The organism is Bacillus swezeyi (assembly GCF_001969815.1).
GTDB classification, from domain to species: Bacteria; Bacillota; Bacilli; order Bacillales; family Bacillaceae; genus Bacillus; species Bacillus swezeyi.
On sequence record NZ_MRBK01000030.1, the window covers coordinates 1 to 115,343 of the forward strand.

The following is a 115,343-nucleotide window of genomic DNA, read 5'->3' on the forward strand; positions in this document are numbered from 1 at the left end:
ATCTACTTGTATACGCTTACATTATTGATATATAAGGAAAATCAAAAATAAAAACAATTTAAAATATTTTCTTTAATCTATAAACGATACACAATTAAATCAGTGTTTCATACAACTTTGTCATATTTTATCACACAAAAAAAGAAACCTTATGTTTTATCTAGTAAGGTTTTTGCCATCTAACATGTACAGACTCCATTTATCCAGAATGTAATAAAATGTTAAAAATATCAAGAAATGAGTGATATCATGACAGCCACAATTGCAATTGAACCGTATGATTTGAGTACGGGGCTATATTCAATCCGCCAATATCCAGGATTTTTTCCGGGATATTTCGTATCCCAGCAGCCATATGTGTACAATCCCACCCTGCATCCGGGCCATATTACCATGCACTACCCGTACGGTTTTGTGTTGCCTGGGCCCATTCTCGGGGGCTTCGGCATTGGGCACGGATTCTCCCGATCGTTTGCCGGGCACAGAATGTAAGAGGGAGAGCCGAACACTCTCCCCCTTTCCTCATGCTCAGTATTAAACAACCCCTTGAGCGATCATGGCATCCGCCACTTTCATAAATCCTGCGATATTGCAGCCGTCGGTCAAATAGCCGGCTCTGCCGTATTCAGAAGCGGCTTTCACACTTTTTCTGTAAATATCGGTCATAATTCCGCGCAGCCTGGCATCCGTTTCTTCCGCCGTCCAGCGCAGCCGAGTGCTGTTTTGAGCCATTTCCAGCGCGGAAACGGCGACACCGCCGGCATTTGCGGCTTTAGCCGGCCCGAACAGAATACCCGAATCCAAAAACTGCCGGGCGGCCTCCTGTGAACACGGCATATTCGCTCCTTCTCCGATCGCTTTGACACCGTTCTCGATCAGAACTTGCGCCGCTTTTTCATCCATTTCATTTTGCGTCGCACACGGAAGCGCGATATCACACGGGACAGACCAGATCCCTAAGCAGCCTGTAAAATAGCGTGCTTCAGGATGCTCATCTACATATTCACTGATTCTTTTGTTTCCAAATTCTTTTAACCGTTTCACCGTGTCAAGATGTATACCGTTTTTGTCATATATATACCCGTCTGAATCGCTGCAGGCTACGACTTTAGCGCCGAATTGCGCTGCTTTTTCCATGGCATAGAGCGCCACATTGCCTGATCCGGAGACGACAACGGTGCTGCCTTTAAAGCTCAGCCCTTGATCTTTCATCATTTCTTCAACGAAGTAAACAAGCCCATAGCCAGTAGCTTCTTTTCGTGTGAAACTGCCGCCGTATTCCAGGCCTTTCCCCGTTAAAACACCGGCATCATATCGTCCGCGGATTTTTTTATACTGCCCGAACATATACCCGATTTCCCTGGCGCCGACTCCAATATCCCCCGCGGGAATATCAGTGTCGGGTCCCATATATTTACACAGTTCATTCATGAAGCTCTGCGTAAAGCTCATGATCTCTCTGTCTGATTTTCCTTTCGGGTCAAAGTCTGCTCCTCCTTTTCCGCCGCCGATCGGCTGTCCGGTGAGAGAATTTTTAAAGATCTGCTCAAAGCCTAAAAACTTAATGATGCTGGCATTCACGGAAGGATGAAAGCGTATGCCCCCTTTATAAGGACCGATTGCACTGTTGAACTGGACGCGGAATCCCCGGTTAACCTGGACATTGCCCTGGTCATCAACCCATGGAACTTTGAATACAATCATTCTCTCCGGCTCCGCGATTCTTTCAAGAATCCGATGCTCGATATACTTCGGGTGCCTGGCCAGAACAGGGACGAGCGAATCAAATATTTCTTTTACAGCCTGAAGAAATTCGCTTTCATGACGATTACGCTTCCGAACCGTTTCATACGCTTTTGTCACATAATCTCTTGCCGATTGGATATCCGTTTCTTCGACTCTTTCTAAAATTTGCACCTTTCTTCAGCTCCCTTTTAAGATGAATGAAAACTACATCTTGGCAGATTACCTATCATGGTAAATTTTACAACCATCAAGATACTCCTTCAATCTGGAAAACAGATGAAACCATTGCTGATATGAGATGTTTGTCAGAAAGCGAAAATTAGCGGGCACTTAGACAGGGAGATACATGCCGAAAGCTGAGGCGGAACGGCCTAGAAGATCTAAAAAAACATTTGATTCACACTGTTTTTCCGCAAACAAAAAAAGCCTTTTTTCTTCATCTTCTGCATGTTTGTCAGGTTTTTGGCAAGCGGTATAAATGAGTTTTCATCCCGATTTTAACCCGCAAAAAAATGAATATTTCAGCTTATAAAATGAAAACACATAGCACCCGTGATTTCAGGGCAACACTATAGCTAAAAACGGGGTGTTCTTATGGATCAGAGAAAAGATGCTGAAGATATGTCAAACGTTGAAACACAAAGGAATTTCTTAACAGCTGAGGAATTTCCGGAAGGAGCTTATGGAGCAGCGGCAGACAAAGATGAGCCTGTTGAAAACAAAAGCACTCCATGGCGGGAAGGTCAGCAATACTACAGCAATTTCACATATGAATTCCGGAATTTGCATCAAGGGTTGCCAAGACAATACCCAGGGGCGCATCCGACCCATGATAAAGAGGACAAAAACGAGGAATGACCGCCGATAATTATGAAAAAGAGCCGGGAAAAGCCGGCTCTTTTTTCAGCCTTTTAAATTATTGAAGCGGCTGTTGGAATTGCTGATTTTGGTTTTGCTGCTGCTGGCCTTGCTGAGCCTGTTGGCCTTGTTGGGCTTGTTGACCTTGTTGACCTTGCTGATTAAATGATTGTTGAGCCTGCTGAAGCGCTTGGCTCATTTGGTTCATCGCTTGGTTTGTTTGAATGCCTTGAAGAGCCTGATTAAGCTGTTGGACGGCTTGCTGAATGCTTTGCTGAATTTGCTGATCTGTCTGCTGCATCTGCTGTTGGGATTGAGAACTGAATTGCTGAATTTGCTGCTTTAATTGATTGATTCCCTGAGTCAATTGAGATTTCTGCTGGCCGCTTTGACCTTGCTGCTGAGAAGATCCTAATTGTGAAACAGTTTGCTCCAGCTGGGTAAGCTGCTGCTGTATGTTTCCGAATTCTTGAGCAAGTTCGGTATCTGTAATGTTGACTCCAAGCAGCTGCTCATGCTTTTGTTTTTGTTGTTGTTGTTGTTGTTGTTGTTTTTGCTTTTGCTGCTGATTTTGCTGTTGTTTTGTCATAAAACATCCTCCTTAAAATTGATCACACCCCTTATCATTTTCATTCTTTTTAAAAAGATGAAAGGGAATTTTTAGGAGAAGGTAAATCCCAAACCTTTACTTGAAGATCACCTCAACTATCCCTGTTTATAAGGAGGACATTAAGGGCTCGTTCCTCATTTTCAATTGGTCTTTCTGGTTTTTTTAAATACCAATTAAAAGGATTATCCATAAAAGAGCATTCCCAATGGAATGAACAGCAAATGAAGCCCATGTCAAATTGGTATATTGAGCATGAATGGTGCAATCGCCATAATCGGAGCATACCAATTACATGCCGATCCAAACTCAGAACAACCCAATTATGATTCAAGCAAAATGTCCAAACATCGCTTCTTGTATTGGCAAGGTTTTAGCCTTTCACTAAAACATCGCATGAATTGGTACAAAGGCAATTCATAATTTTCAGTGACCTATTATTGAAGCACAAAAAATTCTTTTCGTGGTATAGAAAGCTTTTTTAGTGGGTTTAATGGTCCAGGCAAATATTTCGGCGATGAAAACATTTATAACTTGCCAATATTCTCCCTATCGGATCAAGTGCAATCCACAACCAAAAGAATAAAGAAAAAGTCAAGACACCGTAACCGGTCATGCAAATCATTAAGCATGCAGACATATGGCAAGTTGTCATAACACCTGTACAGATAAAAAATTTGCATAACGAATTAACACCTCTAGCCCTTTAACTCTAACATCATGTTTCGAAAACCAATTCAATTCATTTATCAAAAAAACAAAACATGATGAAGCTGACTAAAAAAATCAGCCGCACATTTGACAGTTATTTGAGAGAAAAACAGCGCTTGGTGAAAATCCGCTCCCAGTTCACTCCCAAAATGCACTTTTAAACCATAAACAAAGGTTCTAAACAAACAAAAAATCCCCAAACCCTTGAATTATCAATAGGTTTGGGGATTTTTTGATGTGACGTCCCAGGAGAGATTCGAACTCCCGACCGACGGCTTAGAAGGCCGTTGCTCTATCCTGCTGAGCTACTGGGACATAATGTTGTTTTGTTTGCTTTAACTATCAGCGACAAGATTTATTATATTCGTATTAGGTCGCAAAGTCAACAACTTTTTAGAATTTTTTTCATCACGAGGAAGAAAAAAATTCTTCCTCATGAATCTGATGGCAATTGATAATGATTTGCCAAACTTTCGATCTCACGTCCGTCTGTATCGTAAAAACGGACAGACGTATTGTCTGTATCAATGCTTAGTATAGCATAAGTTTTGTCTCTCCGCACCCGCGGAAGGCGGATGCTGCCGGGGTTGATCAGCAGTTTCCCGTCCATCAGCTCGCTTCCCGCGATGTGGGAGTGGCCGAAGCAGATGATATCGGCTTCAAGCTCGGCCGCCCTGTAATAAACGTTTAACAGCGACTGTTTGATACCATATAAATGTCCGTGTGTAAAAAAGAGCTTTCTTGATCCGACCGGAACGACGATTTCATCTTTAAAATCTCCGTAAAAGTCGCAGTTTCCTTTTACCGTTAAGTAAGAGGCAAGCGCCGGGTGAGAAGGGTCAAGTTCGGAATCTCCGCAGTGGATGCTGAGATCCACATCCTTCTCATGCCGTTCTGCGATTGTTTGCAGCTCATGTTCAAGGCCGTGGCTGTCGCTGACGATCAGCACCTTCATTCCGGCTCCTCCTCTCTTATTCATCCAATAAAGCGGACAGCTTTTTCAGCGCTTCCGCCCTGTGGCTGATTTTGTTCTTCTCTCCGCTTGAGAGCTGAGCCATTGTCTGATCCTTATCTTTGACCAGAAAGATCGGGTCGTAGCCGAAACCGTTTGTCCCCTCTGGCTGCTCGGCAATAAACCCTTCGACTGCGCCTTCGACCGTTTTGGTTTTTTGCCCCGGAATGCACAGAGCAAGCGCACATCTAAATCTTGCTGAGCGATCTTCTTTTTCGATCCCTTCAAGCTCTTTCAATACTTTTTTTAAGTTGGCGAGGTCATTTTTTTCTTCTCCGGCATAGCGCGCCGAATATACCCCCGGGCTGCCGCCGAGATAATCGACCGACAGTCCGGAATCATCTGCAATGACCATTTTGCCGGTCTCTTTTGAAATCGTCTCCGCTTTAATCATTGCATTTTCTTCAAATGTTTGTCCGGTTTCCTCGATTTCGGCCGTATAGCCGATATCTAACAGAGATTTGACATCGTAGCCTCTCGGTTCAAGCATCTCTTTGAATTCCTTGACTTTCCCTTCATTTTTTGTGGCGATGATGACTTCTTTCATTTCATATCAAGCCTTTCTCAAATTATTGTTGAATGGCCGCCGCAACATCACCGAGTACTTCTTTCTGCTTTTCGATGAGTTCTGCGATCCCTTTTTCGGCAAGCTCCAAAAGCCCGTCCAATTCGTTTTTGGAAAACGTCGCTTCCTCTCCGGTTCCCTGCAGCTCGACAAAACTGCCTTCTCCTGTCATAACGACATTCATATCAACCTCTGCGTTTGAATCTTCCTGATAGTTTAAATCAAGGATGAGCCCATTTTCCTGATCAATCCCCACTGATGTGGCAGCCAAAAAATCGTTGATCGGCATCGATTTGAGGGTGCCTTCTTCAACAAGGCGTCCGACAGCTAATGCCATGGCCGTAAACGCTCCGGTGATCGACGCCGTTCTTGTGCCCCCATCTGCCTGAATGACGTCGCAGTCGATCCAGATGGTCCGCTCACCGAGCTTTTCTAAATCAACGACCGCCCGCAAAGCTCGTCCAATCAGTCTTTGGATTTCCATCGTTCTTCCGGAAATTTTTCCTTTTGACGATTCCCTGATCGTTCTTTGGTTTGTCGCACGGGGCAGCATGCTGTATTCCGCCGTAATCCAGCCCTTCCCTTCCCCTCTTAAAAAGGGCGGGACGCGGTCTTCTACAGAAGCATTGCATATCACCTTTGTATCGCCGACTGTGATCAGAACTGATCCTTCAGGATGTGTGATGAAATCAAGCTCCATCGATACAGGGCGCAGTTCATTGTTTTCTCTTCCATCGTATCTCATTTTTTACCTCCGATTGTATGTACATAAACATTTGACAATAATTTCGCTTTAAGAAAGCGCGTTCTGAAAAGCTGAACAAAGAAAGAGGCAGCTTTATGCGCTCACCTCTTTTTTTATAGTATATCAAAAATGTCCGGCTAAAAACTACCTGTGTTCACCCGGCTCGGTCTTGAGACAGGTTTTGAAAGCTTTTCGCCCTTTTCATTCACCAGTTCGGCTTTTCCGTTAACCGTGACGGAAACGCTTTTAATATCCGGAAGCTCGGTCAATGTCAAAACGATGCTGTTTAACACCTCGTCTGAAATGACTTTCTTTTCGCCATCTGCACTGCCGTAAATGGCTTCGTTAAAGTCGAGGGTCACATGGCCGTCTTCAATTTTCGGCTTGCTTTCAAGCTTGACGTCCCCTTGGAAGTCCGACAGCAGCCCGCTTTTATTGCTCGGCCCTTCCGCCAGTTCTTCAATCGCCGCTGTCACCTGGTCATTTTCTTTATCTGAGGTGCGCTTAGTCACCGGTACATAGTATGCGCCTTCATCAGATTCAGCCAAATAATAAACGGTTACAGGCTGTGTAGCGGTCATATCCGTGACACCTGCTGTGTCCAGGTTGATGCCGTCTTCGCGGCTGAGTTCTTCCGAGATCGGCGTGCCGTTGACAGGCATTTCTTTTAAATCATGACCGTTCATGCGGATTTTCACTTTATCAACCGAATTAAATTGCGTCAGCGTCCATGTAATCGCCTGGACGATTTTTTGTTCATCTTCAGCCTTATAGTTTTTAAATTCTTTTGAGAAATCGGCGACCGCTGTCCCGTCTTCTTTTATATCAACATTTACGGTTGTATCTGCCGGCAGCACGGCTCTGAATCCATTTGGCAGTACGTTAGAGACCGGCCCCCCTTCAACAAGGTATTCGAGCGCTTGCTTGGCCGTCCCTTCCTGTTTTGGAAGAGGGAGCGTCTGAGCTGTGACATATCCGTTTTTATCAATCAGATAAAGCTCTCTCATCACCGTGTCGCTATCCTGTGCAGCTTTATGTTCACCGGTCGTTTTGCTGTCTTTATCATCTGTTTGGTCTTTCGTTTTGTCCGTTTGGTCTTGCTCCTTCTCCTCTTTTACGTATGTGATATCCTGCGGCGGATCTATTTCCTCTGAGGCTTGATCTGACTGAAATATTCCGCATCCGGAAAGAAGCAGCGCGGATGCTGTGACAGAGACCGCGATTCCTTTCATTCCTTTTTTCAGCATACTTTTCCCTCCTAAGGCAGTTTGTACTACCATGTATACGAGCCCATTTTTTGAATTAGACCGTTTTTTAAAAATTCGTTATCATGATGAAAGCTTGCTGAAAAACAAAAAACCTTTTCTTTGACAGAAAAGGCCGGGTTTGTGGCGAAGCGCCAAAAAGCTGCCGTTTCCGGCAGCTTTTACTTTATTGCGGTTTTTTCTTTAAGCGAAATGCTTTCAACATTTTTCACTTCATATCCAAACCAATCGTTTGCGATTTTTTTAAAACGGGCACGGTCTCCAGTTGTTAAAAATAGATGTTCTGGAGAGACAGCGTTTTTGTTCAAGAGGCCATTGTAGGACAAAATCGTGCTGACCTCTCTGGCGGTCTCATCTCCTGAAGAAATAATGCTGACGCGCTCGCCCATATAGCGCTGAATCGGATCTTTTAAAATGGGATAGTGCGTGCACCCGAGAATCAGTGTATCAATTGAAGAATCCCTGAGCGGATATAGTGATGACCTGACAATCTCATCAGCCGTTTCATCCAAAAATTTACCGCTTTCCACAAACGGCACAAACATTGGACAAGCCAAATTTTCCACCGTCAGATCGCTGTTTAGTGAAAGCAGTGCTTCTTCATATGCTCCGCTTCTAATCGTATTTTCCGTTCCGATGACGCCGATCCGCTGATTTTCTGTCACTTTAATGGCGGTTCTGGCCCCCGGCTGCACCACTCCGATGACGGGAATGGCGACTTCCCGGCTGATTTCGTCCAATGCGATGGCCGTTGCTGTATTGCACGCGATCACGAGCATTTTAATATGATGGCGGGATAACAGGTAGTTTGTCATTTCCCATGTATATGAAAGGACTTCTTTTCTGTCCCTCGGTCCGTATGGACATCTTTTTGTATCTCCGAGATAAATGATGTTTTCTTTTGGCAGCTGCCTCATGATTTCCTTTGCAACAGTTAAACCGCCAACTCCCGAATCAATGACTCCTATCGGTTGATCCAACAAAATCGCCTCATTTTCTATTCATTTCCTGCTGAAGTTTAATTAATAATTTTTCAAAATCGGCTGTTTCTTTTTCAGAAAACGCTTCTAACATGTTTTCCAAATAATCCTGTCTTTTTTGAATAACCTCCTGGATGATTCGTTCTCCTTCTGATAACAGGCGAATCCGGACAACCCGTCTGTCAGAAGGGTCTTTTACCCGTTCAACAAGGTTGTTTTTCTCCATTCGGTCAATTAAATCTGTCGTTGTGCTGCACGCCAGATACATTTTTTGGGATAATTCGCCGATCGTCATGTCCCCGTATTCAAACAGCCACTGCAGGCCGACAAACTGGGGAGGCGTAATCGTATATTGGGTAAGAATTTCTCTGCCTTTTTGTTTAATGATGCCCGCGATATGGCGGAGAGATTTTTCAATATCCGCAATGTGATTCAAAGAAGCTTTCGAATTCATTTTCTCTACCTCGCTCAACTCGTTGTTTTGTTTGCAAAACACTCGAGTCTATTTTCCTTCTTTTCTACATAAATTGCAAGACTTCAACATGAATATACAACTCATGCCAAAAAAACAAATAACCGGTTCCCTTCTTTATCCAAGAAGGAACACCGGCTCAAGTTAGAGCTCTAGCTCACCCATTCGAAGAAGTTCAACAACAGCTTGCGAACGGCCTTTCACTCCCAATTTTTGCATCGCATTGGAAATGTGATTACGAACAGTCTTTTCACTTATAAAGAGCTCGCTTGCGATTTCCTTTGTTGTCTTGTCTTGAACGAGCAATTCGAACACTTCTCTTTCTCTTTTTGTTAGCAGCGGCTTTGATTGAAACTCTTTCTCCTTCAAGTATTGTAACCCTCCTTGCTAAGGTGAGAGCTGATCTGAAACGAATGGGTTTCGATATAGTCGTGATATCATATGAAACATACGCAAGGTCGGTGACGTTTCTGACGGAGAAAAGGGTTCCCTCAAACACCTATTTTTGGCCCCTGAGCGATCAAGAGCTCGCTCTTTCTTATCAGCGCCTGGTGATACACCTTCTTTAAGGAAGGCATTTCAAAATCCATGCGATGATCCGCCATCGTTTTGTAATATAAGCGTGTGTTTTCTTTTTTCGCACGGCCCTGACAATTTGCGCCGCAGCCTTTTCAGGGGAGGCGGCCCAAAACAATTGATCTCCTTTTGCAAGGGCGGTATGGACGAAGCCGGGCTGAATTTCGGTAATGACAATGTCAGCACTCTCGAACGTTTTCACTTTTTGGCGCATGCCTTTTAAATAGTTTGAGACAAACGCTTTTGAAGCCCCGTAGGTGACGGCTGCTCCGTTTCCCCGCAGCGCTGCAATTGATGAGATACCGACTAAACAGCCTTTGCCATTTTGGATAAAATGATCGACAAACAAGTTTGAACAAGACACAAACCCCGCAATATTGACATCAATTGTTTCTTTTTCTTGCCTGAACAAATGAAAACGGTGTCCACCCTTCCCATCTCACGAATCAGATCTTTTAACAGCATATTCGCACGCTCGCTGTCGGCTGCATCAATTTTTTTGATATATGAAAGACCTGGCAGGCCATCCCGCAATTTGACAAGAAGCTCTTCCCGCCTTGCAGCAAGTCCCAGTACAACACCTTCCGCTGAAAGCTTTTCGGCAAGCGCTTTGCCGATTCCTGAACTGGCGCCGATCACCACCGCTTTTTTCATGTCTCTCCCCTTACACATTATTTCTCAGGAAATGAATCAGCCACCAAGCAACTTTGCTTTTTGCTCGTTTGTCCAGTTCTCCGGTGTCCCCGTATCCTTGGCAATCTGCACCATGACGGCTTTTCCTGTGAAACATGGCGTACCGGCTTCATTTTTCGCCAAGTAGTGGAGTGTGAGTGAGGAATTGCCGACAGCAGCTGTTTTGACGCCGATTTTTAAGTTTTCATGAAGCATAACCTGTTGAAAATAATCGCATTGCTGGCTGGCCACGACAGGAATTGTCCTGCTGTGCTCATCTGCAAGATGGTCCATGGTGCGAAGATGTTTAAAATAAGAAATTCGTGTTTCTTCAAAATAGATGAACGGTGTCACATTGTTCATATGACCGAACATATCTGTTTCTGAAAAACGGACAGATACTTCCTCAAAAAAAGAAAACGACTGACACCAACTGTCAAACGGTTCCTCGATATATCCCGGCAATTTCAATGTTTTCATCCCCTTTTGATATGAAAACACCTCTTCAAACTGAAGAGGTGTGTTTCAAGTTACTCTGTGTTGTCGCTTCCGAAGAAGTTTTTAAACGACTGGATGGTTGTATCTCTGTTTAAGGCGGCGATTGATGTTGTTAAAGGAATTCCTTTCGGACAAGACTGAACACAGTTTTGCGAATTCCCGCACTCCGCCAGACCGCCGTCTCCCATAATCGCTTCAAGCCGCTCAGACTTGTTCATCGCTCCCGTCGGGTGGGCGTTGAATAAGCGGACTTGTGAAAGCGGAGCAGGACCGATAAAGTTTGATTTATTATTCACGTTTGGACAAGCTTCAAGACAGACGCCGCATGTCATGCATTTTGACAGCTCATAGGCCCACTGGCGTCTTTTTTCGGGCATTCTCGGCCCGGGTCCCAAATCATATGTGCCGTCAATCGGCACCCATGCTTTGACTTTCTTCAAGGAATTAAACATCCGGCTCCGGTCTACTTGAAGGTCTCTGACAACCGGGAATGTTTTCATCGGCTCAAGGCGAATCGGCTGCTCAAGCTTGTCGATCAGGGCTGTGCACGATTGTCTCGGCTTCCCGTTGATAACCATGGAGCAAGCGCCGCACACTTCTTCCAGACAGTTCATATCCCATGTAATCGGGGACGTTTTTTCCCCTTTTGCATTGACCGGATTCCTTCTGATTTCCATTAAAGCAGAAATGACGTTCATGTTCGGACGGTAAGCAATCACAAATTCTTCCTGATAAGCATCGGAATCCGCTGTATCCTGACGAGTGATGATGAACCTGATTGTCTTATTTTCACTCATGATTTCGCCACCTTTTTCTTCGAGTAATCCCGTTTACGCGGTGCGATTAATGAAACATCGACATCCTCATAATGGAATTTCGGGGCTTCAAAATCGCCTGTATGTTTCGCCATTGTCGTTTTCAGCCATTCCTCATCATTACGGTCAGGGAAATCCGGTTTATAATGGGCGCCGCGGCTTTCGTTTCGGTTGTATGCTCCTAGCGTGACCACCCTTGCCAACTGCAGCATGTTGCGCAGCTGACGAGTAAATACGGCCCCTTGGTTGCTCCACTTTGTCGTATCGTTAATGTTAATGTTTTGGAAGCGTTCAGCAAGTTCCTGAATTTTCTCATCGGTTTTCAAAAGCTTGTCATTATGACGTACGACCGTCACATTGTCAGTCATCCATTCGCCAAGCTCTTTATGAAGTACATAAGCATTTTCATTTCCGTCCATCTTCATAATGTCCGCCCATTTTTCTTCTTCTTTGCTGACATGATCGTCATATAGAGAAGATGACAAATCTTCGGCAGATGTTTCAAGCCCTTGAGTGTATTCAACTGCTTTCGGGCCGGCCACCATGCCGCCGTAAATCGCGGACAAGAGCGAGTTCGCTCCCAGACGGTTGCCGCCGTGCATGGAATAATCGCATTCTCCCGCGGCGAACAGCCCCGGAATGTTTGTCATTTGGTTGTAATCCACCCAAAGTCCGCCCATAGAGTAGTGAACGGCAGGGAAAATTTTCATCGGCAGCTTGCGCGGGTCATCACCCATGAATTTTTCATAGATTTCGATGATACCGCCAAGCTTGATATCAAGCTCTTTCGGATCTTTATGGGAAAGATCGAGGTAAACCATGTTTTCGCCATTGATTCCGAGTTTCTGCCTTACGCACACATCAAATATTTCGCGGGTTGCGATATCGCGCGGCACAAGGTTTCCGTACGCCGGATATTTTTCCTCGAGGAAATACCAAGGTTTCCCGTCTTTATATGTCCAGACTCGTCCGCCTTCACCGCGTGCAGATTCACTCATCAATCTAAGCTTGTCGTCCCCCGGAATGGCAGTCGGGTGAATCTGAATGAATTCTCCGTTCGCATAGTAGGCGCCCTGCTGGTAGACGATTGAAGCCGCTGATCCTGTATTGATCATCGAGTTCGTCGATTTTCCAAAGATGATTCCCGGTCCGCCGGTTGCCATGATGACGGCGTCCGCACGGAAGGAGTCGATTTCCATCGTCGTTAAATTTTGCGCGACAATGCCGCGGCACGTTCTGTCATCGTCAAGCACCGCACCTAGGAATTCCCAGCCTTCATATTTTGAAACAAGCCCTTCGACTTCAAAGCGGCGGACCTGTTCATCAAGTGCATACAGAAGCTGCTGACCTGTCGTCGCGCCGGCATATGCCGTTCTGTGATGCTGCGTTCCCCCGAATCTCCGGAAATCAAGCAAGCCTTCCGGTGTTCTGTTGAACATGACACCCATGCGGTCGAGCAGATGAATAATCGACGGCGCAGCTTCACACATCGCTTTGACCGGCGGCTGGTTGGCCAAAAAGTCTCCGCCGTATACCGTATCGTCAAAATGCTCCCAAGGAGAGTCGCCTTCGCCTTTTGTATTAACCGCTCCGTTGATTCCGCCTTGCGCACATACCGAATGTGAGCGCTTCACCGGAACGATGGAAAATAGTTTTACGTTTGTTCCTGCTTCCGCAGCTTTAATGGTCGCCATCAGACCCGCAAGTCCTCCGCCGACAACGATGATGCTTGAGTTACTCATGCCAGCCCCACTCCCTCTAGTAATCTAGTTCTTTTACACAAATGCCAAAATCGCTCTAAGCCCTACATAGGACAGCACAACAAAGACTCCCATTGTCACAAACGTGGAGATTCGCTGTGAACGCGGAGAAACGGTAATTCCCCAAGTAACAGCAAACGACCATAAACCGTTTGAAAAGTGGAAGATTGTTGAGAGGACACCTACAATGTAAAAGCCGAGCATGATCGGGGAGCTCAAAATATCAGCCATCATGTCATAGTTCACTTCAGCGCCCATCTGCGCAGCGATTCGTGTTTCCCAGACGTGCCAGCTGACGAAAATTAAAGTAATGATTCCTGTAATCCGCTGCAAAACGAACATCCAGTTTCTAAAAAACCCAAATCTGCCCGCATTATTTTTCGCTGTAAAAGCTATGTATACACCATAAACAGCATGATAAATCAGCGGAAGGAAAATCACGAAGATTTCCAAAGCGTACCTGAACGGCAGGTTTTCCATAAAATGAGCGGCATTGTTAAACGCCTCTTCTCCGCTTGCCGCAAAATGGTTGACAACTAAATGCTGAATCAAAAATAGACCCACCGGTATAACGCCAAGCAAAGAATGTAATCTTCGATACACAAACTCTCTGTTCCCGGCCATTGCTTAACCCCCTAGTTGAAAAGTGCTGTAAAAATGAAAGGTCTCCTATCCCCCGTCCTGTTTCAAATATCGCACTTTGTTAAGTTTTTATGACAATTTCATTTTACTCCTATGAGAAAAAAGCGTCAAGAAAACGCGTACATAAATTGAAATTTTCTAATATTTAATGAGATTTTAGAAAATTTTATTTTATCAAAATATAAATATAATAGATTTTTTTCTTTGCAAATGCATCTCCTCTCTGTAATCTCTCCCCCGATTTAAGCTATAATAAACGGAGGAAAGAGGGGAGACATTGGACAATGAATAAATATGAAGCAAACTTAGCGCAATTAAAAGAGCTGGAAGTCTCCGCATATGGCTATGAATTAATCAGGGAAGTGCTGCTTCCGGATATGCTGGGACAAGACTATGCAGACATGATGTATTGGGCCGGAAAAAACCTTGCCCGCAAGTTCCAGCTCGATGCCTGGGAGGATATCCCTGCATTTTTTCATGACGCAAGCTGGGGAACGCTTACGATCGTTCATTCAAAAAAGCAGGAGCTTGAATTTGAACTTGAAGGGCCGCTGGTCTCAAACCGCCTCAAATATCAAAAAGAGCCCTGCTTTCAGCTTGAAGCCGGGTTTATCGCCGAGCAAATCCAGCTGATGAATGAGCATATCGCCGAATCGTATGAGCAGGTGAAAAAAAGAGCCGAAAAAGTTGTTTTGACTGTGAAATGGGATTTGAAAGACCCGGCATGATCAAGGAAGGGCTGCTGAAAATGAACAGCAGCCCTTTTTACCATAAAGTCTAAATTTCGCTATGTACGCAACCGGCTGCCAAAATGTCAGCAAATAATACATCCGCTTCTTTAAACTTCTCTAACGTCTATTTCTTCGTCATGCGGAACCTTGTTTTTTGTGTATGTGTTCTTTCGCTTTTTGAATAAATTGTTCTTCTATTTTGACAAGTAGTGTATGACGGTTAAAAATATCAGAATTTAATTCACTGATATAGAGCTCTTTTGCCTTATCATCATGATTGATGACGGCGCCGCGTTTCAGCTCATTTAAACGGTTGTCTTCTTTATCAGCCAGCTTTGAATACAGCTTTGCTGCCGCTTCTTTGTTATTTTCCATGAATAAATTCATTTCTTCTAAATAAACAATTGCGTTCAGTAAAGACCTTTTTTGTTTATTTCTAATTGAGCCAAGCCCTTTGTCTTCCAGTTCTTTCAATACATGTTGAAACATCTCAAGTTTTTTGCGGCTGCTCATATCAAACTCTATTTGTGCACAATATAAATAAAAAAACAACGCACTCAAGGAAGTCAGGCTCATTTTTTCAATCGAATCCGCCTTCACTTTATGCAGCTGCTCTCCCAATTCCTTCAGCAAAAAATCAAATGGCTTCTCTGTTTGATATGACAGCAATTCCACGTTCAGAAAATGCAGTTTTGCATAAAGCCTATTGGTTAAAATGAGCAATGCAGGCGGTCCATCTGTAAATAGCAGTGTAACAGCGCCTATTAAAAGTGAGAAAATACCAAAATATAAAGAGTATTCATGATGAGGTACAAAGTTCAGAAAGACAAATCCCGCCAAGAAACTTGTGATTGGGCCTCCCAAAAGGATCACAACGGATTTTCCTTTTTCTTTTTGATACGTTTTTTTATTTTTAATGGATTCACCGAATAAAAAAACTGCGCCTCCAAAATATTTGTGTTTCCATCGACATGTTATTTTCCCATTTCTAAATATGATAAACGGCCCGACTGCCAGCCATTGAACATGATGCCTGACGATGCACCCGAAAAGGACGTGCCCCAGCTCGTGTACAACAATGCTGGCAATAATCGCTACAGCCACTGGACCTATAGTATGTATGAATCCAATCATAATATGATTCTATTCTCTCCTTTTTACTCCTCATTATGGTAATGATAACATAAATTTGACATCCTTGATATTCCTTCCTTCAGACAAAAAAAAGAAACCCTAGAGATGTCTCTAGGATTTTTAATTGGCAGTCATGCTTATTTTCGACAGTTCAAAAGCATCATGCAATGCTTCCACAGCTTTCACCATATCGCTTTCACTGATGACGGTGGAAACTTTAATCTCTGACGTGCTCACCATTTTAACCTGGATATTTTTTTCGGCAAGAACCGCAAACATCTCAGCGGCCACACCCGGGTTTGAAATCATGCCGGAGCCGACTATCGACACTTTGGCAAGCCTGTTTTCCGTCTCAATCTGTTCGTAGTCGAGTGCGCCTTTGTACTCTTCAAGGACCTGCACCGTTCTTTGCAGATCTTCTGTTTTCACAGAGAATGAGATCGATGTTTTACTTATGCTCGTCACTGATTGAATGATGATGTCGACGTTGATGTTTTGTTTGGCAAGCGTTGTGAAAATCGTTGACAGCGTTGTCAAGCCGCTGGAAAGGCCGCATATTGTGACGCGTGTAATTTGATCTTCAAACGCAATTCCTCTTACGATTAAATTCTGCTCCATGGATGATTCCTCCTCGATTAATGTGCCCGCTTCTTTTTCCGTGCTTGAACGAACTTCCAAAGGCACCTGATAGTTCTTTGCAAATTCAACTGCTCTCGGATGCAGGACGCCCGCTCCGAGATTGGCAAGCTCCAGCATTTCATCATAGGAGATTCCTTCAAGCTTTCTGGCCGTTTTGACATAGCGCGGATCTGTTGTGAAGACCCCTGGCACGTCTGTGTAAATATCGCATTTATCGGCTTTCAGTGCAGCGGCGAGGGCAACGGCTGTCGTATCTGATCCGCCTCTGCCAAGCGTTGTGATTTCCCCTTCGTCCGTAACACCTTGAAATCCTGCGACAACAATGATTTTTCCTTCTTTCAGACGCTCTTTCAGCTTGGCTGATTCAATATTGGTAATCCTTGCATTGCCGTGGATGTTTTCGGTTTGGATGCCGGCCTGCCAGCCTGTATAGGAAACCGCATCATATCCCTTTTCCTGCAATCCCATTGTTAAAAGAGAAATCGTCACCTGCTCTCCAGTTGTCAGCAGCATATCCATTTCCCGCCGGCTCGGCTGTTCAGCCATTTCTTTGGCAAGTGCCACAAGGGAATCCGTCGATTTTCCCATTGCAGAAACGACGACGACAACGTCATGTCCCCGCTGTTTTTCTTCGATGACCCGGTTTGCAACGTTTACTATTTTTTCCACTGACCCTACGGAAGTTCCGCCGAATTTTTGGACGATGAGACCCATCAATACCACCCTTTTTGTTTTCGTGCGTGTTTATGTATGAAGAGGAAAGCTTGATCTGCGGCTTGTACGGTTTTAGCATACAAAAAAGCAATGAGAGAATTCCCTCATTGCTTTAACCAACAAAAATGCCGATGATCTTAAACAACGAGATAGCCCTCCAAGAAAATGATTTTCTTGACAGCCTCACATTTATTCAATGTAAAGCCAGCAGATAAAACGAATGGAATTTTTACCCGCTTCGGCGACGCTCCCCTTTCAGCTTTCTTCTTTGAAATCCATCTTTCTCCGAAAGCTTACTGTTGAAGTTCGCACCTCTATCTTCACCATATCACACGATCTTATTATGAAATTAGTACAAATTCTATCAGATTCTTTTTAAAAATTCAACATTATTTTTTTAAAGCCTCCGCAATCAGCTGTGCGGTTTTCAACGGAATCCCGGCCTTGTGGATATCTTCAGCGCTCGCTTCCTGCATTTTTTTGACAGAACCGAAGTGTTTTAAAAGCAGCTTTTTCCGCTGCTCACCGACGCCCGGAATGCCGTCAAGCACCGATTGAAAAGCGCTTTTTCCCCTCAGCTGCCTGTGGAAGCTGATGGCAAACCGGTGCACTTCATCCTGAATGCGCTGAAGCAGATAAAATTCCTGGCTGTTCCGTTCAAGCTGAACGATCTCAAGCGGATCGCCGATCAAAAGGTTCGATGTTCTGTGCTTGTCATCTTTCACCAAACCGGCGACCGGGACATCGAGATTCAGCTCATTTTCCAGCACATCGACGGCAGCGGAAACCTGGCCTTTACCTCCGTCGATCAAAATCAAGTCTGGAAGCGGCAGATTGTCTTTCAGCACCCTCGTATATCTTCTTCTGATGACTTCGCGCATTGAACCGTAGTCGTCCGGTCCCGCTACTGTCTTGATCTTATATTTCCGGTACTCTTTTTTATGCGGCTTTCCATCGAGAAATACGACCATTGCCGATACAGGGGCCGTTCCTTGAATATTTGAATTATCAAATGCTTCAATTTTGTACGGCGTGTAGATGCCCAGCGCTGTGCCGAGCTTTTCAATCGCTCCGATCGTCCGCTCCTCATCCCGTTCGATGAGTGAAAACTTCTCTTTCAAAGCGAGCTTTGCGTTTTTATGGGCAAGGAGAAGCAGGTCTTTCTTCGCTCCCCTTTTCGGCTGGCGGACTTTTACGTCCAGGAGCTCCTCAATCATCTCTTTGTCAACGCTGTCCGGCACCAAAATTTCTTTTGGAAGGAAGTGATTGTTTTTCGAATAGAATTGACCCATGAATGTCAAAAATTCTTCATCCGCTTCCCTGTATAGAGGAAACAAGCTGACATCTCTTTCAATGAGCTTCCCTTGCCTGATAAAAAAGACCTGAATGCACATCCAGCCTTTGTCATACGAGTAAGCAAATACATCGCGGTCGAGCATATCGTTCATCGTCATTTTCTGCTTTTCCATCGTTGACTCGATATGGGCAATCTGATCGCGGTATTCCTTCGCTCTTTCAAACTGAAGATTTTCAGAAGCTTCGAGCATTTTGGCTTCAAGCTCTTTCTTGACTTCGTTGTAGCCGCCTTTTAAAAAGCGGGTGATTTCTTCGGTGAGCTGTCTGTTTGTCTCCTCAGATACATCATAGACGCATGGCGCCAGACATTGCCCGAGGTGATAGTACAGACAGACGCGGTCGGGCAGCTTTGCGCATTTTCTGAGCGGATACAGGCGATCTAGCAGCTTTTTCGTCTCCCTTGCGGCCTGGACGTTCGGATACGGGCCGAAATAGCGGCCTTTGTCTTTTTTGACATTCCGCGTGACGATCAGCTTCGGATGCCGCTCATTCGTGATTTTGATAAACGGATAGCTTTTATCGTCTTTCAGCATCACATTATATTTAGGGTCATACTTTTTGATTAAATTCATTTCAAGAATCAGCGCTTCGATATTCGAGGATGTGACAATGTATTCAAAGTCTTCGATTTCGCTGACAAGCCGCTGTGTTTTTGCATCATGGGAGCCGCTGAAATAGGAGCGGACCCGGTTTTTTAATATTTTTGCTTTCCCGACGTAGATCACGGTCTCCTGCCTGTCTTTCATCAAGTAGCAGCCCGGCTGATCAGGCAGAAGGGCAAGCTTTTCTTTGATTTTTTTGTTCATCAAAAATCCTTCCTTGTTTCGGCGTTTTTCCATATTTACAGTTTACCATGACCGACCACATGTTCTCCACAATTGAAGGTGTCCCTTAGGCTATTAGAATACGCTGTTTTTGTAAGAAAAAAGCGATCCCTCTGGAATCGCCCTTTACCCGGTCTCTATTTTACAAATGCTTGTTGACTAGTTCTTCAAGCGCTTCTTTCGGTTTGAATCCGACAGATGTTTCAACCACTTCACCGTCTTTTAGTATGAGTAAAGTCGGGATGCTCATCACACCGTATTTGCCGGCAGTTTCTTGGTTTTCGTCAACATCAATTTTGACGATTTTCAATTTGTCTCCCATTTCTTGATCCAGCTCTTCTAGAACAGGCGCAATCATTTTGCAAGGTCCGCACCAAGGAGCCCAAAAGTCGGCAATAACTACGCCTTCGCTTGTTTCATTTGAAAATGTTTGATCAGTTGCTTTTACGATAGCCATTCTTTCATTCCTCCAATTGTGAAATTATGCTTTTTAGTATAGCATCTCCCTTTGGTTCACGCTAACATAATGCTTGAGTATACGTTTCCCTATCTTGCAGTGTTTTACACATCGAATGTATCGCCCATGAGCAGGGCACATACCCCATTTTATTTGCTGCTCCAACTAAATGTGCCGATTAAAAAAGCCGGCGATCAGGCCGGCTTTTTTTCAAGTGTTGACACTCAGCTTTTTAAATTCTTCTGTCAGCAGCGGGACGACCTCAAACAAATCTCCGACGATGCCGTAGTCGGCAATTTTGAAAATGTCAGCTTCCGGATCTTTGTTAATGGCGACGATGATTTTGCTGTTTGACATCCCTGCGAGATGCTGAATCGCACCTGAAATGCCGCAGGCAATATAAAGTTCGGGTGTGACGACCTTTCCGGTCTGCCCGATTTGCAGCGAGTAGTCGCAGTAATCGGCATCACAAGCTCCCCTTGAAGCTCCTACTGCACCGCCGAGCACATCGGCAAGTTCCTGAAGCGGCTTGAATCCGTCTTCGCTTTTCACGCCGCGTCCTCCGGCAACGATGATTTTCGCTTCTGACAAGTCGACGCCTTCAGACGTTTTTTTGACGACATCCTTGATCACCGTTCTGATGTCCTGAATATCGACCTCGATCTTTTCCACCGTTCCAGTCCGTGTTTCATCTTTGGCAAGCGGTGCAATATTATTCGGTCTGATCGTTGCGAAAATCAGTTCATCTTCAGAGATGATCCGTTCGAACGCTTTTCCAGAGTAGATCGGTCTTGTAAACACAATATTTCCGCCTGTCACACTGACATCGATCGCATCGGAAATCAACCCTGTTCCCAAACGGGCTGCCAGCTTTGGAGATAAGTCTTTTCCCATTGACGTATGTCCGAAAATGACTACATCCGGGCTTTCGCTTTCAAGTATCGGCAGAAATGCTTGGACGAAACCGTCAGATGTATAGTTTTTCAGAAGCGGGTCTTCGGCGGTCAGCACTTGATCGGCGCCATAATGAATCAGCTCAGCGGCCTTATTTGAAACGCTTTCACCGAAAAGGACTCCAATGACCTCTCCCCCTTCGGCAATCGTTTTTCCAGCGGCGATCGCTTCAAAAGTTACATTTCTTAATGAACCGTCCCGGCATTCTCCCAGTACGAAAACTTTTTTGCTCATATCCTTTTCCCCCTGTATTTTAATGACCGTGTTGATTCTCCCCTTGCTTCAAATGACCTTTGCTTCGCTTCTCAGCAGTGAAACGAGGTCTGATGCCTGCTGTTCCGGCTCTCCTTCTAGGATTTTTCCGGCTTCTTTTTTCGGAGGCAGGAACCGCTCAATTGTTTTTGTTTTCGCGGCTACATCATCCTCGTCTATATCCAGATCGTCCAGCTCCAGTTCTTCAAGCGGCTTTTTCTTCGCCTTCATGATTCCCGGAAGAGAAGGGTAGCGGGGCTCATTTAATCCCTGCTGGGCGGTGGCGGCGATCGGCAGAACGGTTTGGATCACTTCAAGATCGCCTTCTGCATCTCGTTCCGCTTCAACATCTCTGCCGTCTACAGTCAGCTTTGTAATCGTTGTGATGCATGGAATGCCGAGCAGTTCAGCCAGACGCGGCGCCACTTGTCCAGAGCCCCCGTCGATCGCCACATTGCCGCCGAGAATGATGTCGTATTCCCTGTCTTTTAAATAGTGGTAAAGAACGGATGAAGCCGTGTATTGATCAGCCTCTTCCAGATCGTCTTCGATATTGATCAAAACGGCTTTGTCGCACCCCATCGCAAGCGCCGTCCTGAGCTCTTTTTCAGATTCTTCTTCACCGACTGTGACAACCGTAATCTCTCCGCCGTGCTTCTCCTTTAATTGAAGCGCTTCTTCAATCGCGTATTCATCGTACGGATTGATGATGAATTCCGCCCCGTCCGTGCTGATTTCCCCTTGTTCAATCTGAATTTTTTCCTCTGTGTCAAACGTGCGTTTCATCAAGACATATATGTTCATGTTCTTTTCATCCCCTTTGTTTTCACGCTTGTTAATTCCCTTTAAAATGCGGCTTCCGCTTCTCAAGAAAGGCTTGAATCCCTTCCTTTGCATCTTCAGATTGGAACACTTCACCGAAGTGCTTGCCTTCAAGCTTCAGGCTGCCTTCATAAGAATAGACTTTACCGGAGTTCAAAAGCTCAATAACAAAGGCAAGTGTCTGCGGGCTTTTTTCCGCAAATTTATGAGCCAGCTCTTTTCCCTTCTGCAGCACTTGATCCTCATCCGCCGCCAAAATGGTGACAAGACCGTATTCAAAGGCTTCTTTTCCGGAGATCGGTTCAGATGTTCCGATCATCTCAAGAGCTTTAGCCGTCCCCACATATTTCGGAAGACGCTGTGTACCAGCAAAACCCGGAATGATGCCGAGGTTCAGTTCGGGAAGGCCGAGTTTTGCGTTTTCTTCGGCAATCCGGATGTGGCAAGCCATCGCCAGCTCAAGACCGCCTCCAAGAGCAGCCCCGTGGATGGCGGCAATGATCGGCTTTGGAAAAGACTCTACTTTTTCAAATATTTGCTGGCCTTTATCAGCGAGACCGGCATAATCAGATCCATCCATCAATGAAGTGAATTCCTTAATATCTGCGCCCGCTGAAAAAAATCTCCCTTCTCCATGAATGACAATGCTTCTTACCTGCTGATCCTCGGCAAGCTCATCAAGGCAGGCCGAAAGATCTTCAAGGACTTGTGTTGAAAGCGCATTTGCCGGCGGATGCTGAATCGTGATGACAGCGACATGGCCGTCTTTGGATTTCCGTAATGTTCCCACGTTTATTCCTCCTCTTTCTTCAGTTGGCTGAAACCATGTATCAGCAGTTCATGAATGCTGTCTGCCAGCTGAGGCAGATCATATTTTTGATCATTCATCACCCAGGTTGTCACCGTCTCGTCCACTGTGCCGAAAATCATCTGTTTCGCCAAGCGGACATCAAGCGCGCTTTTAAATTCCCCTGCTTCTTTTCCTTCTGTGATGATGTCCTCCAAAATCGTTAAGTAGCCTTTGAGAATCTCATTGATTTTCAGCCGCAGCTCGCGGTGCGACTGCCTCAGCTCAAGCTGGGTCACAATCGCCAGATGCGGGTCGCTGCTAAGCAGTTCAAAGTGTTTTTTGATGAACAAAGAAAGCTTCTCTGTCGCTGAATTTTTCGCTTTCATTCCTTCGCTCATCTGCTCGATAAACTGGCCCATTTTCTCTTTAAACAGTGAAATCAGAATATCTTCTTTATTTTTGAAATAAAGATAAATGGTGCCGTCCGCCACGCCAGCCTGCTTGGCGATCTTTGAAACCTGTGCCTGATGGTATCCGTTTTCTGCAATCACAATGACAGCTGCATCGATAATCTGCATATACTTTGGTCGCTTCTGTTTCAATTGGCTTCGTTCCTTTCAAGTTAATGAATGAATACTCATTCATAGTTCAATCGTAAATAAAACAGCAGGCTTTGTCAAGGTTTGATCATGAAATTCCTTCGAAATAACCCTCATAAAAGCATGCCGCCAAAATCGACGGCAGACTTCGCTTTTCATACGTTTGCCTTTTCCTCATGGACAAGCGCCCTTCTTAAAATCTTGCCAACAGCCGTTTTCGGAAGTTCGTCTCTGAACTCATATACCTTCGGAACTTTATACGGAGCGAGACGGGACCTGGCATATTCGTCCAATTCCTTTTCCGTTATTGTAACATGGTCTTTTAAAACAACAAAGGCTTTAACGGTTTCTCCTCTGTATTCGTCGGGGATTCCTGCGACGACGGCCTCCTGGATGGCTTCATGCTCATAGAGAACCTCTTCGATTTCACGCGGATAGATGTTGTATCCGCCTGCGATGATCAAATCTTTTTTGCGGTCGACAATATAAAAGAAGCCGTCTTTATCCATGTACCCGATATCTCCCGTGAAAAACCAGCCATCTTTGAGTACGGCCGCGGTTTCTTCATCATTGTTCCAATAACCTTTCATCACCTGGGGACCTTTTACGATAATTTCTCCGTGCTCGTAAGGCTCGAGAAAACCGCCAGTCTCCTCCGAATAGATGGCCGCATCTGTTCCCGGCCACGGGCAGCCGATGCTTCCCGCTTTATTCAGATCCCAAATGAAATTGGCATGGGTGACCGGTGATGTTTCCGATAGTCCGTATCCTTCGACAAGCTTTCCTCCCGTTACCTTTTCGAACTGCTGTTTGACTTCGACAGGAAGCGCAGCAGACCCGCTTAAACAGCTTTTAACCGAAGACAGATCGTACTGATGCAGAGCGGGGTGATTCAATAGAGCGATATAAATCGTGGGTGCCCCCGGAAATATGGTGGGCTTTTCTTTATCGATCGTTTTCAGTGCTGTACGCGCGTCAAACCTTGGCAGGAGGATCATTTCATATCCTTGCCTGATCGTGAAGTTTAAAATGGCCGTCATCCCGTACACGTGGAAAAACGGAACGATACCGAGCACTTTTTCTTCTCCTTTTTTCAGTTGATAAAACCAGGCCGCGCACATCTCCATATTGGCTAATATGTTGCGGTGGGTAAGCATCACGCCTTTTGGAGTGCCTGTCGTACCACCGGTATACTGCAGGACGGCAATGTCATGAGCGGGATCAATCGCAATGCCGGGCGGATTATCCGGGACGGGCTGTTTCATGATCGTCCGAAAAAGGTGGGTCGTGTCATTTTCGGCTATATCAACCAACATCTGATTCTGCTTTTTTTGAGCCAGCGGATACAGCAGGTTTTTAGGAAATGGCAAATAATCTTTAATGCTTGTTGCGATGATGTGCCTAACATTTGTCAGCGCTTTCATTTTATAAGCCGCTGGGTACAGCATATCGAGCGTAATGATGATTTCTGCTCCGCTGTCTTTGAGCAGATGTTCAAGCTCCCTTTCCGTGTAAAGAGGATTTGTCTGGACGACGATGCCTCCCGAGAAAAGAACCCCGTAATATGCGATGACCGCCTGAGGACAGTTCGGCAGCATGATCGATACCCTGTCTCCTTTTTGAACGCCGAGAGACAATAAATAAACTGCCATTTTTAAGGCTTCCTCGTAAACCTGTTGATACGATCGCTTCTTTCCGAGAAAATGAATCGCTGTTTTTTCAGAAAACTGTTGGGCGGATTGCTGCAGGATGGATTGGAGTGTTTGATCATGAAATTCTAGGTGATGAGGAATTTGTTCAGGATAGTGAAGCAGCCATGGTTTTTCAGTCGGCATAAGACCCCCCCTTAAAACAAATATAGTCTTAATTTCAGTATATCAAAACAATATTCAGAAAGTAATGATTTTTTCATCTTTAAAAATACCGCCTGGGAAACATGCCCCAGGCGGCGACTTGCTTACGTATAAAACACAATATAAATAAGGCCGATGATCACAAACACCCCTGCTGCACAGAACAGGATTTTCGCTAATTTCTCCATGTTGATCCCCTTTAGATTCCGGAGGCCACGACAAATGACAGGCCGACAGAGATGACGAATGAGATGAAACCGACGGCGCGGTTGTCATTTTCAATTTCCTTGTCAATTTTAAAGCGCGGCGTCAGAAATTCAAAAATGAAATAGCCGATCAAAAGCAATACAAAGCCGAATAATCCCCATCCCATCATTTGCAGCAGGGAATTATGCTGGCTGATCGATTTTTGCAGCACGTTGGCGATGCCTAAAATTTTTCCGCCCGTCGCCATCGCAACCGCCACGTTTCCTTTTTGAATCTCCTCCCAGTTTTTATAGGTGGTGACAAGCTCAAATACAGATAAGAATATCACCAGACAAAGTACGGAAACGCTGTAATAGGCGGCAATTTCCACAAGGTCGTTTTCCCAAAACTCTTTCATCCTTTTAGACTCCCTTTTTTATTTTAATTCGACAATCGTAACTCCTGACCCTCCCTCTCCCGCTTCGCCGAACCGGGAGTTTTTCACATTGCGGTGGGATTTCAAAAGATCTTGGACGCCTTTTCTGAGGGCACCCGTTCCTTTCCCATGAATGATCGATACCCTCGGATATCCGGCCAGCACCGCATCATCCAAATATTTTTCAACCCTGTGAAGCGCATTTTCATACCGTTCGCCTCTAAGGTCGAGTTCGAGTGACACATGATATTCTTTCCCTTTGACCGCGGCGATCGATTTTTGTTTCTCGGGTTCAGGCGCTGATTTCAGAAATTCAAGATCCTTTTCCTTCACCTTCATTTTCAGGATGCCGATTTGGACATTCCATTCATCTGCGCCCGTTTTTTCAAGCAGTGTGCCTTTTTGGCCGAAGGTTAAAACCTTGACTTCGTCGCCAGGCTTCAAGACGCGCTTGTCCGTTTTTTTCTTTGCAGGCTTTTTCGTCTTTTCAAATGAAGGGACCGCTTCTTCAAGACGCTTTTTCGCCTCGATTAATTCATGGTCTTTAAACGCTTTATGATCTTCTTTGATCATGCGGAGCGACTGGATGATCTCGTCCGCCTCTTTCATGGCTTCCTTGACTTTTTCAGCCGCTTTTTGCTCCGCTTCTTCATAAAGCCTGTCTTTTCGCTCCTGCCATTCGCTGATCTGCTTTTGCAGGTCGCGGTGAAGGGCTTGAGCCTCCGCACGGATCGTTTCGGTTTCAGCCAATTCCGTTTCCGCGCGCTTCTTGCTGTCTTCAAGCGATGCGATCATCGTGTCGACTTCATTGTGTTCAGCCGTCATCTCGGATTTGGCACGGCCGATCAAATGGTCAGGCAGACCGAGGCGCTTCGAAATTTCAAAAGCATTGCTTCGGCCGGGCACTCCGATTAACAGCTTATAAGTCGGAGACAATGTTTCAATATCAAATTCGACGCTCGCATTGATGACATTGTCGCGATTATAGCCGTATGCTTTAAGCTCCGGATAGTGAGTCGTGGCAATAACGCGTGCACCCGTCTGATATACTTCGTCAAGGATGCTGATCGCAAGAGCCGCCCCTTCCTGCGGATCTGTCCCGGCTCCGAGCTCGTCAAACAGCACAAGGCTGTTTTCCGTCATGTCTTTCAAAATATCGACGATGTTCACCATGTGTGAAGAGAATGTACTTAAGCTCTGTTCGATTGACTGTTCATCACCGATATCGGCAAATACCTGGTCAAACACAGCGATTTCTGAACCTTCCCCCGCCGGCACATGCAGTCCGGACTGTGCCATAAGCGTCAGCAGTCCGAGCGTTTTCAGCGTAACCGTTTTTCCGCCTGTATTCGGACCCGTGATCACAATCGTTGTAAATTCTCCGCCAAGCTCGATGTCATTGGGAACGACCTGATCGGCTGGCAAAAGCGGATGGCGCGCTTGGATCAGCCGGACGTAACCGTCTCTATTGACAGCCGGTTTGACAGCTTTTGTCGCTTTTGCGTATTTCGCTTTTGCAAAAATAAAATCAAGCGTCTGCAATATTTTGACATCGTGAAAAAGTTCATCCGTGTGCTCTGCGGTCTTTTCTGTCAGCATGCGCAGAATTCGTTCGATTTCCTGCTTTTCGTTTACTTTTGCCTGGCGAAGCGAATTGTTCATATCCACTATCGCCTGAGGCTCGATAAACAATGTCGCCCCGGAAGATGACTGATCATGCACAATTCCTCCGTAGCTTGATCTGTATTCCTGCTTTACCGGAATGACGAAGCGGTCATTTCGAATCGTGATAATCGTGTCTGAGAGCATTTTTTGCGCGGAAGAGGAGCGCAGTATCGATTCAAGCCGATCCCTGATTCTTGATTCAAGCGTCCGCAGCTGCGTCCTGATCCCCCTCAATGTTTCAGATGCATGGTCAAGCACTTCTCCATGGTCATCGATGCACGAATTAATGTCTTTTTCCAAGGCAGAGAGCGGAATCAGCTTTTCTGCATACTGATGGAGACAGGGGATATCAACTCCGTCCTCAAACAGCCCTTCAAGAAAGTGCTTCATCTGTTTTGCGGCATATAATAGACCCGATATTTCCGTAAACTCTGCCGGGCTTAGCATGCTGCCGATTTCAGCTCTCCGCAATGCTTTTCTAATGTCGGAAAGGCCGCCGAAAGGAGCATTCCCCTTTAACCGCAGGACGGTCCCGGCCTCATCGACTTCTTCCTGCAAGTTTTTGACCTCCTCCAATGAACGGGAAGGCTTAAGCTCAAAAAGCATTTCCTTCCCTAAAGAAGAGGCCGCATGCTCTGCAAGCTGTTCTTTTACTTTATGAAATTCAAGTGCTGATAGCGCTTTTTGCTGCAAAATCAATTAAACCTCCTTAAGATCGGCGGCGCGACAAAAATGCCTGGACTTCGTCAAAGGAACGGGCATTCAATACGTTCGCTTTCCCGGTCCATCCTTTTCTCGCTGCCGTAATGCCCGTTTTCATATCATCAAGCATCTCTGTGCTGTGGGCATCCGTATTAATGACAAGCGTCACCCCGGCGGCATTCGCTTTGATCAAATGTTCCATTCTAAGATCGAGCCGTGCAGGGTTGGCGTTCAGCTCCAAGGCTGTATTCGTTTTTTTCGCCAGCTCGATCAGCTGGTCAATATCCACTTCATACCCTGCTCTTCTTCCGATCAGTCGTCCCGTCGGATGGGCGATGATATCGACGTGCTGATTCATCAGCGCATTTTCGAGCCGCTTCATGATGACGTGCTGCGGCTGGGAAAAGCTTGAATGGATCGAAGCGATGACAATATCCATCTCCGCAAGCAGTTCATCATCATAGTCAAGCGTCCCATCTGGCAGGATGTCCATCTCAACGCCTTTAAAAATGTGAAACTCGGTAAATTCCTTGTTCAGTTCGTCAATTTCCTTCGCCTGCATACGCAGCCTTTCCGGCGTCAAGCCGCCGGCGACTTTTAAATATTGGGAGTGATCCGTGATCGCCATGTACCGATACCCTTTTGCCATGCAGGCCTCGGCCATTTCCCTGATCGAAAAAGCGCCGTCGCTCCACGTCGAGTGCATATGGAGGTCCCCTTTTATGTCTTCTGTGGAAATCAGTTCGATATGGTCTCCGTATTCTTCGACCTCTTTTCCTGTCTCCCTTAGCTCAGGCGGAATAAAAGGTAGGCCGAAATGAGAGAAGAACTCCTTTTCACTGGAAAATGTTTGGATATCTCCTGTCTCTATATGTTCGACGCCGTATTCGCTGATTCTTTCGCCTCTTTCTTTGGCAAGCTGGCGCATTTTAATATTATGATCTTTTGATCCTGTAAAATGGTGGAGCGTCGTTGGAAACTGCTCCTCTGTCACCAGCCGGAAGTCGGCGCTGATGTCGTATTCAAATGAAAATGTCAGCGATACTTTCGTATCTCCGCTGGCAATGACCTCCCTGATGTTTGAAAGCTTCAGGAGCCCTTCGCGGACGAGGCTGGCATCTGTGACAGCCATAATATAATCAAGATCTTTCACCGTTTCTCTGGCCCGCCTCAAACTTCCGGCCCGTGAAAACTTGATAAGGCCTGGGAGTCCCTCAAGCTGTTCTTCGATCACATCTGCGACGGCCAAAGCAATCGCTATCGGGTACCGTTCAGGGCGTTTTCCGGCTTCCCCCAAAGCTTGGAGAATTTTTTCTTCCGTTTTCTTGCCGAATCCGGCAAGCCCTTGGACCTTCTGCTGTTCACAGGCTTCTTTTAAGGATGCAGCATCATAGACGCCCAGCTCCTGATAAAGCTTGGCAATTTTTTTGCCGCCAAGGCCCGGAAGTTTCAAAAGCGGAACAAGCCCTTCGGGAACCTCCTCTTTTAAACGTTCAAGCGTGCCGGAAACGCCGTGATCCATATATTCCTTAATAACGGCATGCGTTCCTTTGCCGATTCCGGAAAGAGACATCATATCATCGATTTCAGACAGGCTGCGGTCATCTTGTTCAAGCGCCGCCGCGGCTTTTCTGAATGCTGATATTTTAAATGGGTTATCCCCTTTTAATTCCATATAGATCGCAATTGTTTCAAGCAGTCTGATGACATCTTTTTTATGCAATTTTTTTCACCTCTTGTATCCCCGTGTTCATCCTGTTTCCATCATACAAATTTTTGGCTGTTCCTACAACAAACAGCCATCTTTCGACACATCTTTCACCTGAAAAAAAACTTCCCTAGAGCAGAGAAGTTTTACAAAGATCCGTACTGATTCATCAGATTGTTTAACATATTGGATAGATACGGTGTTTTATGAATGATCAAATCTGCCATTACCGAGCCGGACATCATGTTTTGCAGCACTTCAATCGGCAGGAGCGTTCCGATGAACAGAACGACAAACACGAACAGGTAAATCTCCGCGAAACCGAGCACGGCACCGAGAATCTGGTTGATTTGCTTAAGGATCGGAATGCTTGCGACAGCATCCAAAAATGATGCGGCAATTCTCAGCAGGATCATCGTCAGGAAAAACAGAATCAGAAACGCAATCATGTTGTAATAGGCGCCTTCAAGGCTTCCGTTTACAAATGCCAGCGCCGTCTGGCCTCCCGAAAAGTCCGGAGACGGAATCCAGCCGAGCTTCGGCGCAAGGTCGCCATAATAGGTTCCGGCCACAGCGATCGCTGCGATAAACGTCACCAAACGGATAAATTGGCGGATAAATCCTCTTTTCAGCCCAATAAACAGACCGGACAAAAGCAAAATAATAATGATGATATCTAACATCGTGATGTTCAATCCTTTTCTTTAATTTGTCCTTTTAATCTCTCAAGTTCCTCTTGCAGTTTCAGATAATCGTGAACTGCGTTCACAGCAGTCAAGACGGCAAGCTTATTTATGTCAAGATACGGATTTTTTTCGTTGATTTCTCTCATTTTATCATCCACAATTGAGGCAACGTGCCTCATATGGCTCTTCGTTTCATCGCCGATAATTGTGAAGTGCTGACCGTAGATGTCAACTGTTGTTTTTGTTTTTCGACCATCAGACAACGTTTCTCCTCCATTCTACTTATGCGAGAATCCTAGTCTATATCATAACATGTTTGGAGATTGAATGGAAAGACGAGCCCTCCGCTGTTATGATACACTTATAAAAACATTGAATTAGCCTGTTTTATTAGCTAAAAAAGGAGATTAAACCGTGTCACATTCTGTTTTGAAAGTTCCCCAGCCTGTTATTGAACGGATGCAAAGCTACTACCGGTCTGATATTACTTCCCAATTGGTACAGGGAGCGGTTTTTCAGGCTAAGCCCCAAGGCTGCACCATTACAGCATATCGATCAGGAAAGGTTTTGTTCCAAGGAAAAAACGCCGAAAAGGAAGCCGGGCGTTGGGCGGCATCAGCCGAAGCGCCGGCGGAAAAAAAGACTCCCTCCAAAAAAAGCACCCCGTCCGTCTATCAGCCGCCTGAAGGCATCGGCTCAATGTCTGTCATCGGCTCGGATGAAGTCGGAACCGGCGATTATTTCGGCCCGATGACGGTCGTATGTGTTTACGCCGATAAAACAAAGCTGCCGCTTTTAAAAGAACTCGGCGTCAAAGATTCCAAACATTTAAAAGACCCGCAGATCGTCAAAATCGCACGCGATTTAATCAAGACGGTACCCTACAGCCTGCTCGTTTTAAGAAACGAAAAGTACAATGAAATGCAGAAAAAAGGCATGAGTCAGGGGAAAATGAAAGCCCTTCTTCACAACCAGGCAATTGCGAACCTCCTCAAAAAGCTGGACGGAATCCGCCCTGAGGCGATTTTAATCGATCAGTTCGCTGAACCGGCCGTTTATTTCAAACATTTGGCAGGCAAGACCGCTATCAAAGAGCGTACATATTTCAGCACAAAAGCGGAAGGCATCCACCTGTCCGTCGCCGCTGCCTCGATCATCGCGCGCTATTCTTTTTTAATGGAGATGAATAAGCTTTCTAAAGAAGCCGGAATCACGCTTCCGAAAGGGGCTGGGGCGCTTGTCGATCAAGCTGCCGCAAAGCTGATCAAGAGAAAAGGCGAGACGGCGCTGAACCAATTTACGAAGCTGCATTTTGCGAATACGCAGAAGGCGAGACAGCTTGCCGCAAAGCTGTAAATGAAAAAACTTGCAGAGAACATTGATTCTCTGCAAGTTTTTCGTTTAGCCTCTCAGCTTCGCATCGTATGTTTCCTCAAGTGCGTCTAATACTTTTTGATGGACTTTCGTCACTTCTTCCTCAGTCAATGTTTGTTCCGTATTTAAATATTGCAGGCTGAAGGCGACCGATTTTTTGCCTTCTTCCATATGCTCGCCTTCATAGACGTCAAAGACATGCACTTCCTTCAATAATGTTCCTCCAGCTTTATTAATCACGTCTTCAAGCTGGCCGCTTGTGATTTCTTTTCCTACGACAAGCGCGATATCGCGTGTGACAGAAGGATACTTCGGAATGGCCGTATATCTGATGTCAGGCACCTTCACCGCAAAGAGTTCATGCAGATCAAGCTCAAATACATAAGTCTCATTCAGATCAAGCTCTTTTTCAACTGACGGATGAAGCTGGCCGATGAAGCCAATCAAAGAGCCATTGTATAAAATGTTGGCCGTCCGCCCAGGATGAAGCTCTTTTCTTTCAGACTGGACGAATTCGATGCCTTCACGAATGCCGAGCTTTTCTAAAAGGCCTTCGACAATGCCTTTGACGACAAAGAAATCGACCGGCTTTTTCTCGCCCTGCCAGAGGTTTTTGTGCCACAGACCTGTCACGGCTCCTGCAACATGTTCTTTTTCAACCGGTTTTGTATGCTCTTCGGCTTTTAAGAAAACTGAACCGACTTCGTAAAACGCCGCTGAATCGGTTTGCCTTGCCAGGTTATAGGAGACCGATTCAAGCAAGTTCGGAAGCAGGCTGTGCCTTAACACGCTTCTTTCCTCACTCATCGGCAGGGAAAGGATCGTTTTAAACGATTTTTCCAGGGCGTATGCGGTCGCTTTTTGGTCGTTTGTTAACGAGTATGTGATCGCCTGAGAAAGCCCCGCTCCTTCCAGGAAGCGTCTGAGTTTTCTCCGTTTTGCCTGATAAGGGGTCAGACCGCCTGCAAAGCCAGTCAATTCAGGAAGCGAAGACGGAATGTTGTCATAGCCGTATAATCTTGCAACCTCTTCAATCAAGTCTTCTTCAATCGCAATATCGCCTCTTCTTGAAGGAACGGTAACGGTCAGATCAGCATCCGCTTCTTCAACAGGAAACCCTAGCTTTTGAAAAATATTGACCATTTCTTCTTTGCTGACGGACATGCCGAGCACCTTTGTTACTTTATCAGCGGACAGGCTGATGACATTGTCTTTGATATCAAGGTGATCTTCTGCAACTGTGCCCTCTAAAACTGTGCCGCCTGCATATTGGCTGATCAGGTCTGCGGCGCGCTCTGCAGCAAGGCGCACCCGCGCGGGATCAATGCCTTTTTCAAAGCGGACGCTTGATTCGCTGCGAAGTCCCAGATCTTTTGAAGCCTTGCGGACGGTTTGTCCGTTAAAATATGCCGCCTCCAGCAAAATCGTCTTCGTATCTTCGCGGACTTCGGAGTCTGCTCCACCCATAACACCGGCGACAGCCTGCGGCGCAGAGCCGTTTGTGATGACAAGATGTTCAGGCGTTAATGTTCTTTCCTGTTCATCGAGCGTCATCATCGTTTCATTTTCGTAAGCTTTGCGGACGACGACCTCTTTTGAGCCGAAGCGGTCGTAATCAAAAGCATGCAGCGGCTGGCCGTACTCGAGCAGCACAAAGTTCGTAATATCAACCACATTATTGTGCGGCCTGATTCCGGCATTGATCAGCTTTGTCTGCATCCAAAGCGGAGACGGGCCGATTTTGACATCTTTAATGATTTTCGCCGCATATAAAGGATTGGCTTTTATATCTTCAATTTTGACTGACATGTAGTCGGCCGCTTTTTCAGCGCTTGCTTGATAAGCCGTTTCAGGAAGCTTGACTTCGCGGCCAAGAATGGCTGCCACTTCATAGGCGACACCGAGCATATTCATCGCGTCGGCTCGGTTTGGCGTCAGCCCGAGCTCCAGCACCGCATCATCGAGCGCCAGGCTCTTGAGGGCGTCAGTACCTGTTTCAGCGTCGCTCGGGAATACGAAAATCCCTTCCGCATATTCTTGTGGTACAAGCTTTCCTTGAATGCCAAGCTCCTGCAAAGAGCAGATCATGCCGTTCGACGCTTCACCGCGAAGCTTCGCTTTTTTGATTTTAAAATTGCCCGGCAAAACCGCGCCAACCGTGGCGACGGCTACCTTTTGCCCTCCGTCCACATTCGGAGCTCCGCAGATGATTTGCACAGGCTCTTCCTCGCCGATATCGACAAGACATTTATTTAACTTATCGGCGTTCGGATGCTGCTCCCGTTCCAGAACATGTCCGATGACAACACCTTTCATTCCTTCTCCTTTATATTCAATGCCTTCTACTTCGATCCCGCTTCTCGTAATCTTTTCAGCGAGAATGTCCGGCGTCATTCCGTCTAAATTCACGTATTCCTGCAACCATTTATATGAAACAAACATCACGCGTCCTCCTCTTTAAGCCTGTTTAAATTGAGATAAAAATCTGACATCGTTCGTATAGAAATGACGGATATCATCAATGCCGTATTTCAGCATCGCGATCCGTTCAACACCCATTCCAAAGGCAAATCCCTGATATTCTTTGGAATCAAAACCCGCCATTTCAAGCACGTTCGGATGCACCATTCCCGCTCCGAGAATTTCAATCCAGCCGGTTTGTTTACAAACAGAACAGCCTTTTCCTCCGCATTTGAAGCAGGAGACATCAACTTCAACAGACGGTTCTGTAAACGGGAAAAAGCTTGGACGCAGTCTGATTTCGCGTTCTTCTCCGAACATCTTTTTCGCGACGGTTTCAAGCGTTCCTTTCAAGTCGCTCATGCTGATATGATGATCGACGCAAAGCCCTTCGATCTGCATAAACTGATGCGAGTGTGTCGCATCATCATTGTCGCGGCGGTACACTTTGCCAGGGCAGATGATTTTAACAGGGCCTTTTCCTTTATGCTTCTCCATGGTGCGCGTCTGAACAGGAGACGTCTGCGTTCTCATCAGCGTGTCTTCCGTAATATAAAAGCTGTCCTGCATATCGCGGGCCGGATGCTCTTTCGGAAGGTTGAGCGCTTCAAAGTTATAGTAGTCCGTCTCTACTTCAGGACCCTCTTCCACTGAATACCCCATGCTGATAAACAAGTCTTCAATATCTTCGGTAACGATTGTCAGCGGATGCCGCGAACCCGTTTTGACGGGGCTTCCCGGAAGCGTCACATCAATCGTCTGTTCTTTCAGCTTTCTTTTGACTTCTTCCTCTTCAAGGCGGGCATTCTTTTCGGCAACCGCCTGAGCGATCGTTTCTCTTACTTCGTTTGCCAAAGCGCCCATTTTTGGTCTTTCTTCAGCAGAAAGCTTTCCCATTCCCCGAAGCACTTCTGTGATCGGTCCTTTTTTTCCAAGATACGCAACGCGGACATCGTTGACTTCTTTTAATGAATCTGCGGCTTCGACTTTTTCGACCGCTTCTTTCTCAAGCCGTTTCAGCTCTTCCTGCATGTTTGAAATTCCTCCTTTTATATAGAAAACCCAGTTTCTCGGCAATAAAAAAAGCCCCTTTCTTGATGAAAGGGACGAATCGTGGCCGTGGTACCACCCTTTTTAAACAAAGCAAAAAAAGCTTTGTTCCTCACTTCATTGACATAACGGAATGAATCCGGTTCACCTTTACACATCTCTGGAGACGCGGTCCCGGTGACAACTCAAGAGGTGAAGCGTTTTTTAGCTTTCCATAAAAATGCTTTCAGTCCAAGGCACTTTCTCCCTAAATGGCGGCGTGGTAAAAAACGGGTCCTCTATCACTGTTTTTAAACATATTACATTCATTATAGTGAATTACATGATCCTGTGCAACAGGTTATCCGCGGAGATGATAGATTAAGACCGCTGCAGCGGCTGCCACATTCAGCGATTCCGCTTTACCGTATATAGGCACATACAGATTCAGATCCGTCCTCTCCAGCAGATCGGGGTCAACCCCTGAGCCTTCATTTCCGATCAGAAGCGCAAATGCCTGTGACGGGTCCGCCTCCCTGAATGGGACTGCATTTTGCAGCGCAGTGCCGTATACAGGAACATTTTTTTCCTTCAGCTCTTCAATCAGCGCAGAAAGCTCCGCTTTGATAATCGGAATATGAAAATGCGAGCCTTGAGCCGATCTGAGCGTTTTGGCATTATAAGGGTCGACCGTCCCATGGCCGATGACAACGGCATCGATCCCGGCGGCATCAGCCGTCCGGATGATCGTCCCTAAGTTGCCCGGGTCTTGCACCGCGTCTGCAAGGAGCAGCTTTTCATATCGAAAATGACTGCTTTCCGGCATTTGGCAGACAGCGGCGACGGTCTGCGGCGTCTCCGTTTCCGTTATAGCTGAATAAGCATCAGCGCTCAGAATGTAGCAAGAAACAGACACATCAAGTCCAGCCGGAAGATCTGCTTCGTCCGTAACCATGATTTCTTTAACAGCACCAGGCGTCTTCAGCGCTTCTTCAACGAGATGCTCGCCTTCTATTAAAAAAGTATTGGTTTTTGTCCGCTCTTTTTTCGTGTGAAGCTTTTTCCAATCCTTCACTTTTTGATTTTTGGCTGATTCAATTCGTTTCAAATCGTTTTGACTCCTTTTGTCTGGCAATAGTCACATTATATCTCATCAATGGTACATAATAAACCCGGAAGCGAGACAGAATATAGAACATCAGATCATGAAATGGAGTGAAAAACATGGATTTGAATTTGCGCCATGCCGTCATTGCCAATGTAACAGGGAATTCACAGGAACAGCTTGAACATACGATCGTTGATGCGATCCAAAGCGGTGAAGAAAAAATGCTCCCTGGATTGGGCGTATTGTTTGAAGTGATTTGGCAGCACGCTTCTGATTCAGACAAAACTGAAATGCTCGAGACATTGGAGCAAGGATTAAAACAATAAACCGGAGGCCAAGATGGCCCCGGTTTATTTTGTCACCCCGGAATGGAGGGCTCCATCCGCAAAGCAGGATCGCGCCAAATTTCCGTCCATTTTTTGATGGCAGCGGCCATGATCACCAATCCCAACAGCAGCATAATCATCGATAAAATGCCGTTTAGAATGCTGTAGCCGGCAGCTTCCGCATTAAAGTAAACGTGTCTGATCATCCAGTATCCTGCGTAATTGACGGTCACATATAAATAAGCGAGCGGTATGAGGCATGTCAGCATATACCGCCGTTTATCAGCGATTTTCAAAATGACGGTCGCCCCGATGATCAGACCGACGGATGCCATCAGCTGATTGGAAACGCCAAACAGCGCCCAAATGGAGCTGATGTCCCCGGAATAAAGCAAATACCCCCACATAAAGCAGGCAAGCGCGCTTGCGATGACTGAACCCGGAAGCCAATCCGTTTTTTTGAGCGGTTTGTACACTTCCCCGAAAAAATCCTGAATTAAGTAGCGGGCCACCCTTGTTCCGGCATCAATCGCCGTTAAGATAAAGACGGCCTCAAACATGATGACAAATTGAAAGAAATAAGAAGCCAAATGGCTGAAAAACGGGATGTCCGTAAATATATAAGCCATGCCGACGGCAAGCGTTACGGCTCCGCCCGTCCTTCCCTCAAGATCAAGTCCGATTTCCCTGCTGAGTTCAGGCAGATGGACAACGTTCATACCAAGCGTTCGAAATACTTCAGGCGTGCTGTTAATGGCAAAATAATCGCCCGGCTGCAATGCCGTCGCTGCGATCAAAGCCATTATCCCGACCAGACACTCCACAAGCATCGCGCCAAAGCCGACGAATTTCATATCGCTCCATTTATCCAGCATTTTCGGCGTCGTGCCTGAGCCGACAAACGCGTGAAAGCCGGAAATCGCCCCGCAGGCGATCGTGATGGAAATGAACGGCCAAACCGGCCCAGGGGAAACAGGTCCCCCTCCGCCTGTAAACTCGGTAAACGCCGGGAACGGAATTGCCGGATTCACAACGAAAACCCCGGCAATCAAAGCGATGAACACGCCGATTTTCATAAAACTGCTCAAATAATCGCGTGGTGCAAGCAGCAGCCAGACGGGAAGCGCAGCAGCAAAAAACGCATAGACCGGAAGCGCGATGGCGAGCGTTTTCGCATCAAGCGTCAACACTTCTCCGAGCTGTGTATTTGCGACAGACGGCCCGATGAATACACCGGCCATCAACAGGATGAATCCGCCGGCAGACGCAAGCTTTAAGTTTCCTGTCTTTTTATAAAATAAACCGACACCCATGGCAATCGGTATCGTAATCGCAACGGCGAACGTCCCCCACGGATTGCGTTCAAGCGCGTGGAGCACAACCATCGACAGACCCGCCATCGTAATCGTAATAATAAACAGCATCGCAAGTCCTGTGCAAAATCCCGCAACAGGCCCGAGCTCTTCTTTTGCGACTTCTGAAAGCGACTTTCCCTTCTTTCGCATCGACGCAAATAGAACAACAATATCATGAACGGCTCCCCCGATAACCGCTCCGATCAACAGCCACAACAATCCCGGCAAATAGCCGAATTGCGCGGCCAAAATCGGTCCGACAAGCGGACCTGCAGCAGCGATGGCGGCAAAGTGATGACCGAATGATACCCATTTGTTTGTCGGCACATAATCCTTTCCGTCTTTCTGAAGATGGGCAGGAGTCGGCTTGTCATCATTCACCTTCAGCACTTTCACCATCATAAATGTTCCATACAAACGGTAGGCGATCGCTAAAATACAGATGGAAGCGATCACAATTGTAACTGCATTCATACCAATTCCTTCCCCCCTTTTAGTCCTTTTCAACATATCTCATATTTTTTGTAAGCGCAATCATTAATTGTGACAATTATCTGAAAATGACAGTGTATTTCAAAATAACGGAATGATATAAAAGTGAATCAGCAGCACAAGAAAAAAAGCAGTACAGCCGGCGATTCTGTTCATCAAGCTACTTTCGATCGAGGCGAAAACATGGTGTGATATCGCAAAGAACAAACCAGAACCGGCAAATATGACGGCCCCAGCCATAAATGAGTTGTTGAAAAAATGAGCGGTATTGAGAATGGATGTAATGAATATAAGCCAAAGATAAGCTAAAAATCTTAAATGATAAATGAATAAACAGCTGAAAAAAATTTCATCCCCTTCCTCTCCTTGTCTGGTTTTATATCATGTTCGAGACAAAATATGCTAACCCTTTCTTCGAATTGACTGAAATTGAAAAGAACCGGCTTTCTGCAGCCGGTTCTTTTCATTAAATCATGATTGTTTCTTCAATCTGAGCACATTCCAGGAAAGCTTCGGCAAATGTGCCGTCAGCGTGCCGTCGCACACTTTGGCGTCTCCGCCGCTGTGAGGAATGACATTATTTCTGTCCTCTTCATTCGTCGCTTTGTTATCATCGTGTTCTAGAACGATATGCTCTTTTACAGAGTAGCCGTCAAAGCTTCTGATATCGGCTTCCATGTGCAGGCCGCAGTCAGTTGCGCGGTTTACTGCAAATACGGTTAGTTCTTCTGCTTCTTCATTGAAAACAGAGACAGATTCTAAGTACGGTACATCTGTAAAGTCTTTGCTGTCATACTTCGGAGATGACACTGACGTCTGTAATACCGTTCCCCGTCCGTAAACAGAAGCGTGCATAAACGGATAGAAAATCGTCTGGCGCCAAGCCTCTCCGCCTTTGTCCGTCATAATCGGGGCGATGACATTGACAAGCTGAGCGAGACAGGCAATTTTCACGCGGTCGGCGTGTTTCAGCATCGTAATCAGCATACAGCCGACCAGCAGCGCATCCTCAAAGTTGTAAATGTCTTCAAGAAGGTGCGGCGCTCTTGCCCAGCGCTCAGCTTCTTTGTCTTTTTCATTTGAATGATACCAGACATTCCATTCATCATAAGAAAGATGAATCGTTTTCTTGCTGCGCTTTTTCGCTTTCATATAGTCGCAGACAGTGACAACTGTTTTAATAAAATGATCCATGTCAAGCGATCTCGCCAAATAGTTTGGCAGGTCATTATCACGGTTTCCGTAATACGAATGAAGAGAGATGTACTCAACATGCTCATAAGTATGATCAAGCACAGTCGTTTCCCAATCAATGAATGTCTGCATGCCGCTTCCGGAGCTTCCGCAGGCGACAAGCTCAATTGACGGATCTGTCCATTTCATGACTTTTGCGGCTTCAGCGGCAATCCTTCCGTATTCGGCTGCTGTTTTATGGCCGATCTGCCATGGACCGTCCATCTCATTGCCGAGGCACCACGTTTTGATTTTATGCGGCTCTTTATAGCCGTGGGACTTTCTCAAGTCGCTGTAGTACGATCCTGACGGATGATTGCAGTATTCCACAAGGTTGCGGGCGGCATCAATTCCCCTTGTGCCGAGATTGACGGCCATATTGACTTCGGCGCCGGCAAGCTTCGCCCAATCCATAAATTCATTTGTGCCGATAAGGTTCGGTTCTGTGGTCGCCCATGCCAAGTCAAGCCTTGTCGGCCGGTTTTCGACCGGACCGACGCCATCCTCCCAATTATATCCGGATACAAAGTTACCTCCCGGATATCTGATAAACGGGACTTTCAGCTCCTTCACGAGTTTGATGACATCCTGTCGAAAACCAGATTCATCAGCCTCCGGGTGATCCGGTTCATAAATGCCTTCATAAACGGCTCTGCCAAGATGCTCGATAAATGAGCCGTATATCCGTTTATCAATCTCAGCTACCTTGTATTCTTTGTCAATCGTCATTTTCGCTTTTTTTTCCGTCATTTCACTCATTCCTTTCAAATGAAAATATGATATATATTGATCAGCCTTTAATTCCGCCCGCTGTCAAACCTGAAATAAAGTACTTTTGGAAGAACAAGAAAATCAAAATAACAGGCAGAATCGCCAGCACCGATCCCGAGATCAGCATGTCGTAGTTGTTTCCATATGGACTGAGCAAAGCGGACAGCCCGATTGGAAGCGTAAACATTTCTTTTGACCTTAAAACGATTAACGGCCACAAAAAATTGTTCCAGCTGTTTAATGACTGCAGGATGATCATCGCCCCGAATGCCGGCTTCATGAGCGGCGCCATAATCCTGAAAAAAATGCCGAACTCGGTGCATCCATCCATTCTTGCTGAATCAAGCAAATCTTTTGGCAGGCCGAGCGCATACTGCCTGAAGAAAAATACGGCGACAGGCGACACGATAAACGGAAGAATCACACCGGCATACGTGTCGACAATGTGCAAGGAGACCGTCATTTTAAATAAAGGCAGCATTAAAATCTCAATCGGCACCATCATGATCAGCAGCACAAACACAAACAATAGGTTTTTCCCTTTAAAATCATATACGGCAAGCCCGTACCCGACCATCGAAGAGAACAAGAGCGTCAAAACGGTTGAAATGACCACAAGAATCAGACTGTTTGTGAACCATTTAAAATAAATGCTTCCTCCGTTAAACAGATAAAGATAGTTATCAAGGCTTAAAATGTCGGGGCTCAAGTGTAAATTAAGCCCGAACCGAAGCAGCTCCGAAGACGGCTTAAGCGAGCCGAGCAAAAGGCAAAAAAGCGGGAATACAAACAAAAAACTTAATATCGCAAACAGTAAAAATGAAGCAATTTTCGCAATGTTTAAGCCTCTGGCGGGACGCATTAATAGCCCTCCTTTTTAAATGATCCAGACAGCTTTAATGAAATGAGGCTGGCGATGAAAATAATGATCAAGAGCACGATGCCGAGCGCCGATCCATAGCCCATGTTGTTATATGCCAGACCCTGCTGGTAAATATAGCCGACCATCGTCAGGCCGATATTGCCCGGAGAGTTGTTTTGCCACAGCACATAGCTTTCTTCAAACATCCGAAAGCCGCCGATGATGCTGATCGTCAGCACGTAGACGGTGACGGGCTTTAAAAATGGAAGCGTGATATGGTAAAACTTTTTCAAAGTGCCGGCGCCGTCGATCTCGGCGGCTTCGTACAATTCTTTTGGTACATTCTGCAGACCGGCCAGAAAGTAGAGAACATTGATGCCCATCCATCTCCATGTTGCGAGCATGACCATTAAAAACATGCCGGTGTGCTCATTGTTCAGCCAGTTTTGCGGTGAAGCCCCAAGCTTAATCAAAAGCGAGTTTGCCAAGGATGAATCCATTTCTCCGAAAATCAGACGAAAAATGATTCCCGCCACAATGGTTGAAGTAAGAGCCGGAATAAATAGCGCGGATTTAAACACGTTTTTAAACTTCACCAGCTTTGAATCAAGAAAGACTGCAAGAATAAGCGGAACTGGTATTAAAATCAGCAATGTCCAAAAGGTGTATTTCATGGTGTTGAAAAGTGCGGTATAAAAAGTAGGGTTGTTTAAAGCTTTATAGTTCTCTGTCCCGATGAAGCGGATTTCTCCGGGCAGAATGCTTTGAAAGCTCATGATGACGACGCTGATAAGCGGATAAAGAAAAAATATGCAAAAGGAGAGTACAAAAGGTGCTGTGAAAATGTAGGGTGCGGCTTTTGCTGAATATAGTAAGTTTCTTATCTTTCTTTTTCTGCTCACCGGCGGAAACGAATGCACTGTATCTGTTTTAACAGTCTTCAAGTTATCGCCTCGCTTTACAGTATTGAAAGACTATTGCCCCTTCACTTCGGAGGCTGCTTTGTCCAATGCTTCTTTCGGCGTTTTGCTTCTGATTTTAAGTGCCTCATACAATACATTTTTGTTCACCAAATCGGAAGTTTTCGCATAATCCTCTGTTAAATAAATCGGATTGATCTCATCTTTTACCTCAAGAAGCATAGAAAAAATATGGCTGCCGTTTTGAAAGTAATCTGTATATTGATTCGATTTCTTCAACTCTTCTGAATCCCACACATCCCATCTTAAAGGGTCGAATCCAAGGACGGTCCATAGTTTTATGTTTCCTTTTTTAGAAGCTTTGGCGAATTTCAGAAAATCCTTGGCCATATCGGCTTCTTTCGCTTGTTTTGGAATGACGGTGGCTGTTCCGCCCATTCCGGCTGAGCGGTCTCCCCCTTCTTTCCACGCCGGCAGCGGCCTGATCGCGATTTTTCCTTTCAAGTCCGGCATATAATCCAAAAACCTGCCCATATACCAGATCGGCATCAACACAGATGCCGCCCCGCCTTGGTTCATGAATCCGTAATATTCCTCGCTGTGATGGTTTCCTCCCGGCGTGGTGACCGCAATTTTATCTTTTTCAATGAGCGTTTTTAAAAATTCAAGCGCTTTTACATTTGTTTCGTTGTTTAATGTTAATCGGCCCTTTTCATCAAAGTAGCCTGAGCCCTGCTGGGAAACCAGCGGCAAAAATGAGTTCGGATCGGTTGTTTCAATTGTCATCATCGGTTTGCCGACAGCTTCGACAACCTGTTTGCCTGCTTCCCTGTAATCCTCCCAGGTTTTGATATCATCCGGATCGACCCCGGCTTTATTTAAAATATCCATGTTGTAATACATCACGGTCGTTCCGACATGTGTGCCGAGACCGTACAGTTTTCCATTTTTGCTGTAGAGTGTCAGCCTCGCTTCGACGAACTTGTCGCGTTCCTTCTCAACCAAAGATGTCAAATCTGTGAGAGGGATGTCTGATCCCTTCAAAAAATTGGAGAAACGTCCGAGTTCAATATCGGCAAGATCAGGGACTCCTTTACCCGCCAAAAGTGAAATGGATAAGTTGTCATGCATCTGTCCATATGGATAAACAACCGTATTTAACTTAATCTTTCGATCGGGATATGTTTTGTTCCATTCCTTCACCATTTCTGCGTAAAACTGTTCATGGAGCCCGTTAAATGTCCAAAATGTCAGCTCGGTGGCATCTGACGTCTTATCGGCGGCAGGGCTCGCATTGCATCCCGTTAAAAGCAAACATGCAGCCATCGTGATCATAAGGAAATATGAAAGGAACTTTTTCACGTTTTAACCCCTTTCATGTTTGACATTTTGCCTCATCTCAGGCAATAGGCCGTATTGATTGATGATTTTCAATCCCGTATACCGATCTCTGAGGTGATGGGCGTGAGCCAGCGCTTCAGTCAGCAGATGCTCATCGACATCCAGTTCTTCGAGCGATACAGGCCCGCCGACACGCCTCATCCATCCTTCCATCGTCTCGCCGGCGGGCAGATTTTCATAAGCTGAACGCACTGTTTTTTCGGCGTGTTCATCACTCCATGTTGTTTCTGTAAGGGACCGATAAATATCTGCCAGCATGATGGCAGCACAACCGACTTTTGCGCCGTGGAGCACCTGCCGCTTTTGATTCTCCAATGCTTTCATTTCCAAGTAATGTGAAAGATGATGCTCTCCGCCCGAAGCCGGCCTAGAATGATCCAGCACCAGCATGACAAGTCCGGAAATGATCAGCGATTCCATCAATTTCTCAATGCCTTCGCGCGTTTTTGCAGCGATGTCATCTATCCGCAAAAGACACTGTTCAAGAGCTTCTTTTGTGATAGCTGCAGCGGCCGGACAATAGGGCTCGTCCGCAAGCAAACGGGAGATTTCCCAGTCTGCAAGCGATGTAACCTTGCCGAGCATATCGCCGAATCCGGCGGCAATCATCTTTTGCGGAGCCTTTCGCAAAAGCTCGAGGTCGGCAAATAATGCAATCGGCGCAGTCGTTTGTATCGTCTGTTTCTTGCCTTTCAAAATCAACGGCGCACCGGCTGAAGTAAAGCCGTCAACCGATGGAGCCGTAGGCACTGAAATAAACGGAATCCCGCGCTGGAAGGCGCAAAAGCGGACGATATCATGAATCGTGCCGGCGCCGGCCGCTATCAGCACATCCGTATCAAGCGGTATGCCGATCAGTGCGCTCACCAACGTTTTCTCATCTGCCGTGACATCGCCCGCCGCATTCGCCTCCAGTTTGACCGAGGCTGCTTCAGCCTTTTCATGAAGAATGGCCATCAGCTTTTTTCCGGCTATCTGCTCAGTCGTTTCATCACAAATGACAGCAACTTTTTGAAATGAAGCGGCTTTCACGTAAGCCGGCAGCTCTTGATCAAGAGCATGTTCACCGACCGCTATTTTTTCGACTGTCAGCGGATGATGGACGGCTCCGCAATCACATGCGCCTAAAGTGTTGTTCATATAAGAGATCAGGTCATTCATTTAAACACTTCCCTCCTCTATTGACCGTAATATGCGCCAGCCCCATGCTTCCGGAAAAAATGCTTATCCTGCAAAACACTTTTGATCGGGTGAAGAGACGGATTCAGCATGAGTGAATGATAGGCCATCTTCGCCACTTCTTCTAATACGACGGCATTGTGTACGGCTGTCAAAGCATCCTCCCCCCAGCAAAACGGTCCGTGATTGTTGACGAGAACGCCCGGGACATCACGCGGATCAAGATGCTGAAATGTTTCTGTAATCACTTTTCCGGTATTCAATTCGTATTGTCCGGCTATTTCATCAGCGTACATTTCTCTTGTACACGGAATATCACCGTGATAATAGTCGGCATGTGTCGTTCCCAATGACGGAATATCCCTGCCTGATTGCGCCCAGCTTGTCGCCCATGGGGAATGGGTATGGACAATGCCGCCTATCGTGTGAAATTCCTTGTAAAGATGGAGGTGGGTCGGTGTGTCGGAAGACGGTTTCAGCCCTCCTTCAACAACTTCACCTTCCATGTTCAAAACGACTAAATCCTCCGCTTTTAATTCGCTGTATTTCACACCGCTCGGCTTGATGACAACAAGCTCTTTCTCGCGGTCAATCCCGCTGACGTTCCCCCATGTAAACGTGACAAGGCGGTGCTCCTCAAGCTGCAAATTCGCTTTTAACACCTGCTCTTTTAAAGCTTCCAGCACAAGTTTATCCTCCTTTTGATGATCGTTTTACCGGACGGCGGAGCTGATGGACTGGATGTTTTTCAATTTTTTGAGACGCTTCATGACATCGTTTTGTTTTCCGAAGTACATGTAAAGCTCCTTATAGTCCGCATACAGCTGATCATACAATGTGACGTTTTCCGGAATCGGTTTGTACGTATAGTCCTTGACTTTCCCCATATGTCTGACAGCCTCTTCGATATGATCATAACCGCCGTTTTGGCTTCCTGCCGCAAGGGCACCGAATATCGCAGATCCTAAAGCAGGAGCCTGCGGAGAACCGGAGATTTTGATTTCCATGTTTGTCACATCTGCGTAAATCTGCATAATGAACGGATTTTTTTCGGCAATTCCTCCGGCTGCATACAGCTCTTCGATCGGCACGCCGCTTTGCCGGAACGTTTCAATGATCATTCTCGTCCCGTAAGCAGTCGCTTCCACCAATGCGCGGTATATGTCTTCCGGTTTTGTAGCGAGCGTCATCCCGAGCATCATTCCCGTCAGATCTGCATCGACCAGTGTTGAACGGTTTCCGTTCCACCAATCCAATGCGAGCAGCCCGCTTTCACCGATGCGCAGATTGTCTGCTTTTTGACTCAGCAGCTCATAAATGGATATCCCTTCAGCTTCGGCCTCTCTCATATAGGCTTCAGGCACCAAATGCTTGATCATCCAATGAAAATGATCGCCTACACAGGACTGGCCCGCTTCATAGCCGACATAGCCCGGAAGAATGCCGTTTTCAACGACACCGCACATCCCCGGCACCATTCGGATATCCTCGCCTAGCAGCACGTGGCATGTGGATGTTCCCATGATCATCAGCATTTTCCCCGGTTCTGTGATTCCGACTGCGGGTACTGAGACATGTGCATCAACATTTCCAATCGCGATCGCCGTTCCCGGCAAAAGCCCTGTTTTAGCGGCCATTTCCTCAGTCAGTCCGCCCGCACGCTCTCCCAATAAATCAATATCTTCCGTTAATTTTTCCTGCACGATGTTTTTCAGTTTAGGGTGCAGCGCTGCAAAAAAATCATCGGAAGGATAGCCGGTCTTATTGTTCCAAATCGCTTTATAGCCCGCTGTACAGTTGTTCCGTTTTCTATTTCCGCACAGGCGGTAGACGATCCAGTCAGCAGCTTCCATGATTTCGTCTGCTGCATCATAAATGGAGGGCGCTTCTTCTGCGATTTGCATCACTTTTGGCACGAGCCATTCAGAAGAAATTTTTCCTCCATATGTTTGAAGAAAGGCTTCATTTCTTTCTTCCGCGATTTGATTCAGCCGGTTCGCGTGCTCCTGTGCGGCATGGTGCTTCCAAAGCTTCACATAGCTGTGGGGTTCTCCGGCATATTCCTCCCTCATGCAAAGCGGTGTTCCATCTTTGTCAACCGGCAGAATCGTACATGCCGTAAAATCGATGCCGATGCCGACGATCTCTTTCGGATCGGCTTTTGATTGCTCCAGAAGACTCGGAATCGTTTCTTCCAGCACTTCAATGTAATCGGCCGGATGCTGAAGCGCCCAGTCTCTCGGAAGCTTTCGCTTTGTCCCGGGCAGTTCGTGATCTATCACGCCGTGCGTATACTCCTTGACTGCTGTCGCGGCCTCTTCCCCAGTCCGGACATCAACCAAGACCGCTCTCCCCGATAACGTTCCAAAATCAATCCCGATTGTAAACGGCATAAGCTCCCCTCCTTAAAACATGCGAAGCCGATATGCAGCTTCACTCCATATGAGTTCGTTCCGAAGCTTTGGAATCGTCGTATCGCGGTTGATCAAAACCGCTTCAATACCTGTCATGTCAGCCCAATCCAGTATCTGTTCAGCCGTCAGCTGATAAGAAAGACATGTATGGTGCGCTCCGCCCGCCAAAATCCATGCTTCCGCAGACGTTCTGAGAGACGGCTGCGGCTTCCAAAGGACGCGCGCGACCGGAAGATTCGGCATATCATGCTGAACCTTCTCAGCATCCACTTCATTGATCACGAGCCGAAAACGTCCGCCCAAATCAATTAAAGAAACATTAACCGCTGAGCCGGCAATTCCGTTAAACACGAGTCGGGCCGGATCATCCTTGTCTCCCATTGACAGAGGATGGACTTCAATTCTCGGCTTGCTTTCGGCAATCGATGGGCACACTTCAAGCATGTGGGAGCCAAGAATCATTTCATTGCCCGGTTCAAAATGATAGGTGTAATCCTCCATAAATGACGTCTCTTTTCCGTCTGCCATCACTTTCATCATGCGGACAAGGGCAGCCGTTTTCCAATCCCCTTCTCCCCCGAAACCGAAGCCTTCGGCCATCAGCCGCTGAACAGCTAAACCCGGGAGCTGCTTCATGCCGTGCAGGTCCTCAAAGTTCGTCGTAAAGGCAGAATAGCCTCGATCTGTAAGAAAGCGCTTTAATCCAAGCTCAATCCGGGCCTGCTCTTTGATGGCTTCACGGGCATCATCCCCTTCAGGCCATTCATAAAGCGCCTCATATTCTGCGAGCAGGTCACTGAGACTCTCTTCTGATACCGCATCGATCTCGCGGACAAGATCACCGATTCCATATCCGTCGACTGACCAGCCTAACTGAATTTGAGCTTCGATTTTGTCTCCTTCGGTCACCGCAACATTGCGCATGTTATCGCCAAAACGGGCCACTTTAATATGACGGCTTTCATTGTAAGCTACCGCAGCGCTCATCCACCGATCGATCGACCGCTTTACCTCCATGTCCTCCCAGTAGCCGGCGATGACTTTCCGCGGAAGTCCCAATCTCGTTCCGATAAAGCCATATTCACGGTCACCGTGGGCAGACTGATTGATATTCATGAAATCCATATCGATTTTCTCCCACGGAATGTCCCTGTTAAATTGGGTGTGGAAATGAAGCAATGGTTTATTCAGTTCAGAAAGGCCCGGAATCCACATTTTAGCAGGTGAGAATGTGTGCATCCAAGTTATGACACCGTCACATGCCGCGTCTCTATTCGCCTCTTCAAACAGCTTTCTGACGCCGTCAAGCGAAGTGGCGACAGCCTTGTACTTGACCTTGAATCCTAAATGACCGTCATTTAATCCCTTGCAAATGATTGTTGAATGCTCTTCTACCTCTCTTACAGCCTCTTCTCCATATAAATGCTGACTGCCCGTTACAAACCAAAATTCATGCGTTTTTGACTGAATCAAAATGTTTCCCCCTTTACTACTCAGGTGTTGTGGAACATTAGCAAACTATTAAAACGCTTACAAAAAACCGGATGATACATTCGGCACCGATTATCAACACACTACAGGTACGTACAATTATGATTAAAAAATATATTTATCCGAACAAGTTTATTATATTAATAAGACCACAAACTGTCAATTTAATTTCTGTTTTTCAATTTCACAAAATAGCAACAAAAAATGCCAAGCAGACGAAACGCATGCTTGGCAAAAAGAAGAATTAATACGTCGGCCACCCTCCGGAGTCCCAGTACAAATCATTGATCAACAATTTGGAAACCCCGTTGTCAAGGGCGTCATAGCCGTGTCTGACAATCATCGAATTGTTCAGTACATCCTGATGTCCCGGTCCTTTCCAGCGGTCGTTCCCGGCGTCTAATATCGTTCCCCCGCCGTTCATCATATTCTTGCCGCTTTTATCATAATAGGGGCCCGTAATATTCTTTGAACGGCCGTACGCTATTTTATAGGTGCTGTTCACCCCCTGGCAGCATTTATCAAACGATACAAATAGGTAATAGTAGCCGTCTTTATATGTGATGTTCGGCGCTTCTACCGCTCCTCCGCTATTCGGCCTTGAAGCGATTGAATACAGCTTCCCGGTCGGTTTCATCGTTGTTTTATCCAGCTTTGTCAGCTTGATGCCGCTCCAAAATGAGCCGAAAGAAAGCCACGGATTTCCGTCTTTATCCATCACAAAATCGCCATCAATCGCATTATAGTTGTCTGCAGAAGTTGATCTGATCACTAGGCCGTCGTCGCGCCATTGCCCCGAAGCGATCCGGTCTGTTGAAGTCAGACCAATCAATGAAGTATTTGTCCCGAAGGAAGAGACAGAATAATAGAGCCAGTACCGCCCATTGTAATAGCTGATATCAGGGGCCCACTGATGCGCCTCGTAATTTGATACGTACGACTTCCACCAAGAGAGCGGGGAAGGAAAAATACTCGGCGCCGCACTCCAGTGTTTTCCGTCATTCGACCAGATGACACGCAGCCCTGTGCCGACACCAGTCCCAAATGTATAGTATGTGCTGCCTTCTTTGATCATAGAAGGATCATGGATGAAATTGTCCCCTGTTGTATCCCAGAAAGCTGCTGAAGCGGGCTCAGCAGTCGGAAATGTCAACATCAGGCCCATTATAAATACCAATGCCAAAAAAATCCCCCGTAAATTGTGTTTCACTAAACCACTCTCCAATCAATATATTGGGCAAAAACAGCTGGACCTCCTCTCGATGTAATATTTGGGAATGTCTTTATCTGTTATATGTAAGCGCTTCCTTTTATATTCCAAAAAAAATAAGCTGACAGCCTAAAAAACAGCTGTCAGCTTATCGTCAATCAAATGTAATATTTTGTACCGTTTCTTTGTCCAATCGTTTGATGACTTCGGTAATTAATTTCACCGCATGTTCATAATCATCGCGATGGAGCATGGCCGCGTGCGTGTGGATATAGCGGGTCGCAATTGTAATGGACAGAGCAGGCACTCCATTTGCGGTCACATGTATCGAGCCTGAATCGGTGCCGCCGCCTGAAAGGGCATCAAATTGATATGGAATACCGGCTTCATCCGCCACCTTAGTGACAAAATCACGGAGCCCTTTATGCGATACCATTGAGGCATCATATAGAATGATTTGCGGGCCTTCTCCCATTTTGCTTGTCGATTCTTTTTCTGTAATTCCCGGCGTGTCCCCTGCGATTCCGACGTCAACGCCAAAGGCGATATCAGGCTTGATTGTGTGTGCTGCGGTTTTTGCGCCGCGCAGTCCGACTTCCTCCTGAACGGTACCGACGCCATACACAACATTTGGATGATCAGCGGCTTTCAGGTTTTTCAAAACGTCTATTGCAATCGCACAGCCAATACGGTTGTCCCATGCTTTGGCAAGCAGCATTTTTTCATTGTTCATCACTGTAAATTCAAAATAAGGCACAATCTGATCCCCGGGCAGAACGCCCCATTCCATCGCTTCCTCCCTGTTCGAAGCACCGATGTCGATAAACATGTCTTTAATATCCACCGGTTTTTTTCGCGCGTCTGGGGACAGGACATGAGGCGGCTTTGAACCGATCACACCGGTGATATCCCCTTTTTTCGTCACAATCGTGACGCGCTGTGCCAGCATGACCTGGGACCACCAGCCTCCTACCGTCTGAAACCGAAGATAGCCTCTGTCATCAATGCGCGTCACCATAAAACCGACTTCGTCAAGATGACCGGCAACCATGATTTTCGGTCCGTCAGCTTGTCCCGTCTTTTTCGCGATCAAGCTTCCAAGTCCGTCTGTCGTTACCTCGTCAGCAAATGGCTCTATGTATGATTTCATGACTTGCCTTGGTTCTTTTTCATTTGCCGGGATTCCTTTTGCATCTGTTAATTCTTTTAACATGGTCAGTGTTTCATCAAGTTTTGCCATCTATATATAGCCTCCTTTATTAACCTCATTACTATTATACAAAAACATCCCTTTTCAATACGATGAATATCAATTGCAGCCTTTTTTAATCAAAAAAAATGAAACCTTATGTTTACTGGTTCGTATATATTGAGATATACCTGATTTTCTTTCATGGGGGGTCTTTTTCATTATGCTTGTCATCATTCTGAGACTCGCTTTGCTGGCGCTTTTGATTTATGTTGTGTACAAGGCCGTTCTGTTTTTGGGAAGTCCGAAGCGGAGACTGAAATCAGCACAGGCAAAGGAACATTTTTACTTTCTAGACGAACAAAAAAACACGCGAAAAAATTTCAAATTAACATTTAAAGGCGTGCTTTTCGAAGGAGAAAAACACATACCGGCAAAAGACCACCCATTGTTTATCCATACCATTTTTGTATGGACCGACAGCTCTGAAGAGAAGCTCGGCACTTTTACAGAAGCGGATTTCAATGAATTAGAAGAAAGGATTAAACAGCGTTATCCAGACTGTAAAATCGATTGGGATTCGTCCATACAAAAATGGAAGAACAAAAAAGCAGAAGAGCAATAAAGCTTTTTCTGCTTTTTTAGTTGATGATAAAATAAAAACCTGCCAAAACAGCTTGTACGATCAGCAGAAAGGGAATCCCCAGCGCAAAGGAAAGATGTTTCGTCTTATGTCTGAACCGGAGCATCCCGAGCCAAACACCCGCAGAGCCGAAAACGGCTGCCGTCAGCCAGATACGGCGTTCAGACACTCTCCACTTGTTTTTGACGGCCCTTTGTTTGTCGGTTTTCATCAATAAAAAACCATATCCGTTTATGAGGATAAGGTATATCAGCGCGATATTCATTTCGATATTTCTCCCCTTGTCTATTTTACGGATTGTTATCATTCGGGCGGTATGACAGAACTCCTGCTGCCGGATGCGCCTTATCTTATGTATCTTGAGGGAGCAGAGGTCGTACGTTGTTGAAAAAACGAAAAAAGAAAAAGGCCGTTCTCGGCCTTTTTTCTTATTTATTAAGTTGAGCTTTAGCAGCGTCAGCAAGCTGATTGAATGCAGTAAGATCGTTTACAGCAAGGTCAGCAAGCATTTTGCGGTTCACTTCAACGCCGGAAAGTTTAAGACCGTGCATTAAACGGCTGTAAGAAAGTCCGTTCATGCGTGCCGCAGCGTTGATACGAGTGATCCAAAGTTTGCGGAAATCGCGCTTTTTCTGACGACGGTCACGGAAAGCGTAGTTTCCTGATTTCATCACTTGCTGGTTAGCTACTTTATATAATGTATGTTTTGAACCAAAATAACCTTTTGCTAATTTGAGAACCTTTTTACGACGTTTGCGTGTAACAGTTCCGCCTTTTACTCTTGGCATTTGATTTCCCTCCTAATTATACCTTTTACGAATTACTTAATGTTGGCAAGCTGCTGCTTGATGCGTTTGAAATCGCCAGCGCTGACCATTGCGCTTTTGCGAAGCTTGCGCTTTTGTTTTTGAGATTTATTTGCGAACAAGTGACTTGTATATGCATGAGAACGTTTCAGTTTCCCGGAACCTGTCTTTTTAAAACGTTTCGCAGATCCGCGGTGAGTTTTCATTTTTGGCATGGATGTTTCCTCCTTAATTACTTTTCAGTTTTAGGCGCAAGCACCAGGAACATGCTGCGGCCGTCCATTTTCGGCTTCGTTTCAACAGTCGCCACTTCCGCACACGCTTCTGAAAAGCGGTCAAGCACGCGCTGTCCGATTTCTTTATGCGTGATCGCACGGCCTTTAAAGCGGATGGACGCTTTCACTTTGTCCCCTTTTTCCAGGAACTTGATAGCGTTGCGAAGCTTTGTATTAAAGTCGTGTTCTTCAATACCAGGGCTCAGCCGAACTTCTTTTAAGTTAATGATTTTTTGATTTTTTCGTGCTTCTTTTTCCTTCTTCTGCTGCTCAAATCTGTACTTTCCATAGTCCATGATCCGGCAGACAGGCGGTTTTGCATTTGCTGCAACCAAAACAAGGTCAAGATTTGCGCGACCCGCAATTTCCAGAGCTTCCTGGCGGGATTTAATCCCAAGCTGATCGCCATTTTGTCCGATCAAACGGACTTCACGCGCACGGATACCCTCATTAACCAATTGATCTTTGCTAATAATGAGCCACCTCCATAGAATCTTTGAATTGATTTCACAACTCATTCTGACCGTTTCTTTGTATTTCCACAGGCAAACAAAAAGTGTGGGCATTTAGAAACACCCACACTGCGAACATCTGCATAAAAAAATAAGAAATGTACGTTTAACCTGCCAACTACAAGAATGTGTCAATCAGGTGAGAAGCGGGTGCTTCTGCTTGTTGATATATATTCAATTCATTATCCATCTTACATAAACATATCCTGCAAGTCAAGATATAAAATTTATCACAACATTTGCTATTATAACAGGACAGATTTGAAATAGCAACGGTGATTTTTTTATTTTTTTCATCCTAACCGCCGGTGATCTGTATAAATAGCGGGATGACAACTACAGTCACAACGCCCACAACAACAACCGCAATGCTCGCCATGGCCGCTTCGACTTCCCCCATCTCAATCCCGACGGCGACGCCGAGTGCATGACCTGATGTTCCAAGCGCCAGCCCTTTGGCAATCGGATTTTTCACTTTAAATATTTTTAAGAACAAAGCCCCGAGCGCATAAACGATGACGGCGTTAAAGATGACCGCAAAAGCCGTTATATCGGAAATGCCCCCGATGCCATTTGATAAAGGGAGAGCAATCGCTGTAGTAGCGGCCTGCGGCAGCATGCTTTTCATGACTGAACCGTCAAGATGGATGCCTTTTGCGATGAAATACACGACAGCGACTGAACAGACCGAACCGGCGATAATGGCCGATAGAATCTGCCACCAATATCTTTTCAGCTTATCCGCCTGTTTGTATAAAGGAATGGCAAACGCAATCGTCGCCGGCTCTAAAAAGAATTTAATAATGTCGCCCCCGCTGCTGTAATCTTCATATGTAAAGCCGCCGATTTTCAGAAACGCAATCCCCAGGATCATGGCGACGAATAATGGCGTGAACAAGAAAAACCCTTTTGTTTTTTTAAATAGATATGTGCCGATGCCAAATGCGGCAAGTGAAACGACAATGCCAAAATAAGGTGTCACAGATAAACCCTCCTTTTTTCATCAAGAAGCTGTTTTTTTAGCCGTCTCCAGCGGCGCCGCTTTCTGCTTTTTACTGCCTGCAGCCAGGATGAACTGAGAAAACAGCCCGGTTGCGGCAAGTAAAATGACGGTAGCCAGAAAGATGACAAATACGATAGACAGACCATATTTTTGCATTACACCGAGCGAATTCATCACAGAAATCCCTGACGGAACAAATAAAAACCCGATAAGCGAGGTTAGGGCCGCACCGAGTGATTCGACCTGCTCAAGCTTAATCACCCCAGCTGACAGCAACGTGAATAAAAGCACCAAACCTATAACAGATGCAGGGATCGGGATGGGCAGAATCCCGGCGATTCCGTTTGAAACAAACATGATGACAGCAAAAATAAACGCTTGTGTTAAAAAGCCATATTCTTTCTTTCCACTCATTTCATTCACCTCTTTGGCTTTTTTATTGGCTTCATTATATAAAATGAAGCCAATAAAAAAGCGCTTTCACTAAAACTTGCCGGATAACAAGGCTCAGTTGCAGAAATCAGGCGCTGAAATACAAATCGTTTTCACAGATAAATAAATTCCAATATGTGCTAATGAGCAGGCACCGATCGTATAGTGATTAATGTGGAACACACGATGAAGAAAATAGGAGGGGCAATTCATGTATGATGCAATGAGCGGGCGGCGTTTTCACCCTGCTGCACAATTCACATCATTGGTCAGCCGCGGTTTAATGCCGGAAGACGCTTCACTCGCCGCCGAAGCACCTCGATTCACAGATAACCCGTTTAAGCTCGGTGTTGCTTCAGGGGAACCGCATCCGGACGGATTTGTGTTATGGACGAGGCTGGCGCCTGATCCGCTTGCTGAAGATGGTTTAGGCGGGATGCCGAAACGGCATGTTCCAGTTCAGTGGGAGGTAGCTGAAGATGAACATTTTCGCAAAATCGTGAAGCGGGGAACGGCCGCTGCCCTACCTGAGCTGGCCCATTCGGTTCATGTTGAAGTACACGGTTTAAAACCGGGAAGATATTACTGGTACAGGTTTAAAGCAGGCCGGGAGATCAGCCGGACAGGACGGACAAAAACCGCTCCTTCTCCATTTGCCGATCTCAGCGGAATGTCGTTCGCCCTCGCTTCATGCCAGGCTTGGTATCACGGATATTTTACCGCTTATCGGCATATGGCCGAAGACCACCCTGATGTTGTTTTTTTTCTTGGCGACTATATTTATGAATATCCCATCAATTCCAAAAACCTTTATCGGAATGTTAAGCTATCCAGCGCTCACAATGCCAAAACCGTCACATTGAGCCAATACCGGCTGCGGTATTCCCTGTTCAAAACAGACCCCGACCTTCAGTCGATTCATGCATTGGCGCCTTGGGTTGTCACCATGGATGACCATGAAGTCGAAAACAATTATGCCGGCGCACATTCGCAATACAAGACTTCACCCGACGACTTTCTCCGTCAGCGCGCCGCCGCCTACCAAGCTTTCTATGAAAATATTCCGATCCGCAGCGCCTCGATTCCAAACGGCCCTGACATGCTGATGTATCGGCGTTTTCGCTATGGAAAACTGGCGGAATTTAATGTCCTTGACACCCGGCAGTACCGCAATGATTACCCGTCAAACGAGGCTGAACGGCTCGACCCGTCCAGGTCCATACTTGGAAGCGCCCAAGAGCGCTGGCTTTTTCATCATTTGAGCAAGTCAGACGCGATATGGAACATGCTGGTGCAGCAAGTCGTGCTCGCGCAAATCGACCGCGACACCGGACCTGGGGTTGAATACAGCACAGACCAGTGGGACGGCTTTCCCGCTTGCCGCGACAGGCTTTTTTCCGCATATAAGGCGTACGGCATTAAAAACCCCGTCGTGCTGACGGGGGATATTCACAGACATGCGGCCGCAGATTTAAAAACCGATTTTAATGACATTCAATCGGAGACGATCGGGACCGAACTGATCACAACATCCATCTCATCTGATGCAGATGGGTCCGAAACCGACTCCTTGGCGCCGATTTGGCTCGGAAATCCACATGTCAAACTATACAATGCACAGCGGGGCTATGTTCGCTGCAAGATGATCCCTAAACATATTCAAGCCGATTTTCAGGTTCTTCCTTATATAACCCGCCCCGGCGCTCCAGTCTCGACATATGCCAGCTTTGTTATTGAAGCGGGCCGGCCGGGCCTTCAGCGGGTTTTATAATGTCAGCTGCTTCATATCATATGAAGCAGTTTTTTTAGCTCTTTTGCATAGGTCCGGCTGACCGGAATCGTTGAACCGTCTTTCATCAGCAGATTATAAGTTGAATTGAACCATGGCCTTACTTCTTTTATATAATCCATGTTTGCCAAAAAGCTTCTGTGGATTCTGATAAATACAGACTGTGGAAGCTTTTGCTCAAGCATGACGAGTGTGTCATGGACGGTATAGGCCTGATCAAAGGTTTTGACGGTGACTTGTCCGTCTTTTAAACCCGCATATACGATTTCATTTGGATCGAGAATCACGATCGACTCATCAATGCCGAGAGCCAGTCTTTCGTGACCGGAAAGCTGCCGCTCCTCTTTGTTATCCGGGTACATCCTTTTGTATTTTTTGATCGTTTGCCTGATCCGGTCTTCATCAAATGGTTTTGTCACATAATCAATGGCATCCACTTCAAATGCCTGCAGCGCATATTCATCATAGGCGGTAGCAAAAACAACGGCCGGGGGCGCGGACATGTTTTTCAGACGTTTAGCAATGTCAAATCCGTTTTCTCCTGATAAGTCAATGTCTAAAAAAAGAAGATCCGGCTTTTGATCGGCCATTTTGTCAAATGCCTCTTCAATATGTTCAGCCTCGTCTACAGCATCCACTTCCTGCGTCCGTTCCAATAAATATTTCAATTCATCCCGTGCAAACATTTCATCATCAACGATTAAAACCTTGAGCATCCCCATTCCCCTCTCTTCCAGCTTGAAAAGGAATCTTGATAGAAACCTCTGTCCCTTTGCCAGGTTCACTTTTCATATCTAAGGAAGCCTGCCGGCCGAATAAACCCGTCAGCCGCTGGTTCAGATTGTAAAGTCCCGTCCCATTCCCTTCCTTGGAGGAAGACTGCGCCTTTCCCAATTGTTCCAACATGTCGGGATTGATCCCCCTGCCATTGTCGCTCACTTTCATTAAAACGCCGTCACGTTCTGAACAGACGTATACTTTTACCGTGCACACCTTCTGTTTTTTCGGAAAAGCATGGCGCAGCGCATTTTCAACGAGCAGCTGCAAAATAAACGGCGGGATCTCAAGGCATTCAAGCCCATCCTCGATATGAAATTCTATTGTGTATTTTCCCGGAAAACGAGCCTGCTCCAATGATAAATACGCTTCAAGATGATTCAGTTCTTTTGAAAGCGGGATCAGCAATTGTCTCGCCCCCTGCAAATTTGAACGAAAATAGACACTGAGCTGCAGCAGCAGTTTCCGGGTTTTTTCAGCGTCTGTCCGGCATAGTGCGGAAATGGTATGAATGGCGTTAAATAAAAAATGCGGATTCACCTGCGCCTGCAGCGCTTTAATCTCAGCATCTTTCAAGAGCTTGCTTTGCAGCTCTGCTTCCCCAAGCTCAAGCTGGGTTGAAAAAAGCATCGCCAGACCTTCGGCAAGCTCTTCTGCTACCTGGTTTAATCCCGCAGGACTTTTAAAATAAAGTTTCAGAGTACCGATCGTCTGCTGATTGGATATGAGCGGCAGGACAATTGCTGCCTGCAGCGGACAAGCGTGATGGGTGCACTCTATTTCATCCCGTGACTTCACTTTCATGACTTTCCCTGTTTTGATGACTTTCTTGGACAATCCGGTAATCAGGCTTCTGGAAGGAATATGATGGCCGGCTCCTTCACCGACGTGTGCGAGAATATTTTCCCTGTCTGTAATAGATACGGCATCGGTTCCTGTCATCTCGTGAATAATCCGGGCCGCGCTTTTGCAGGATGCTTCGTTCAGCCCCTGGCGAAAAAAGGGGAGCGTCTGATCGGCAATCGAAAACACCCGGTGTGTCTGCACGGCTTTTGCCTGCTCTTCTTTCCGGATAATAGATTGAATGATCGACAGAAAAATAAAACTGCCCGTCCCATTGACAATCATCATCGGGACGCCGATCATCTGCACAAGCGCAAACGCATCGGCCTGGGGTTTGGCCAAAACCAGAATCATAAACATTTGCAGAGCTTCCATGCTGATGCCTGCCAGAGCGGCAACCCGCGGGGTCACCATTTGATGCCGTTTTCGAAAAAAGAGCCCGATGCAGCCTGAAGCCACACCCGCTAAAAGTGAAGAAACCGCACAGCTTAAAGCCGTGCTTCCCCCTAAAGAAAAGCGGTGAACTCCCGCAAGGAGCCCGACCCCCGCACCAACGAACGGCCCCCCGATCAGGCCGCCGATTTCCACGCCGAGAATTCGCGTATTGGCAATCGAACTTGACGGATCAATCGTAAAAACCCAATCATTGTACAAAATCTCATCACCGCGAATGATGATCCCTGTATAATTACTGATCATGCTGAAAAGAGAAAAGATACAGATGAGAACAGTCTTTCCCTTATATCCTTGAGGATGCTGGAGATGCTGGCGGAATACCTTCATATGGGCAAGGATAAAACCCAAAATAACGATGATTCCCACTCTCTCCAGCATCATGATCATGAGATGAATCATGTATGTCCCCTTGCTTTCTAAAAGAAGAATATGGTCTCATTCTATCATAAGTCCAAACTTTGATACTTTGACACTGCATTACATCACATTCTTAAAATCATTGCTTTATCATCCTATTTATCTATTGTAAAATAAATGAGAGAATTCTATAAACTAAAGGCAGAGGAGAAGATCATGAAAGCCGTATTTTTTGATTTAGATGATACATTGCTCTGGGATGAAAAAAGCGTCAGTACAGCATTTTCCGAAACATGTCATAAAGCCGAAAAAAAATACGGGATCAATGCGGCTGAATTTGAAACAGCCGTCCGCCAGGCGGCGCGCGATCTTTACACGTCTTATGAAACATATCCATACACTGTGATGATCGGCATCAATCCGTTTGAAGGTCTGTGGTCCAACTTTAGCGAACCGATCAGCGAAGGATTTCAAAAGCTGAATAACATTGTCCCTGAATACAGGAAAAATGCGTGGACAAACGGATTGAAAGTATTTGAAATCGATGATCCCGCCTTCGGAGAAGAGCTTGGCGAATTCTTCGCAGCAGTGCGCCGGAAAAGCCCTTTTGTCTACGAAGAAACGTTTGCTGTTTTGGAACAATTGAAAGGAAAGGTCGAGCTTCTTTTGCTGACAAACGGCGATCCGAGTCTGCAAAAAGAAAAATTGGCCGGCGTTCCCGAGCTTGCCCCTTATTTCAGCGAAATTGTCATCTCCGGAAACTTTGGCAAAGGAAAGCCTGATCCAAGCATCTTTGAACACTGCCTCGGCCTCCTTGGGATTACAAAAGATGACACCTTGATGGTCGGGGATAATTTGAACACCGATATTCTCGGCGCTTCAAGAGCAGGAATTAAAACCGTCTGGGTCAACCGCAAAGGGAAAGATAATGAGGCTGATGTCAAACCTGACTACGAAATCCGCCATTTAAACGAACTGTTTGACATTCTCGCCGAAAAAGGCTAATCAAGCTAAACGAAAAAAGCATGGCTCCCTATGGGCCATGCTTTTTTAATGTCTACTTTTTCGCTTCAGCGACGGCTTTTTTCACGAAATCTTGAAGTGGGACCGTTTCTGATTTTTGTTCTCCGTATTTGCGGACGTTGACCGCTTCATTTGCGGCTTCCTGGTCGCCCACGACAAGCATGTACGGAATCTTTTGCATTTGTGCTTCACGGATCTTATAGCCGATTTTTTCATCGCGGCTGTCGACTTCAACGCGCAGACCTTCGCGCTGCAGGCGTTCCTGCACTTGTTTTGCATAGTCAAGATGTACGGACGGCGACACAGGGATGACTTGGAACTGCACCGGCGCAAGCCATGTCGGCAGCGCACCTTTATGCTCTTCAATTAAGAAAGCAACAAAGCGTTCCATTGTTGATACGACGCCTCTGTGAATCACGACCGGACGGTGGGGTTTTCCGTCTTCTCCGACATATGTCAGATCGAATTTTTCAGGAAGCAGGAAGTCCAGCTGTACAGTTGACAGTGTTTCTTCTTTGCCGATTGCTGTTTTGACCTGAACGTCAAGCTTCGGTCCGTAGAACGCCGCTTCTCCTTCTGCTTCGTAGTAGTCATGTCCAATCTCGTCCATCGCTTCTTTCAGCATCGATTGCGCTTTATTCCACATCTCGTCATCATCATAGTATTTCTCTGTATCTTCCGGATCACGGTAAGACAAGCGGAATGTATACTGTTCAAGCCCGAAATCTTCATAGACTTCCTGAATCAAGCGGACAGTGCGGATGAATTCGTCTTTGATTTGATCAGGGCGGACGAAAATGTGAGCGTCATTCAATGTCATCCCGCGGACGCGCTGAAGACCTGAAAGAGCGCCTGACATTTCATAGCGGTGCATCGTTCCGAGCTCTGCGATCCGGATCGGCAGCTCGCGGTAGCTGTGGATATCATTTTTATAGATCATCATGTGATGCGGACAGTTCATCGGGCGAAGCGTCAAAGTTTCATTGTCCATTTCAATCGGCGGGAACATTGTGTCTTGATAATGATCCCAGTGGCCTGACGTTTCATAAAGCTCTTTGCTGCCAAGGACTGGTGTATAGACGTGCTCATAGCCGAGAGCAAGCTCTTTATCAACGATATAGCGTTCGATGACGCGTCTGATTGTCGCACCCTTCGGCAGCCAGAGCGGCAGGCCTTGACCAACCTTTTGCGAAATCGCAAACAACTTCAATTCTTTTCCAAGTTTTCTATGGTCGCGTTCTTTTGCTTCTTCAAGCAGACGCAGATGCTCTTCAAGCTCTGCTTTTTTAAAGAAAGCTGTACCGTAAATGCGCTGAAGCATCTTGTTGTTGCTGTCGCCGCGCCAATATGCACCGGCAAGGCTCAGCAGTTTCAATTCTTTAATTTTTCCTGTTGATGGAACGTGGACGCCGCGGCACAGATCGAAAAATTCGCCTTGTTCATAGATTGATACCGTTTCACCTTCCGGAATCGCATCAAGCAGTTCCAGTTTCAAGTCATCGCCGATTTCGGCAAACCGCGCTTTCGCTTCGTCACGGCTGACTTCTTTTCTGACGATCGGCAGATTTTCTCCGATGATTTTTTTCATTTCTTTTTCGATCTTCGGAAGGTCTTCCGGAGTAAGCGCTTCTTCCATATCCACATCATAGTAGAAGCCGTTTTCAATAACCGGACCGACGCCGAATTTGACGTTTTTATAAAGCCGTTTGATCGCCTGCGCCATTAAGTGCGCCGTGCTGTGGCGCATGATTTCAAGCGCTTCGTCACCGCCTTCTGTAATGATTTCGATGGCGCCGTCCTCAAGGATCGGTGCGCGCAGATCGATTGGTTTGCTGTTTAATTTTCCGGCAATCGCTTTTTTCTTCAGGCCGGGACTGATTGATGCCGCGATATCTTCTGTTGTCGTCGCTTTTGGAAACTCCTTAACCGCTCCGTCAGGAAATTTGATTTTTACCATATCTGACATCCTAGTCACTCCTTTTTTTTACAAAATAAAAAATCCCCGTCCCCCTAAGAAAGGGACGAGGATTGATAAACGGAATTCGTGGTTCCACCCTTTTTCCCGAAAAACGCAAAAAATCCTTGAGCGTTTTCGGCTTTCGGTTCTGTAACGGGAAGTCCCGTCAGTCATTACTTGACAAATTGTCGTTTACAACTGATGTTCAAAGGCGGTAAAAAAATGATCCTTGGTTAAGAGACTTGCAGCCTTGGTCTCCCTCTCTGTCAAACCGGTGTTCATCTTCTCATGTCCTTATCCATACATGGAATCTTAAGTTTATATCGTATTATAAATCGTTTCCCATCTAAAATCAAGAATGCTCTTCTAAAATGTTTTCCTGCGGATGAAAGGAATCAAGTGAAAAAATCCGCACCCGCTCCTGGAAAATATTTTGAATCGTCTGTACCATCGCATGCTCCCGGTTCCCTGTATAAAGGTCGATTTTCCTCGGCGCTATCGATACGAGAGGTGCCAGCAGGCGGGAATCAATATACATCGGGTGTTCTCTGACGAACCGCCTGTCTATGTATTTTTTTTGTTCCCGTTCTGAAATATACTTTAATTCCCACAAGACAAAATAATCGTCATGAACAATGTGAACATGGTCAAGCATCGGCTCCTTCGACATCACATAGTCTCTCAGCGATTGGATAAATGTCTGGTATTCCTGTTCCATTTTATATTCATCGATTGCGGCCTCGACATACCCTCTCAAGCGTTCATAATACTTGCCGAGCCGGAACGTCATAAAGGAACGAATCGAAAAGGCATTTTCTTCAAGACAGATCGTTTTGAGCTCCTGCATGATGTAATATTCTCGAGGGGTATCGTCCTGATTGAGCGGTAGCCCTTCCAGTTCGCCCTCCATTATGCTGTGGGCCAATTGAAGAATTTGCTGCTGTTCATCCCGATCCAAAAAGTAATAATCACCTTCAATAACCGAAAGCATATATTCATCTTCTTTGCATTCTGTAAAAAATCTCGTCAGAATGGGCAGAATGTAGGTTTGGATACTGACAGAGGAATGGGTCTTTTCAATTCCGATCTTCCCTGCCGTTTCATGAATCTTGATATGCCGGTTTAAATCCGCATTTCGAAGCAGATGTAAAAACGCGGCTGTATCATAATCATCTTCAAATGTAATTTCAAGCATGTTTGTCCCCCCTAACAACATCTGATACATGTATATGGGGGAGACAAATAAAATAGACTTAAAAAAAAGGATAAGCCATTAATCAAACAGCTCCTGCACCTTTTTTCTGAACAAAAGCGGAACGGTGATGAAGAGGAGATAGATCATGACGATGATCGTAATCGCGATGATGTCTCCGGACAGCAGGCTTGATCCGAGCGCATTTAAAATAATGGTGCCCGGAATAATGCCCGCGGCCGTGGCCGCCAAAAAGGACAGGGGCTTGACCTTTGAGACGCCCGCCGCATAGCTGACCGCATCAAAATGAATCGGTGCAAGCCTCAGCAGCAGAATACAGAAAAAACCGTTTTTTTGCAAAAGCATCCGAAAAGCTTCAAGCTTCAGAGGCGTTTTTGTGAAGCTGCCGCCAAGCCTGTAGGCAAGAGCGAATGATAAAAACGCCCCTCCGGCGGCCCCTATAAAAGAATACAAAGATCCAAACAGCGGACCGAATGCAAGGCCTCCGCTCACGGCGAACACCGAAGCGGGGAGCAGCAAAAACGGCCGGATCATTAATAATCCGATATAAATCAGCGGGGCAAAAATGCCGAAGGATAAGACCCCTTCCCTGATATGACGGGGATTGAGGTTCAGATACTTTGCATTAAACCATAATCCGGCGGCCGCAAGCACAGCAATCACCGCCCATTTGCCAAAGGCTTTTTTCCGCATGTTCTTTCATCTCCCTGATCTATCCTTGCGCGTTATTGCCGCCGGTTTTTCCCATCAAGCCTGACAGGTGTTGCAAGGTAGAGAACCCTTTCCATCAGCCTTGCCGCCTTTACCTCTTCTTTTTCTCCCCTTTGGGAGTATGTGAAATGATGTTTCAGCTCTTTCGGATCAAAATTTGAAGAGAAGAACGTCGGCAGCTGCTGGGACATCCTGTGCTGAAGGATCGTGCCGAGCACTTCATCCCTGACCCAGCTGGACATGGACTCCGCTCCGATATCATCAAGCATAAGGATCGGTGTCGTCTTGACCATATCAAGCTTTCCTTCCAATGACTGGTCGTGTATGGCATTTTTCAGCTCCCTGACAAACTCGGGGACATAGACAAGGATGGACGGATGATCCTTCGCGGCAAGCTCATTGGCAATGGCGGCCAGCATAAAGGTTTTGCCGACGCCGAATTTTCCGTGTACATAAATCCCTTTGCCTTTGCCCGTCTCATTATAGTGATGGAAGAATTCAGTCACAAGCTGAATCACCTTCAGTCTGCTCGGGTCATCACCGTCAATATCTGCAAACGTAGCCTCCAAAAGATCCTTTTGAATATAGATGCTTTTAATTAATGAACGCTGCCTTTCCAATTCATCAGCCTTGCGTTTTTCCGGGCAGGTGTCATATTGGACATCAATCGTTTTCCCGTTCAGCACCAGCCTTGGGTGATAGCCCTGAATCAGGTTTTTGCATTCTTTGAGACTTGGGCAGCTGCTGCAGGCTTTGCTTTGCTGTGTATACTCATAAAGCTTGTTTAAGCTTCTCTCGATCATTCCTTCATCCACTTCAGACTGATGGTTTTTTAAAAATGCCTGAATGTCCTTGTCAGAAAGAACTTTTGCTTTCATATCTTGAAGGCGTTTTTTAAAATCAGGTCTAGTCGTTACGCCTTGTAAAGCCCGTTTAATCGGCTCCATAATCTTGTTCACCTCACTTAAAGGGCGGAATGGTTTTTCAGTTTTTTCATTTCTTCAAGCAGCATCTGTTTCTGCTGATCAAAGTCCTCATTGTTTGGTGCAGCCTGCTGTTTTTGGTCAGGCTGACTCTCGGATGCTTCGCTTTCCTGAAGCCAATCAGGCAGCTTTTCCTCCCTGATGACTTTATTGCTTCGCGAGGTCTGCTTTTTCTTTCCTTCTGCCCACTCCAGGTACTGGCGGTTTTCTTCTTTTGCGAGCTGCATGGCTTCCCTGACCGTCTGCACTTTTTTTCTGGCCCAGTGGGAAGCGATTTTTTGGATGTAGTTTTTTGAAAGCTTCATATCGGTTTTCAACATGACATAATAGATCAGAACATTGATGACACCCGGCTCTAATTTTTGGTCAAGCATGATTTCTTCTATGATTTTCAAATCGGCTTTTGGAGGCTCGGCTCCTCCCGCGATATCCTGCAGCAGCTTCCTTGGCGATACCTGTTCAAGCTGAGCGATTAAGGTGTCTTCCTTTGAGCTCTTCGGGGACTGTTCACTTGTATGTTCACGAAGCTTGAGCGGCTGCACTTTATCCACGAGCTCCGGAAGCAAACCGTTTCTCTCGATTTGATACCAGTCGCTCGCCGCTTTTCTGAGCGCTTCTGTTGTGATTGTATCATGTTCGTTCACTGCGGACATGACAACGCTTTGCATTTGCAGCGGCTCGATCCCGTAAAGGAAGGCGAGCTTTTTGATCGTTTCCTTCACTTGATCTGTCAGCGCCTTTCTCGGTATGAGCGTTTCAGATAAACCGGCCATAAACAATTGAAAGTCAAAAGCATTGTCTGTTATAGAAATCGGTTTGCTTTTTCCCTCTTTCATAAATTCCTGATCGTCACTAAGCTCCATCGCATCGGCCATATCCTCGGACATCTTCCATTCGCTCGGCTGGACGGATGAAAAAACCTCGTTGAACGAACGGGTCATATCACGGGCTTCTTCCGGAATGGAAGGATGTGCGAAATATTCTTTCAGCTGCTGAAACCTTGCTTTTCCGACGCGGTTGTATAAGAACACATTCAGCATTCCGTCTTGAAAAAACTCGTCCGGCCTAAGCGGCGGGATCAGTTCATATATAAATAAACGCTCATGCTCCGTTTCTTTCATATAGGTTTTTAACAGTCCGATCCCCTCAAGCTTTTCCTTTTCGGCGTGAATCGTTTTCAGATTGATCTGCATCGTCCCCATCAGCTGTCTGTGGGTCGAGCTTTTTCTTCCCCAAACTCTGTTTTGTTCCAGCTCCCCCCACAGCGTGAAAAACAAGCCGAGCGAAAAAGAGCCGATTAAAGGCTGATACAATAGCGTGATAATTTGCCTGTCCAGATCCTGCAGCAATCCATGGCTTTTAACGATGTAAGGATCAACGGGAAGCAAATCTTTCCAATAATTACTCATATCTTTTGTCAACCTTCCACTTTGTTTCTTGTCCTCATTTTACACCTTTTTCAGGTTTTCATGTCGTTTTTGTCATGAGAAAAGAGCTGGATATATTGACAGCTCTTTACCGTTCTTTCTTTATTAAGTCTTTCAGCTCATCGATAAAAACATTGATATCTTTAAATTGACGGTATACTGAAGCAAAGCGGACATATGCGACTTCATCGATTTTCGCTAAACGATCCATCACCATTTCCCCGATATTCTCGCTTTTGACTTCAGAGACGCCTTGATTTCTGAGCTCTTTTTCAATTTCAAAACAAATATCTTCAAGCTGCTTTAAAGCGACAGGCCGCTTTTCACAGGCTTTAATCAAGCCGCGGAGCATTTTCTCCCGGCTGAATTCCTCGCGAATCCCTTCTTTTTTCACGACGATCAGCGGAATTTCTTCCACTTTTTCAAATGTAGTAAACCGATAATTGCACGATTCGCACTCGCGTCTTCTGCGAATGGATCTGCCTTCGTCAACCGGACGGGAGTCCAAAACCCTCGTCCCATTATGCTGACATGCTGGACATTTCATTTTTTCAGCTCCCTATTCAGTTGTTTGGTTTTACAGCCTTAGCAAGCTTTCGGTCCAATTCCCGATAAACCGTTGAGACCATGCTGCGGCTGCAGCCAAAATCAGTCGGTAAAAATGTTTCCGTCGATACATTAAAATCTACGGCTGTATCAAAAGGGCCAATCGAAACGACTGTCGCCACCAGAAAAGCCTTTCTCGTTTTTTTGATTTCAGCGCTTATTTCTCCTCTTTCTTCTGACACCGATATCACGGTGCATCCGTCAAACCCTTCCAGCACTTCCAAGACAGCTTCCAGCGCTTGTTTGGCTGTCGCTTTATAATAGCGGCTTTTCAGCTCGTCCAAAGGATGGCGGTCAGACGTTTCGGCGTGCGTTGAAATAAACCCCTGAATTTTTTGGAAAATACTCATATATCCCTTATCCCCTTTGCCTTTCTTCTCTATATTTTATTAAAAAAACTCTTCATTTCCAAGGGAAAACAAATCAGGGAAGAAAATGACGGAAGGTGCGTTCTGGAGGTTTGTCATAAAAGGAAAGAAAAAGGAGCGGATTTTAAAAAGCGGTGACCGCTTTTTTATCCAGCTCCTCCATCGGCATTAAAGTGCCTGCGCTTTGGCTTTTGCCTGTTTAATTTGAACAGGTCCCATGCCTCTTGGTATTTCAATGTTCTCTCTTGTTTCCGCTCTTAATTCTTCTGCGATATAATCCGCAGCTACGTTCGGATCTAAATCTCCGCAAGTATAAACATCAATGCTGGCATATCCGTGTTCAGGAAAACTGTGGATGGTCAGGTGAGATTCAGAAATGATCACGACCCCGCTTACGCCTTGTGGCGCAAACTTATGAAAGGCTACCTCACGTACCTCAGCACCTGACTTTAGTGCCGCATTTACAAACGTTTTTTCAATAAAATCCATGTCATTCAGCTTATCAAAATCGCATCCCCACAGTTCGGAGATAACGTGACGCCCCATTGTTTCCATAGCATGGACCCCCCTTAACAAGAATTAGAAAAGTGAATTTCCAAGCAACTGAACCGGTCATTTACCACGGGGGAAAGTTAGTCCGGAGAGGTCCTAACCCTTTAAGTAATGCCGAAGCGCTCACGCACTAGAAGTTCACGAAAAATAGTATACTTTGTTTGAATATTTTTTGCAAGGCGGTTTTATTAAATCATGGTTAAGGGGTATTTATTTTTTATCCGTCCATGCTTTTATTTTATACAGCTGATGGATGTTTCATTCTTGAAGCGACATATCTGATTAAATCAACAACCCTGCAGGAGTATCCCCATTCATTGTCATACCATGCAAGCACTTTCATTTTTCTGTTTTCAAGCACCATCGTTGAAAGGCTGTCAATGACGGCTGAATATGGATTTGTGTTAAAGTCTGATGACACGAGCGGTTCGTCGCATACGTCGATGATTCCTGACATGGACCCTGCAGCTGCCATGCGGAACGCTTCATTTATTTCTTCAGCAGATACATCACTTTTTAAATCCGCGACAAGGTCAACGAGTGAAACATTTGAAACAGGCACCCGCAAAGCCAATCCATGCATTCTTCCTTTTAAATGCGGCATGACCAGAGACAGCGCTTTCGCTGCGCCAGTTGTCGTGGGAATGATCGAAGATCCGCAGGCACGGGCTCTTCTCAGGTCTTTGTGCGGATTGTCAATGTTTTTTTGATCGTTGGTAAACGCGTGGACGGTCGTGACAAGGCCATTTTCGATTCCAAATGCATCATCAAGCACTTTTGCGACGGGTGCAAGACAATTTGTCGTACACGATGCATTCGAAATAATCGTATGGCGTTCAGCATCGAACTCGCGCTCATTTACGCCCATCACGATCGTAATATCTTCATTTTTACCCGGAGCCGTTAAAATGACCTTTTTCGCTCCAGCTTCGATATGCGCTTCCGCTTTTTCCTTCGAATTAAACTTGCCTGTCGCTTCGACCACAATGTCTATTTCATTATCTGCCCACGGCAGAAGCCTTGGATCTCTTTGATTGGTCAGCATGACCTTTTGACCGTTTACTAAAAGATGGTCTTCCTCTGCTTTGACATCAAGCTGATAGCGTCCGTGATTTGTGTCATACTTTATTAAATGAGCCAGCGTTTCTGCCGGATAGCTCGCATTGATCACTGCAATGTCAATCTGTTCATCAAGCATCGCTTTTCTAAACACCATTCTGCCGATGCGGCCGAATCCGTTTATCGCTACTTTCACTTTCATCAAACATACACCCCTTATTTTTTATGTCATTCCACATCATGTTTTATTCAAAATAAGTATAACACATTATTTTGAATTAGCCATACCATTTGTTCCTTTTACATCAAATTTACGCATTTTTGTGAAAAAGTGAACAAATGACTAAGAAAAATCATTCTTAAAGCATATATTTCAAATACATCTTAAGTGCTACAATTTGCAACAGCGCTAATTTTTCACACAACAGAAGGCAGTGTCTTCAAGGAAGGACAAACATGAATCTAAACAAAAATGCATGGTTTATCATTTCTTTTTTATTTGCGGCAAGCATTTATTTTGTATTCGGCACCACATACGCCTCTGCTGCAGACGAACATTATCCGAAGCAGAGAATCCGGCTGGAAAGTTCATCAGGCTTAAACATCACCCCTCTCGGTGATCAGGACAACGCCCCGCTTACAACAAAACAGACGAGCGGAGAAAAAGAGGAGAGATGGCGGCTTGATACTTCAGACGGAAAACAGTTCAAAATCAGAAATATGAATAACGGCAAAATTATCATTCCGGCTCATTACGCGCTCTCAGACAATAATCCCGCTGTGGTCTACTATGACAACTCACGGAAGGAAGAATTGTGGAACATCATCGGAGCAGACAAAGATGGGAATGGAGATTTTATCACTTATAAAATCGTCAGTGCGCTAAACAACAATCTGGCGCTGACATTAGACGGAAGCGGAGTGAAGCTCGTCAAATATACCGGCAGCTCCCTCCAAAAGTGGAAGCTGCCAAGCGACGGGCTCGAAGGTTTCGGCGGATATGCAAAGGAAACGAACGGCAGGCAAAAAACAGGCACAACCGGCGGCCTGCTTGGAAATGTCGTCTATGTCAACAACCTGGCGGAGCTGAAGGCAAATATCGAAGATACAACACCGCGAACCGTTGTGGTTTCCAACAATATCAGTGCTTCGGCAAAAACGGTCTTGACAGTGGGCGCCAATAAAACGATTGTCGGCTCGTTTGAAAAACATAATCTGAACAACATTTACTTCAAAACAAACGCGAGTTCAGGCAATATCATTTTTAAAAACCTGACGATCGCGCATGATCAATCCATTCGTGAAAACAACGACATCCCTGTATATATTACCGATTCGAGAAACTACTGGATTGACCATGTCACATTTCAGGGACACAGCTATTCAGAAAACGGCCCAGATGTCGACAAGCTCTTATACGTCGGCGCCAAAGCCGATTATGTTACACTGTCCCACAGCAAATTCACAGACCACAAATACGGCCTGATTCTCGGCTGGCCTGAAGATGATCAGCAGTACCACAATATATATGACGGTTATCCGCGGATGACGATCAGCCATAATTATTTCGACAATCTCTATGTCAGGGCTCCCGGGCTGATGCGGTACGGCTATTTTCATGTGAAAAACAATTATATCAACAACTTCCACCTTGGCTTTACGATTACGACGAAGGCGAAAATTTATTCGGAAGCCAATTACTTCGGCGCAGGCAGCGAGAAAGGCGGCATATTGGATGATTACGGAGACGGCCTGTTTAAAGATGTCGGGTCATACCCGGCCATAAAGGGGCAGAAATCAGCGGAGACCAGCTGGAATCCTTCATCTAATTACAGCTATCGGGCGATGAAAGCAGGGAACGCAAAAGCTTTCGCCGAGCGGTATGCGGGAGCCCAACGTTCGGCGCTGTATTATGCAAACTTCAGTCAGTTTAAAAATAATTAAATAAAAAAAGTGAGCGCGTTCACGCACTCACTTTTCAAGGTTTGACCATGTGTCAAGCAGCTGATAAAGCTGCTTTTCTGTATCCTTCAGGCTGCCGCTGTTGTCGATGACGGCGTCAGCCTTTTTCTTTTTTTCGTCTAGGGAGAACTGGGCATGAATTCGGTTCAGCGCCTCATCTTCATTGAGTTGGTTTCTTTTCATCAGCCGCTTGAGCTGAAGCTCTTTCGGCACCCAGACGACGATCACTTTGTCTGTCAAATGTTCAAGCCCGCTTTCATACAAAAGCGGAATATCAAGGATCACAAACTGCTCTCCGGCCTGAATGGCTTCATCGCGTTGTATGATCATCGTTTTTCTCACTTCCGGATGGACGATCTCATTTAATTGCATTCTTTTTTGTTCGTTTGTAAATACAATCTCTCCGAGTATTTTCCGGTCGATATCACCCGTTTCAAGCAGTATGCCGTCTCCAAATGCCGACACAATGTCTCGGTATGCAGGCATCCCCTGTTCAACGGCTTCCTTTGCGATCACATCGGCATCAACTACAGTGATGCCGCACTGCTGAAACATATGTGCGACAGTGCTTTTTCCGCTGGCAATACCTCCGGTTAAACCGATGACCAATGTCAAAACTCACACCTCCTTCTTACAGTTTCCAAATTCCGATCATGATCAGCAATATACCGGGAAGAAAGGTCAGTTTATCCATCCAGTTCCATTTTGATAAAAAACGGCCTGCCTGAATGCCAAAAAACACAAATAAAGAGCTCATGACGGCTACCGTTATACTCATCGGAACAGGCGAAAAACCGAGTGCGGCTGCTCCGATCCCCGCGCCAAACGCGTCAATCGACAGGGCGAAACCGAGCAGGACAGCTTCCATGCCGGTAATAATGCCTGATTTATCAATATCAGCGCTTGTCGGCGTCCTTAAGATATGAATGACGATTCCGAGTGATTTCAGTTCAAGGTTAATCAGCGTCTTCTCTGAAAGGACAAGTTCCTGTTCTTTCTCCGGCCGGAAGAATTGATACAGCACCCAAACGCCGATCCCCATTAAAATAACGGCTCCGAGCCTCTCTGTTATCACAACCGGGAAAAATTTCGCCAAAAGAGACCCGATCATCATGGCAATCAGCATAACGACGCCTGAGCAAAATGCGATAATCAAAATCGCTTTAAAAGGAATTTTCAGCTTTCGCAATCCGTAAGTAAATCCGACTGAAAAACTGTCCAGGCTGACGGCAAATGCCAGCAGCAAGAATGACGCAAACATCATATCCGGTTCTTCCTTTCTGTTGATGCGGCTGTGTAAGTTTTTTAGCCTTAGGCAGCTTTTATAGGCTTCTTATATATATGAGAAAAGAAAACCATCTGTGTATTGTTCATCGAAAAAGAGCCAACACACCCTAAAAACCGCTGCGCAGACGGCTATAAAACTCAGCCTGAAACCAGATATGACTTGCCTTTACGGCCCGGATTTAACCTTTATGTGATCATCATTTTTTTTGGCATTTTACACAGAAATGCGTACCTCTCCCTCCAACGACCGTTTTTTCAATAGCCATTCCGCATGTTTTACAAGGTTCATCTTTACGGCCGTAGACGAAGAGCTTGAGCTGGAACATGCCGATTTCCCCTTGTGAGTTGATATAAGACCTGACTGTGCTTCCTCCTGCTTCAACCGCTTCTTTTAACGTTTTAACGATTTCTTCATGCAGCAGAGCCGTCTGTTTTTTCGTCAGCTTGTTTGAAACGGCTTCCGGGTGGATGCCGGCTCTGAACAGCGCCTCATCCACATATATATTTCCCAATCCGACGACTGTCCGCTGATCGAGTAGCGCGGTTTTAATCGAACGGTTTGTTTTTTGCAGACGCTCCCTTAAATACCCGATTGTAAACTCGTCGCTGAAAGGCTCCGGGCCGAGCTGCCTGAGAGGCAGCTCCGTCTGTTCCTCGCCCGGGTTAAACAAATGCATCGTGCCAAATTTTCTGACATCCCGATAGCGGAGCTCCGTTCCGTCTGTAAACCTGAAAATGACATGCACGTGTTTATCAAGAGGCTCCCCGTTTTGGTGGAGACCGTACTTCCCTTCCATTCTCAAATGTGAAACCATGACACAGTGATCGAGATGAAACAATAAGAACTTTCCTCTTCTGTCTATCGACTGAATCGTCTGTCCGGCAAGAAGTCTTGCAAATGCCTCAGGTTCTGCCGGCCGTTTAATGATCTTTGTCCATCTAATGTCAACCGCATCGATTGTTTTCCCTTTTACAAGTCCGGCAAGAGTGCGCCGGACGGTTTCGACTTCTGGCAATTCCGGCACATCATCACTTCCTTTTCTTTATTTGGCGTCATACCAAGAATGTCCTGAAGAGCAGTCCACTTTAAGCGGAACATCGAGCTCTAATGCATTTTCCATCACTTCCGGAACCAGCTTTTCAAGCTCTTTGATTTCTTCTTCAGGCGCTTCAAAAATCAATTCATCATGCACTTGTAATAGCAGTTTGGCTTGGAGATCTTTTTCTTTCAGCTTTTCTGCCATTTGGATCATCGCTTTTTTAATAATATCAGCAGCGCTTCCCTGGATCGGGGTATTCATCGCCGTCCGCTCGGCAAAGCTGCGGAGATTGAAGTTCCGGCTCGTCAGTTCCGGAATATACCTTCTCCGGCTTAACAGCGTCGTGACATAGCCTTTCTGTTTTGCTTCCTGAATGGTTTCTTCCATGTATTCTTTGACTCCCTGGAAGCTGTTGAAATACCGTTCAATAAACGCAGCCGCTTCCTTTCTGGTAATCCCCAGATTTTGCGACAGACCGTAGTCGCTGATGCCGTAGACGATTCCGAAATTAACGGCTTTTGCCTGTCTTCTCATCGCCGGTGTGACTTCTTCTTCAGATACATGGAAAACATCCATCGCCGTTTTCGTATGAACGTCCATATCATTCGTAAAAGCTTCAATTAAATTTTTATCCTTTGATATATGGGCGAGAACCCTCAGTTCGATTTGCGAATAATCCGCTGCAAACATCAGCCAGCCTTTTTGCGATGGAACAAACGCCTGCCGGATTTTCCGGCCCTCTTCAAGCCTGATCGGTATATTTTGCAGGTTTGGATCGGTCGAGCTCAGCCTTCCCGTCTGTGTTAAAGCTTGGTTGAAGCGCGTATGCACTTTATGGCTGTCTTTGCGGATAACTTTTAAGAGCCCTTCGACATATGTGGACTGCAGCTTGCCGATTTGTCTGTAATGCAGGATGTCTTCGATGATGACATGTTTGTCGCGAAGCTTTTCCAAAACATCGGCTGATGTGGAAAAGCCTGTTTTCGTTTTTTTGATGACCGGCAGGCCGAGTTTTTCAAACAATATCACGCCAAGCTGCTTAGGTGAGTTGATGTTAAACGTCTCACCAGCAGACTCGTGAATTTTCTCTTCATACTCTTTCAATTTTCCGGAAAGCTCGTCACCCATTTTTTTCAGCCTGTCCACATCGACTTGGACGCCGATGGATTCCATCTCACCGAGAATATGGGCGAGAGGCATTTCGAGATCTTCAAACAGCTCAAGCTGTTCGTTTTTTTCTAATTCATCAAGCAGCTTTTCGCGGAGCAGTGAAATTGCCTTTCCTTTTCTGCCCAAATGATCGGCAAGTTCTTTTTCAGCGGGAACAGCCTGTTTCGCACCTTTTCCATAGACCGCTTCATCAGAGGAGACGAGCTGCAGGTGATGTTCCTTCGCAACGCTTGCAACATCATCATACGAGTGTCCCGGATTGATGATGTAGGCCGCGAGGAGAACGTCAAATTCAGCCCCTTTCAATTCAATGCCCTGCCAGCGCAAAGCAACAGCCGCACGCTTCGCATCAAACACCCATTTCTTTTTCGACTCATCCTCTGCCCATTCTTTAAAACGGTCGGAATGAACGGCCGTCTCCTGCGGAATGAAGAAGACGCCATTTTCATTGACGATCGAAAAACCGAGAATCGGAGCTTCGTGGTAATTGTCTCCAAGCTGTTCGACAACAACTGAAGCCGGTGATGCAAACAAGTCATCGGAAATGTCAGTTTTGATCGTTACCTCAATGTCCTCAAACTGTTCTGCTTCTGTTTCCTCCGGCTCTTCTCCAAGCCTTTCAAGCAATGAGTTAAAGCCGAGATCCTTAAACAGCTTCACAACCGCTTCCCTGTCAAAGCCTTCATACCCGAGGCCGTCAAGAGTGAGCTCAAGCGGAGCTTCCGTGATGATTGTCGCAAGCTCTTTGCTCATCAACGCTTGTTCTTGAAACTCTTCAAGCTTTTCTTTCAGCTTTTTCCCGCTCACCTCATCTATTGATGATAAAAGGGCTTCAACCGTATGGAACTGTTTTAAAAGCTTGATCGCCGTTTTTTCGCCGACGCCGGGAACGCCCGGAATATTGTCTGATGCATCTCCCATCAAGCCTTTCATATCGATGATTTGCCGAGGGGCGAGTCCATATTTTTCTTGAACGTGTTCAGGCGTATAATATTCAACATCTGTAATGCCTTTTTTCGTGATGGCAACCGTTGTTTCTTTCGTCGCAAGCTGTGTCAAATCTTTATCGCCGGAAAAGATTTTGACTTCAAAACCGTCTTTCTCGGCAGATTTGGCAAGTGTTCCGATAATATCGTCCGCCTCATAGTTTTCAAGCTGATACCTGGAGATCTTGTAAGCATCCAAGAGTTCCTGAATAAACGGCAGTTGCTCGGAAAGTTCAGGGGGCGTTTTTTGCCTGCCTCCTTTATATTCTTTAAAGGTTTTATGTCTGAACGTTGTTTTTCCCGCATCAAAAGCGACCAGCATATGGGTTGGCTTTTCTTCTTCAAGCATCTTCATCAAAATGGTTGTAAAACCGTATACCGCGTTTGTATGTATTCCTTTTTCATTGCTGAGAAGAGGCAGGGCGAAAAACGCACGGTAAGCAAGGCTGTTTCCGTCAACTAACACTAATTTTTTTCTTTCAGTCATCTTTATCCTCCTAAGAAGCCGATTCTTTCGCTTCCATTCAACTTCATGCTCATAGTGGCTTATTTTATTTTAGCAAAGTTCATTTTGAAAGGAAAATCAGAGTCCTTTCCATTAAAGGAAATAAAAAAAGGGACGCGTTTGATCTTCGCGTCCGTCCATATGGCTCCTTGGATGAAGGGGTTTCACTAATGATCCTATCAGCCAAGTTTTAAAGGTGTATATAGAAGTTGTAAAGCCTTTGTAAAGTTTGCTTATTCCGGCTCGTTTGAAGCGCGTTTTAAGCGGACCGTAAATACGGTGCCTTTTCCTTGCTCGCTTTCGACATCGATTTCTCCATGATGCGCTTCGACTAAATGCTTAACAATTGCAAGGCCGAGACCGGTCCCGCCCGAGTTCCTGCTTCTGTCTTTATCAATCCTGTAAAAACGTTCAAAAATTCTCGGGATCTGCGAACGCTTGATGCCGATACCCGTGTCCTCTATCTTGACTTGCACTTCATCTTCAAGCACTTCTGCAGAAATGGTCACACTGCCATTTTCCGGTGTATATGTGAGCGCATTGTTCACCAAATTTAAAAAAATCTGCTTTAATCTGTGCGGGTCTCCTGTAGCAGCCGCCTGGTCCTTCGGCTTCTTCAGCATCAGTGTGATGCCTTTTTCCTCTGCTTTATTCTTTAAAAGCATTTCGATTTCTGCAAGAATTTCGCCGATATCACAATCTTGAATATTTAAAGTGAAGTTTTGCTGCTCAATTTTCGAAAGGTCCAACAGATCCTGAATAAGGGTTTGCAGCCGGCCGCTTTCTTTTAAAATGATCGAGAGGAACTGCAGCAGGGTTTCCCGCTCATTCATGGCTCCGTCCATCAGCGTCTCTGTAAATCCTTTGATTGAAGTGATCGGTGTTTTCAGTTCATGGGAGACATTCGCGACAAAGTCCTTCCTCATTTCTTCAAGCTGCTTTCTTTCCGTCATATCGTGGAAGACGAGAACGATTCCTTTCCATTCATCATTGATTCCGATGATCGGAACGCCGTCGACCTCAAAATATCTCCTTTCAATTCTGATCGGCAGCTTGAACATCTTGCGGACCTTTGTTTCCGTCATAAATATTTCTTCAATGAGATTGATGATCTCCTCATGTTCAAGCACTTCATGATAGAAATGGTAAAGAAGCTGGTCAGCCTCGACATGAAACTGCTTCTGGTAGGCGCGGTTCACCAAATGGATGTAGCCTTTTCCATCGATGAGGATCAAGCCTGAGTCGATATTTTCGATCACGGTTTGCAGCCGGTCCCGCTGCATTTCCTGGGCTCTCGTCATGTCCTGCAAATTCTGGGCCAGCATATTGATGGACTGGCTCAGCATCGTTTCATCTTCATTAAATGTCCTGGCTTTATAGTTTCCTTTTGCCAGCTCAATTGCAACTTGTGTCGCAGACTCAATCGGATTCGTATATTGGGACGTGATTCTGGCTCCCAGCCCGGCTATGATCAAAAAAGCTGTTCCAAGGCTGACACCGAGGAGTATCCAGATCTTTTGGTTGATATCATGCAGCGGATCGAGAGGCGAGCTGATGAAGACATAGCCAAGCAGCTTCCCATCTTCTTTCAGCGGCTGGACATAGCGGAACAGAGACTCATCATCCGGTTTTATCCTGAAGCCTCCGCCTTCACCGTTTAAATCCGTTTCAAGGGCTTCTTTTATGACAGATTGATCTGCCGCACGGCCGCCAAAATGAAAAAGAACCTGACCTTTTGTATCAACCAGTGATACATCACTGTCCAGTTCACGGCTTGCTTTCTTTAAAAGCGCCTCTTCTTCCGCAGACTTCAGATTTCCGGTATCCGCCAATGAAGCAATTAAGGCGGCCTCTTTTTCAATGTGACTGCTTAATTTTGTGTTGTAGGAAGAATGGAACAAGTGAACAAGCAGAAAACCGAGTGAGGCAAAAACGAGAATCAAGAGCGTCAGCAGGGCAGCTAAAAGCCGGGTCCGGAATTTAATCATTCAGTTTCGGCTCCTCCATTTTATAGCCTAGACCTCTAATCGTTTTAATATATTCTGGTTTTTTTGTATTTTTTTCGATTTTATCGCGAAGGTGGCTGATATGGACATCGACAATGCGCGTATCTCCGGCAAAGTCATAATTCCAGACGGCGTTCAGCAGAAGGTCTCTCGTCAGCACCCTTCCTTTATGCTTTCCAAGATACAATAGAAGCTCGAATTCCTTTGGCGTAAGTTCGAGACGTTCATTTTGAAAGTAGACCTCGTAATGTTCAGGCAGTATTTTAAGATCGCCGATGATCAATTCGCCTGTCTCTAATTCTTCCGGTTCATCCGAGTGAACAGGCAGAGTCTGCGTTCTTCTTAAAATGGCTTTGACCCTTGCCGTTACCTCTCTCGGACTGAACGGCTTTGTCATGTAATCGTCTGCTCCCAGCTCAAGTCCGAGCACTTTATCAAATTCATCGTCTTTTGCGGTCAGCATTAAAATCGGATACATCAGCTTCTTCTGTCTGAGCTCCTTGCAAACTTCAATCCCGTCCATTTTAGGGAGCATCAGATCAAGCACGATCAGATCAGGCTTCTCTTCCACCGCCTTCAACAGACCCGCCTCTCCGTCCATAGCCGTCACTACGTGGTAGCCCGACCGTTCAAGGTTATATTTAAGAAGCGTAACAATCGATTCCTCATCGTCTACAACTAATATCTTTTTGCTCATGACATGCCTCCAGCCTTCATATTTCCCCGACATCTCTATCTCTATTTTATCTGTAATTAACGTTTTCACTCTTATTTTAACGAAAGCCTTTCTGTTCGACAATTTGATTTTTCATAGTTTTAAAAATAAAATCTCTTTTTGGGCAAAACATCCGGCCGTTCAATGATAAAAGTTTGATGACAGGTTCAAAATCCTTTAAAAGATGAAAATGTCCGGGCAGATGATTATGATTAGGTATATGCTGACAGCCTATGTTTATGTCTTGATTTTCTTTTTTCTCGTTTATGTAAAAGCGCCTTTATCCAAAAAACAGGAAGACTTTGTAAAAGCCTTCCTGCCTGTTTTCTTTATGAGAGAACTTTCATGACGTTTTTAACCGATTGAGCCGATTGATCAAGCTGACTTTTTTCAGTTTCAGTCAGGTCAAGTTCAATGATCTGCTCAAGACCGTTTCCGCCGATAATTGTCGGTACACCGAGATAAATCCCATTGTAGCCGTATTCACCTTCAAGATAGGCAATGGTCGGCAGTACGCGGCGCTGGTCTTTCAAGATCGCCTCAACCATCTCGGTCAGGGAAGCGGCAGGCGCATAATAGGCGCTTCCGTTTCCTAACAGGTTGACAATTTCTCCCCCGCCTTTTCTTGTTCTTTCGACAATTGCATCAATCCGGTCTTTTGGAAGAAGCGTTTCCAGCGGAATGCCGCCGGCATAAGAGTAGCGAACAAGCGGAACCATATCGTCTCCGTGTCCCCCCAGTACAAAACCTGTGATGTCTTTAACAGATAGGTTCAGCTCCTGAGCAACAAACGTTCTGAATCTCGCAGTATCCAAAACCCCCGACTGCCCGATGACCCGCTCTTTCGGAAAACCTGATTCCTTGTATACGGCGTAAGTCATCGCATCAACAGGGTTTGTTAAAACGACGATGATACAGTCAGGTGAATATTTGACAACTTCTTTTGTGACGCTCCTCATGATTTTTTCATTAGTAGCCACGAGGTCGTCCCGGCTCATCCCCGGCTTTCTTGCGATGCCCGCCGTGATCACGACAATATCAGAACCGGCTGTGTCTTCATAATTCGCCGTCCCTTTAATGTTTGCGTCAAATCCTTGAACAGGACTTGCTTCAAGCATATCGAGCGCTTTCCCTTTTGTAGGGTTTTCCAGCTGCGGAATGTCGACCAGCACGACATCAGCCAATTCTTTTTGAGCCGTTAAAAATGCGGTTGTTGCACCAGTAAAACCTGCTCCAATGACGGATACTTTATTTCGCTTCTTTCCCATTTTTTCTACCCCTTTGTATTGTTTGATGTTTTTCTTGAAATCCTGTCGCTTAAGACATGTTTTTAATGAGTTCATCCCCGAACTCAGAGCATTTCACTTCTGTCGCGCCGTCCATCAAACGCGCAAAATCGTATGTCACGACTTTGGATGCGATTGTTTTTTCCATCGCTTTCAATACAAGATCAGCAGCTTCGTTCCAGTTCAAGTGTTCAAGAAGCAGAACGCCGGAAAGGATAACCGAAGACGGGTTTACCTTGTCAAGGCCTGCATATTTAGGTGCTGTGCCATGAGTCGCTTCAAAGATGGCATGTCCTGTTTCATAGTTGATGTTTGCTCCCGGTGCGATGCCGATTCCCCCTACTTGGGCTGCAAGGGCATCCGAAATGTAGTCCCCGTTCAGGTTCATTGTCGCTACGACGTCAAACTCAGCCGGACGAGTCAGAATCTGCTGAAGGAAAATGTCGGCAATACTGTCTTTGACGATGATTTTTCCAGCCGCTTCAGCTTCGCTTTGCGCTTTATTTGCCGCGTCTTTGCCGTCTTTTTCTACAATGCGGTCATATTCAGCCCATGTGAATACTTTATCGCCGAATTCTTTTTCAGCCACTTCATAGCCCCAGTTTTTGAAGGCTCCTTCAGTGTATTTCATGATGTTTCCTTTGTGAACAAGGGTCACAGATTTGCGGCCGTGCTCAATCGCATATTCGATCGCAGCTCTGACAAGTCTTGATGTGCCTTCCTCTGAAACCGGCTTGATGCCGATTCCCGATGTTTCAGGAAAACGGATTTTGTTGACGCCAAGCTCGTTTTTCAGGAAGGAAATCAGCTTTTCAACCTCTTCTGAGCCTTTGGCATACTCAATGCCCGCATAGATATCTTCCGTATTTTCGCGGAAGATGACCATGTCTGTATCTTCAGGGCGTTTAACCGGAGAAGGTACGCCGGTGAAATAGCGGACAGGGCGCAAGCATGTAAACAAATCCAGCTCTTGTCTGAGGGCTACGTTTAATGAACGGATTCCGCCGCCGACAGGAGTCGTTAAAGGACCTTTAATCGCAATGAGGTATTCGCGGATCGTGTCCAGCGTTTCTTCAGGAAGCCATTCTCCCGTTTTGTTGTATGCCTTTTCCCCGGCATAGACTTCTTTCCAAGTAATCTTCTTTTCGCCGTTATACGCTTTTTCTACAGCTGCCTCCAAAACCCTGGAAGCCGCTCTCCAAATATCAGGACCGGTTCCGTCCCCTTCAATAAACGGGATGATCGGATTATTTGGAACGTTTAATACTCCGCCAGAGACTGTAATTTTTTCACCTTGTGCCACAATAAAACCTCCCATAATATGTAATGCATATAGAAAAACATTTGTTTCCCCTTTGAAGGGAGACAAGCATGTTTTTTCATAGATTCATGATTTCATGTTTGAAATAAAGCCTGGAAGAGGCTGGCCAGACGATGCGCGGACAACCTCTTTAACAGTTGATCAGCTTCTTTCTTCAATCGGAATGAACGTCTGCATGTCAGGACCGATATAATCAGCCCGCGGACGGATCAGGCGGTTGTTTTCATACTGCTCAAGAATATGCGCCAGCCAGCCTGATACCCTGCTGATCGCAAAGATAGGGGTGAAAAGATCATGGTCAATCCCTAAGCTATGATAAACCGATGCAGAATAAAAGTCTACGTTTGGCGGGAGCTTTTTTTGAGATGTGACCATTTCCTCAGTCTGCCGGGATATCTCAAACCATTTGCTTTCACCGGTTAAATTCGTCAGCCGCCTGCTCATTTCCTTCAAATGTTTTGCGCGCGGATCTCCTTGCTGATATACGCGGTGACCGAATCCCATAATCTTTTCTTTCTTTTCGAATTTGGCTTGAATATACGAATCTACGTTTTCCACTTCACCAATCTCTGAAAGCATTTTCATAACAGCTTCGTTTGCACCGCCGTGAAGCGGACCTTTCAAAGCGCCGATCGCTGCTGTTACACCTGAGTAAACGTCTGAAAGCGTGGCCACGCATACTCTGGCTGTGAAAGTAGATGCGTTCAATTCATGGTCAGCATGCAGAATCAAAGCTTTATCAAACGCTTCCACTTCTACCGGCGAAGGTTCTTTTCCATTCAGCATATAAAGAAAATTGGCGGCAAATCCGAGTTCCGGATTTGGATCGATAGGCTCCAGACCTTTGCGAATTCTGGAAAAAGCAGCGACAAGTGCAGGCATCTTCGCTTGGAGGCGCACCGCTTTTCTGTAGTTTGCTTCCGCATCCATTTGATCTGCTTCTTCATCGAACAGCCCCAGTAAAGAAACGGCTGTGCGAATCGCTGCCATCGGGTGGACTTTTCCATTTGAGTAGGATTTGAAATGATCAATTAATTCTTTGGGGATGCCGGCGTTTTCTGAAAACTGTTTTTTGAGCTCGGCAAGCTCTCCTCTGTTCGGCAGTTTTAAATGCCAAAGCAGATATACAACTTCTTCAAAGCTAGCTTTTTCTGTCAAATCATCGATGTTATACCCTACATATGTAAGAGTATCATCAATAATTGAACTTACTGATGATGTAGTGGCGACTACCCCTTCAAGGCCGCGTGTTGCTGTCATATCCATCTCTCCCTTGTTTAAAAATTTCCCCTTTTAAAATTAAACCAAAACCCAGGAGTAAAAACAACGCATGATGTATACATCTTCTTCTACCCAAAAAGAAAATGCTTACATTAAATCGTTTTTCAAATAAAACAATTGTGCGTCTCTTTATACCATTCAATACTCCGATAAGCTTAATAAAGATTAAGCATATTTATATTATAAACAATAATCAGACATTTGTTAAATGTTTAACTATAGTTTTTTTTTCTTATTTTTTAGCCGAGCTGACTTCTATTGACAGATTTTTAGTAGTTTTACCGGTGTTATTTATATTCAATTATGTTTTTTTAAAAAAATACGGCTCTGAAATTTTTTTATACACGAAACGTTTTGATCTGTTTTTTCTTATTAAAAAAAAGCCCCTTTTTTTCAAAAGGGGGCTTTTTCATAAAAAGGCTTGCCTAAGGCGTGAAATGCTGAACGGCCTGCATGACAAGATACGCGATGCCGGCGCCGATTAAAGGGCCAACCGCGATGCCTTTGAATAAAGCGACGGCTAAAATCGTTCCGAAAACAAGGGCGGTCGTAATATGCGGATCTTCAGCAAGCAATGTGATGCCGTTTTTGGCGATCAGCGCTACGAGGATGCCGGCCCCGAGAGCGATCCATGCATAATATGATTTCATCGCTTCGAGAAGCTGTTTAAAACCGATTTCCCCTGTTGCGATAGGCACTAAAACAGCAATTGTAATCACTGTCACGCCCCAGTTGATTCCCTTGGACTGTATGGAGGGAAACAGCTTTTGGTCAAGGCCCACCAGCTTGATGACCAAAAGCACGGAGACGGCAATGATTAAAGACTGGTTTTTCGCTATTAAAGCGATAGCCAGCAAAAGAAGCAAAAATAAATTAGCTTGAGTAAACATCTGTATTCATCTCCATTTTTTAATGACCTTTCTCATAATAACAGGACTCCTGAATAAAATGAAATGAGGACACGCTTTCTGACCAGGAGGATGTAGAAGTGAATCAATCCTATATCGCCATTGCACTGCGGGCAGGCTGTGTGCTGCTGCTGATCACGGCTGCAGGAGGGCTTGCCTACTACTCTTTTCCGTTAACCTATCCGTTTGTGATTGCACTTATACTCGCTGTTATCATCAACCCTTTTGTAGAATGGCTGGAAGAGCGGACGGATTTTCCGAGGGGTCTCAATGTCGGGATTGTTCTGAGCGGCTTTCTGGTCGCAGGAGCCGGCTTTTTGACATTGGTCGTCGCCGAAATCGTCTCTGGGACAGCCTATTTGGCTAAAATACTGCCTGCCCAGTTTAATAAAGCAGCCCTTTTTATCGAGTATTTTTTCACAAACAGGATCATGCCGCTTTATAATCGGCTTGCCGCTTTCTTCGATGGACTTGAAGCCGGCCAGCAGGAATCGATCATCACACAGGTCCAAAATTTAGGGAGTGAAATCGCTTCAAGCACCGCTTTATTTCTGTCTAAAATTCTTGAAATGGTGCCGCTTTTTTTTGCATTTCTGCCAAATACGGCCGCCGTGCTGATTTTTTCGCTGCTGGCCACCTTTTTTATCAGCAAAGATCTTCACAAGTTAAAAGAGAGGGCGCAGACCGTTTTTCCTGATCGTCTGATCTCGGGCACGGCAGCGGTTTATGCTGAACTGAAAAAAGCATTAGCCGGCTTTTTGAAGGCCCAGCTTGCACTTGTTGCGATCACAATGGTGCTCGTGCTGATCGGGCTTTTGGTATTGAAGGTCAATCACGCGCTTGCGATCGCGTTTTTAATCGGAGTAGTCGATCTTCTTCCTTATCTGGGGGCGGGATCTGTATTTGTCCCTTGGATTGTATATTTAGTACTGGCCAAACAACTGCCGCTGGCGATAGGCCTTGGCATTTTGTATATCATTGTTCTGCTTTTCAGACAGGTTGCCGAGCCGAAAATTTTAAGCCAATCCATCGGCCTCCATCCCTTAGGTACTTTAATCGCCCTTTTTGCCGGTTTTAAATTGTTTGGGTTTCTGGGGCTGATCATAGGCCCCGTTCTTCTGGTTGTCATTCAGGCTCTCTTTACAACGGGAATTTTAACAGAAATATGGCTTTTTATTAAAGGAGACCAAAAATAAACGACAAACCGCTTTACAGCAGGCTGCCGCCTCAGGAGTTTATTTGATGATTTTGACCCGCCTGCCTTCAGACATCTTCTTCAGCCTTCGGGATAAGAATGGTTTTAAACGATTGCGTGTGGCCGGAAAGAGAAGGAGCAAACCGATGATATCTGATAAAAACCCAGGCAGCAAAAGCAGCATGCCGCCGATGAAAATGCAGAGCCCGTCTAAGATGGCATCTCCTGGCATCTTTCCGTATTGAAGATCACGCTGGACTTTGTGGTAGACCTCGATCCCCTGTCTTTTGGCCAGAGCCGCACCAAGAAAGCCCGTCAATATGATCAGCAAAACCGTCGGCAGCACACCGATCCAGTTTGCAGACAATAAGAACAGGCCGATTTCACTTGCAGGAAAGATGACGAGAAATAGTAAAAAAAACTTCATTGTTTTCACCCCATGATTCTTTATTGAAGCGAACGGCCGCTCTTGTCATGCTTTTTTCAGCCTGTAAAAAAAGAAGGGAAATGGCTTCCCCTTCTTCGATAAACTAAGCGATTAAAGCACGCTTGCACGTCCTCTGTAAACGGCTCCTCTGGCAGAGTCGACCGTAATGTCTTCTCCTTCTGTCAAGATGGAAGACGCATTTTCCACACCGACAATGACAGGAATGCCGAGACTTAAGCCTACGACTGCCGCATGACTTGTTAAGCCGCCTTCTTCCGTAATCAGCGCAGCCGCTTTTTCAAGGGATGCGATCATGTCACGGTCAGTGCTTTTTGTCACCAAGATGGCGCCTTCTTTCATTTTTTCTTCCGCTTCTTTTGCATTTTGGGCAATGACCACTTCACCAAATGCAGATTTGCGTCCGATTCCTTGCCCTTTTGCAACGATATCACCGACGACATATACTTTCATCAAGTTCGTCGTACCTGCTTCACCGACAGCGCCAGCCGTAATCACAATTAAATCGCCATGGTGAACGATGCCTGTATCCAATGACTTTTGCACGGCATTTTCAAGCATTTCATCTGTAGAGCTGTGATTTTGTCCGCTCGTCGCGAAAACGCCGAACACAAGAGACAGTTTTCTTGAAACAGAGTCGTTAACGGTAACGGCCACGATCGGCGCCTGCGGACGATATTTAGAGATCATTCTCGCTGTGTGGCCGCTTTCTGTAGGTGTTACGATTGCCGACACTTCCAAGTTAATCGCGGTATGCGCAACGGACTGGCCGATCGCATCTGTAATCGACATGCCGACTTGTTTGCTTCTGGCGGAAAGAATTTTTTTATGGTTGAGCGCTTCTTCTGAACGGGATGCAATATTGTGCATCGTTTGTACCGCTTCGACAGGGTAATTCCCGGCTGCCGTTTCACCGGAAAGCATAATCGCGTCAGTGCCGTCAAAGATCGCATTCGCGACATCGCTTGCTTCAGCGCGTGTCGGACGCGGGTTGCGCTGCATGCTGTCAAGCATTTGTGTAGCCGTGATAACAGGCTTGCCAAGCGCATTGCATTTTTTAATTAATTCTTTTTGGACGAGCGGCACTTCTTCAGCAGGAATCTCAACACCCAAATCCCCGCGGGCAACCATCAAACCGTCTGATACTTCAAGAATGCGGTCGATATTATCGACGCCTTCCTGATTTTCAATTTTAGGAATGATTTGAATGTCAGTTGCCTTGTGCTCTTCAAGCAATTCACGAATTTCAAGAACATCTGACGGACGGCGTACAAATGACGCAGCGATAAAATCAACGCCCTGTTCAATTCCGAAGACGATGTCCTTCGCGTCTTTTTCCGTAATTCCTGGAAGGTTCACGCTGACACCAGGGACATTCACGCCTTTTTTATTTTTTAATGTTCCGCTGTTCATCACCTTCGTCACGATTTCGCGCTTGTCCGCGTTTACTTCAGTGACTTCAAGCCCGATCAAACCGTCGTCAAGCAAGATGGTTGAACCTTTTGATACATCATGAATCAATCCGTCATATGTAACTGAGATTTTTTCAGTTGTTCCAATGACTTCATCCATTGAAACGATCAGCTGTGATCCGGATTCCAGTTCTATAGAACCGTTTTCCATTGTGTGTGTGCGGATTTCCGGTCCTTTTGTATCAAGCAGGATACCTATATCTTTTCCGAGCTTGCTGGCAGCTTCACGGATGTTTTGGATTCTTGCGCCGTGCTCTTCAAAATCTCCGTGGGAAAAGTTTAGACGCGCAACGTTCATGCCGGCTTCCATCAGCTGAGTCAGCTTTTCTATACTTTCGCTGGCCGGACCAATTGTACAAACTATTTTAGTCTTTCTCATATTGCTTCCTCCTCGGGTTATACACTAGATTGACAGTTCTTGGGACAGGCGGTACATGCTCTGATCAACGGTATGTTTGTGCTCAAGAATTTCAATAATATCATGATGAACAAGCTTGTTATTTTGAATACCTACGCAGCGCCCGCCTTTTCCTTCAAGAAGCAGTTCAACCGCAAAAGCTCCCAGACGGCTTGCCAATACGCGGTCAGCGGCCGTTGGCGAACCTCCGCGCTGAATGTGCCCAAGCACCGATACTCTAGTTTCGAGATTTGTGGCTTCTTCGATTCGTTTTCCGAATTCAACTCCGCTGCCGACACCTTCAGCCACAATGATGATGCTGTGTTTCTTGCCGCGCTCATGTCCTCTTTGCAGTCTGGCAAGAATTTCGTCCATGTCGTAATCGGCTTCAGGAATCAGAATGGATTCCGCTCCTCCAGCCAAACCTGACCATAGAGCGATATCCCCGGCATGACGGCCCATTACTTCTATCACATATGTACGTTCATGGGATGTAGCTGTGTCTCTGATTTTGTCGATTGCATCGATAACGGTGTTTAACGCCGTATCAAATCCGATCGTCAAATCTGTTCCAGGAATGTCATTGTCGATCGTTCCCGGCACGCCAACACAAGGAAAGCCGTGTTCTGTCAGCTTTTTGGCTCCCATGTAAGAACCGTCTCCGCCGATGACGACTAATCCTTCTATACCATATTTTTTTAAATTCTCAATTCCTTTTTCCCGTCCTTCTACTGTTTTAAACTCAGGACATCTTGCCGTATAAAGCTTCGTTCCTCCGCGATGAATGATATCCCCGACTGAACCGATTTCCAGCTTCTCTATTTTTCCGTTGATTAAACCTGAATATCCGTTATAAATTCCGTAAACTTCTACATTATGGTATATCGCTTTCCTGACAACCGCGCGAACAGCCGCGTTCATGCCCGGGGAATCCCCGCCACTCGTCAATACTCCGATACGTTTCATCTTTTTCACCTCGAAAACATATATAATTTACCTTAACACGTTCATTGTCGTAAAAACAATGAAAAGGGATGTAAAATTTTCCGAAGTCCCTTATAAAACCTTACTCATTATACAATTAAACAAAAAGTTTTTAAATAAATTTTAAACAAACTCTTTGAAAAATCGCGGTAAAAGACACAATCCTTTCACTTTCTCTTTGACCATAAAAAATAAACGTGAGCCAAAAGGCCTCACGTTTACTTATTTTATCCCAACATATTGGTTTTCAGTCGAAATTTTTCCAATTGATTTATATTTGTCATATCTTTGCTGGATCAGCTCGTTTTTGTCAAGTTTCATCAGGGACTTGAGCGCATCTTTCAGCACTTCGTCAATATATGCGGCCTGCTGTTTCACATCGCGGTGTGCTCCGCCTCTTACTTCTTTTATAACATGATCAATAATATCTAATTCTTTGAGATCTGGAGCAGTGATTTTCATTGTTTCAGCCGCTTTTTTTGCAAGTCCTGAATCCTTCCAGAGAATCGCTGCCGCTCCTTCGGGAGAAATCACCGAATAAGTTGAGTTTTCCAGCATAAATAAGCGGTTTGCAACACCGAGAGCAAGCGCTCCTCCGCTGCCTCCCTCTCCGATGACGATCGAGATGACGGGCACGGATAGTCCTGCCATTTCAAAAAGGTTTTTCGCAATGGCTTCACTTTGTCCTCTTTCTTCAGCCGCTTTTCCCGGATAAGCTCCTTTTGTATCAATAAAGCAAATAATCGGCCTGTTAAATTTGTCGGCCTGCTTCATCAGTCTCAGCGCTTTTCGGTACCCTTCTGGATGCGGCATCCCGAAATTGCGGCGGATGTTCTCCTTCGTATCCTTGCCGCGCTGGTGGCCGATGACGGTTACAGGAAGACCCTGAAATTTGGCGATTCCGCCGACAATCGCTTCATCATCACCGAAATAACGATCTCCGTGGCATTCGAAAAAATCGGTAAAGAGATGTTCTATATAATCAAGCGTTGTCGGACGATTTGGATGTCTTGCAATCTGGACTCTGTCCCATGCTTTCAGATTTGTATAAATATCTTCTTCAAGCCTTTCGAGACGCGCTTCAAGCTTTGTAATTTCAGAGCTTAAATCCATATCTGAATCCTGCGTGAATTTTTTCAGTTCGGCAATCTTATCACGCAATTCGATTATCGGCTTTTCAAATTCTAATTCTCCAGCCACTCGAGATCACCTCCAGTCTGATGCATATTCAAAATGTTGCTGAGCGTTTTTTTCATGTCAGCTCTGTTCACGACAGAGTCAAGCTGACCGTGTTTCAGCAAAAATTCCGCGGTCTGAAAATCCTCGGGCAGTTCTTCACGGATTGTTTGTTCGATAATTCTTCGGCCGGCAAAGCCGATCAGTGCGCCCGGCTCGGCGAGATTGTAATCTCCAAGGGACGCAAAGCTTGCGGACACTCCGCCAGTCGTCGGATGGGTCATGACCGAAATGATCAAGCCGTTTTCTTCACTGAACAGCTTTAATGCCGAACTTGTTTTAGCCATCTGCATCAGGCTCAGAAGGCCCTCCTGCATCCTCGCTCCTCCGGAGGCGGTAAAAATGATAAAAGGAATGTTTTCTTCCTTCGCTTTTTCAATCGCAAGCGTAATTTTTTCACCTACGACAGATCCCATGCTTCCCATTCTGAAGTTAGAGTCCATAACTGCAACAACCGCCGGAGAACCGTCGATTGTGCCTTTTCCGGTTACAACAGCCTCATTTAAAGACGTTTTCTCCCGGTCCTTTTCCAGCTTCTCCAGATATCCCGGGAATTCCAGCGGGTTTTCTGAAACCAGATCCTGATTAAATTCTTCAAAAGATTGATCATCCAGCAGGCTTTTTATACGCTGCTTCGCGTTCATTTGAAGATGATACCCGCAGTTCATGCAAACCCGTAAGTTTTTATCGAGCTCTTTTGTGAGCATGATTTTTTTGCAACCAGGGCATTTCGTCATGATCCCTTCCGGTACATCCTGCTTTGCTTTTTCCGCAGGAACGGAAGCGTATTTTTTTTTCTTTTTACTGAATATATCCTTTAACAAAAGATTACCTCCCTTTTCTGAAGGGTTTCTTCATATATGCCTGTCCTGCTCATAGACTAGAACATCACTATACCGAAACTATTGTACTTTTTTTGTCAAACCGTGTCATCCTCAATTCGACATTTTTTAATCGGCAAAGTCCGAATCAAGGTGACCGAGATCAGAGACTGGCAAATTGATATATAAGCCTTGAGAGCGGATACAAAAGTCCAGAAAAGCGAGTCGAAAAAAATTTTCCTCATGCCGTAGGATTCCCCTAAAAGCATCCCCAATAAGAGAAAAAACCGATCATCTCATTCGTGAAACAGCGCGTGACAACTCTTGAGTCAGAGCGGCCGCGCGCTGATAAAATGAGAAGTTTAATTTCCTTCGATAACCGCAAGTTTTCTTGTTTTTTCAGCGACTTCTTCAGGGTCTACGTCAATCCTTGCCACTCCTGTTTCCATAGCGGCTTTTGCAACAGCTTTTGCGACCGCAGGAGCGACTCTCGGATCAAATGGAGCCGGAATGACGTATTCAGGCTTCAGCTCTTCGTCGGAAACAAGTGAGGCGATTGCTTCAACGGCGGCGATTTTCATTTCTTCGTTAATGTGTGTCGCACGGACGTCGAGCGCACCGCGGAAAATGCCAGGGAAAGCAAGAACATTGTTCACTTGGTTAGGGAAATCTGAACGTCCTGTGCCAACGACGCTGGCGCCGGCTTTATGAGCTTCCGCAGGCATGATTTCCGGGTTAGGGTTGGCCATGGCGAAAATGATCGGCTGGTCTGCCATGCTTTCAACCATTTCTTTTGTCAGGGCCCCCTCAACGGAAACACCGATAAAGACATCCGCATCTTGAATCACGTCTTTTAGCGGGCCATCTATACGATTTTTGTTTGTGTACTTTGCGACCTCGTCTTTAACCGCGTTCATGCCGTTCGGGCGGCCTTCATAAATTGCGCCTTTTGTGTCGCACATAATGATGTCGCGCACGCCAAAATGATAAAGGAGCTTGATGATTGCAATTCCGGCTGCACCCGCACCGTTTGCCACCACTTTTACCGAAGACATCGATTTGCCTGACAGTTTGAGGGCATTGACAAGTCCGGCTACGGTTACGATCGCAGTACCGTGCTGATCATCATGGAAAACCGGGATTTTTGTTTCTTTTTTAAGGCGCTCTTCTATGACAAAGCAGTTTGGAGCCGCAATATCTTCGAGGTTGACACCGCCGAATGTCGGCTCAAGAAGCTTGACGGTTTCAACGATTTGATCAACATTTGAAGTGTTTAAACAAATCGGGAAGGCATCCACGCCCGCAAAGCTTTTGAAAAGAACCGCCTTTCCTTCCATGACAGGAAGGGCAGCCTCAGGGCCGATATTGCCGAGACCGAGCACAGCCGTTCCGTCTGATACGACTGCTACCATGTTTCCCTTCATTGTATAATCATATACTTTGCTGTTATCATCATAAATCGCTTTACACGGTTCAGCTACACCGGGAGAATACGCAAGGCTTAAATCATCTGCATTTCGCACCTGGACTTTTGATTTTGATTCTAATTTACCTTGGTTGACTTTGTGCATATGCAGTGCTTTTTCTTTCAATGACATGTTAACAAACACTCCTTCAAGGGAATTTTGCCTAAATTATTGCTGCGTTTTCCTGCTTAAGATGCTTGTAAGACGAGCAATTGAATCTTAAAAATGATAACACAATTCCCGATATTTTTAATCCCATATGCTCATGTAAATGTTAACGCAGCACGACATTTTTTTCCCCGACAACGCTTTTGAGCCTGTACAGTACTGCGTGGTCGGCCTTTATATTATAGGCGTCGGGAAGCTTCATCGTTTGTTTTTTCTTTTCATAATATATGCAGACAGGTGTCTCCCCTTTGTTCTCCAGCAAAAGGCTGCTGATTTTTTCAAGCATTTCTTGGGTATGCTGATTTTCTTCCACTTTGATATAGACGGAAGGCTGCTTCTTTGTATGAAGCGATTCAAGCAGGGAAGCCGCGGTGACGATCAGCTGACGCTTTTCGTTTCTTGTTTCAAGACGGCCTTCTGCAAAAATCGATGCCCCTTCTTTCAATATCGGTGAAAATTGTCTGAGCTGTTCGGGAAAAACGACCGCTTCCATTTCTCCGCTTTCATCGCTTAATTCCAGAAAAGCCATCGTCTGCCCCGCTTTTGTGCGGATCGTTTTCATTTTGGTCAAAAGCGCGCCGAGAGCGGCTTTTTTCTGACTGGAACCGAGCAGCTGAATGATCGGCAGAGCCCCCGCCTGATTTAACCCGGTGCGATGGACGGAGAGCGGATGGTTCGAAAAGTAAATGCCAAGCGTTTCTTTCTCGCGGGCGAGCAGATCGACGAGCGGCATTTCTTCCGTTTCTGCATATTTCGGCTTGATCGTCATGGCTTCATCAAGAAAGAATCCCAGCTGATCATGGTCTCCCGCAAACAATTCGGCATGCTCCAAAGCAATGTCAATCGAAGCAAGCAAAGTCGCGCGGTTTTCGCCGAATTCATCCATTGCCCCGGAAAAAATCAGCGCTTCTATCGTTTTCCGGTTAACGCTTTTCACAGAGGTTCGAACGCAAAAATCAAACAGATCAGCGAATGGCTTTTCCTTTCTCGCTCTGTAAATTTCTTTCACCGCGGAAATTCCGACGCCTTTCACAGCCCGCAAACTATAGCGGAGCGCTCCGTTTTCTACTGCAAACGGATAGCCGCTTTTGTTGACCGAAGGCCCCAAAATGTCCAGCCCTTTTCCTTTCGCTTCATAGATGTACTGAGCCAGCTTCTCCTCATTGCCGATCGCGCTCGTCAGCAGGCCGCACATGAAGTACAGGGGGAAATGGGCTTTTAAATAGGCAAGCTGGTAGCCGATCATGCTGTAGGCTACCGCATGGCTGCGGTTAAATCCGTAATTGGCAAATTTGACAATCAGATCATACACTTCATTGGCTGATTTTGCGGAATATCCTTTTTTCAGACACCCGTTAATAAAATGATTTCTCTCTGTATCGAGAATTTCCTTGTTTTTTTTGCCGACTGCTCTTCGCAAAAGGTCGGCTTCCCCCAATCTGAACCCCGCCATTTGCGAAGCGATCATCATAATCTGCTCCTGATAGACGATGACACCATACGTATCTTTTAAAATCTCAGCCAGATCTTCGTGCGGGTAATGCACTGGTGCCTGTCCATGCTTTCTCTCGATATACAGCGGAATATTTTCCATCGGTCCGGGGCGGTACAACGCATTGACGGCGACAATGTCTTCAAGGCTGGTCGGCTTCAGCTTTTTTAAAACATTTCTCATGCCGGCCGATTCCAGCTGGAAGATGCCTGTCGTATCTCCTTTTGACAACAGCTGAAACGTTTGATCATCTTCATAAGAAATCTCCGAGAAGTCAATCGTTATCCGTTCTTTCTTTTCAATCATCGACTTGATGGACTCAATGAGCGTCAAGTTGCGCAAACCGAGAAAGTCCATTTTCAAAAGCCCCAAATCTTCCAGATAGCCCATGGAATACTGCGTCAAATACACACCGTCATGGCCTTCCTGGATCGGTATAATATTCGTCAGGGGCTCTTCGCTTAAAACGACGCCTGCCGCATGAATTGATGTATGGCGCGGCAGTCCTTCGATTTTTTGGGCCGTTTTAAATATTTCCTGCAGCCTTTTTGATTCATTGAGGCGTTTTGCAAGCTCTGAAGAAAGCTCTCTGGCCTCCTTCAAGGTCACTCCCGGCTTCGAAGGGATCAGTTTTGCAAGCTGGTCGGCTTCCTTCGGGCTGATGCCCATCACCCGGCCGACATCCCTCAGCGCCGCTTTGGCGGCCAATGTGCCGAATGTAATAATCTGTGCGACGTGCAATGCACCGTATTTATCTTTGACGTACTGAATGACTTCGTCTCTTCTCACATCCGGAAAATCGATATCAATATCCGGCATGCTGATCCGTTCTGGATTTAGAAACCGTTCAAACAGAAGCTTGTGCTTGATCGGATCTACATCGGTAATAAACAGCGCATAGGCGACTAAAGAACCAGCGGCAGAACCGCGGCCCGGCCCGGTAATAATCCCGTTTTCGTGTGCGAATTTCATAAAATCCCAAACGATCAGAAAATAGTCGCTGAACGCCATGTCTTTAATAACAGAAAGCTCATATTCAAGCCGGCTCACATATTCGTGCGGAGGATCGGCAAACCGCTTGCTGAGACCGGCAAAGCAAAGTTCTGCTAAATAATCGTCCGCATTCCTTCCGGCCGGAGCGGGATATTTGGGCAGGCGCGTCTGGCCGAGGCTCAAATCGACGCAGCATTGCCCTGCGATCTTCACGGTATTTTCCAATGCGTCCGGATGGTCGCGGTATATGTCAAGCATTTCAGCCGGCGGTTTTAGATCCAGATTTTGATCCCCTTCAGCCTGCAGGTCTCCATCGTGCTTCTCCCCCGCCTTAATCGCCTTTAAGCAGGTATAGGCTGTCACATCCTCTTTATCGATATACCGCACATCGCCTGATGCGGCAACCGGAATTCCTGTTGTTGCGGACAGCTCAAGAATGCGTTTGGAAAGAAGCGGGTCCGCCTTGTACGGCTGATACGACAAATAGAAGCTGTCTTCTCCGAAGATTGATTTGTATCGGAGAGCGGCCTCTTGCGCCTCCTCAAGCAGCCCTTCTTTTAAAAGCGCTTCAACATAGCTTGTCTCACCTGTTGTCAGCGCAATGATATCTTCATGATAGCTTTTGAGCCATTTTTCTTTGATGCCTGTTTTTGATTTTGACTGCAAAACGCTGCTGATTTTCAGCAGGTTTTTGTATCCCTTGTTTGTTTTCGCCAAAAGAACGAGCGGATATGCAATCTGTTCTTTTTCATCAGTCAAAACGGCTGCGGTCAGTCCGATAATCGGCTTGATTCCGCGTTTTTTGCATGCTTTATAAAACTCTACCGCTCCGTACATGACCTCGTCATCCGTCAGCGCCAATGCGCTGTAACCCAGCTCTTCCGCCTTGGCCGTGAGATCCTCTACAGATGCGGCGCTGTTTAATAAACTGTAGCCGCTATGTACTTGCAGGTGAACAAAAGGCATTCTGTCACCCCTTCCTTTTTCGAGCCATCTCTTTTCATTATAAGATGTGAATCAATGAGAAACAAATGTTCTTTTTTTATCATCAATCATACTTGTCTTTCTTTGTCCATATCATGTTAGAAGGTGAGGTGATCGGAATGGACCCTGAACAGCCCTTTTTTCCAAACTTTATCAGCTGTTATTTTATTGCTCTGGGCGTTCTTCTCGGCGGTGCTTTAATCGGCGGAATCGGCGCTTATTTATCAGGCCAGCCGCCTTTGACGATTATTACAAGCCTTGCAAACCGCCTGAAAATCTGGGCGCTGGTTGCAGCAATCGGCGGTACGTTTGATGCGGTCTACAGCTTTGAGCGAGGCATCTTCGAAGGCAATACGAGAGACATCGTGAAGCAGCTTCTCCTGATTCTTTCGGCTATGGGAGGAGCGCAGACAGGGTTTCTGATCATCAATTGGCTGACACAGGAGCATATTTCCTCATGAGAATTCCCCCTTACTATAAAAAACCCGGGTGGCAGCGTTTTTTTGCGGGAATGATGTGCGGAGCCATCATCAGCTGGTTCGTTTTCCTGTTTACGTACGGAACCTTTCAGGAGGAACAGGTCGTGATGATTCGGGAGCAGAAGGAGCGCATCAAAGATTTAAATGATCAGATCACCATTTATCGGGAAGATCTCCACAAGCTGAATGAGGATAACAAAAGAAAGCTGCTGATACAAAGTGTGGATGTCAAGCTGATCAACGGCAAACAATATAAGCTGTCCCAGCCTGACATGATGAACTTTGAGGAGCACATCCGCGATAATATTTCCGATGTGATTACAAAGGATATTGAGAGCGTCTATCGAACAAAAGAGCTTTTAAAGCGGACGATTGAAAACAAAGTATATACGATAAACGATAAAACCTATAAAGCGAAGGTCGCTGAACTGACGATTTATACAAGGCTTTCCGTAGAAATTAAAATATCCTTTTCGGAATAAAAATATGGATTTTTTTTAACTATTTAAAGACATTCGTCGCTTTTTTCCATATTTTATTTTAAACTGACAGTAAGCGATACGAAAGCTAAAAAAGGGAGGAAAGCAGAATGTACATTTACAGTTACCATCAGCTGGCAAGAGATAAAGTCAACCGAATCAAGCTCGGTTTTTCAGCTTATGCGGAAACTGAAAGTCTCGCGTCCCTTATCAAAAAAGAATTGCAAGCTCAAAACATCCATGTCTATGAGGATGTGACAGATCTTGGATCCTGGTTTATCCCTGAATAAGCAAGAATACATGCGTCTGCGTTAAAAGGATGCTTACAAACATAGCCAGTTTAGCTTTTCGACGGGCGCGTTCAAGCGGGGATTCTTCATATCCCGCAGACACGAAATGCAAACACTTACAGTCAAACTGCACAAAAAGAGGGGGACTCCCCCTCTTATTTGCCTTTTTTACATATCCGCTCCAAATCGGCGATGACATGTTCGGCGTCTTTCCAGTCATAAATGGAAGCGCCGGCCGCGAGCGGATGGCCTCCGCCGTTGTATTTTTTCGCGACTTCATTGACAATCGGTCCTTTCGACCGAAGCCTTACCCTGATTTGATCGGTTTCCTCCACAAAAAACACCCATGCCTTAATGCCTGAAATATTGCCAATCGTGCTGACAAGCTGTGAAGCTTCAGACGGTGTAATATTGAACTGCTTCAAAATGTCCTGAGTGATGAAAACGGAGGCAACGCCGTTTTCGGACAGGGAGACATTTTGATAAATGTATCCGTTCAGCCTCACAACGTTTAATTTTGTCTCATATAATTGATCGAAAAGCTCCTGGGAAGAAAAAGGATATTCGATCAGCTCTCCGGCATATTTCAATGTCTTTTTTGTTGTATTCGGAAAGAGAAAGCGTCCGGTGTCGCCGACGATGCCCGCATAAATCAGTTCCGCTCCCTTTACAGGAAGCTTCCAGCCCGCCGCTTCTTTTCCGGCCAGATATAATTCATAAATCATTTCGCTCGTTGAGCTTGCACTTGTATCAACCCATAAAAGATCGCCATACTGATCCTCATTCGGATGATGGTCGATTTTGATCAGCTTGCTGCCTAAATGGTAGCGCGAATCGGAAATTCTCCCTTGATTGGCTGTATCGCAGACGATGACAAGTGCATTTTCGTACACAGCGTCTTCAATGACATCAGGGGTATATAAAAACGACAGGGATGGTTCAGGTGTTCCGACTGCAAAAATATTTTTTTCCGGATAGGTTGCCCTCAGGATTTCCGTAAGGCCGCATTGAGATCCATAAGCATCTGGATCCGGTCTCACATGTCTATGTATAATGATAGTGTCATATAATGATATGGTTCTGATCAATTCGTTTTTCATGCCGAGCCCCTTCTTTACTTGTTTTTAACCATTAAATCATAATCTGTTGATGGTGGAAAGTGAAAGTCATGACTTTTTATTGTAGAAAGCGGACCCGTTTATGTATACAATGGGTTTGTAAAACTTACAATGGAGGATGTCGATTATGCCGTTTTTTGTTTTTTTCATTGTGATTTCAGCGATTGCTTATGTGTACTACAAAGTTAAATATGTACGCACAAAAAGGGCCGTTGAAAAGGAATACTTGTCCGCCAAATCAAGTATGAGTTTAGGCCTTTTCATCATGTTTTTCGGCGTTAATCAGCTGGTGATACACCGGGGCGCTTTAACCGTCGTGATTGGTATCATTTTTATTTTGACCGGATTAGGAAGCATGTGGGCCGGATACAAAGCATATAAGCATTACGTCCCATTGCTTGCGAAAGAAAACGAAAGGGAAAACGCATAAGCAAAAAAGAGGGACATCACAGCGTCCCTTAGCTTCTTTCCATCAGCTGCACCATCATCATCGCTTTTCCGACAAGAGCACCTTGGTGAAAGACTTCGATATCCATTTTTCCGAATTTCCTTCCGGCTTCAAGAATATTCGGTTTAATTTCAATGACAGACTCCATTTGAACGGGCTTTAAAAAATAAATCGTCATGCTCTCTATAACAAGCTCTCCTTTTTTAAGCGAACGCAGAAAGCGGTTCGCCGCTTCGGTCAGTATCGTCGTAAAAACGCCGTAAGAAATCGTCCCCAAGTGGTTTGTCATTTGCGGTGTGACCTCATATTGATACACGGGAGAAGGCTTGTTCTTGTCATTTTCGGATTCCTTGAACCCGCCTGTCACGATATCATCAAGTTTTTCGCCGACCTGCGGCTGTTTTTGAATCATTTGAAGCGCTTTTAAAACATCCTGTCTGCTGATCATGCCGATCAGCTTCTGGCGCTCATCTACAACAGGAAGCACTTCGATTCCTTCCCAGACCATCATTTGCGCCGCTGAAGCTACAGATGTTTTGCCGACAACCGTAATCGGATTTTTCGTCATGACTTTTTCAATCAGCACCGAACGGCCATATCCCGCAACATCCTTTGAAGTTAAAATACCATGGATTTTCATCTGATCGTCAACGACAGGAAAACGGCCGTGGCCCGTTTCAAAGTTCTTTTCATACCATCTTTCCAGCTTTTCCTGCGGAGATAAGCAGACCGTTTTTTCAAGCGGGGTTAAAATATCTTCAACAAGCACGACTTCTTTTTTAATCAGCTGGTCATAAATCGCCCTGTTGATCATGGCTGCAACCGTAAACGTGTCATAGCTGGTGGAAATGACCGGTAGCTCCAGCCTGTCTGCAAGCTCAATAATCGAAGGTTCCGTGTCAAAACCGCCTGTTACCAAAACAGCGGCGCCCGCTTCAAGAGCCTGGCGATGCGCATCGATCCGGTTTCCGACAATCAGAAGGTTGCCGGCTCCGGTATATCTCATCATCGCATCAAGCTTCATCGCGCCGATGACGAATTTGTTGAGCGTTTTGTGAAGCCCTGCTTTACCGCCGAGAACGTGTCCGTCTATCACATTTACCACTTCAGCGTATGTCAGCTTTTCAATGTTTTCTTTTTTCTTTTGCTCGATCCGGATCGTGCCGACCCTTTCGATCGTGCTGACGAATCCTTTGTTCTCAGCTTCTTTAATCGCTCTGTAAGCTGTCCCTTCGCTTACTTTCATCTCTTTGGCTATCCGTCTGACAGAGATTTTTTCGCCGACGGACAGGGAATCAATATATTTTAAAATCTGTTCATGTTTTGTCGCCAATCGTTTCACCTTCATCCTCTGACTGCTTATTATGGTTTTATTATAAATGCTTGGGCGTTTTGACCGCAATCCGGCCTAACCATGTCACATCATAGAAAAGCCGGCTGTCATGCCGGAGGCTGATCATCCGCCAGCATCTCAAGCGCTGCTAAAAGCCAGGAACAGTAGCCATTTTCCCGCTCGAGCGCCCTTGTCAGCAACAAATAATGGCCAAAGTGCGGCGACCGAAACGAAATCGATTGACCCGCTTCCTCTTTCAGCTCTTCAAGCTTTTTTTTTAAAAAGGCGGCTTTCTCTTTTCTTTTGGAAAGCTGGTCGGCAAAAAGCGCTTTGGCTTCCTCAAGGTCCATCGCAGAAATAAAATAAGCTTTTAACATAAACTCATCTTTCACCGTGTCAGGCACAGGCTTAAATGCCGTAAGCCACTCATGGAGCTCGCGCTTTCCTTCAAGCGTGATGGAGTACATCTTCTTTTCCAATTTCGAGCCTTGTATGACCGTTTTGAATTCAATAAATCCTTCATCTGTAAGCTTTTTCAATTCGGGATAAATCTGGCTGTGCTTTGCGCTCCAAAACTGGCCAAGTTCGGCTTTAAAACGGCTTGTCATGTCATAGCCGCTCAGGCTTCCTTTATCCAGCAGCCCTAAAATCGCATATTTCAATACCCTCATAATCACCCTCCAAAGATGTATCCAACTTTTTCGCTGCTCGTATTATACCATGGTTGACATGTTTTGATTTACATATAACGATTTCGGCTGTAAAAAAGGGACCCGGAAGCGGGACCCTGGTGAACAAAAGCCTATTTAAATTCCAGCGATTCTCCGACCTCAAGCACTTTCCCGACGCCGCCCGGCAGACTGTCTGCAAAGGCGTGCGGGTCCTGTTCGATCACCGGGAACGTAGAGTAGTGAACAGGAACAACCTGTTTTGCCCTGAGCCACTCAGCAGCAAGTTTTGCATCTTCAGGGCCCATCGTAAAATTATCACCGATCGGCAAAAATGCGAGGTCAATATGATTCAGTTCGCCAATGAGCTTCATATCTGAGAAGAGTCCGGTGTCTCCTGCATGAAAAATCGTTTTTCCTTCAACGGTCAGCAGGATTCCAGCCGGCATTCCGGTATAGACGATTTTTTGGCTGTCTTCTTCCGTATAAGCGGAGCCATGAAAAGCCTGGGTTAATTTCACTTTCCCAAAATCGAATTGATGTGAGCCGCCAATGTGCATCGGATGTACGTTCAAACCTTTCCAGCCGAGATATACCGCGAGTTCGTTCGGAGCTACGACCAGCGCATCGTTTCGCTTGGCGATTTCCATTGTATCACCGACATGGTCGTTGTGGCCGTGCGTCAGCAGAATGACATCCGCTTTGACGTCTTCAGGCTTTAGATCTGTTAAAGAATTTCCTGTGATAAACGGATCGAAGATTAAACTGTGCTTTCCCGTATCAACTGTGATCACTGAATGGCCATGGTATGTCACTTTCATCATATCCACTCCTCATGTCTAATTTTAATCCTCATTTAGAGAGAATGGCGGTTTATCACATTCAAGCCGCCTGTTGCCTCAATCACTGTTCCAGTAATGTAGTCTGAATTTTCGTCGCAAAGAAAGGTGATAATCCTTGCAATATCTTGACCGGTTCCCGACCTGCCGATCGGTGTTTCTTTGTCGAGGGAAGCCCTCGAATCAGAAATAGAGGCTTCTTTCATCTCTCCGACGATGTTGCCCGGGCAGACCATATTGGCTGTAATGCCTGAGCCCGCTTCTTCAATGGCGATCGTTTTCGTCAGAGATGCAAGCCCCACTTTTGCCGCTCCAAAAGCGGAGCGATGCAGCCAGCCCGGCGCATGGTCCGCCCCCTGAAATCCGTAAGTGATGATCCGGCCGAACTGCTGTCTTCTCATGATCGGAATGACCGCTTTAAACAGATGGAAGACAGAGCTTAAATTCCCTTCAAGCATGTCATACCACTCATCATCAGTATAATCTGCGAGCTTTTTCCGTTCAAATATGTATGGGCCGGCATTATTAATCAGCAGGTCGATTTTTCCGAACCGCTCGAGAGCAGCATTCACCATGTGAAGCAAGTCTTCCTTTTTCGTAACATCCCCTTTTACAAACTGCAAACGGTCAAGGCATGACCGCCATTCTGATTTGAGGCGGCCGACAGCTTCTTCATCCTGCCTGTAGTTGACCGTCACTGAATACCCTTTATTCAAGAGCGCTTCGGTCACTTTACGCCCCAAACCTTTTGAACCGGCTGTTATTAACGCATGGCGCACATCTTTCCCTCCCAAGCATTGGTTCTCGGTTTTCACCATCATTGGCATGATATTCTTTTCTATCTATACTTTACTACAAAACCTTGAGGATATCACATATGGAACATCGGCATTTTTCAAATATGCAGCTATTAAAAAAAGCTGAAGCCATCGATCGTACAATCGGGCTTCAGCCTGTGCCGGCTTTTTATTGTTTGTCTTGATCTAAAAGCGGCTGTTCGTCATCATGAGCAACAAATCCGCTGAAATAGGCATCGGAGATTTGCTGAACGGTTTCTTTTTCGCCATCGGCATCAAACATATATGCCGATTGTAACTGATCCTTTTTCATTCCTACACCCCTCTTTTCGATTCACAGCTTTATTTTGCGTTCAAATCGGCGCAGTTATGAATCGAATCGGGAAGTGTTAAAAATTGTTCAAACATTGCTTTGCTTTTTGAAGAGCTTCCTCCACTTTTTTAAATCCGGTCCCGCCTTCACTCATTCTTTTCTCGACCGCATGATGAGGGTCAAGCACGATGTAGACATCTTCCTCAAACAGCGCGCTCGCATTTTTAAATTCTTCAAACGGCAGACCGCTGAGGAAAATGCCTTTCTCAATACAAGTGTAAACAAGCTTGCCGACGACTTCATGCGCCTCTCTGAACGGCATACCCTTTTTCGCCAAGTAATCGGCCAGCTCGGTTGCATTTGAGAAATCCTGTTCTGTGGCTTTTTTCATCATGTTCTTGTTCACCGTCATCGTTTTTATCATCCCGGCAAAAATCTCCAGGCTTCCTTCCACCGTTTTGACCGTATCAAACATGCCTTCTTTATCTTCCTGAAGGTCTTTATTGTAAGCCAGCGGGAGGCCCTTCATAATTGTCAGCAGACCGAGCAGATCACCGTATACGCGTCCGGTTTTCCCGCGGATGAGCTCCGCCATGTCCGGATTTTTCTTTTGCGGCATCATGCTGCTGCCTGTGGCATATGTGTCATCAAGTTCGACAAACTTAAATTCCTGTGAGCACCAAAGAATGATTTCTTCGGAAAATCTCGATAAATGCATCATCAGAATGCTGCTCGCACTTAAAAATTCGAGGATGAAGTCCCTGTCGCTGACTCCGTCAAGACTGTTTTCATAAATGGAATCAAAACCGAGCAGTTCGGCCGAATATTCACGGTCGATCGGAAATGTCGTCCCTGCAAGGGCGCCGCAGCCCAATGGCGATTTATTAATCCGTTTTAATGAATCACTGTAGCGTTCTTTATCACGTTCAAGCATCCAAAAATAGGCTAATAGATGGTGAGCAAATGAAATCGGCTGAGCCCGCTGCAAATGCGTATATCCTGGTAAAATCGTCTCAACATGCTCTTCCGCTTGATCGACAAGCACGCTTTGAAAAGCTGTGATCAATTCGATGATATGCTCTGTGTGGTGTTTTAAATAGAGATGCATATCAGTCGCCACTTGGTCGTTGCGGCTTCTTGCCGTATGAAGTTTTCCACCGAGCGGTCCGACCTCATCAATGAGCATTTTTTCGAGGTTTAAATGAATGTCTTCGTAATCGACAGAAAAATCCAGCTCATTTTTTTCCGCTTTGTGCAAAAGAGATGTCAGGCCTTCCTTTATTTTTTCCGCTTCCTCTTCTGTTAAAATGCCGCACTTTTCGAGCATTGAAGCATGGGCGAGAGACCCTGCAATATCTTCTTTTACGAGCGTTTTGTCAAAGTGGATCGATGCTCCGAACTCATCGACCCATTTTTCCGGTGTTTTTTGGAACCGGCCTCCCCAAAGCTTTTTCATGCTTTAATCTGCTCCTTTTTCTTGACGATGCTGTTTACTTTTGTCGGCAGCCCCCACAGCTCGATAAAGCCCACTGCTGCATGATGGTCAAATGCATCATCTTTTGTGTAAGTCGCTAATTTTTCATCATAGAGAGAATACTCAGACTGGCGGCCTTCGACGATCGCATGGCCTTTAAACAGCTTGACGCGGACGACGCCTGTGACATGCTTCTGTGTTTCTTTCAAGAAAGCGAAAAGCGCATCTTTCAACGGGGAGAACCACAGACCGTTATAAATCACTTCAGCCATTTTTTGTTCGATCAAAGGTTTAAAATGCGCCACTTCTTTAACCAATGTCAAATCTTCCAGCTCTTTATGCGCTTTGATGAGCGTCATGGCGCCGGGGCATTCATATACTTCGCGCGATTTGATGCCGACAAGACGGTTTTCAACGTGGTCGATACGGCCTACTCCGTGTTCGCCTGCCAGTTCATTCAGCTTTAAAATCAAGTCTGACAGTGAATATGGAACACCGTCAATGGATACCGGAATTCCTTGTTCAAAAGCAATTTCGATCACATCGGGTATATCAGGGGTTTTTTCAAGCGGCTTTGTTAAATCATACGCTCCTTCAGGAGGCGCAGCCCATGGGTCTTCAAGGATGCCGCATTCATTGCTTCTGCCCCACAGGTTTTGGTCGATTGAATATGGGCTGTCAAGATTGATCGGAATCGGAATGCCGTGCTTTTCTGCATAGGCGATCTCTTCGTCGCGGGACCATTTCCATTCGCGTACCGGCGCGAGAACTTCCAAATCCGGATTCAATGATTTAATGGATACTTCAAAGCGCACTTGGTCATTTCCTTTGCCAGTGCAGCCGTGGGCAACGGCTTCGGCATTTTCCTTTTCAGCAATTTCAACAAGCTTCTTTGCGATCAGCGGTCTTGAAAGAGCTGAAACCAGCGGATATTTTCCTTCATACAACGTATGGGCCTGAAGGGCGGTCAAAGCAAAATCCTTTGCAAATTCTTCTTTTGCGTCAATCATATATGAATGAACAGCCCCAACCTGAAGCGCTTTTTGCTGGACAAATGCAAGATCCTTGCCTTCACCGACGTCAAGACAGCAGGCAACCACATCATACCCCTGTTCTTGGAGCCATTTTATCGCGACAGAAGTGTCAAGCCCTCCTGAGTATGCTAAAACCACTTTTTTCTTTTGCGTCATTTTGTAAAACTCCTCTCATCTAGGTGCTCTTTTTGTATAAAAATAAGTTTTTTCTAATAAAAATACATTTAATATGTATACACTTTAACAAGGAAGTTTGGTTTTTTCAACCTTTTTATAAAAAAAACTTCATTCATTTTTTATGAATGAAGTTCATGTCATATTCAGCTTTATCCGCCGCGGGCACGTGCCTTAAACCCGCCGGCTTTGTGCCATGTCTTTTCTCAGTTCTCTGATGACGTGTGCAAGCTCGGGAACGATCAATTTTGACATTGCCAGCTTCACAGCGCCGCTTGAACCCGGCATCGCAAATACGGCTTTGTTTTGAATAACGCCCGCAGCCGCTCTGGAGAGAATCGCGCTTGCACCGATATCCTCTGTGTAGCTTAGCATTCGAAAGATTTCTCCAAATCCCGGAATCTCTTTTGAAAAGAGAGGAACGATTGACTCGATCGTCACATCCCTTGCGGCAATGCCTGTCCCGCCATTCAGCAGAATCGCATCAATCCGATCGTCAAGACAGCCCTCAAACACCGCTGCTTGAATATCTTCTTTTTCGTCCTTTACAATCTCATAGGAGATGACCTTATGGCCGGCTCCTTTTAAAAATTCTTTCATTAGCCTGCCGCTTTTATCAGTGTCTTCAGATCTTGTGTCGCTTACGGTAATAACCTTGCAGTTTACACAGTCAGGCGCTTCTTTTTTGTGCTGCTCTACGCTCATGGCTGGCGGCCTCCTTTTTTGCAATCTTTTTTCATTATAAAGGAGAACGCCTGTAAAAAAACAGCCCTCTCATAAGAGAAGGCTGTTCCTTTCATTTTTTACTGAGCCAATCTTACAACATCTCTTGCAATCATGACTTCTTCATTTGTCGGAATGATGATGACTTTTACAGGTGAATGCGGATAGCTGATAAATGCTTCTTGTCCGCGGACATTATTTAAAGCCGGATCCCAATATACGCCCATGAATTCCAAGCCGCGAAGGACGCGTTCTCTGACTTCAACGCTGTTTTCGCCGATGCCGGCAGTGAAAATGATGGCGTCGACTCCGCTCATTCTTGCCGCATAAGAACCGATGTATTTATGGATTCTGCTCGCAAATACTTCAAGAGCCGTTTCCGCGCGCTCATTGCCTTCTTTAGTCGCTTCAACAATGTCGCGCAAATCGCTTGAAAAACCGGAAATGCCTAAAAGACCGCTCTTTTTATTGAGTGTATTCAAGACTTCGTCAGCTGTCTGTCCCGTTTTTTCCATAATGAATGGGATGAGCGCCGGGTCGATGTTTCCTGAGCGCGTCCCCATCGCTACGCCGGCAAGCGGTGTAAAGCCCATTGACGTATCGATTGATTCTCCGCCTTCAACAGCAGCGATGCTTGCCCCGTTTCCAAGGTGGCAGGAAATCAGGCGAAGCTCTTTAAGCGGACGGCCGAGAAGCTCTGCTGCGCGTTCAGTGACATATTTATGAGACGTTCCGTGGAAACCGTATTTGCGGATGCCGAACTTTTCATAGTATTCATAAGGCAGACTGTATAAATATGATTGCTCAGGCATTGATTGGTGAAAAGCAGTATCAAACACGGCAACTGCAGGCACATTTGAAAGAACTTCTTTAAACGCTTTGATTCCGATGATATTGGCCGGGTTATGAAGCGGCGCCAATTCAGAAATCTCTTCAATCTCTTCAATCATTTCATCTGTCAATAAAACAGAGTCGCTGAATTTTTCGCCTCCGTGGACTACGCGGTGGCCGATTCCATCGATTTCGTTTAAATCTTGAATAATGCCAAATTCCGTCAGTTTATTCAGCAGCATTTTTACGGCTACAGAATGATCCGGAATATCAGTTGTTTCACTCTTTTTCTCATCGTCGACAGAAATGGTGAAAATGCTGTTGTCTAAACCAATTCGTTCAACCAAACCTTTTGTTAATACTTTTTCGCTGGGCATTTCAAAAAGCTGAAACTTTAATGATGAGCTTCCAGCGTTGATTGCAATAATTTTGGACATAAATGACGCTCCTTTTTACCTAGAGTCCGGTGACTTTATGTTCAACCCGGATCATAAAAAATATGTATAAAATCGTTCTTAGTAAATTCAAAAAATATCTGCCTTTCTCATTTAAACACTCCGAACACTCCATTTCAAGTCGCTATCTTAATTGGTAGCGTTTTCAAAAATAAATCATTATTTTCTGAAAATAAAAACAGTCAGAGAATACCATCTCTGACTTTCTTAGTTCTTTTCATGCCTCAACCAATTGTCGAGTTTAGCCGTCATCTTGAGCATCGCTTCTTTATTTGAAAATGACGGAATCTGAGCGAGCAGCACCTGTTTCGGAGCTTTGGCCTGTTCGCCTTGCTTTTGTAAAACCAAGATGCTTTTGCCATGTGCTTCATCTTTAAAAATCGACAATGGGAGCTGAAGAACTGCATTAATATGCGCGTTGTCTTTTAAAAAGCTGCGCAGCTTTTCGCTTTGGCTGTTTTCAAACAAATGATTCGGAATCATGAAAAATAGGTATCCGCCCGGTTTTGTATATGTCAGGCTTTGCTCAATGAACAGATGATGTGAAAAAGAGTGGCCTTCATCAGCTTTCAGCTTGAACGCCGCGGCGCTTTCATCATCCGGATAATATCCGACAGGAAGATCACAGAGAACCGCATCCACAAGGTCCATAAAAAGAGGCTGCAAGCTGTCCTGGTTAAAAAATTCGATCTCCTTTTGCTGAAGGTTTGCCTGAACATATGCGAGCTTAATCAGTACATCGTCAATCTCTGATCCGAAGGCTTTGCCGGCCTCTTCAGGAAGCTGATTTAAAACGGCAAGCAACAGGTTGCCCGTGCCGGCTGCCGGGTCAAAAAGAGTCATCCCTTTTTTGCGCCCCATGAATTTGTTGACGAGATAGCCGATAAATAAACCGATCGTATCTGGCGTCATCTGCCTGTTCGGATGGGGAATATTTTTCTGGCCCTTCAATATGGCGAGCTGGAACGCTTTGCGTATCGATTCATGGCGGCATTCAGCAAAGCTGGCTTTGCCGATCAGCTCCTCCATTTTTTGGGCGGCTGATTCGGACAGCCCCCGGTTTGCATCCTTTGTAAAGAACGCCTCGCCCGCTTCTGCCAAAGCTTCTATGTATGGAATTTGCCTGTCACCGGCAATGATGTTCGCCCCTTTGTCAAGCCATTCATATATCGTTTCCACTTGAAAGTTTTGCATATATGTCTCTCCTTATCAAAAAATCAGAGCCATGAAAAGAGCTCCGGCAAGTGATCACCTGGAGCCCTTTTTACGTTCAATTTTACTTGATTAGCGATTTTGCGGCTTCAATCGCTTTTTCATAATCCGGATGGTTTGTCGCTTCACTTACATATTCAGTGTACACGACTTTTCCGTTTTCATCTAAAACAAAAACAGAACGGGCAAGCAATCTCAATTCTTTGATATAAACGCCAAACGCTTCCCCAAATGACATCTCGCGGTGATCTGACAATGTTTCCACATTTTCAATTCCGTTTGACCCGCACCAGCGCGCCTGTGCAAAAGGAAGATCTGCACTGATTGTATAAACTTTCACTGAACCGAGGCCTGCGGCTTCTTCGTTGAAACGGCGGGTCTGTGCATCACAAACCCCTGTATCGATAGACGGAATCACAGATATAATAGCGGGTTTTCCTTTTATATCTTGAAGTGTGACTTCCTCAAGCGAGTTGGACAGCACCGTAAAGTCAGGCGCTTGGTCGCCGGCATGCACTTCTGAACCCACCAATGTAACAGGGTTTCCTTTAAATGTTATTGAAGCCATCATCAATTCCTCCTTCACTTATGTATGACTCTACTATAAAAGAGTTTAGGCCAAACTGCAAAACTTAAGTTTGGCCCATACCTGAAAAAAGTTAACTGCAATCAAGACAGTTAACTTCAAGGAGCTGCTGTTTACCGAAAAAGCCAGGCTGACGGATCTTTTAAAACGGCGTATTGTTTTGATGATTCATTTGCTGTTTTTGCTTATCATTTTTCTTGAAGACCTGCTGGATCCGTTCGATCGTTTGCGGGGCTGATTCTAATATCTTATCAATAACATGCGTATTTTCATCCAAGTGCAGAATTTTAACGCCTGATGTGCCGACAATTAAAAAAGCAATCGGCGTAATCGATACGCCTCCGCCGCTTCCGCCGCCAAACGGGAGCTTCGCTTCTTTTCGTTCACGATCCCCGTCACTAGCTTTCGATTCTGCCTGTTTATTGCCGCCGAACTCGCTTCCGCCGGCTGCAAAACCAAAGCCTACTCTAGAGACGGTTAAAATGACGCTGCCGTCAGGTGTTTCTACAGGATCTCCAATAATGGTATTGACATCGATCATTTCTTTTAAATTTTCCATGGCGGTTTTCATCAAACCTTGAATTGGATGTTCAGCCATATTCAATTCCTCCTATACTGATGAATCTTTCTTTGTTGAACCTGACAGATTTTTCGGCAGCTTAAATAAGCCGCGCACTTTCCCTTTCCAATGAATAACGATACTGAATGCTGCGGTTATAGCATGTCCAACGCGGAAATGGAATATACATGTCAGATGTGTTTTGGAAGCCGGGCTGTTGAAGACGGGTATCACCTCATATTCCGGACGATTGTCAAGACAAAAAAACTGATCCAATACAGCGATTGTGCCGGCTTTTAGAGACCAGGCGCCGCCTGTGATGATTCCGGTTAAAGCGGCGTCGGGAAAACCGAGAACAGACGTCCATTCGAGCTTGATCACATGAATTCTCTTTAAAAACTTGCGGATGATCGGCTGAAGATTGATAATCTGTTCGGCCAGCTTTTTCATTTGCCCCAGATTATTCAGCACTTCCCGAAAACCGACTTTTCTTCTCTTTTTATCTTTTTTTAATGCTGTGTTCGTTTGTTCTTTTACATCAATAGTCATGTCCTTTTGATTAACTTTAACCATCGGAATCTCCTTTTTGATGCGAACAAGCCCGAATGCCGTCCGAATCTTGACCGTCAAACGGCCGTCATCATCTGCATGGATGTATTCAACCGCTATGCGGATTTTCATGATCAAAACAGCAGCGAGCATGGCGAGTACTACAGCAATCCATATGTAAATCATGATTTCACTTCCTCTTATATTAGGCATTATAGGAAGAAATCAACAAAAATAAACGTAGCGGACAGCCAAGGTTTAATGACAGCAAAAAACCCGGCTTGCATAAGCCGGGTTTTGATTCGCCCATTCATTCACTTTTTGCGATATAATTTTTCATGAACGACTGCGGTATCCGCAAAAAAGTCGTGAAGGCCCTGTTTCTTTGGCAAAAACGCCACAATGATATAGGTGATATACAAGCTGTTGATGTAGCGGCCGATTATTTCTCTGAAAAAAATGACATCCCATGTCAGCCCTTTTTCAGGAGTTAGTGAAACGACCTGCAGCCCAAACACCATTTTGCCCAATGTTTGTCTAAAGAACTTGGTCATCACGGCAAAGTAGGCAAAAAACACAATAGCCGTTGTGACTGAGTACAGCGAAAAAGTGAAAAAACCTGATTCTTTAGGAAGATTGAGCAAACTGAAAACAGGAGACACCACTAAACGGTTGATGCTGCCTACGACAATCCCATCAAGCAAAAAAGCCCAAAATCTGACCCAAAAGCCGGCAAAGGCATACTCTACCCCTGGGGCCGATTCTTGCCGAGAAACTTCAGCGGGCGATGATAATTCATTATGATCCTTTCCATCATAAGTCACATCCATTTTTCGGTCCCCTCCTATTTAGCGTAAAGATACATCAGTCTTGGTGCGCCGGATTGCGATATCGCTTCTTTAATGTTTAAAAAGTCCGCTTCACTCTTAAAGATTTTGTTTGCGCTCATTGATAAAAGCGATGCAATGCCTGTTGATTCTTGATAGCTGATGACAGATGCGTCTGCAAGGCTTTTATGGTCTTTTTTCATCGCTTTAACCGCATCTTCATAATAGCCGAGTTCATCAACGAGATGGTTCTTTTTAGCCTGGCGGCCGTCATAAACGCGGCCATCGGCGATTTTCTTTACATCGCTTTCAGACATATCGCGCCCTTCAGCAATCACATCTACGAATCCTTCAAATGCATCATCAACCATGGATTGCATGATGTCCCGTTCTTTTTTCGTCATGTCGCGTGTCGGAGACATGATGTCTTTAAATTCCCCGCTTTTAATCGTTTCGGTTTTCAAACCAAGCTTTTCTGCAAGCTCGCTGTAGTTCAGGCTTTCCATAATGACCCCAAGAGAGCCTGTGAGCGTGTCCGGCGCTGCGAAAATTTTATCGGCAGGCGTTGATATATAATAGCCTCCTGATGCGGCCATCGACCCCATTGAAACGTAAATCGGTTTCTTCGTTTCTTTTTTGATTTCTTCCAGCTTCTTATGTATTTCAGCGCTTTCGTATACGCCTCCTCCCGGAGAATTGACGCGCAAAATGATTCCTTTCACTCCGGAATCATCTTTTGCTTTTTCAAGCATTTTTAAGAATGATCTGTGGTTGTATCCATCAGATCCAAGAAGGCTTGCCGAATCTCCGTTATCAGCAATCGTTCCATCCACTTCAAGCACGGCGATTTTGCTCGATCCGCTTCCTTGTTCCAGTACCTTTTCTTCCTGCGTGTCATTGAGTCCAAACTGCATCTTGCTGTCGTCGCCGAAACTGTCAAACACAGCCATCATAAGACTCATAATTGCAGAAATCCCAAAAACGCCCAATGCGATTACAAGTGCTACCCATCTTTTAGGATTCATCCTTTTTCTCCTCCTCCTTTAATTAAAACAGCTACATGTCTTAGTACGTATATGAAGAGAAAAAGTTCAATATGATGATGCTTCATATACAAGAAATATTTAGGACATGATAAACTAGGGTCACAGGTCATTTTAACATATATGTTAGATGGCAGAAAAATCTAAACTTCAACGACAAAGGGGAGAATGATTGTGACAGACCGCCGGAACATCTATTTCTTTTACAAAAAAAGCGAAGAAACTGACGAGCAGTGCAAAAAGCTGAAACAGCTAGCGGAAGAACACGGATTTCGCGTCGTTCACCAGCACGAGAAAGCCAATATTATCGCAAGCATCGGCGGTGACGGCACATTTTTGCAGGCGGTGCGAAAAACGAATTTCAGGGATGACTGCCTGTATGTAGGCGTGGCGAAAAAGGGGAAAGCTCATTTATATGCGGATTTCAATATACATGATACAGATAAAATGATTGAAGCGACAAATTCAGATCAGATTGAAGTCAGAAAATATCCGCTCATCGATGTGACGGTGGACGGAACAAACCGCTTTCAATGTCTGAATGAAGTCTCCATCCGCTCGAGTATTATCAAAACGTTTGTGATGGATGTGTTTATTGACGATTTTCATTTTGAAACATTTCGGGGAGACGGCATGATTGTATCCACCCCGACAGGAAGCACTGCATATAATAAATCTGTCGAAGGAGCGATTGTCGATCCGCTGCTGCCGTGCATACAGGTCACAGAACTGGCCTCACTAAATAACAACACATACCGGACGCTGGGATCTCCATTTATATTAAGCGCAGACCGCAAGCTAACATTAAAAATCGTCCAAGACGGCAATGATTATCCGATCATAGGACTTGATAACGAAGCCTTCAGCACGATGCATGTAAAAGAGGTTGAGGTCAGCCTCTCCGGAAAGGTCGTCAAGACCATTAAGCTAAAAGATAATTCATTCTGGGAAAAAGTTAAGCGCACTTTCCTTTAATCTTTTGAAAACCCTTACACCAAAAAAGGGACAAGAACGGCTGTCTTGTCCCTTTAGATTGTTGATAAAATCCTTTCAATGCGATGATAAAGAAACTTTCACTTCCGCATTCATTCCAGGCAGCACTTTAGAAGACGGATTTTGGATCGAAATCTTCACTTTTACTTTCTCAGTCACTTTCGTATAGCTTCCGCTTGTGTTTATTTCGGGCAGCATTGAAAATACCGAATTCGCCGCATAAGCGATCTCCTCCACTTTCCCTTCAAACGACGCATTAGGATCTCCGTCAACTTTAATATCCACCTTATCGCCTTTTTCGATGTCGTGTAATTCCGTTTCTTTAATATTAGTGGTGATATAAAGATGATCCATGTCAGCGGTTTGTCCGATGACATCACCCGGCTTTACGGTTTGGTGATTGACAGCTGTATTTTTGAGCAATGTTCCGTCGGAAAGAGCCCTGACAGAAACGGACTGCTCACCGTCTGATATTTCCCCGAGTTTGTCGCCGCGGGAAACATTCTCGCCTTCTTTTGTATGCCAGCCGCTCAGTTTTCCGCCTGCGGGTGCAATCACTTTTGTCATATCTGCGGAAACCGCCGCTTCATCTGTTGTCACATAATGCTGATTTTGATAGTAGTAATACCAGCATACAGCTGCAAGCGCCAATACGCTGAGAATGCCGATCATATTGGTGATGATTAATCGTCCTTTACTCATTTTCATCCCATCTCCTTATGTTGATTTGTTGCCGTCGCCGGCTCTGGCAGATGAAGCCGCTTTTCTTTTTGAACGAGCGATCTTCCTTTTCCGGTTGCCGCCTTTCCAATTGAAGCCGCGAGCATGATCGCGGCAAGCCAGAGCAATATGGTAAACAAGTCATGGTAGGCGCCTAAGGCTGAAGCTTTTCTGGCGTTCACCGCAACCGTATAAGCCGCCATATTTTTTGCGTCTCCCAGAGAGAGCCCGCTGTCCACAAAATGGCGGACCATTTTAGACAATTCCAGCTGAATTTCGGGATCAGACTGGCTGATATTCCCCCTGATCGTTTCGTAGTGAACGGTATTCTTTATTGACGCAAACCAACCGAGAACCGGCGCTGCAGCCGCACCGGCAAAATTACGAATAAAATGAAGGGAAACCGAGCGTTTCGAAGCTTGGTGAATATCACCGGCAAGGGCGGTCCCCAACGCTCCCGATACCAATACCATGCTGACCCCGCCGCCTAGCAAAAAGGCATGAACATATAACGAATTCATGGAAACTTCAGGCTGGATCGACCTCCATCCGATACCGACAATCATCATTTGAAAAGCCCCGATGCAGCCTAATATCCCGGCGCCCAAATGATCATACAACAGTGTGCTTAGTATGGCAGTCGCTAAAATCCCCATGAAAAAACAGAGATAAAAGCGGGTGATGTTTTCAAAAGAAGTATCTGCAATGTTTTCCAAAAATCCGTTAATCCCGGCAAGGGCGACAATCAGCGCAATATGAGACACAACGGCCATGATCGTCCCTGACACAGATTTCGCCGTCCATAGCGAATCAAATGGCACTAAAGGATGTTCGGCACGGAGGTCAGTCATGATAAACAGGCCCAATAAGATAAATGCAGCCAAAAAGAACGGCCATACATAAAGCGAATGAAAGCCGCTTTCCTGCAAATGGATAAATGGAACCGCCAAAACTATCATGAGAAGCGACAGCAAGAATACACCCGTCTTGTCAATCGAGTGATTTACGCGCTGAGCAGACGCTTGTTTCGGCAATGTTAAAAATCCAATCACTAGACAAAGAATCGGAGAGCATATATTTAATATAAACACCCAGCGCCATGTATCTGCGCTTAAAGATAATGAACCAAAAACGGCTCCTAGAGCAGAGGAGCCGAACAGCCCGGTGATCACAAAAAATAAAAACAGATGACGGAACTTATTCGGAAAAGAGACCAATTTAACAGGAAGAATCGTCAAAAACAGCATCCCTGCGCTTAATCCTTGGATCACCCTTCCGACAATAAGCGAAATCAAACCTGCCGAAAACGCATCGATAAGCGCCCCGCATAAGAAAACAAAAATGAAGGCCAGGTAGCTGTTCCGAATCCCGAACCTCCTTGAAAGTACACGGCCAAGCGGAACACCGAGCGCAAAAGCTAGGTTTGAGAAAATGGAAGGCATTCGCATATCGCCGGTTGTCAAATGCAGTCCATTTTGAATCACGACTTGATTCAGCGTATATGACAGATTGAGAAAGTATTGCGGCCCAATCGAAAATATTGTTAAAACGGTCATGATTAAATATTTGGGAATGCTGATATTCTTAGCGTCTCGAATGGTTTCATCGGGTTGACTCATCAGTACTCCTCCTTTCTCCTTATGTTTCATAATACAAGTTGTATAATGCAAGTTATATTATACATCCTTCTTTTCATAAATCAACAGATCATCTGATAAAAAAGAAAAAGGCCGCTGATCTTTGATCAACAGCCTAATGAATTATTTGCTCCACTTTTTAAAATCCCGATTCAGCCGTGTTAAATGAGTCTCCAATATGTTCAGTTCTTCATTCGGCCAGTCTTGGAGAATCTCCGTATACACATCGTAGCGGGCCTTTTGAACTTTGTAAAGAATATCAATGCCTTCCGATGTCATTTCTACAAGGCTGATCCGTCCATTTTGCGGATCGGGAAAACGCCTGATGAAATTCTTTCGTTCCAATGCGGAGACCTGTCTGCTTGCGGTCGAAAGATTGAGCATTAATTTTTCTGCCAATGTATTGATTGCAAGAGGACTTTGTTTATCAAGCTCACTCAAGAGCAGGTATTCAGAGCGGTCCAAATTTCCAAACCGCGGACTGTAAGCCGTTGTCAAACGCACCAAAAGCGCGATTTCCTTCTCAATTTTGCGGAGTGAGTCATGAGCCAAGGATATCCCCCCTCTTTCTTGGAAAATTTACTTATCGCCTATCGATTTCCGG

At 45.6% G+C, this 115,343-nt stretch carries 109 protein-coding genes, 1 tRNA gene, 1 pseudogene, 1 riboswitch and 1 other annotated feature (1 of these 113 running past the window's edge); of the genes and pseudogenes, 14 read left to right on the forward strand and 97 right to left on the reverse strand.

The window, feature by feature from the left end; translation table 11 throughout:
* Positions 1 to 534: 534 nt before the first annotated feature.
* Positions 535 to 1,917 (reverse strand): NADP-specific glutamate dehydrogenase, encoded by a 1,383-nt coding sequence (gene gdhA / locus BTA30_RS19275; protein WP_076763075.1) that lies wholly within the window; start codon positions 1,915 to 1,917, stop codon positions 535 to 537.
* A 423-nt stretch (positions 1,918 to 2,340) separates the two neighbouring features.
* On the opposite strand from gdhA, the gene BTA30_RS19280 reads away from it, so the two are divergent.
* Positions 2,341 to 2,604, forward strand: coding sequence for a hypothetical protein (locus tag BTA30_RS19280; RefSeq protein WP_076763077.1), 264 nt, complete (start codon positions 2,341 to 2,343; stop codon positions 2,602 to 2,604).
* 58 nt (positions 2,605 to 2,662) lie between these two features.
* On the opposite strand, the gene BTA30_RS19285 is transcribed toward BTA30_RS19280, so the two are convergent.
* The 14 genes and pseudogenes from BTA30_RS19285 to BTA30_RS19350 all read right to left on the reverse strand — a co-directional run bounded on the left by BTA30_RS19285 (position 2,663) and on the right by BTA30_RS19350 (position 13,906).
* Complete coding sequence (locus BTA30_RS19285) at positions 2,663 to 3,193, reverse strand: hypothetical protein (RefSeq protein WP_076763078.1); 531 nt, start codon at positions 3,191 to 3,193, stop codon at positions 2,663 to 2,665.
* A gap of 970 nt (positions 3,194 to 4,163) precedes the next feature.
* Positions 4,164 to 4,237 (reverse strand) — tRNA-Arg (locus tag BTA30_RS19290).
* Between the two features lie 118 nt (positions 4,238 to 4,355).
* Complete coding sequence (locus BTA30_RS19295) at positions 4,356 to 4,877, reverse strand: YfcE family phosphodiesterase (RefSeq protein ID WP_076763080.1); 522 nt, start codon at positions 4,875 to 4,877, stop codon at positions 4,356 to 4,358.
* Between the two features lie 16 nt (positions 4,878 to 4,893).
* Positions 4,894 to 5,481 (reverse strand): XTP/dITP diphosphatase, encoded by a 588-nt coding sequence (locus tag BTA30_RS19300; protein ID WP_076763082.1) that lies wholly within the window; start codon positions 5,479 to 5,481, stop codon positions 4,894 to 4,896.
* A gap of 22 nt (positions 5,482 to 5,503) precedes the next feature.
* Complete coding sequence (gene rph, locus BTA30_RS19305; RefSeq protein WP_076763085.1) at positions 5,504 to 6,244, reverse strand: ribonuclease PH; 741 nt, start codon at positions 6,242 to 6,244, stop codon at positions 5,504 to 5,506.
* A 137-nt stretch (positions 6,245 to 6,381) separates the two neighbouring features.
* On the reverse strand, positions 6,382 to 7,491 hold the full coding sequence (locus BTA30_RS19310; protein WP_076763087.1) for a GerMN domain-containing protein: 1,110 nt from the start codon (positions 7,489 to 7,491) through the stop codon (positions 6,382 to 6,384).
* A 179-nt stretch (positions 7,492 to 7,670) separates the two neighbouring features.
* Positions 7,671 to 8,492, reverse strand: a complete 822-nt coding sequence (racE, locus tag BTA30_RS19315) for a glutamate racemase (RefSeq protein ID WP_094777361.1) — start codon at positions 8,490 to 8,492, stop codon at positions 7,671 to 7,673.
* Between the two features lie 7 nt (positions 8,493 to 8,499).
* Entirely contained in the window at positions 8,500 to 8,943 is a 444-nt protein-coding gene (locus BTA30_RS19320; protein ID WP_076763090.1) for a MarR family winged helix-turn-helix transcriptional regulator, read from the reverse strand.
* 162 nt (positions 8,944 to 9,105) lie between these two features.
* Positions 9,106 to 9,330 (reverse strand): spore germination transcription factor GerE, encoded by a 225-nt coding sequence (gene gerE, locus BTA30_RS19325; RefSeq protein WP_003184172.1) that lies wholly within the window; start codon positions 9,328 to 9,330, stop codon positions 9,106 to 9,108.
* A gap of 196 nt (positions 9,331 to 9,526) precedes the next feature.
* A pseudogene (locus BTA30_RS19330) lies at positions 9,527 to 10,209 on the reverse strand (SDR family NAD(P)-dependent oxidoreductase).
* Between the two features lie 18 nt (positions 10,210 to 10,227).
* The gene (locus tag BTA30_RS19335; RefSeq protein WP_076763092.1) at positions 10,228 to 10,680 is read right to left on the reverse strand and encodes an acyl-CoA thioesterase; all 453 of its coding nucleotides are present in this window, start codon (positions 10,678 to 10,680) and stop codon (positions 10,228 to 10,230) included.
* A 59-nt stretch (positions 10,681 to 10,739) separates the two neighbouring features.
* A complete protein-coding gene (gene sdhB / locus BTA30_RS19340) occupies positions 10,740 to 11,504 on the reverse strand; it encodes a succinate dehydrogenase iron-sulfur subunit (RefSeq protein ID WP_076763094.1) in 765 nt (254 codons plus the stop codon).
* Complete coding sequence (sdhA, locus tag BTA30_RS19345; protein WP_076763095.1) at positions 11,501 to 13,264, reverse strand: succinate dehydrogenase flavoprotein subunit; 1,764 nt, start codon at positions 13,262 to 13,264, stop codon at positions 11,501 to 11,503. The genes sdhB and sdhA overlap by 4 nt, the downstream gene beginning before the upstream one ends.
* Positions 13,265 to 13,297: 33 nt before the next feature.
* Entirely contained in the window at positions 13,298 to 13,906 is a 609-nt protein-coding gene (locus BTA30_RS19350) for a succinate dehydrogenase cytochrome b558 subunit (RefSeq protein ID WP_076763097.1), read from the reverse strand.
* A 302-nt stretch (positions 13,907 to 14,208) separates the two neighbouring features.
* Between BTA30_RS19350 and BTA30_RS19355 the strand changes: the two genes are divergently transcribed.
* Positions 14,209 to 14,652, forward strand: coding sequence for a YslB family protein (locus tag BTA30_RS19355; protein WP_076763099.1), 444 nt, complete (start codon positions 14,209 to 14,211; stop codon positions 14,650 to 14,652).
* A 138-nt stretch (positions 14,653 to 14,790) separates the two neighbouring features.
* Here BTA30_RS19355 and BTA30_RS19360 read toward each other — a convergent pair whose 3' ends face one another.
* The 14 genes from BTA30_RS19360 to zapA form a co-directional block, all read right to left on the reverse strand.
* A complete protein-coding gene (locus tag BTA30_RS19360; protein ID WP_076763101.1) occupies positions 14,791 to 15,789 on the reverse strand; it encodes a site-2 protease family protein in 999 nt (332 codons plus the stop codon).
* Positions 15,790 to 15,909: 120 nt separating this feature from the next.
* On the reverse strand, positions 15,910 to 17,142 hold the full coding sequence (locus BTA30_RS19365; RefSeq protein WP_076763105.1) for an aspartate kinase: 1,233 nt from the start codon (positions 17,140 to 17,142) through the stop codon (positions 15,910 to 15,912).
* Positions 17,143 to 17,284: 142 nt separating this feature from the next.
* Positions 17,285 to 17,467: riboswitch (Lysine riboswitch) on the reverse strand.
* Between the two features lie 64 nt (positions 17,468 to 17,531).
* The gene (gene uvrC, locus BTA30_RS19370) at positions 17,532 to 19,304 is read right to left on the reverse strand and encodes an excinuclease ABC subunit UvrC (RefSeq protein ID WP_076763342.1); all 1,773 of its coding nucleotides are present in this window, start codon (positions 19,302 to 19,304) and stop codon (positions 17,532 to 17,534) included.
* A gap of 160 nt (positions 19,305 to 19,464) precedes the next feature.
* A complete protein-coding gene (trxA, locus tag BTA30_RS19375; protein WP_076763108.1) occupies positions 19,465 to 19,779 on the reverse strand; it encodes a thioredoxin in 315 nt (104 codons plus the stop codon).
* Between the two features lie 210 nt (positions 19,780 to 19,989).
* Positions 19,990 to 20,967, reverse strand: coding sequence for an electron transfer flavoprotein subunit alpha/FixB family protein (locus tag BTA30_RS19380; RefSeq protein ID WP_076763111.1), 978 nt, complete (start codon positions 20,965 to 20,967; stop codon positions 19,990 to 19,992).
* Positions 20,968 to 21,015: 48 nt separating this feature from the next.
* A complete protein-coding gene (locus BTA30_RS19385; RefSeq protein ID WP_076763344.1) occupies positions 21,016 to 21,789 on the reverse strand; it encodes an electron transfer flavoprotein subunit beta/FixA family protein in 774 nt (257 codons plus the stop codon).
* Positions 21,790 to 21,820: 31 nt separating this feature from the next.
* Positions 21,821 to 22,597, reverse strand: a complete 777-nt coding sequence (locus BTA30_RS19390; protein WP_076763114.1) for an enoyl-CoA hydratase — start codon at positions 22,595 to 22,597, stop codon at positions 21,821 to 21,823.
* Positions 22,598 to 22,599: 2 nt separating this feature from the next.
* Complete coding sequence (fadR, locus tag BTA30_RS19395) at positions 22,600 to 23,199, reverse strand: fatty acid metabolism transcriptional regulator FadR (protein ID WP_076763117.1); 600 nt, start codon at positions 23,197 to 23,199, stop codon at positions 22,600 to 22,602.
* A gap of 152 nt (positions 23,200 to 23,351) precedes the next feature.
* Entirely contained in the window at positions 23,352 to 25,031 is a 1,680-nt protein-coding gene (locus BTA30_RS19400) for an AMP-binding protein (protein WP_076763121.1), read from the reverse strand.
* 217 nt (positions 25,032 to 25,248) lie between these two features.
* Complete coding sequence (locus BTA30_RS19405; protein ID WP_076763122.1) at positions 25,249 to 25,653, reverse strand: DUF350 domain-containing protein; 405 nt, start codon at positions 25,651 to 25,653, stop codon at positions 25,249 to 25,251.
* Between the two features lie 18 nt (positions 25,654 to 25,671).
* The gene (locus BTA30_RS19410) at positions 25,672 to 28,029 is read right to left on the reverse strand and encodes an endonuclease MutS2 (RefSeq protein WP_076763346.1); all 2,358 of its coding nucleotides are present in this window, start codon (positions 28,027 to 28,029) and stop codon (positions 25,672 to 25,674) included.
* Between the two features lie 16 nt (positions 28,030 to 28,045).
* The gene (gene polX, locus BTA30_RS19415) at positions 28,046 to 29,761 is read right to left on the reverse strand and encodes a DNA polymerase/3'-5' exonuclease PolX (RefSeq protein WP_076763123.1); all 1,716 of its coding nucleotides are present in this window, start codon (positions 29,759 to 29,761) and stop codon (positions 28,046 to 28,048) included.
* 131 nt (positions 29,762 to 29,892) lie between these two features.
* Positions 29,893 to 30,429: a CvpA family protein gene (locus BTA30_RS19420; RefSeq protein ID WP_076763124.1), complete on the reverse strand. Its 537-nt coding sequence runs from the start codon at positions 30,427 to 30,429 to the stop codon at positions 29,893 to 29,895.
* A gap of 8 nt (positions 30,430 to 30,437) precedes the next feature.
* Positions 30,438 to 30,695 (reverse strand): cell division protein ZapA, encoded by a 258-nt coding sequence (gene zapA, locus BTA30_RS19425; RefSeq protein WP_076763125.1) that lies wholly within the window; start codon positions 30,693 to 30,695, stop codon positions 30,438 to 30,440.
* 151 nt (positions 30,696 to 30,846) lie between these two features.
* On the opposite strand from zapA, the gene rnhC reads away from it, so the two are divergent.
* A complete protein-coding gene (gene rnhC, locus BTA30_RS19430; protein ID WP_076763133.1) occupies positions 30,847 to 31,788 on the forward strand; it encodes a ribonuclease HIII in 942 nt (313 codons plus the stop codon).
* Positions 31,789 to 31,833: 45 nt separating this feature from the next.
* Here the strand turns inward: rnhC and pheT are convergent, their stop codons facing one another.
* The 3 genes from pheT to BTA30_RS19445 all read right to left on the reverse strand — a co-directional run bounded on the left by pheT (position 31,834) and on the right by BTA30_RS19445 (position 36,403).
* Positions 31,834 to 34,248 (reverse strand): phenylalanine--tRNA ligase subunit beta, encoded by a 2,415-nt coding sequence (pheT, locus tag BTA30_RS19435; RefSeq protein WP_076763137.1) that lies wholly within the window; start codon positions 34,246 to 34,248, stop codon positions 31,834 to 31,836.
* Positions 34,249 to 34,263: 15 nt separating this feature from the next.
* Positions 34,264 to 35,298, reverse strand: a complete 1,035-nt coding sequence (gene pheS / locus BTA30_RS19440) for a phenylalanine--tRNA ligase subunit alpha (protein WP_076763139.1) — start codon at positions 35,296 to 35,298, stop codon at positions 34,264 to 34,266.
* A 358-nt stretch (positions 35,299 to 35,656) separates the two neighbouring features.
* Positions 35,657 to 36,403: a TrmH family RNA methyltransferase gene (locus BTA30_RS19445; RefSeq protein WP_076763141.1), complete on the reverse strand. Its 747-nt coding sequence runs from the start codon at positions 36,401 to 36,403 to the stop codon at positions 35,657 to 35,659.
* Positions 36,404 to 36,519: 116 nt separating this feature from the next.
* On the opposite strand from BTA30_RS19445, the gene sspI reads away from it, so the two are divergent.
* Positions 36,520 to 36,729 (forward strand): small acid-soluble spore protein SspI, encoded by a 210-nt coding sequence (gene sspI / locus BTA30_RS19450; RefSeq protein ID WP_076763145.1) that lies wholly within the window; start codon positions 36,520 to 36,522, stop codon positions 36,727 to 36,729.
* A gap of 32 nt (positions 36,730 to 36,761) precedes the next feature.
* Here sspI and cstA read toward each other — a convergent pair whose 3' ends face one another.
* The 11 genes from cstA to BTA30_RS19510 form a co-directional block, all read right to left on the reverse strand.
* Positions 36,762 to 38,558 carry a carbon starvation protein CstA gene (gene cstA / locus BTA30_RS19455; RefSeq protein WP_076763147.1) on the reverse strand — a complete coding sequence of 599 codons (1,797 nt, stop codon included), beginning with the start codon at positions 38,556 to 38,558 and terminating at the stop codon, positions 36,762 to 36,764.
* A gap of 489 nt (positions 38,559 to 39,047) precedes the next feature.
* Positions 39,048 to 40,559, reverse strand: coding sequence for an arabinosylfuranosidase ArfA (gene arfA / locus BTA30_RS19465; RefSeq protein ID WP_076763152.1), 1,512 nt, complete (start codon positions 40,557 to 40,559; stop codon positions 39,048 to 39,050).
* A 40-nt stretch (positions 40,560 to 40,599) separates the two neighbouring features.
* Positions 40,600 to 41,442, reverse strand: coding sequence for a carbohydrate ABC transporter permease (locus BTA30_RS19470; protein WP_076763155.1), 843 nt, complete (start codon positions 41,440 to 41,442; stop codon positions 40,600 to 40,602).
* Entirely contained in the window at positions 41,442 to 42,386 is a 945-nt protein-coding gene (gene araP, locus BTA30_RS19475) for an arabinooligosaccharides ABC transporter permease AraP (protein WP_076763158.1), read from the reverse strand. The genes BTA30_RS19470 and araP overlap by 1 nt, the downstream gene beginning before the upstream one ends.
* 30 nt (positions 42,387 to 42,416) lie before the next feature.
* Entirely contained in the window at positions 42,417 to 43,724 is a 1,308-nt protein-coding gene (gene araN / locus BTA30_RS19480; protein ID WP_076763162.1) for an arabinooligosaccharides ABC transporter substrate-binding protein AraN, read from the reverse strand.
* Between the two features lie 3 nt (positions 43,725 to 43,727).
* Positions 43,728 to 44,903 (reverse strand): sn-glycerol-1-phosphate dehydrogenase, encoded by a 1,176-nt coding sequence (locus BTA30_RS19485; RefSeq protein ID WP_076763348.1) that lies wholly within the window; start codon positions 44,901 to 44,903, stop codon positions 43,728 to 43,730.
* A gap of 38 nt (positions 44,904 to 44,941) precedes the next feature.
* Positions 44,942 to 45,628, reverse strand: a complete 687-nt coding sequence (araD, locus tag BTA30_RS19490) for an L-ribulose-5-phosphate 4-epimerase (protein ID WP_076763164.1) — start codon at positions 45,626 to 45,628, stop codon at positions 44,942 to 44,944.
* A gap of 27 nt (positions 45,629 to 45,655) precedes the next feature.
* Positions 45,656 to 47,335, reverse strand: coding sequence for a ribulokinase (gene araB, locus BTA30_RS19495; protein WP_076763166.1), 1,680 nt, complete (start codon positions 47,333 to 47,335; stop codon positions 45,656 to 45,658).
* A gap of 12 nt (positions 47,336 to 47,347) precedes the next feature.
* The gene (gene araA / locus BTA30_RS19500; protein ID WP_076763169.1) at positions 47,348 to 48,829 is read right to left on the reverse strand and encodes an L-arabinose isomerase; all 1,482 of its coding nucleotides are present in this window, start codon (positions 48,827 to 48,829) and stop codon (positions 47,348 to 47,350) included.
* A gap of 262 nt (positions 48,830 to 49,091) precedes the next feature.
* The gene (gene abnA, locus BTA30_RS19505) at positions 49,092 to 50,012 is read right to left on the reverse strand and encodes an arabinan endo-1,5-alpha-L-arabinosidase AbnA (protein WP_083696919.1); all 921 of its coding nucleotides are present in this window, start codon (positions 50,010 to 50,012) and stop codon (positions 49,092 to 49,094) included.
* A gap of 199 nt (positions 50,013 to 50,211) precedes the next feature.
* Positions 50,212 to 51,297, reverse strand: a complete 1,086-nt coding sequence (locus tag BTA30_RS19510; RefSeq protein WP_076763174.1) for a M42 family metallopeptidase — start codon at positions 51,295 to 51,297, stop codon at positions 50,212 to 50,214.
* Positions 51,298 to 51,469: 172 nt separating this feature from the next.
* On the opposite strand from BTA30_RS19510, the gene BTA30_RS19515 reads away from it, so the two are divergent.
* Positions 51,470 to 51,871: a sigma-w pathway protein ysdB gene (locus BTA30_RS19515; RefSeq protein ID WP_076763177.1), complete on the forward strand. Its 402-nt coding sequence runs from the start codon at positions 51,470 to 51,472 to the stop codon at positions 51,869 to 51,871.
* A gap of 16 nt (positions 51,872 to 51,887) precedes the next feature.
* Here the strand turns inward: BTA30_RS19515 and BTA30_RS19520 are convergent, their stop codons facing one another.
* From BTA30_RS19520 to lrgA, 6 genes are all read right to left on the reverse strand, one after another.
* A complete protein-coding gene (locus BTA30_RS19520) occupies positions 51,888 to 52,154 on the reverse strand; it encodes a DUF1294 domain-containing protein (RefSeq protein ID WP_076763180.1) in 267 nt (88 codons plus the stop codon).
* Between the two features lie 163 nt (positions 52,155 to 52,317).
* The gene (gene rplT, locus BTA30_RS19525) at positions 52,318 to 52,677 is read right to left on the reverse strand and encodes a 50S ribosomal protein L20 (RefSeq protein ID WP_076763183.1); all 360 of its coding nucleotides are present in this window, start codon (positions 52,675 to 52,677) and stop codon (positions 52,318 to 52,320) included.
* 32 nt (positions 52,678 to 52,709) lie between these two features.
* Positions 52,710 to 52,910, reverse strand: coding sequence for a 50S ribosomal protein L35 (gene rpmI / locus BTA30_RS19530; protein WP_076763186.1), 201 nt, complete (start codon positions 52,908 to 52,910; stop codon positions 52,710 to 52,712).
* Between the two features lie 17 nt (positions 52,911 to 52,927).
* Complete coding sequence (infC, locus tag BTA30_RS19535) at positions 52,928 to 53,446, reverse strand: translation initiation factor IF-3 (RefSeq protein WP_116523372.1); 519 nt, start codon at positions 53,444 to 53,446, stop codon at positions 52,928 to 52,930.
* A gap of 68 nt (positions 53,447 to 53,514) precedes the next feature.
* Positions 53,515 to 53,650 (reverse strand) — a sequence feature (ribosomal protein L20 leader region).
* A gap of 130 nt (positions 53,651 to 53,780) precedes the next feature.
* Positions 53,781 to 54,464 carry an antiholin-like protein LrgB gene (lrgB, locus tag BTA30_RS19540; protein ID WP_076763189.1) on the reverse strand — a complete coding sequence of 228 codons (684 nt, stop codon included), beginning with the start codon at positions 54,462 to 54,464 and terminating at the stop codon, positions 53,781 to 53,783.
* A gap of 21 nt (positions 54,465 to 54,485) precedes the next feature.
* Positions 54,486 to 54,899, reverse strand: coding sequence for an antiholin-like murein hydrolase modulator LrgA (gene lrgA / locus BTA30_RS19545; RefSeq protein ID WP_076763191.1), 414 nt, complete (start codon positions 54,897 to 54,899; stop codon positions 54,486 to 54,488).
* 229 nt (positions 54,900 to 55,128) lie between these two features.
* Here lrgA and BTA30_RS19550 point away from each other — a divergent pair, with 229 nt between their 5' ends.
* Complete coding sequence (locus BTA30_RS19550) at positions 55,129 to 56,688, forward strand: alkaline phosphatase D family protein (protein ID WP_076763193.1); 1,560 nt, start codon at positions 55,129 to 55,131, stop codon at positions 56,686 to 56,688.
* Between the two features lie 11 nt (positions 56,689 to 56,699).
* Here BTA30_RS19550 and BTA30_RS19555 read toward each other — a convergent pair whose 3' ends face one another.
* Both BTA30_RS19555 and BTA30_RS19560 read right to left on the reverse strand, forming a co-directional pair.
* The gene (locus BTA30_RS19555; protein ID WP_076763195.1) at positions 56,700 to 57,422 is read right to left on the reverse strand and encodes a LytR/AlgR family response regulator transcription factor; all 723 of its coding nucleotides are present in this window, start codon (positions 57,420 to 57,422) and stop codon (positions 56,700 to 56,702) included.
* Positions 57,400 to 59,181: a sensor histidine kinase gene (locus BTA30_RS19560; protein ID WP_076763197.1), complete on the reverse strand. Its 1,782-nt coding sequence runs from the start codon at positions 59,179 to 59,181 to the stop codon at positions 57,400 to 57,402. The genes BTA30_RS19555 and BTA30_RS19560 overlap by 23 nt, the downstream gene beginning before the upstream one ends.
* 174 nt (positions 59,182 to 59,355) lie before the next feature.
* Between BTA30_RS19560 and BTA30_RS19565 the strand changes: the two genes are divergently transcribed.
* Positions 59,356 to 60,144 carry an HAD family hydrolase gene (locus BTA30_RS19565; RefSeq protein ID WP_076763200.1) on the forward strand — a complete coding sequence of 263 codons (789 nt, stop codon included), beginning with the start codon at positions 59,356 to 59,358 and terminating at the stop codon, positions 60,142 to 60,144.
* Between the two features lie 52 nt (positions 60,145 to 60,196).
* Here BTA30_RS19565 and thrS read toward each other — a convergent pair whose 3' ends face one another.
* From thrS to BTA30_RS19610, 9 genes are all read right to left on the reverse strand, one after another.
* Positions 60,197 to 62,128 (reverse strand): threonine--tRNA ligase, encoded by a 1,932-nt coding sequence (thrS, locus tag BTA30_RS19570; protein WP_076763204.1) that lies wholly within the window; start codon positions 62,126 to 62,128, stop codon positions 60,197 to 60,199.
* 343 nt (positions 62,129 to 62,471) lie between these two features.
* Positions 62,472 to 63,314, reverse strand: a complete 843-nt coding sequence (ytxC, locus tag BTA30_RS19575) for a putative sporulation protein YtxC (RefSeq protein ID WP_076763207.1) — start codon at positions 63,312 to 63,314, stop codon at positions 62,472 to 62,474.
* 78 nt (positions 63,315 to 63,392) lie between these two features.
* Complete coding sequence (locus BTA30_RS19580) at positions 63,393 to 64,025, reverse strand: TVP38/TMEM64 family protein (protein ID WP_076763209.1); 633 nt, start codon at positions 64,023 to 64,025, stop codon at positions 63,393 to 63,395.
* Between the two features lie 32 nt (positions 64,026 to 64,057).
* Positions 64,058 to 64,990, reverse strand: a complete 933-nt coding sequence (dnaI, locus tag BTA30_RS19585) for a primosomal protein DnaI (RefSeq protein ID WP_076763212.1) — start codon at positions 64,988 to 64,990, stop codon at positions 64,058 to 64,060.
* 17 nt (positions 64,991 to 65,007) lie between these two features.
* A complete protein-coding gene (gene dnaB / locus BTA30_RS19590) occupies positions 65,008 to 66,435 on the reverse strand; it encodes a replicative helicase loading/DNA remodeling protein DnaB (RefSeq protein ID WP_076763216.1) in 1,428 nt (475 codons plus the stop codon).
* Between the two features lie 106 nt (positions 66,436 to 66,541).
* On the reverse strand, positions 66,542 to 67,000 hold the full coding sequence (gene nrdR, locus BTA30_RS19595; RefSeq protein ID WP_076763218.1) for a transcriptional regulator NrdR: 459 nt from the start codon (positions 66,998 to 67,000) through the stop codon (positions 66,542 to 66,544).
* Between the two features lie 16 nt (positions 67,001 to 67,016).
* Positions 67,017 to 67,409 (reverse strand): cytosolic protein, encoded by a 393-nt coding sequence (locus tag BTA30_RS19600; RefSeq protein ID WP_076763221.1) that lies wholly within the window; start codon positions 67,407 to 67,409, stop codon positions 67,017 to 67,019.
* A gap of 186 nt (positions 67,410 to 67,595) precedes the next feature.
* Positions 67,596 to 67,982: an adenosylmethionine decarboxylase gene (gene speD / locus BTA30_RS19605; RefSeq protein ID WP_076763224.1), complete on the reverse strand. Its 387-nt coding sequence runs from the start codon at positions 67,980 to 67,982 to the stop codon at positions 67,596 to 67,598.
* Positions 67,983 to 68,217: 235 nt separating this feature from the next.
* Entirely contained in the window at positions 68,218 to 69,240 is a 1,023-nt protein-coding gene (locus BTA30_RS19610) for a glyceraldehyde-3-phosphate dehydrogenase (RefSeq protein WP_076763227.1), read from the reverse strand.
* A 518-nt stretch (positions 69,241 to 69,758) separates the two neighbouring features.
* Here BTA30_RS19610 and BTA30_RS19615 point away from each other — a divergent pair.
* Positions 69,759 to 70,982 carry a pectate lyase family protein gene (locus tag BTA30_RS19615; RefSeq protein WP_239693637.1) on the forward strand — a complete coding sequence of 408 codons (1,224 nt, stop codon included), beginning with the start codon at positions 69,759 to 69,761 and terminating at the stop codon, positions 70,980 to 70,982.
* A gap of 27 nt (positions 70,983 to 71,009) precedes the next feature.
* On the opposite strand, the gene coaE is transcribed toward BTA30_RS19615, so the two are convergent.
* The 10 genes from coaE to BTA30_RS19665 all read right to left on the reverse strand — a co-directional run bounded on the left by coaE (position 71,010) and on the right by BTA30_RS19665 (position 83,487).
* Positions 71,010 to 71,615: a dephospho-CoA kinase gene (gene coaE / locus BTA30_RS19620; RefSeq protein WP_076763232.1), complete on the reverse strand. Its 606-nt coding sequence runs from the start codon at positions 71,613 to 71,615 to the stop codon at positions 71,010 to 71,012.
* A gap of 16 nt (positions 71,616 to 71,631) precedes the next feature.
* Positions 71,632 to 72,264 carry a sporulation membrane protein YtaF gene (gene ytaF, locus BTA30_RS19625; protein WP_076763235.1) on the reverse strand — a complete coding sequence of 211 codons (633 nt, stop codon included), beginning with the start codon at positions 72,262 to 72,264 and terminating at the stop codon, positions 71,632 to 71,634.
* A gap of 220 nt (positions 72,265 to 72,484) precedes the next feature.
* Entirely contained in the window at positions 72,485 to 73,312 is an 828-nt protein-coding gene (mutM, locus tag BTA30_RS19630) for a DNA-formamidopyrimidine glycosylase (protein WP_076763238.1), read from the reverse strand.
* Positions 73,313 to 73,330: 18 nt separating this feature from the next.
* The gene (gene polA / locus BTA30_RS19635; RefSeq protein WP_076763240.1) at positions 73,331 to 75,970 is read right to left on the reverse strand and encodes a DNA polymerase I; all 2,640 of its coding nucleotides are present in this window, start codon (positions 75,968 to 75,970) and stop codon (positions 73,331 to 73,333) included.
* A 251-nt stretch (positions 75,971 to 76,221) separates the two neighbouring features.
* Positions 76,222 to 77,976: a two-component system histidine kinase PnpS gene (gene pnpS, locus BTA30_RS19640; protein WP_076763242.1), complete on the reverse strand. Its 1,755-nt coding sequence runs from the start codon at positions 77,974 to 77,976 to the stop codon at positions 76,222 to 76,224.
* Entirely contained in the window at positions 77,969 to 78,691 is a 723-nt protein-coding gene (locus tag BTA30_RS19645; RefSeq protein ID WP_076763244.1) for a response regulator transcription factor, read from the reverse strand. The genes pnpS and BTA30_RS19645 overlap by 8 nt, the downstream gene beginning before the upstream one ends.
* Positions 78,692 to 79,038: 347 nt before the next feature.
* On the reverse strand, positions 79,039 to 79,977 hold the full coding sequence (gene mdh, locus BTA30_RS19650; protein WP_076763246.1) for a malate dehydrogenase: 939 nt from the start codon (positions 79,975 to 79,977) through the stop codon (positions 79,039 to 79,041).
* Between the two features lie 49 nt (positions 79,978 to 80,026).
* Entirely contained in the window at positions 80,027 to 81,298 is a 1,272-nt protein-coding gene (gene icd / locus BTA30_RS19655; protein WP_076763249.1) for an NADP-dependent isocitrate dehydrogenase, read from the reverse strand.
* 159 nt (positions 81,299 to 81,457) lie between these two features.
* Positions 81,458 to 82,576, reverse strand: coding sequence for a citrate synthase (gene citZ / locus BTA30_RS19660; protein ID WP_076763252.1), 1,119 nt, complete (start codon positions 82,574 to 82,576; stop codon positions 81,458 to 81,460).
* Between the two features lie 446 nt (positions 82,577 to 83,022).
* Complete coding sequence (locus tag BTA30_RS19665) at positions 83,023 to 83,487, reverse strand: DUF441 domain-containing protein (protein ID WP_076763255.1); 465 nt, start codon at positions 83,485 to 83,487, stop codon at positions 83,023 to 83,025.
* Positions 83,488 to 83,585: 98 nt separating this feature from the next.
* On the opposite strand from BTA30_RS19665, the gene ytvI reads away from it, so the two are divergent.
* Entirely contained in the window at positions 83,586 to 84,701 is a 1,116-nt protein-coding gene (gene ytvI, locus BTA30_RS19670; RefSeq protein ID WP_076763258.1) for a sporulation integral membrane protein YtvI, read from the forward strand.
* A 39-nt stretch (positions 84,702 to 84,740) separates the two neighbouring features.
* Here ytvI and BTA30_RS19675 read toward each other — a convergent pair whose 3' ends face one another.
* From BTA30_RS19675 to dnaE, 7 genes are all read right to left on the reverse strand, one after another.
* Positions 84,741 to 85,127 carry an FxsA family protein gene (locus BTA30_RS19675; protein WP_076763262.1) on the reverse strand — a complete coding sequence of 129 codons (387 nt, stop codon included), beginning with the start codon at positions 85,125 to 85,127 and terminating at the stop codon, positions 84,741 to 84,743.
* A gap of 111 nt (positions 85,128 to 85,238) precedes the next feature.
* On the reverse strand, positions 85,239 to 86,996 hold the full coding sequence (gene pyk, locus BTA30_RS19680) for a pyruvate kinase (RefSeq protein ID WP_076763265.1): 1,758 nt from the start codon (positions 86,994 to 86,996) through the stop codon (positions 85,239 to 85,241).
* A gap of 24 nt (positions 86,997 to 87,020) precedes the next feature.
* Positions 87,021 to 87,980 (reverse strand): 6-phosphofructokinase, encoded by a 960-nt coding sequence (gene pfkA, locus BTA30_RS19685; RefSeq protein ID WP_076763267.1) that lies wholly within the window; start codon positions 87,978 to 87,980, stop codon positions 87,021 to 87,023.
* Positions 87,981 to 88,220: 240 nt separating this feature from the next.
* The gene (accA, locus tag BTA30_RS19690) at positions 88,221 to 89,198 is read right to left on the reverse strand and encodes an acetyl-CoA carboxylase carboxyl transferase subunit alpha (protein ID WP_076763270.1); all 978 of its coding nucleotides are present in this window, start codon (positions 89,196 to 89,198) and stop codon (positions 88,221 to 88,223) included.
* The gene (accD, locus tag BTA30_RS19695) at positions 89,183 to 90,058 is read right to left on the reverse strand and encodes an acetyl-CoA carboxylase, carboxyltransferase subunit beta (protein ID WP_076763273.1); all 876 of its coding nucleotides are present in this window, start codon (positions 90,056 to 90,058) and stop codon (positions 89,183 to 89,185) included. The genes accA and accD overlap by 16 nt, the downstream gene beginning before the upstream one ends.
* 359 nt (positions 90,059 to 90,417) lie before the next feature.
* Positions 90,418 to 91,653 carry an NADP-dependent malic enzyme gene (ystJ, locus tag BTA30_RS19700; protein ID WP_076763276.1) on the reverse strand — a complete coding sequence of 412 codons (1,236 nt, stop codon included), beginning with the start codon at positions 91,651 to 91,653 and terminating at the stop codon, positions 90,418 to 90,420.
* A 142-nt stretch (positions 91,654 to 91,795) separates the two neighbouring features.
* Entirely contained in the window at positions 91,796 to 95,140 is a 3,345-nt protein-coding gene (gene dnaE, locus BTA30_RS19705) for a DNA polymerase III subunit alpha (protein WP_076763278.1), read from the reverse strand.
* A 137-nt stretch (positions 95,141 to 95,277) separates the two neighbouring features.
* Here dnaE and ytrH point away from each other — a divergent pair, with 137 nt between their 5' ends.
* The 3 genes from ytrH (at position 95,278) to BTA30_RS19720 (ending at position 96,406) form a co-directional block, all read left to right on the forward strand.
* The gene (gene ytrH / locus BTA30_RS19710) at positions 95,278 to 95,619 is read left to right on the forward strand and encodes a sporulation membrane protein YtrH (protein ID WP_076763349.1); all 342 of its coding nucleotides are present in this window, start codon (positions 95,278 to 95,280) and stop codon (positions 95,617 to 95,619) included.
* Complete coding sequence (gene ytrI, locus BTA30_RS19715; protein WP_076763281.1) at positions 95,616 to 96,119, forward strand: sporulation membrane protein YtrI; 504 nt, start codon at positions 95,616 to 95,618, stop codon at positions 96,117 to 96,119. Before ytrH ends, ytrI begins: the two co-directional genes overlap by 4 nt.
* Before the next feature lie 107 nt (positions 96,120 to 96,226).
* A complete protein-coding gene (locus BTA30_RS19720) occupies positions 96,227 to 96,406 on the forward strand; it encodes a YtzJ family protein (RefSeq protein ID WP_076763284.1) in 180 nt (59 codons plus the stop codon).
* 155 nt (positions 96,407 to 96,561) lie between these two features.
* Here BTA30_RS19720 and BTA30_RS19725 read toward each other — a convergent pair whose 3' ends face one another.
* Positions 96,562 to 97,506: a DHH family phosphoesterase gene (locus BTA30_RS19725; protein WP_076763287.1), complete on the reverse strand. Its 945-nt coding sequence runs from the start codon at positions 97,504 to 97,506 to the stop codon at positions 96,562 to 96,564.
* A 145-nt stretch (positions 97,507 to 97,651) separates the two neighbouring features.
* On the opposite strand from BTA30_RS19725, the gene BTA30_RS19730 reads away from it, so the two are divergent.
* On the forward strand, positions 97,652 to 97,954 hold the full coding sequence (locus tag BTA30_RS19730; protein WP_076763290.1) for a YtpI family protein: 303 nt from the start codon (positions 97,652 to 97,654) through the stop codon (positions 97,952 to 97,954).
* A 28-nt stretch (positions 97,955 to 97,982) separates the two neighbouring features.
* On the opposite strand, the gene BTA30_RS19735 is transcribed toward BTA30_RS19730, so the two are convergent.
* From BTA30_RS19735 to sppA, 15 genes are all read right to left on the reverse strand, one after another.
* Positions 97,983 to 99,305, reverse strand: a complete 1,323-nt coding sequence (locus BTA30_RS19735) for a CBS domain-containing protein (RefSeq protein ID WP_076763292.1) — start codon at positions 99,303 to 99,305, stop codon at positions 97,983 to 97,985.
* Between the two features lie 107 nt (positions 99,306 to 99,412).
* Complete coding sequence (locus BTA30_RS19740) at positions 99,413 to 99,976, reverse strand: PadR family transcriptional regulator (RefSeq protein ID WP_076763295.1); 564 nt, start codon at positions 99,974 to 99,976, stop codon at positions 99,413 to 99,415.
* A 131-nt stretch (positions 99,977 to 100,107) separates the two neighbouring features.
* Entirely contained in the window at positions 100,108 to 100,794 is a 687-nt protein-coding gene (locus BTA30_RS19745) for a metal-dependent hydrolase (RefSeq protein WP_076763298.1), read from the reverse strand.
* Positions 100,795 to 100,829: 35 nt separating this feature from the next.
* A complete protein-coding gene (locus BTA30_RS19750) occupies positions 100,830 to 101,591 on the reverse strand; it encodes an SDR family oxidoreductase (protein ID WP_076763301.1) in 762 nt (253 codons plus the stop codon).
* A 187-nt stretch (positions 101,592 to 101,778) separates the two neighbouring features.
* Complete coding sequence (locus tag BTA30_RS23465; RefSeq protein WP_164470264.1) at positions 101,779 to 101,922, reverse strand: hypothetical protein; 144 nt, start codon at positions 101,920 to 101,922, stop codon at positions 101,779 to 101,781.
* A gap of 76 nt (positions 101,923 to 101,998) precedes the next feature.
* Positions 101,999 to 103,378: an argininosuccinate lyase gene (gene argH / locus BTA30_RS19755; protein WP_076763304.1), complete on the reverse strand. Its 1,380-nt coding sequence runs from the start codon at positions 103,376 to 103,378 to the stop codon at positions 101,999 to 102,001.
* Entirely contained in the window at positions 103,375 to 104,586 is a 1,212-nt protein-coding gene (locus tag BTA30_RS19760) for an argininosuccinate synthase (protein ID WP_076763307.1), read from the reverse strand. The genes argH and BTA30_RS19760 overlap by 4 nt, the downstream gene beginning before the upstream one ends.
* A gap of 192 nt (positions 104,587 to 104,778) precedes the next feature.
* Positions 104,779 to 105,309, reverse strand: coding sequence for a MogA/MoaB family molybdenum cofactor biosynthesis protein (locus BTA30_RS19765; RefSeq protein WP_076763308.1), 531 nt, complete (start codon positions 105,307 to 105,309; stop codon positions 104,779 to 104,781).
* A gap of 98 nt (positions 105,310 to 105,407) precedes the next feature.
* Positions 105,408 to 106,595: an acetate kinase gene (locus BTA30_RS19770; protein WP_076763311.1), complete on the reverse strand. Its 1,188-nt coding sequence runs from the start codon at positions 106,593 to 106,595 to the stop codon at positions 105,408 to 105,410.
* Between the two features lie 225 nt (positions 106,596 to 106,820).
* On the reverse strand, positions 106,821 to 107,807 hold the full coding sequence (locus BTA30_RS19775; RefSeq protein ID WP_076763313.1) for a class I SAM-dependent methyltransferase: 987 nt from the start codon (positions 107,805 to 107,807) through the stop codon (positions 106,821 to 106,823).
* An 82-nt stretch (positions 107,808 to 107,889) separates the two neighbouring features.
* The gene (gene tpx / locus BTA30_RS19780; protein WP_076763316.1) at positions 107,890 to 108,393 is read right to left on the reverse strand and encodes a thiol peroxidase; all 504 of its coding nucleotides are present in this window, start codon (positions 108,391 to 108,393) and stop codon (positions 107,890 to 107,892) included.
* A 160-nt stretch (positions 108,394 to 108,553) separates the two neighbouring features.
* The gene (gene ytfJ, locus BTA30_RS19785) at positions 108,554 to 109,009 is read right to left on the reverse strand and encodes a GerW family sporulation protein (RefSeq protein ID WP_076763319.1); all 456 of its coding nucleotides are present in this window, start codon (positions 109,007 to 109,009) and stop codon (positions 108,554 to 108,556) included.
* A 12-nt stretch (positions 109,010 to 109,021) separates the two neighbouring features.
* Positions 109,022 to 109,705, reverse strand: coding sequence for a DUF2953 domain-containing protein (locus tag BTA30_RS19790; RefSeq protein WP_076763320.1), 684 nt, complete (start codon positions 109,703 to 109,705; stop codon positions 109,022 to 109,024).
* A 128-nt stretch (positions 109,706 to 109,833) separates the two neighbouring features.
* Positions 109,834 to 110,349, reverse strand: a complete 516-nt coding sequence (locus BTA30_RS19795) for an RDD family protein (protein WP_076763323.1) — start codon at positions 110,347 to 110,349, stop codon at positions 109,834 to 109,836.
* 14 nt (positions 110,350 to 110,363) lie between these two features.
* Complete coding sequence (gene sppA / locus BTA30_RS19800) at positions 110,364 to 111,371, reverse strand: signal peptide peptidase SppA (protein ID WP_076763326.1); 1,008 nt, start codon at positions 111,369 to 111,371, stop codon at positions 110,364 to 110,366.
* Between the two features lie 192 nt (positions 111,372 to 111,563).
* Between sppA and BTA30_RS19805 the strand changes: the two genes are divergently transcribed.
* The gene (locus BTA30_RS19805; protein WP_076763329.1) at positions 111,564 to 112,364 is read left to right on the forward strand and encodes an NAD kinase; all 801 of its coding nucleotides are present in this window, start codon (positions 111,564 to 111,566) and stop codon (positions 112,362 to 112,364) included.
* A gap of 75 nt (positions 112,365 to 112,439) precedes the next feature.
* Here BTA30_RS19805 and BTA30_RS19810 read toward each other — a convergent pair whose 3' ends face one another.
* The 4 genes from BTA30_RS19810 to mbcS form a co-directional block, all read right to left on the reverse strand.
* Positions 112,440 to 113,084 (reverse strand): HlyD family secretion protein, encoded by a 645-nt coding sequence (locus BTA30_RS19810; RefSeq protein ID WP_076763332.1) that lies wholly within the window; start codon positions 113,082 to 113,084, stop codon positions 112,440 to 112,442.
* Between the two features lie 2 nt (positions 113,085 to 113,086).
* Positions 113,087 to 114,721 (reverse strand): MFS transporter, encoded by a 1,635-nt coding sequence (locus BTA30_RS19815; RefSeq protein WP_076763335.1) that lies wholly within the window; start codon positions 114,719 to 114,721, stop codon positions 113,087 to 113,089.
* Positions 114,722 to 114,862: 141 nt separating this feature from the next.
* Complete coding sequence (locus tag BTA30_RS19820) at positions 114,863 to 115,291, reverse strand: MarR family winged helix-turn-helix transcriptional regulator (protein WP_076763338.1); 429 nt, start codon at positions 115,289 to 115,291, stop codon at positions 114,863 to 114,865.
* Positions 115,292 to 115,318: 27 nt separating this feature from the next.
* Positions 115,319 to 115,343 carry the 3' end of an acyl-CoA synthetase MbcS gene (gene mbcS, locus BTA30_RS19825; protein ID WP_076763340.1) on the reverse strand. 1,568 nt of this gene lie beyond the right edge of the window, so 25 of the gene's 1,593 nt are visible here — the last part of the coding sequence; its start codon lies off the right edge, out of view; it ends in the stop codon at positions 115,319 to 115,321.

Bases quoted from the DNA above. Each gene is read 5' to 3' on its own strand.
- BTA30_RS19645 (WP_076763244.1), bottom strand. From the start codon at position 78,691: ATGAGCAAAAAGATATTAGTTGTAGACGATGAGGAATCGATTGTTACG.
- pnpS (WP_076763242.1), bottom strand. From the start codon at position 77,976: ATGATTAAATTCCGGACCCGGCTTTTAGCTGCCCTGCTGACGCTCTTG.
- BTA30_RS19470 (WP_076763155.1), bottom strand. From the start codon at position 41,442: ATGCGTCCCGCCAGAGGCTTAAACATTGCGAAAATTGCTTCATTTTTA.
- BTA30_RS19400 (WP_076763121.1), bottom strand. From the start codon at position 25,031: ATGCCGACTGAAAAACCATGGCTGCTTCACTATCCTGAACAAATTCCT.
- BTA30_RS19760 (WP_076763307.1), bottom strand. From the start codon at position 104,586: ATGACGCAAAAGAAAAAAGTGGTTTTAGCATACTCAGGAGGGCTTGAC.
- BTA30_RS19550 (WP_076763193.1), top strand. From the start codon at position 55,129: ATGTATGATGCAATGAGCGGGCGGCGTTTTCACCCTGCTGCACAATTC.
- BTA30_RS19600 (WP_076763221.1), bottom strand. From the start codon at position 67,409: ATGAGTATTTTCCAAAAAATTCAGGGGTTTATTTCAACGCACGCCGAA.
- BTA30_RS19295 (WP_076763080.1), bottom strand. From the start codon at position 4,877: ATGAAGGTGCTGATCGTCAGCGACAGCCACGGCCTTGAACATGAGCTG.
- BTA30_RS19745 (WP_076763298.1), bottom strand. From the start codon at position 100,794: ATGAAAGTGACATACCATGGCCATTCAGTGATCACAGTTGATACGGGA.
- BTA30_RS19355 (WP_076763099.1), top strand. From the start codon at position 14,209: ATGAATAAATATGAAGCAAACTTAGCGCAATTAAAAGAGCTGGAAGTC.
- BTA30_RS19320 (WP_076763090.1), bottom strand. From the start codon at position 8,943: ATGAATTCGAAAGCTTCTTTGAATCACATTGCGGATATTGAAAAATCT.
- BTA30_RS19485 (WP_076763348.1), bottom strand. From the start codon at position 44,903: ATGAACAACACTTTAGGCGCATGTGATTGCGGAGCCGTCCATCATCCG.
- BTA30_RS19285 (WP_076763078.1), bottom strand. From the start codon at position 3,193: ATGACAAAACAACAGCAAAATCAGCAGCAAAAGCAAAAACAACAACAA.
- thrS (WP_076763204.1), bottom strand. From the start codon at position 62,128: ATGTCAGATATGGTAAAAATCAAATTTCCTGACGGAGCGGTTAAGGAG.
- dnaI (WP_076763212.1), bottom strand. From the start codon at position 64,990: ATGGAGCCGATTAAACGGGCTTTACAAGGCGTAACGACTAGACCTGAT.
- sdhA (WP_076763095.1), bottom strand. From the start codon at position 13,264: ATGAGTAACTCAAGCATCATCGTTGTCGGCGGAGGACTTGCGGGTCTG.
- ytrH (WP_076763349.1), top strand. From the start codon at position 95,278: ATGGACCCTGAACAGCCCTTTTTTCCAAACTTTATCAGCTGTTATTTT.
- pheS (WP_076763139.1), bottom strand. From the start codon at position 35,298: ATGCAGGAAGAGCTGAAACGGCTTGAGAAAGAAGCGGTCGAAAAAGTC.
- mdh (WP_076763246.1), bottom strand. From the start codon at position 79,977: ATGGGAAAGAAGCGAAATAAAGTATCCGTCATTGGAGCAGGTTTTACT.
- BTA30_RS19310 (WP_076763087.1), bottom strand. From the start codon at position 7,491: ATGCTGAAAAAAGGAATGAAAGGAATCGCGGTCTCTGTCACAGCATCC.
- BTA30_RS19510 (WP_076763174.1), bottom strand. From the start codon at position 51,297: ATGGCAAAACTTGATGAAACACTGACCATGTTAAAAGAATTAACAGAT.
- pfkA (WP_076763267.1), bottom strand. From the start codon at position 87,980: ATGAAACGTATCGGAGTATTGACGAGTGGCGGGGATTCCCCGGGCATG.
- citZ (WP_076763252.1), bottom strand. From the start codon at position 82,576: ATGACAGCAACACGCGGCCTTGAAGGGGTAGTCGCCACTACATCATCA.
- BTA30_RS19555 (WP_076763195.1), bottom strand. From the start codon at position 57,422: ATGCTCAAGGTTTTAATCGTTGATGATGAAATGTTTGCACGGGATGAA.
- polA (WP_076763240.1), bottom strand. From the start codon at position 75,970: ATGACTGAAAGAAAAAAATTAGTGTTAGTTGACGGAAACAGCCTTGCT.
- ystJ (WP_076763276.1), bottom strand. From the start codon at position 91,653: ATGTCATTGAAAGAAAAAGCACTGCATATGCACAAAGTCAACCAAGGT.
- BTA30_RS19810 (WP_076763332.1), bottom strand. From the start codon at position 113,084: ATGAGTAAAGGACGATTAATCATCACCAATATGATCGGCATTCTCAGC.
- BTA30_RS19815 (WP_076763335.1), bottom strand. From the start codon at position 114,721: ATGAGTCAACCCGATGAAACCATTCGAGACGCTAAGAATATCAGCATT.
- BTA30_RS19520 (WP_076763180.1), bottom strand. From the start codon at position 52,154: ATGAATATCGCGCTGATATACCTTATCCTCATAAACGGATATGGTTTT.
- BTA30_RS19795 (WP_076763323.1), bottom strand. From the start codon at position 110,349: ATGGATGTGACTTATGATGGAAAGGATCATAATGAATTATCATCGCCC.
- BTA30_RS19615 (WP_239693637.1), top strand. From the start codon at position 69,759: ATGAATAACGGCAAAATTATCATTCCGGCTCATTACGCGCTCTCAGAC.
- argH (WP_076763304.1), bottom strand. From the start codon at position 103,378: ATGAAAAAGCTTTGGGGAGGCCGGTTCCAAAAAACACCGGAAAAATGG.
- arfA (WP_076763152.1), bottom strand. From the start codon at position 40,559: ATGACGGAAAAAAAAGCGAAAATGACGATTGACAAAGAATACAAGGTA.
- BTA30_RS19380 (WP_076763111.1), bottom strand. From the start codon at position 20,967: ATGAGCAAAAAAGTTTTCGTACTGGGAGAATGCCGGGACGGTTCATTA.
- nrdR (WP_076763218.1), bottom strand. From the start codon at position 67,000: ATGAAATGTCCAGCATGTCAGCATAATGGGACGAGGGTTTTGGACTCC.
- cstA (WP_076763147.1), bottom strand. From the start codon at position 38,558: ATGAATGCAGTTACAATTGTGATCGCTTCCATCTGTATTTTAGCGATC.
- BTA30_RS19730 (WP_076763290.1), top strand. From the start codon at position 97,652: ATGCCGTTTTTTGTTTTTTTCATTGTGATTTCAGCGATTGCTTATGTG.
- BTA30_RS19610 (WP_076763227.1), bottom strand. From the start codon at position 69,240: ATGAAAGTGAAAGTAGCGATAAACGGATTCGGCCGCATCGGCAGAATG.
- dnaB (WP_076763216.1), bottom strand. From the start codon at position 66,435: ATGAGTAATTATTGGAAAGATTTGCTTCCCGTTGATCCTTACATCGTT.
- BTA30_RS19560 (WP_076763197.1), bottom strand. From the start codon at position 59,181: ATGATTCATCTCATGATCATGATGCTGGAGAGAGTGGGAATCATCGTT.
- ytxC (WP_076763207.1), bottom strand. From the start codon at position 63,314: ATGCTTGAAATTACATTTGAAGATGATTATGATACAGCCGCGTTTTTA.
- BTA30_RS19515 (WP_076763177.1), top strand. From the start codon at position 51,470: ATGCTTGTCATCATTCTGAGACTCGCTTTGCTGGCGCTTTTGATTTAT.
- BTA30_RS19790 (WP_076763320.1), bottom strand. From the start codon at position 109,705: ATGATTTACATATGGATTGCTGTAGTACTCGCCATGCTCGCTGCTGTT.
- BTA30_RS19720 (WP_076763284.1), top strand. From the start codon at position 96,227: ATGTACATTTACAGTTACCATCAGCTGGCAAGAGATAAAGTCAACCGA.
- BTA30_RS19765 (WP_076763308.1), bottom strand. From the start codon at position 105,309: ATGAGCGTAGAGCAGCACAAAAAAGAAGCGCCTGACTGTGTAAACTGC.
- pheT (WP_076763137.1), bottom strand. From the start codon at position 34,248: ATGTTTGTTTCATATAAATGGTTGCAGGAATACGTGAATTTAGACGGA.
- sdhB (WP_076763094.1), bottom strand. From the start codon at position 11,504: ATGAGTGAAAATAAGACAATCAGGTTCATCATCACTCGTCAGGATACA.
- BTA30_RS19420 (WP_076763124.1), bottom strand. From the start codon at position 30,429: ATGTTAGATATCATCATTATTATTTTGCTTTTGTCCGGTCTGTTTATT.
- tpx (WP_076763316.1), bottom strand. From the start codon at position 108,393: ATGGCTTCAATAACATTTAAAGGAAACCCTGTTACATTGGTGGGTTCA.
- BTA30_RS19665 (WP_076763255.1), bottom strand. From the start codon at position 83,487: ATGTTTACTCAAGCTAATTTATTTTTGCTTCTTTTGCTGGCTATCGCT.
- rph (WP_076763085.1), bottom strand. From the start codon at position 6,244: ATGAGATACGATGGAAGAGAAAACAATGAACTGCGCCCTGTATCGATG.
- BTA30_RS19740 (WP_076763295.1), bottom strand. From the start codon at position 99,976: ATGAGGGTATTGAAATATGCGATTTTAGGGCTGCTGGATAAAGGAAGC.
- BTA30_RS19725 (WP_076763287.1), bottom strand. From the start codon at position 97,506: ATGAAAAACGAATTGATCAGAACCATATCATTATATGACACTATCATT.
- ytaF (WP_076763235.1), bottom strand. From the start codon at position 72,264: ATGATGTTTGCGTCATTCTTGCTGCTGGCATTTGCCGTCAGCCTGGAC.
- trxA (WP_076763108.1), bottom strand. From the start codon at position 19,779: ATGGCTATCGTAAAAGCAACTGATCAAACATTTTCAAATGAAACAAGC.
- BTA30_RS19365 (WP_076763105.1), bottom strand. From the start codon at position 17,142: ATGGGTCTCATCGTCCAAAAATTCGGCGGAACTTCCGTAGGGTCAGTG.
- lrgA (WP_076763191.1), bottom strand. From the start codon at position 54,899: ATGAGTGGAAAGAAAGAATATGGCTTTTTAACACAAGCGTTTATTTTT.
- sspI (WP_076763145.1), top strand. From the start codon at position 36,520: ATGGATTTGAATTTGCGCCATGCCGTCATTGCCAATGTAACAGGGAAT.
- sppA (WP_076763326.1), bottom strand. From the start codon at position 111,371: ATGAATCCTAAAAGATGGGTAGCACTTGTAATCGCATTGGGCGTTTTT.
- rplT (WP_076763183.1), bottom strand. From the start codon at position 52,677: ATGCCAAGAGTAAAAGGCGGAACTGTTACACGCAAACGTCGTAAAAAG.
- BTA30_RS19360 (WP_076763101.1), bottom strand. From the start codon at position 15,789: ATGATTGGATTCATACATACTATAGGTCCAGTGGCTGTAGCGATTATT.
- rpmI (WP_076763186.1), bottom strand. From the start codon at position 52,910: ATGCCAAAAATGAAAACTCACCGCGGATCTGCGAAACGTTTTAAAAAG.
- BTA30_RS19280 (WP_076763077.1), top strand. From the start codon at position 2,341: ATGGATCAGAGAAAAGATGCTGAAGATATGTCAAACGTTGAAACACAA.
- BTA30_RS19580 (WP_076763209.1), bottom strand. From the start codon at position 64,025: ATGCGGAAAAAAGCCTTTGGCAAATGGGCGGTGATTGCTGTGCTTGCG.
- BTA30_RS19405 (WP_076763122.1), bottom strand. From the start codon at position 25,653: ATGAAAGAGTTTTGGGAAAACGACCTTGTGGAAATTGCCGCCTATTAC.
- BTA30_RS19300 (WP_076763082.1), bottom strand. From the start codon at position 5,481: ATGAAAGAAGTCATCATCGCCACAAAAAATGAAGGGAAAGTCAAGGAA.
- BTA30_RS19775 (WP_076763313.1), bottom strand. From the start codon at position 107,807: ATGCAAAACTTTCAAGTGGAAACGATATATGAATGGCTTGACAAAGGG.
- BTA30_RS19385 (WP_076763344.1), bottom strand. From the start codon at position 21,789: ATGAACATATATGTCTTGATGAAACGCACGTTTGACACAGAGGAAAAA.
- pyk (WP_076763265.1), bottom strand. From the start codon at position 86,996: ATGAGAAAGACTAAAATAGTTTGTACAATTGGTCCGGCCAGCGAAAGT.
- BTA30_RS19770 (WP_076763311.1), bottom strand. From the start codon at position 106,595: ATGTCCAAAATTATTGCAATCAACGCTGGAAGCTCATCATTAAAGTTT.
- BTA30_RS19350 (WP_076763097.1), bottom strand. From the start codon at position 13,906: ATGGCCGGGAACAGAGAGTTTGTGTATCGAAGATTACATTCTTTGCTT.
- ytrI (WP_076763281.1), top strand. From the start codon at position 95,616: ATGAGAATTCCCCCTTACTATAAAAAACCCGGGTGGCAGCGTTTTTTT.
- dnaE (WP_076763278.1), bottom strand. From the start codon at position 95,140: ATGCCTTTTGTTCACCTGCAAGTACATAGCGGCTACAGTTTATTAAAC.
- BTA30_RS23465 (WP_164470264.1), bottom strand. From the start codon at position 101,922: ATGAAAAAGGATCAGTTACAATCGGCATATATGTTTGATGCCGATGGC.
- speD (WP_076763224.1), bottom strand. From the start codon at position 67,982: ATGGAAACAATGGGGCGTCACGTTATCTCCGAACTGTGGGGATGCGAT.
- ytfJ (WP_076763319.1), bottom strand. From the start codon at position 109,009: ATGGCTGAACATCCAATTCAAGGTTTGATGAAAACCGCCATGGAAAAT.
- araB (WP_076763166.1), bottom strand. From the start codon at position 47,335: ATGCCGTTTACAATCGGGATTGATTTTGGAACGTTATCGGGGAGAGCG.
- BTA30_RS19675 (WP_076763262.1), bottom strand. From the start codon at position 85,127: ATGAAGTTTTTTTTACTATTTCTCGTCATCTTTCCTGCAAGTGAAATC.
- abnA (WP_083696919.1), bottom strand. From the start codon at position 50,012: ATGGGCCTGATGTTGACATTTCCGACTGCTGAGCCCGCTTCAGCAGCT.
- uvrC (WP_076763342.1), bottom strand. From the start codon at position 19,304: ATGAACAAAAAAATCAAAGAAAAGCTTGCCCTTCTGCCTGATCAGCCG.
- BTA30_RS19565 (WP_076763200.1), top strand. From the start codon at position 59,356: ATGAAAGCCGTATTTTTTGATTTAGATGATACATTGCTCTGGGATGAA.